Origin of the sequence: Pseudomonas sp. Pse1 (assembly GCF_024519635.1) — a bacterium.
Taxonomy (GTDB): Bacteria; Pseudomonadota; Gammaproteobacteria; order Pseudomonadales; family Pseudomonadaceae; genus Aquipseudomonas.
The window spans coordinates 1-115,343 of record NZ_JALJRO010000012.1 but is presented as its reverse complement, the minus strand read 5'-3'; the positions used below and the strand labels follow the sequence as shown (position 1 = coordinate 115,343).

General features: G+C 61.5%; 102 protein-coding genes, 1 pseudogene and 1 riboswitch (1 of these 104 running past the window's edge). Of the genes and pseudogenes, 50 read left to right on the top strand and 53 right to left on the bottom strand.

The genetic code is table 11. The features are described from left to right. A protein-coding gene (gene proC, locus NR126_RS18470; protein ID WP_027617006.1) for a pyrroline-5-carboxylate reductase crosses the window boundary here: on the bottom strand, positions 1–105 show its start. The gene continues 714 nt to the left of window position 1, outside the view; 105 of the gene's 819 nt are visible here — the first part of the coding sequence; its start codon is at positions 103–105; its stop codon lies beyond the left edge, outside the window. Between the two features lie 52 nt (positions 106–157). Further along, positions 158–850, bottom strand: coding sequence for a YggS family pyridoxal phosphate-dependent enzyme (locus tag NR126_RS18465; RefSeq protein ID WP_256830809.1), 693 nt, complete (start codon positions 848–850; stop codon positions 158–160). Positions 851–906: 56 nt separating this feature from the next. Between NR126_RS18465 and NR126_RS18460 the strand changes: the two genes are divergently transcribed. Beyond that, on the top strand, positions 907–1,941 hold the full coding sequence (locus NR126_RS18460) for a type IV pilus twitching motility protein PilT (protein WP_256830808.1): 1,035 nt from the start codon (positions 907–909) through the stop codon (positions 1,939–1,941). A 43-nt stretch (positions 1,942–1,984) separates the two neighbouring features. Here the strand turns inward: NR126_RS18460 and NR126_RS18455 are convergent, their stop codons facing one another. Then, positions 1,985–2,605: a C40 family peptidase gene (locus tag NR126_RS18455; protein WP_027617009.1), complete on the bottom strand. Its 621-nt coding sequence runs from the start codon at positions 2,603–2,605 to the stop codon at positions 1,985–1,987. A gap of 251 nt (positions 2,606–2,856) precedes the next feature. Between NR126_RS18455 and NR126_RS18450 the strand changes: the two genes are divergently transcribed. Beyond that, a complete protein-coding gene (locus NR126_RS18450) occupies positions 2,857–3,288 on the top strand; it encodes a TM2 domain-containing protein (RefSeq protein WP_027617010.1) in 432 nt (143 codons plus the stop codon). A gap of 69 nt (positions 3,289–3,357) precedes the next feature. On the opposite strand, the gene NR126_RS18445 is transcribed toward NR126_RS18450, so the two are convergent. The 7 genes from NR126_RS18445 to gshB all read right to left on the bottom strand — a co-directional run bounded on the left by NR126_RS18445 (position 3,358) and on the right by gshB (position 9,424). Beyond that, entirely contained in the window at positions 3,358–4,629 is a 1,272-nt protein-coding gene (locus NR126_RS18445; protein WP_256830807.1) for a dihydroorotase, read from the bottom strand. Continuing rightward, a complete protein-coding gene (locus NR126_RS18440; RefSeq protein ID WP_027617012.1) occupies positions 4,626–5,630 on the bottom strand; it encodes an aspartate carbamoyltransferase catalytic subunit in 1,005 nt (334 codons plus the stop codon). The genes NR126_RS18445 and NR126_RS18440 overlap by 4 nt, the downstream gene beginning before the upstream one ends. 27 nt (positions 5,631–5,657) lie before the next feature. Next, the gene (pyrR, locus tag NR126_RS18435; protein WP_027617013.1) at positions 5,658–6,161 is read right to left on the bottom strand and encodes a bifunctional pyr operon transcriptional regulator/uracil phosphoribosyltransferase PyrR; all 504 of its coding nucleotides are present in this window, start codon (positions 6,159–6,161) and stop codon (positions 5,658–5,660) included. 90 nt (positions 6,162–6,251) lie between these two features. After that, on the bottom strand, positions 6,252–6,689 hold the full coding sequence (ruvX, locus tag NR126_RS18430; RefSeq protein ID WP_027617014.1) for a Holliday junction resolvase RuvX: 438 nt from the start codon (positions 6,687–6,689) through the stop codon (positions 6,252–6,254). Then, a complete protein-coding gene (locus NR126_RS18425) occupies positions 6,689–7,261 on the bottom strand; it encodes a YqgE/AlgH family protein (RefSeq protein WP_256830806.1) in 573 nt (190 codons plus the stop codon). Before NR126_RS18425 ends, ruvX begins: the two co-directional genes overlap by 1 nt. 232 nt (positions 7,262–7,493) lie before the next feature. Continuing rightward, on the bottom strand, positions 7,494–8,393 hold the full coding sequence (locus tag NR126_RS18420) for an energy transducer TonB (RefSeq protein WP_027617016.1): 900 nt from the start codon (positions 8,391–8,393) through the stop codon (positions 7,494–7,496). A gap of 77 nt (positions 8,394–8,470) precedes the next feature. Continuing rightward, positions 8,471–9,424: a glutathione synthase gene (gene gshB, locus NR126_RS18415; RefSeq protein ID WP_027617017.1), complete on the bottom strand. Its 954-nt coding sequence runs from the start codon at positions 9,422–9,424 to the stop codon at positions 8,471–8,473. 250 nt (positions 9,425–9,674) lie between these two features. Between gshB and pilG the strand changes: the two genes are divergently transcribed. Genes pilG through NR126_RS18380 form a run of 7 tightly spaced genes read left to right on the top strand, consistent with a single transcriptional unit; the run spans position 9,675 to position 20,140 of the window. Next, complete coding sequence (gene pilG / locus NR126_RS18410) at positions 9,675–10,079, top strand: twitching motility response regulator PilG (RefSeq protein ID WP_027617018.1); 405 nt, start codon at positions 9,675–9,677, stop codon at positions 10,077–10,079. A 57-nt stretch (positions 10,080–10,136) separates the two neighbouring features. Further along, positions 10,137–10,502, top strand: coding sequence for a twitching motility response regulator PilH (pilH, locus tag NR126_RS18405; RefSeq protein WP_256830805.1), 366 nt, complete (start codon positions 10,137–10,139; stop codon positions 10,500–10,502). Between the two features lie 10 nt (positions 10,503–10,512). Further along, entirely contained in the window at positions 10,513–11,049 is a 537-nt protein-coding gene (locus NR126_RS18400) for a chemotaxis protein CheW (protein WP_027617020.1), read from the top strand. A 44-nt stretch (positions 11,050–11,093) separates the two neighbouring features. Further along, positions 11,094–13,154 carry a methyl-accepting chemotaxis protein gene (locus NR126_RS18395; protein ID WP_256830804.1) on the top strand — a complete coding sequence of 687 codons (2,061 nt, stop codon included), beginning with the start codon at positions 11,094–11,096 and terminating at the stop codon, positions 13,152–13,154. Positions 13,155–13,179: 25 nt separating this feature from the next. Continuing rightward, positions 13,180–19,044, top strand: a complete 5,865-nt coding sequence (locus NR126_RS18390; RefSeq protein WP_256830803.1) for an Hpt domain-containing protein — start codon at positions 13,180–13,182, stop codon at positions 19,042–19,044. Continuing rightward, the gene (locus NR126_RS18385) at positions 19,037–19,492 is read left to right on the top strand and encodes a chemotaxis protein CheW (RefSeq protein ID WP_027617023.1); all 456 of its coding nucleotides are present in this window, start codon (positions 19,037–19,039) and stop codon (positions 19,490–19,492) included. Before NR126_RS18390 ends, NR126_RS18385 begins: the two co-directional genes overlap by 8 nt. A 30-nt stretch (positions 19,493–19,522) precedes the next feature. Then, the gene (locus NR126_RS18380) at positions 19,523–20,140 is read left to right on the top strand and encodes a hemolysin III family protein (protein ID WP_256830802.1); all 618 of its coding nucleotides are present in this window, start codon (positions 19,523–19,525) and stop codon (positions 20,138–20,140) included. Here NR126_RS18380 and NR126_RS18375 read toward each other — a convergent pair. Continuing rightward, positions 20,128–21,039, bottom strand: coding sequence for a LysR family transcriptional regulator (locus tag NR126_RS18375; protein WP_256830801.1), 912 nt, complete (start codon positions 21,037–21,039; stop codon positions 20,128–20,130). The genes NR126_RS18380 and NR126_RS18375 overlap by 13 nt on opposite strands. 108 nt (positions 21,040–21,147) lie before the next feature. Here NR126_RS18375 and NR126_RS18370 point away from each other — a divergent pair, with 108 nt between their 5' ends. From NR126_RS18370 to NR126_RS18360, 3 genes are read left to right on the top strand one after another with little or no spacing between them, the layout of a single operon-like run. Continuing rightward, complete coding sequence (locus NR126_RS18370) at positions 21,148–22,389, top strand: D-amino acid dehydrogenase (RefSeq protein ID WP_372826818.1); 1,242 nt, start codon at positions 21,148–21,150, stop codon at positions 22,387–22,389. A 27-nt stretch (positions 22,390–22,416) separates the two neighbouring features. Beyond that, positions 22,417–22,767 carry a RidA family protein gene (locus NR126_RS18365; protein WP_256830799.1) on the top strand — a complete coding sequence of 117 codons (351 nt, stop codon included), beginning with the start codon at positions 22,417–22,419 and terminating at the stop codon, positions 22,765–22,767. Positions 22,768–22,796: 29 nt separating this feature from the next. Further along, the gene (locus tag NR126_RS18360; RefSeq protein WP_027617028.1) at positions 22,797–23,699 is read left to right on the top strand and encodes a transporter substrate-binding domain-containing protein; all 903 of its coding nucleotides are present in this window, start codon (positions 22,797–22,799) and stop codon (positions 23,697–23,699) included. 4 nt (positions 23,700–23,703) lie between these two features. Here the strand turns inward: NR126_RS18360 and NR126_RS18355 are convergent, their stop codons facing one another. Beyond that, positions 23,704–24,423 (bottom strand): 16S rRNA (uracil(1498)-N(3))-methyltransferase, encoded by a 720-nt coding sequence (locus NR126_RS18355; RefSeq protein WP_027617029.1) that lies wholly within the window; start codon positions 24,421–24,423, stop codon positions 23,704–23,706. Positions 24,424–24,588: 165 nt separating this feature from the next. Beyond that, positions 24,589–25,995, bottom strand: coding sequence for an adenosylmethionine--8-amino-7-oxononanoate transaminase (locus NR126_RS18350; protein WP_256830798.1), 1,407 nt, complete (start codon positions 25,993–25,995; stop codon positions 24,589–24,591). Between the two features lie 300 nt (positions 25,996–26,295). Between NR126_RS18350 and NR126_RS18345 the strand changes: the two genes are divergently transcribed. Both NR126_RS18345 and NR126_RS18340 read left to right on the top strand, forming a co-directional pair. After that, complete coding sequence (locus tag NR126_RS18345; protein ID WP_027617031.1) at positions 26,296–26,847, top strand: cytochrome b; 552 nt, start codon at positions 26,296–26,298, stop codon at positions 26,845–26,847. Positions 26,848–26,878: 31 nt separating this feature from the next. Next, positions 26,879–27,457, top strand: a complete 579-nt coding sequence (locus NR126_RS18340) for a YceI family protein (protein WP_027617032.1) — start codon at positions 26,879–26,881, stop codon at positions 27,455–27,457. A 68-nt stretch (positions 27,458–27,525) separates the two neighbouring features. On the opposite strand, the gene NR126_RS18335 is transcribed toward NR126_RS18340, so the two are convergent. The 5 genes from NR126_RS18335 to ahcY all read right to left on the bottom strand — a co-directional run bounded on the left by NR126_RS18335 (position 27,526) and on the right by ahcY (position 34,077). Continuing rightward, positions 27,526–29,406 carry a DEAD/DEAH box helicase gene (locus tag NR126_RS18335; RefSeq protein ID WP_256830797.1) on the bottom strand — a complete coding sequence of 627 codons (1,881 nt, stop codon included), beginning with the start codon at positions 29,404–29,406 and terminating at the stop codon, positions 27,526–27,528. 227 nt (positions 29,407–29,633) lie between these two features. Next, positions 29,634–30,449, bottom strand: coding sequence for an ABC transporter substrate-binding protein (locus tag NR126_RS18330; protein ID WP_256830796.1), 816 nt, complete (start codon positions 30,447–30,449; stop codon positions 29,634–29,636). Between the two features lie 56 nt (positions 30,450–30,505). Further along, on the bottom strand, positions 30,506–31,588 hold the full coding sequence (locus NR126_RS18325; RefSeq protein WP_027617035.1) for a hypothetical protein: 1,083 nt from the start codon (positions 31,586–31,588) through the stop codon (positions 30,506–30,508). A gap of 73 nt (positions 31,589–31,661) precedes the next feature. Further along, entirely contained in the window at positions 31,662–32,507 is an 846-nt protein-coding gene (metF, locus tag NR126_RS18320; RefSeq protein ID WP_027617036.1) for a methylenetetrahydrofolate reductase [NAD(P)H], read from the bottom strand. Positions 32,508–32,667: 160 nt separating this feature from the next. Further along, the gene (gene ahcY / locus NR126_RS18315) at positions 32,668–34,077 is read right to left on the bottom strand and encodes an adenosylhomocysteinase (protein ID WP_027617037.1); all 1,410 of its coding nucleotides are present in this window, start codon (positions 34,075–34,077) and stop codon (positions 32,668–32,670) included. Between the two features lie 23 nt (positions 34,078–34,100). Then, positions 34,101–34,203, bottom strand: a riboswitch (S-adenosyl-L-homocysteine riboswitch). 197 nt (positions 34,204–34,400) lie between these two features. Between ahcY and NR126_RS18310 the strand changes: the two genes are divergently transcribed. From NR126_RS18310 to NR126_RS18300, 3 genes are all read left to right on the top strand, one after another. Then, the gene (locus tag NR126_RS18310; protein ID WP_027617039.1) at positions 34,401–34,805 is read left to right on the top strand and encodes an acyl-CoA thioesterase; all 405 of its coding nucleotides are present in this window, start codon (positions 34,401–34,403) and stop codon (positions 34,803–34,805) included. Between the two features lie 65 nt (positions 34,806–34,870). Continuing rightward, positions 34,871–35,752 carry a formate/nitrite transporter family protein gene (locus tag NR126_RS18305; protein WP_256830795.1) on the top strand — a complete coding sequence of 294 codons (882 nt, stop codon included), beginning with the start codon at positions 34,871–34,873 and terminating at the stop codon, positions 35,750–35,752. Between the two features lie 128 nt (positions 35,753–35,880). Next, on the top strand, positions 35,881–37,743 hold the full coding sequence (locus NR126_RS18300; RefSeq protein ID WP_256830793.1) for a DUF3857 and transglutaminase domain-containing protein: 1,863 nt from the start codon (positions 35,881–35,883) through the stop codon (positions 37,741–37,743). Here NR126_RS18300 and NR126_RS18295 read toward each other — a convergent pair. After that, on the bottom strand, positions 37,724–38,899 hold the full coding sequence (locus tag NR126_RS18295) for an MFS transporter (protein ID WP_027617042.1): 1,176 nt from the start codon (positions 38,897–38,899) through the stop codon (positions 37,724–37,726). The genes NR126_RS18300 and NR126_RS18295 overlap by 20 nt on opposite strands. A 192-nt stretch (positions 38,900–39,091) precedes the next feature. On the opposite strand from NR126_RS18295, the gene NR126_RS18290 reads away from it, so the two are divergent. Together NR126_RS18290 and NR126_RS18285 are read left to right on the top strand one after the other, a co-directional pair. Then, positions 39,092–39,925, top strand: a complete 834-nt coding sequence (locus NR126_RS18290; protein WP_027617043.1) for an EamA family transporter — start codon at positions 39,092–39,094, stop codon at positions 39,923–39,925. A gap of 36 nt (positions 39,926–39,961) precedes the next feature. Further along, entirely contained in the window at positions 39,962–40,345 is a 384-nt protein-coding gene (locus NR126_RS18285) for an MAPEG family protein (RefSeq protein ID WP_027617044.1), read from the top strand. A gap of 42 nt (positions 40,346–40,387) precedes the next feature. Here the strand turns inward: NR126_RS18285 and NR126_RS18280 are convergent, their stop codons facing one another. Then, positions 40,388–41,560 carry a murein transglycosylase A gene (locus NR126_RS18280; protein WP_105753713.1) on the bottom strand — a complete coding sequence of 391 codons (1,173 nt, stop codon included), beginning with the start codon at positions 41,558–41,560 and terminating at the stop codon, positions 40,388–40,390. Positions 41,561–41,687: 127 nt separating this feature from the next. Between NR126_RS18280 and NR126_RS18275 the strand changes: the two genes are divergently transcribed. Then, complete coding sequence (locus NR126_RS18275) at positions 41,688–42,137, top strand: cytochrome c (RefSeq protein WP_027617046.1); 450 nt, start codon at positions 41,688–41,690, stop codon at positions 42,135–42,137. Positions 42,138–42,268: 131 nt separating this feature from the next. Here the strand turns inward: NR126_RS18275 and NR126_RS18270 are convergent, their stop codons facing one another. The 3 genes from NR126_RS18270 to NR126_RS18260 all read right to left on the bottom strand — a co-directional run bounded on the left by NR126_RS18270 (position 42,269) and on the right by NR126_RS18260 (position 45,107). Further along, positions 42,269–42,664: a DUF1090 domain-containing protein gene (locus tag NR126_RS18270; RefSeq protein ID WP_027617047.1), complete on the bottom strand. Its 396-nt coding sequence runs from the start codon at positions 42,662–42,664 to the stop codon at positions 42,269–42,271. Positions 42,665–42,903: 239 nt separating this feature from the next. Continuing rightward, positions 42,904–44,094, bottom strand: a complete 1,191-nt coding sequence (gene metK / locus NR126_RS18265; protein WP_027617048.1) for a methionine adenosyltransferase — start codon at positions 44,092–44,094, stop codon at positions 42,904–42,906. Beyond that, positions 44,091–45,107, bottom strand: coding sequence for a metalloregulator ArsR/SmtB family transcription factor (locus NR126_RS18260; RefSeq protein WP_051550475.1), 1,017 nt, complete (start codon positions 45,105–45,107; stop codon positions 44,091–44,093). The genes metK and NR126_RS18260 overlap by 4 nt, the downstream gene beginning before the upstream one ends. Before the next feature lie 261 nt (positions 45,108–45,368). On the opposite strand from NR126_RS18260, the gene tkt reads away from it, so the two are divergent. The 6 genes from tkt (at position 45,369) to fba (ending at position 51,603) form a co-directional block, all read left to right on the top strand. Then, a complete protein-coding gene (tkt, locus tag NR126_RS18255) occupies positions 45,369–47,366 on the top strand; it encodes a transketolase (protein ID WP_256830789.1) in 1,998 nt (665 codons plus the stop codon). Positions 47,367–47,516: 150 nt separating this feature from the next. After that, positions 47,517–48,587 (top strand): erythrose-4-phosphate dehydrogenase, encoded by a 1,071-nt coding sequence (gene epd / locus NR126_RS18250; protein WP_256830788.1) that lies wholly within the window; start codon positions 47,517–47,519, stop codon positions 48,585–48,587. Between the two features lie 28 nt (positions 48,588–48,615). Then, entirely contained in the window at positions 48,616–49,779 is a 1,164-nt protein-coding gene (locus NR126_RS18245) for a phosphoglycerate kinase (RefSeq protein WP_027617051.1), read from the top strand. Positions 49,780–49,812: 33 nt separating this feature from the next. Further along, on the top strand, positions 49,813–50,034 hold the full coding sequence (locus tag NR126_RS18240; protein ID WP_256830787.1) for a hypothetical protein: 222 nt from the start codon (positions 49,813–49,815) through the stop codon (positions 50,032–50,034). Positions 50,035–50,092: 58 nt separating this feature from the next. Continuing rightward, positions 50,093–50,425, top strand: coding sequence for an MliC family protein (locus NR126_RS18235; protein WP_256830785.1), 333 nt, complete (start codon positions 50,093–50,095; stop codon positions 50,423–50,425). 113 nt (positions 50,426–50,538) lie between these two features. Next, positions 50,539–51,603: a class II fructose-bisphosphate aldolase gene (gene fba / locus NR126_RS18230; protein WP_027617054.1), complete on the top strand. Its 1,065-nt coding sequence runs from the start codon at positions 50,539–50,541 to the stop codon at positions 51,601–51,603. 72 nt (positions 51,604–51,675) lie between these two features. Here fba and alr read toward each other — a convergent pair whose 3' ends face one another. Further along, positions 51,676–52,905, bottom strand: coding sequence for an alanine racemase (gene alr, locus NR126_RS18225; protein WP_027617055.1), 1,230 nt, complete (start codon positions 52,903–52,905; stop codon positions 51,676–51,678). 133 nt (positions 52,906–53,038) lie between these two features. After that, positions 53,039–53,707, bottom strand: a complete 669-nt coding sequence (locus NR126_RS18220) for a polysaccharide lyase family 7 protein (protein WP_256830783.1) — start codon at positions 53,705–53,707, stop codon at positions 53,039–53,041. Between the two features lie 320 nt (positions 53,708–54,027). Here NR126_RS18220 and NR126_RS18215 point away from each other — a divergent pair, with 320 nt between their 5' ends. From NR126_RS18215 to NR126_RS18205, 3 genes are read left to right on the top strand one after another with little or no spacing between them, the layout of a single operon-like run. Then, complete coding sequence (locus NR126_RS18215; protein WP_256830782.1) at positions 54,028–56,151, top strand: bifunctional diguanylate cyclase/phosphodiesterase; 2,124 nt, start codon at positions 54,028–54,030, stop codon at positions 56,149–56,151. Between the two features lie 42 nt (positions 56,152–56,193). After that, on the top strand, positions 56,194–56,685 hold the full coding sequence (locus NR126_RS18210) for a YgjP-like metallopeptidase domain-containing protein (protein ID WP_027617058.1): 492 nt from the start codon (positions 56,194–56,196) through the stop codon (positions 56,683–56,685). 17 nt (positions 56,686–56,702) lie between these two features. Next, the gene (locus NR126_RS18205; RefSeq protein ID WP_027617059.1) at positions 56,703–56,999 is read left to right on the top strand and encodes a helix-turn-helix domain-containing protein; all 297 of its coding nucleotides are present in this window, start codon (positions 56,703–56,705) and stop codon (positions 56,997–56,999) included. A gap of 21 nt (positions 57,000–57,020) precedes the next feature. On the opposite strand, the gene NR126_RS18200 is transcribed toward NR126_RS18205, so the two are convergent. Continuing rightward, a complete protein-coding gene (locus NR126_RS18200; RefSeq protein WP_256830781.1) occupies positions 57,021–57,473 on the bottom strand; it encodes a GNAT family N-acetyltransferase in 453 nt (150 codons plus the stop codon). A gap of 251 nt (positions 57,474–57,724) precedes the next feature. Here NR126_RS18200 and NR126_RS18195 point away from each other — a divergent pair, with 251 nt between their 5' ends. Further along, positions 57,725–58,462 carry an ABC transporter substrate-binding protein gene (locus NR126_RS18195; protein ID WP_027617061.1) on the top strand — a complete coding sequence of 246 codons (738 nt, stop codon included), beginning with the start codon at positions 57,725–57,727 and terminating at the stop codon, positions 58,460–58,462. Positions 58,463–58,467: 5 nt separating this feature from the next. Here the strand turns inward: NR126_RS18195 and yccS are convergent, their stop codons facing one another. The 13 genes from yccS to betI all read right to left on the bottom strand — a co-directional run bounded on the left by yccS (position 58,468) and on the right by betI (position 75,202). Further along, on the bottom strand, positions 58,468–60,639 hold the full coding sequence (yccS, locus tag NR126_RS18190; RefSeq protein ID WP_256830780.1) for a YccS family putative transporter: 2,172 nt from the start codon (positions 60,637–60,639) through the stop codon (positions 58,468–58,470). Positions 60,640–60,944: 305 nt separating this feature from the next. Further along, positions 60,945–62,123, bottom strand: a complete 1,179-nt coding sequence (locus NR126_RS18185) for an NAD(P)/FAD-dependent oxidoreductase (RefSeq protein WP_256830779.1) — start codon at positions 62,121–62,123, stop codon at positions 60,945–60,947. A 150-nt stretch (positions 62,124–62,273) separates the two neighbouring features. Next, positions 62,274–63,611 carry an ATP-dependent RNA helicase DbpA gene (gene dbpA, locus NR126_RS18180; RefSeq protein ID WP_256351154.1) on the bottom strand — a complete coding sequence of 446 codons (1,338 nt, stop codon included), beginning with the start codon at positions 63,609–63,611 and terminating at the stop codon, positions 62,274–62,276. Between the two features lie 262 nt (positions 63,612–63,873). After that, positions 63,874–65,301, bottom strand: coding sequence for a multidrug transporter subunit MdtD (mdtD, locus tag NR126_RS18175; RefSeq protein ID WP_256830778.1), 1,428 nt, complete (start codon positions 65,299–65,301; stop codon positions 63,874–63,876). 151 nt (positions 65,302–65,452) lie between these two features. Then, positions 65,453–66,790, bottom strand: a complete 1,338-nt coding sequence (locus tag NR126_RS18170; RefSeq protein WP_027617066.1) for a TldD/PmbA family protein — start codon at positions 66,788–66,790, stop codon at positions 65,453–65,455. After that, on the bottom strand, positions 66,790–68,232 hold the full coding sequence (locus tag NR126_RS18165; protein WP_256830777.1) for a TldD/PmbA family protein: 1,443 nt from the start codon (positions 68,230–68,232) through the stop codon (positions 66,790–66,792). Before NR126_RS18165 ends, NR126_RS18170 begins: the two co-directional genes overlap by 1 nt. A 160-nt stretch (positions 68,233–68,392) precedes the next feature. Then, positions 68,393–69,088 (bottom strand): RraA family protein, encoded by a 696-nt coding sequence (locus NR126_RS18160; protein ID WP_027617068.1) that lies wholly within the window; start codon positions 69,086–69,088, stop codon positions 68,393–68,395. Between the two features lie 165 nt (positions 69,089–69,253). Next, complete coding sequence (locus NR126_RS18155; protein ID WP_027617069.1) at positions 69,254–69,598, bottom strand: AzlD domain-containing protein; 345 nt, start codon at positions 69,596–69,598, stop codon at positions 69,254–69,256. Then, on the bottom strand, positions 69,595–70,320 hold the full coding sequence (locus NR126_RS18150) for an AzlC family ABC transporter permease (protein ID WP_027617070.1): 726 nt from the start codon (positions 70,318–70,320) through the stop codon (positions 69,595–69,597). The genes NR126_RS18155 and NR126_RS18150 overlap by 4 nt, the downstream gene beginning before the upstream one ends. Continuing rightward, positions 70,320–70,964, bottom strand: a complete 645-nt coding sequence (locus NR126_RS18145) for a hypothetical protein (RefSeq protein WP_256830776.1) — start codon at positions 70,962–70,964, stop codon at positions 70,320–70,322. The genes NR126_RS18150 and NR126_RS18145 overlap by 1 nt, the downstream gene beginning before the upstream one ends. Positions 70,965–71,177: 213 nt before the next feature. Next, the gene (gene betA, locus NR126_RS18140; protein WP_256830775.1) at positions 71,178–72,878 is read right to left on the bottom strand and encodes a choline dehydrogenase; all 1,701 of its coding nucleotides are present in this window, start codon (positions 72,876–72,878) and stop codon (positions 71,178–71,180) included. A 154-nt stretch (positions 72,879–73,032) separates the two neighbouring features. Next, positions 73,033–74,505, bottom strand: a complete 1,473-nt coding sequence (gene betB, locus NR126_RS18135) for a betaine-aldehyde dehydrogenase (RefSeq protein ID WP_256830774.1) — start codon at positions 74,503–74,505, stop codon at positions 73,033–73,035. A gap of 103 nt (positions 74,506–74,608) precedes the next feature. Next, on the bottom strand, positions 74,609–75,202 hold the full coding sequence (gene betI, locus NR126_RS18130; protein ID WP_027617073.1) for a transcriptional regulator BetI: 594 nt from the start codon (positions 75,200–75,202) through the stop codon (positions 74,609–74,611). Positions 75,203–75,580: 378 nt separating this feature from the next. On the opposite strand from betI, the gene NR126_RS18125 reads away from it, so the two are divergent. Next, the gene (locus NR126_RS18125) at positions 75,581–77,521 is read left to right on the top strand and encodes a BCCT family transporter (RefSeq protein ID WP_256830834.1); all 1,941 of its coding nucleotides are present in this window, start codon (positions 75,581–75,583) and stop codon (positions 77,519–77,521) included. Positions 77,522–77,648: 127 nt separating this feature from the next. On the opposite strand, the gene choV is transcribed toward NR126_RS18125, so the two are convergent. The 3 genes from choV to NR126_RS18110 form a co-directional block, all read right to left on the bottom strand. Next, positions 77,649–78,827: a choline ABC transporter ATP-binding protein gene (choV, locus tag NR126_RS18120; RefSeq protein WP_027617075.1), complete on the bottom strand. Its 1,179-nt coding sequence runs from the start codon at positions 78,825–78,827 to the stop codon at positions 77,649–77,651. Then, positions 78,824–79,669: a choline ABC transporter permease subunit gene (gene choW, locus NR126_RS18115; RefSeq protein WP_027617076.1), complete on the bottom strand. Its 846-nt coding sequence runs from the start codon at positions 79,667–79,669 to the stop codon at positions 78,824–78,826. The genes choV and choW overlap by 4 nt, the downstream gene beginning before the upstream one ends. 66 nt (positions 79,670–79,735) lie before the next feature. Further along, complete coding sequence (locus NR126_RS18110) at positions 79,736–80,677, bottom strand: choline ABC transporter substrate-binding protein (protein WP_027617077.1); 942 nt, start codon at positions 80,675–80,677, stop codon at positions 79,736–79,738. 437 nt (positions 80,678–81,114) lie between these two features. Between NR126_RS18110 and NR126_RS18105 the strand changes: the two genes are divergently transcribed. Further along, positions 81,115–82,491: an L-serine ammonia-lyase gene (locus NR126_RS18105; RefSeq protein ID WP_027617078.1), complete on the top strand. Its 1,377-nt coding sequence runs from the start codon at positions 81,115–81,117 to the stop codon at positions 82,489–82,491. Between the two features lie 530 nt (positions 82,492–83,021). Continuing rightward, positions 83,022–84,125 (top strand): GlxA family transcriptional regulator, encoded by a 1,104-nt coding sequence (locus NR126_RS18100; RefSeq protein WP_027617079.1) that lies wholly within the window; start codon positions 83,022–83,024, stop codon positions 84,123–84,125. A gap of 110 nt (positions 84,126–84,235) precedes the next feature. Here NR126_RS18100 and NR126_RS18095 read toward each other — a convergent pair whose 3' ends face one another. From NR126_RS18095 to NR126_RS18070, 6 genes are all read right to left on the bottom strand, one after another. After that, positions 84,236–84,502: a hypothetical protein gene (locus tag NR126_RS18095; RefSeq protein WP_027617080.1), complete on the bottom strand. Its 267-nt coding sequence runs from the start codon at positions 84,500–84,502 to the stop codon at positions 84,236–84,238. Positions 84,503–84,827: 325 nt separating this feature from the next. Beyond that, positions 84,828–85,991, bottom strand: a complete 1,164-nt coding sequence (locus tag NR126_RS18090; protein ID WP_256830773.1) for a gamma-butyrobetaine dioxygenase — start codon at positions 85,989–85,991, stop codon at positions 84,828–84,830. 24 nt (positions 85,992–86,015) lie between these two features. Next, complete coding sequence (locus NR126_RS18085) at positions 86,016–86,492, bottom strand: thioesterase family protein (protein ID WP_027617082.1); 477 nt, start codon at positions 86,490–86,492, stop codon at positions 86,016–86,018. Positions 86,493–86,615: 123 nt separating this feature from the next. Continuing rightward, the gene (locus tag NR126_RS18080) at positions 86,616–87,581 is read right to left on the bottom strand and encodes an L-carnitine dehydrogenase (protein ID WP_256830772.1); all 966 of its coding nucleotides are present in this window, start codon (positions 87,579–87,581) and stop codon (positions 86,616–86,618) included. 141 nt (positions 87,582–87,722) lie between these two features. Next, a complete protein-coding gene (locus NR126_RS18075; RefSeq protein WP_027617084.1) occupies positions 87,723–88,610 on the bottom strand; it encodes a 3-keto-5-aminohexanoate cleavage protein in 888 nt (295 codons plus the stop codon). 75 nt (positions 88,611–88,685) lie between these two features. Next, complete coding sequence (locus tag NR126_RS18070; RefSeq protein ID WP_027617085.1) at positions 88,686–89,630, bottom strand: choline ABC transporter substrate-binding protein; 945 nt, start codon at positions 89,628–89,630, stop codon at positions 88,686–88,688. Positions 89,631–89,832: 202 nt separating this feature from the next. On the opposite strand from NR126_RS18070, the gene NR126_RS18065 reads away from it, so the two are divergent. Then, positions 89,833–90,777, top strand: coding sequence for a GlxA family transcriptional regulator (locus NR126_RS18065; RefSeq protein WP_105755986.1), 945 nt, complete (start codon positions 89,833–89,835; stop codon positions 90,775–90,777). 131 nt (positions 90,778–90,908) lie between these two features. Here NR126_RS18065 and NR126_RS18060 read toward each other — a convergent pair whose 3' ends face one another. Together NR126_RS18060 and NR126_RS18055 are read right to left on the bottom strand one after the other, a co-directional pair. Further along, a complete protein-coding gene (locus tag NR126_RS18060) occupies positions 90,909–91,325 on the bottom strand; it encodes a DUF3010 family protein (protein ID WP_027617087.1) in 417 nt (138 codons plus the stop codon). A gap of 47 nt (positions 91,326–91,372) precedes the next feature. Beyond that, positions 91,373–91,771 carry a lysozyme inhibitor LprI family protein gene (locus tag NR126_RS18055; RefSeq protein WP_027617088.1) on the bottom strand — a complete coding sequence of 133 codons (399 nt, stop codon included), beginning with the start codon at positions 91,769–91,771 and terminating at the stop codon, positions 91,373–91,375. Between the two features lie 232 nt (positions 91,772–92,003). On the opposite strand from NR126_RS18055, the gene NR126_RS18050 reads away from it, so the two are divergent. From NR126_RS18050 to NR126_RS18020, 7 genes are all read left to right on the top strand, one after another. Then, the gene (locus NR126_RS18050; RefSeq protein WP_027617089.1) at positions 92,004–92,981 is read left to right on the top strand and encodes a dipeptidase; all 978 of its coding nucleotides are present in this window, start codon (positions 92,004–92,006) and stop codon (positions 92,979–92,981) included. Positions 92,982–93,059: 78 nt separating this feature from the next. Beyond that, a complete protein-coding gene (locus NR126_RS18045; RefSeq protein ID WP_027617090.1) occupies positions 93,060–93,590 on the top strand; it encodes a DUF5943 domain-containing protein in 531 nt (176 codons plus the stop codon). A 15-nt stretch (positions 93,591–93,605) separates the two neighbouring features. Further along, positions 93,606–95,666, top strand: coding sequence for a dimethylglycine demethylation protein DgcA (dgcA, locus tag NR126_RS18040; protein WP_027617091.1), 2,061 nt, complete (start codon positions 93,606–93,608; stop codon positions 95,664–95,666). A gap of 154 nt (positions 95,667–95,820) precedes the next feature. Continuing rightward, complete coding sequence (gene dgcB, locus NR126_RS18035) at positions 95,821–97,764, top strand: dimethylglycine demethylation protein DgcB (protein WP_027617092.1); 1,944 nt, start codon at positions 95,821–95,823, stop codon at positions 97,762–97,764. After that, positions 97,764–98,984, top strand: coding sequence for an electron transfer flavoprotein subunit alpha/FixB family protein (locus tag NR126_RS18030; protein ID WP_256830771.1), 1,221 nt, complete (start codon positions 97,764–97,766; stop codon positions 98,982–98,984). The genes dgcB and NR126_RS18030 overlap by 1 nt, the downstream gene beginning before the upstream one ends. A 15-nt stretch (positions 98,985–98,999) precedes the next feature. Continuing rightward, a complete protein-coding gene (locus NR126_RS18025) occupies positions 99,000–99,770 on the top strand; it encodes an electron transfer flavoprotein subunit beta (RefSeq protein ID WP_256830770.1) in 771 nt (256 codons plus the stop codon). Between the two features lie 109 nt (positions 99,771–99,879). Next, complete coding sequence (locus tag NR126_RS18020; protein WP_256830769.1) at positions 99,880–100,761, top strand: RHS repeat-associated core domain-containing protein; 882 nt, start codon at positions 99,880–99,882, stop codon at positions 100,759–100,761. 675 nt (positions 100,762–101,436) lie between these two features. On the opposite strand, the gene gbcA is transcribed toward NR126_RS18020, so the two are convergent. Beyond that, a complete protein-coding gene (gene gbcA, locus NR126_RS18015; RefSeq protein WP_027617095.1) occupies positions 101,437–102,732 on the bottom strand; it encodes a glycine-betaine demethylase subunit GbcA in 1,296 nt (431 codons plus the stop codon). 296 nt (positions 102,733–103,028) lie between these two features. Here gbcA and gbcB point away from each other — a divergent pair, with 296 nt between their 5' ends. Continuing rightward, the gene (gbcB, locus tag NR126_RS18010) at positions 103,029–104,129 is read left to right on the top strand and encodes a glycine-betaine demethylase subunit GbcB (protein WP_027617096.1); all 1,101 of its coding nucleotides are present in this window, start codon (positions 103,029–103,031) and stop codon (positions 104,127–104,129) included. Positions 104,130–104,174: 45 nt separating this feature from the next. On the opposite strand, the gene NR126_RS18005 is transcribed toward gbcB, so the two are convergent. Further along, entirely contained in the window at positions 104,175–104,999 is an 825-nt protein-coding gene (locus NR126_RS18005; RefSeq protein WP_256830768.1) for an NAD(P)-dependent oxidoreductase, read from the bottom strand. A 226-nt stretch (positions 105,000–105,225) separates the two neighbouring features. Then, complete coding sequence (locus NR126_RS18000; RefSeq protein ID WP_105755981.1) at positions 105,226–106,266, bottom strand: low specificity L-threonine aldolase; 1,041 nt, start codon at positions 106,264–106,266, stop codon at positions 105,226–105,228. 127 nt (positions 106,267–106,393) lie between these two features. On the opposite strand from NR126_RS18000, the gene NR126_RS17995 reads away from it, so the two are divergent. The 8 genes and pseudogenes from NR126_RS17995 to NR126_RS17960 all read left to right on the top strand — a co-directional run. Beyond that, complete coding sequence (locus NR126_RS17995) at positions 106,394–107,110, top strand: TraX family protein (RefSeq protein WP_256830767.1); 717 nt, start codon at positions 106,394–106,396, stop codon at positions 107,108–107,110. A 221-nt stretch (positions 107,111–107,331) separates the two neighbouring features. Then, positions 107,332–108,585, top strand: coding sequence for a serine hydroxymethyltransferase (locus NR126_RS17990; protein ID WP_027617101.1), 1,254 nt, complete (start codon positions 107,332–107,334; stop codon positions 108,583–108,585). Between the two features lie 22 nt (positions 108,586–108,607). Continuing rightward, entirely contained in the window at positions 108,608–109,858 is a 1,251-nt protein-coding gene (locus NR126_RS17985) for a sarcosine oxidase subunit beta (protein WP_256830766.1), read from the top strand. Between the two features lie 14 nt (positions 109,859–109,872). Further along, the gene (locus NR126_RS17980) at positions 109,873–110,202 is read left to right on the top strand and encodes a sarcosine oxidase subunit delta (protein WP_027617103.1); all 330 of its coding nucleotides are present in this window, start codon (positions 109,873–109,875) and stop codon (positions 110,200–110,202) included. Beyond that, a complete protein-coding gene (locus tag NR126_RS17975; protein ID WP_027617104.1) occupies positions 110,199–113,216 on the top strand; it encodes a sarcosine oxidase subunit alpha in 3,018 nt (1,005 codons plus the stop codon). Before NR126_RS17980 ends, NR126_RS17975 begins: the two co-directional genes overlap by 4 nt. A gap of 158 nt (positions 113,217–113,374) precedes the next feature. Then, on the top strand, positions 113,375–114,007 hold the full coding sequence (locus NR126_RS17970) for a sarcosine oxidase subunit gamma (RefSeq protein WP_256830765.1): 633 nt from the start codon (positions 113,375–113,377) through the stop codon (positions 114,005–114,007). A gap of 142 nt (positions 114,008–114,149) precedes the next feature. Further along, on the top strand, positions 114,150–115,007 hold the full coding sequence (gene purU / locus NR126_RS17965) for a formyltetrahydrofolate deformylase (RefSeq protein WP_027617106.1): 858 nt from the start codon (positions 114,150–114,152) through the stop codon (positions 115,005–115,007). 134 nt (positions 115,008–115,141) lie between these two features. Beyond that, positions 115,142–115,343: pseudogene (locus NR126_RS17960) on the top strand (formaldehyde dehydrogenase, glutathione-independent); the annotation flags it as partial.

Below are 115,343 nucleotides of genomic sequence, written 5' to 3'. Positions count from 1 at the left end.
ACTGGCGCGGATCTGCGCGGCTTCAAGGCCCTTGGCCCGCAGGCCGCCGATCAGGCTGGCAGCCATGTTCCCGGCACCGATAAAGGCAATACGCGTCTTGCTCATGTCAGGTCCTTATTAAGTAGATATCAGCCAGGGTTGATGGCTGGCCATGTATTTAGGGGTAGTTGCGGGCACCGAACAGGGCCGTACCGATACGTACCCAGGTCGCGCCCTGGGCAATGGCCGACTCGAGGTCGTGGCTCATGCCCATGGACAGTGTGTCGAGCGGCAGCTTGAGGCTGGCCTGCAGGCTCTGGTTCAGCTCGCGCACGGCGGCAAACGCAGCGTCCTGTTCGGCGCGATCGTCGGTGGGCTCGGGGATCGCCATCAAGCCGCGCAACACCAGGCGCGGCAGGGCGTTGATGGCGCTGGCCAGGGCCGGCAGGTCGGCGGGGGTGCAGCCGGACTTGCTGGCCTCGCCACTGACGTTGACCTGGATGCAGATGTTCAGCGGCGGCAGATCGGCAGGGCGTTGTTCGGACAGGCGCTGAGCGATTTTCAAGCGATCCACGGAGTGCACCCAAGCGAAGTGCTCGGCGATAGCACGCGTCTTGTTCGATTGAATGGGGCCGATGAAGTGCCAACTCAAGGGCAGATCGGTCAACTCGAGCTGCTTGCCGAGGGCTTCCTGCAGGTAGTTCTCGCCGAAATCCCGAACCCCGGCAGCAAAGGCTTCACGCACGGCCTCGGCTGGTTTGGTCTTGCTCACGGCGAGCAGTTGGACACTGTCTGCGGCGCGCTGGCTGGCCTGTTCGGCCGCACGGATGCGCGCGGCTACCTGTGAGATGTTGTCTGCTATCGTGGACATTCAAGGGACGCCGGCAGTCTGAGGTTCGCGGCATTCTACTGGAATTGAGGGGTGCGATGGATATCACTGAGCTACTGGCCTTCAGCGTCAAACAAGGCGCTTCGGACTTGCACCTGTCCACCGGCTTGCCACCGATGATCCGGGTCGACGGTGACGTGCGACGGATCAACCTTCCGGCGCAGGACGCCAGCCAGGTCAATGCGTTTATCCACCGCGTCATGAACGATCAGCAGCGGACGCAGTTCGCCCAGGCCCTGGAACTGGATTTTTCCTTCGAGACAGCAGGTATTGCCCGTTTTCGGGTCAATGCCTTCCAACAGCATCGTGGGCCAGGTGCGGTATTTCGCACCGTCGCCAGCAAAGTGCCGAGCCTGGCGGACTTGGGTCTGGCGGATGTGTTTCGGCGTATTGCCGAGACTTCGCGGGGCTTGGTGCTGGTGACCGGGCCGACCGGTTGCGGCAAGTCGACGACCCTGGCGGCGATGGTCGATCACCTCAACAGTCACCGGCACCAGCACATCCTGACCATTGAGGACCCCATCGAGTTTATCCACGAGCCGCGCAAATGCCTGATCAATCAGCGTGAAGTGCAGCGCGACACCCACAGCTTCGCCACGGCGCTGCGCTCGGCCCTGCGTGAAGACCCGGATGTGATTCTGGTGGGGGAGTTGCGTGACCTGGAGAGCATTCGCCTGGCAATGACTGCGGCCGAGACCGGGCATCTGGTATTTGCCACCTTGCATACGGGGTCGGCAGCGAAAACCGTTGACCGGATCGTGGACGTCTTCCCCGGCGATGAGAAAGCCATGGCCCGCTCAATGCTCGCCGAGTCATTGCAGGCGGTGGTATCCCAGGTGCTGGTGAAAAAGGTCGGCGGCGGTCGGGTCGCGACGCACGAGATCATGCTGGGCACGCCGGCGATCCGTAATTTGATTCGCGAGGACAAGGTGGCGCAGATATATTCGTCGATCCAGACCGGCGGGGCGCTGGGCATGCAGACTCTGGACATGAGCCTGAAGTCGTTGCTCGGCAAAGGCTTGATCAGCCGTGAGCATGCGCGCGAACACGCGCGTTCGATGGAGGGATTCTGAAGGAGCGCGAGGGAGCAGGCTCCCTCGGTACGGCGGTGTCAGCTCAGCGCTGAACGATGCGCATGGTGTTCGGTTCTTTCGGCAGGACACGCTTGGCGACGACGTAGTTTTTTTCCCAGTACGGCTTTTTCAGGGTGTCGATGGTCACCGACTTGCCACGCCGTGGGGCGTGGATGAAACGGTCGTTACCCAGGTAGATGGCAACGTGATTCACCCGGCGGCTCTTGATGTTGAAGAAAATCAGGTCGCCGGGCTTGAGGTCCTTGCGATCGACTTTCACGCCGTGGCCCGCGGCCATGGCGTTGGAGGTGCGCGGCAGATCAACGGCGGCAACGTCGTTGAAGGCGTATTTCACCAGGCCGCTGCAATCAAAGCCTTTACTTGGGCTGCTGCCACCCCAACGATAAGGGGTGCCGAGCACATTCACCGCACGGCTCAGGACTTCGCTGCTCTGCTTGGCGGCCATCGGTGGTACCAGCGAGCTGTTGTTCTTGCTCAGTACCGGGGTTTTTACGGCATGTTTGTTTTTGCTGGTAGCGGCAGAAACATGAGATTTAGGGGTGTAACCATTAACGTTCGGAAGACGTTGCTCACGATTGGTGGCGTGGGCGGCCAGTGGCAATAAAAGGCAAATGGTTAGCCATGTCTTGAAAAATGGACGCATTAGGCAGGGCTCTATATGGGGAAGCGCGCAACTTTATAACAGCTTTTTTGTCCTTTTCGGGGCCGTTGGTCGATTCCGGCAAGGATGAAAAAGCCCTCGGGCTGCGGCAAATTGGCTCGATTGTCAGACAGAAGTCAGGCGGTACGGGGCTTTGCGGGAAGTGTCGGACGATTGAACCACTTGTCGGCACGACACAAAAAAGTCACACAAGTCACAAAAATATTTATCTATCGAGGCAAATGAGGGAACCCATGAACACCTATCGGCAGGATGTTTCACCCCAGGACACTCACAGCAAGGTGATTGGCTACCTGCTGTGGATTTTCGGATTTACCGGTGCCCACCGCTTCTATTACGGCAAACCGGTGACCGGGACGATCTGGTTTTTTACCTTCGGCTTGCTGGGCATTGGCTGGTTGATCGACCTGTTCCTGATCCCGGCCATGGACCGGGAGGCGGACCTGCGTTTTACCGCTGGGCCAATTGAATACAACGTGGCCTGGATTCTGCTGACATTCCTCGGAGTGTTCGGCCTGCACCGGATGTACCAGGGCAAATGGATCAGCGGCTTGCTGTACCTGGTGACCGGCGGGCTGTTCTTCCTGGGTGTGCTGTATGACTTCTGGACATTGAATGACCAGGTTTCGGTGCGTAATGCGCAGAAACGGGGTGCCTTTCAGTAAATGGCAGTCAGGTTCATTTGTAGGAGCTGGCTCCCGCTTGCGGCAAGCCAGCTCCTGCAGGTAACAGCTTTACGCCTGGTGACTGATCCGCCCATCCACCAGGGTGTAGCGCACCACGCCCGGCAGGCTGTGGCCGAGGAATGGGCAGTTTTCACCCTTCGACAGCCAGTTCTCACCGACCACGGTTGAGGCATTCGGGTCGAACACCACCAGGTCGGCCGGGGCGCCCACTGCCAGTTTGCCCGCTGGCAGGCGCAGGGCGTCAGCAGGACCAGCGCCGAGGCGTGCAAGCAGGGTCGGCAGATCGAGCAGGCCGTCTTCCACCAGGGTCATCGCCAGCGGCAGCAGCAGTTCAACGCTGCTGATGCCCGGTTCGGTGGCGCCGAACGGTGCCAGCTTGGCGTCACGCTCGTGGGGCTGGTGATGGCTGGAGATCGCCTGGATCACCCCGGATTTCACCGCAGCGCGCAGGCCTTCGCGGTCGGCGCGGGTGCGCAGCGGCGGCTGCACGTGGTACAGGCTGCTGAAGTCGATCAGCGCCTCGTCGGTGAGAATCAACTGATACAGCGCGACATCGGCGGTCACCTTCAGGCCCTTGGCCTGGGCCTGGGCGATCAGTGCGGCGCCACGGGCGCTGGTCAGTTGGCTGAAGTGTGCACGCACGCCGGTTTGTTCGACCAGCAGCAGATCCCGGGCCAGGGCCACGGTTTCCGCAGTTTCCGGAATCCCCGGCAAGCCGAGGAAGCTGGCGGTCGGGCCTTCGTGGGCCAGGCCACCTTCGGCCAGGTCGTGATCCTGGGAGTTGAAGATCACCGTCAGGTCGAAGGTCGCCGCGTAGTCCAGTGCCCGGCACAGGGTGCGGCTGTTGCGGAAGCTCTCCAGGCCATTGCCGAAGGCCACGCAGCCGGCATCGCGCAGCGCAACCAGTTCGGCCAGTTGTTCGCCTTCCAGGCCTTTGCTCAGGGCACCAATCGGGAACACCTTGGCATTGCCGGCTTCGCGGGCACGGTCGAGAATCAGTTCGGCAACGGCTGAGGTGTCCAGTACCGGTTTGGTGCGCGGCGGGCAGCACAGGCTGGTGACACCGCCAGCGGCGGCGGCACGGGTTTCGCTGGCGATACTGCCTTTGCGGCTGTAGCCCGGCTCACGCAGGGCGACGTTGAGGTCGACTAGGCCGGGGGCGACCACCAGGCCCTGGGCCTCGATGGTCTGGGTGGCGACGAAACCGGTCGGTGCGGCGCCCAGGGCGACGATCTTGCAGGCTTCGATGTGGAGGTCGGTGGTTTGATCCAGGCCACTGCTTGGATCGATGACGCGGGCGCCGAGGATGCTGAGCTTCACTGCGCGTTCTCCTGCTCGAATTGGCGCTGGGCGGTCTGCCCACTCATGGCCATGGACAGCACAGCCATACGAATGGCGATCCCGTAGGTCACCTGATTGAGAATCACCGAATGCGGACCGTCGGCCACTGCCGATTCGATCTCCACGCCCCGGTTGATTGGTCCCGGGTGCATGACGATGGCATCCGGCTTGGCACCCGCGAGGCGCGCGGTGGTCAGGCCGAACAGGCGGTAGAACTCGCCTTCGCTCGGCAGCAGGCCACCGGTCATGCGTTCACGCTGCAGGCGCAGCATGATCACCACGTCGACGTCTTTCAGGCCTTCGGTCATGTCGGTGTAGACCTTCACGCCGTATTGCTCGATGCCGATCGGCAGCAGGGTTTTCGGCGCGATGACGCGGATGTCCGGGCAGCCGAGGGTTTTCAGCGCGAGCATGTTCGAGCGTGCTACCCGTGAATGCAGGATATCGCCGACGATGGCCACCGAGAGGTTCTCGAAGCTGCCTTTGTGGCGGCGGATGGTCAGCATGTCGAGCATGCCCTGGGTCGGGTGCGCGTGACGGCCGTCGCCGCCGTTGATAATCGCCACCTGCGGGCAGACATGCTCGGCGATGAAGTGCGCGGCGCCGGAGTCGCCGTGGCGCACGACGAACATGTCGGCGGCCATGGCTTCAAGGTTGCGCAGGGTATCGAGCAGGGTTTCGCCCTTGCTCGCCGACGACGTCGAGACGTTGAGGGTGATCACGTCCGCCGACAGCCGCTGGGCCGCCAGTTCAAAGGTGGTGCGGGTGCGGGTCGAGTTCTCGAAGAACACATTGCACACGGTCTTGCCGCGCAGCAACGGGACTTTTTTAACGGCCCGGGCACCGACTTCGAGGAACGAGTCGGCAGTGTCGAGGATTTCCGTCAGCAACTCGCGGCGCAGGCCGTCGAGGGAGAGGAAGTGGCGCAGCTGGCCCTGATCATTGAGCTGCAGCGGGCGCTTGGTATCTGGAGGCGTCATCGCGAAGGGGACTCTCAATAGGGCGGATTAAAGGGCGAGGTCTTGCAGTTCGAGCTTGAGTTCAGGGCCGGACAGCTTGACCCGCTCATGTGCGGCCAGGGCCAGGGTCGCGCCCACCACGTTGGGGCGGATCGGCAGTTCGCCAGCGTCGAGGTCAAGCAGGCAGACCAGGGTCACGCTGGCCGGGCGGCCATAGTCGAAGAGTTCGTTCATCGCGGCACGGATGGTTCGACCGCTCATCAGCACGTCGTCGATCAGCACCAGGTGCTGACCTTCGATCTCGAACGGCAGGGCCGAAGGGCGAACTTGCGGGTGCAGGCCATTCTGGCTGAAATCATCGCGGTAGAAGGACACGTCCAGGGTGCCGAGTGGCGCATCACTGCCCAGCTCATCGAGCAGGGCTTGAGCGACCCAGACGCCACCGGTGCGGATGCCGATATAGCGGGGTTCGCTGATATCACGCTGGGCCAGGTGCGCCTTGAGGCGGATCGCCATCTGGCTGATCAGATCGGCGGGATTGGGCAGGCTCATGGTTGCTCCTTCGATTTACCCCGGCGGCCCTCCCGACGCAGCAGGAGGGATGCCTGGGTTTAAGCTAAAAGAAAAGCGCCGCGGCGCTTTTCAGGATTCAAACAAATGATGATTTTCGTCGAGCCAGCCCTGCAGTAGCAGTGCGGCGGCAATGGCGTCCACCGGGTTATCGCGGTAACTGCCTTTTTGACCGCCGCGCTGCAGCCGTTCGCCCTTGGCCTCGAACGTGGTCAGGCGCTCGTCATGGGTATAGAACGGCAGGTTGAAACGACCATTAAGGCGGCGGGCGAATTTCTCGGCCCGAGCGCACATCTCGCTCGGCGTGCCGTCCATGTTCAATGGCAGGCCGACCACAACGGCGTCGGGTTTCCATTCCTTGATCAGGGCTTCGACCTGATTCCAGTCGGGAACCCCGTTCTGCGCCTTCAAGGTGCACAGCTCGCGAGCCTGGCCGGTGATCACCTGGCCTACGGCGACGCCGATCTGTTTGGTGCCGTAATCGAAACCCAGGATCAGACGCATGGCCATCAGGCGTGTCCCGCCTGGCTGGTCAGCAGGCTAAGGTTGATGCCCAGGTGCCGAGCCGCCGCCTCCAGGCGCAGTTCGCTGCTGGTGTTGAACAGGATATCGGTGTTGTAGGGGCAGGTCAGCCAGGCATTGTCGGTCAGTTCAGCCTCCAGTTGCCCGGCTTCCCAGCCGGCGTAGCCGAGGGCGATCAGGCTTTTTGCCGGGCCGACGCCGTCGGCGATGGCAAAAAGCACATCCTGGGACGTGGACAGCGACAGGTCGCTTTCCAGATCGACGGTCGCCTGGAAGGTCTGGCCCGAGGGATGCAGGACAAAACCACGATCGTTTTGCACCGGCCCGCCGATGAAGATCGGCACGTGCTGGCACAGGGCAGGTGGTTCGATGTCTGGGCGCAATTGCTCGAGAATATCCGCCAGACTCAGGTCCTGCGGGCGGTTGACCACCAGCCCCATGGCACCATTGGCCGTGTGCTCGACGATATAGGTCAAGGTGTGCGCAAAGTTCGGGTCGGCCATGTGGGGCATGGCAATCAGGAAGTGATGCTTGAGGTAGCTGGGGATGACGTTTTTCATGTGCGCTAGTGTGGCGGTGGAGGGACAAACTGACAAGCTGGGGATGCGCTGAGAATGATCCGATTCGCCTGTAGGAGCGAGCACTTGTTTGCGGCTTGCACCCTGAACTGTAGGAGCGGGCTTGCCCGCGAATGCGTTTTGCCAGGCGCTAGATGGATGGGGGCTGATGGCCCCTAAGCTGCGGTGCGACGATTCGACAAGCCAGCTCCTACAGGGGGTAGGGAACCCGATGTCAATTACTGGACAGTCGATCGCCCCGGGCAAATTTCCAGGTGCGGATGATTTCCAGGCGGTCGATATCCGACAGGTCACCGGTAAAAGGTGCAAAGGGCGCAGCCAGGCGCACGATGCGCTGGGCGGCCTGGTCGAGTAATGGCTGGCCGGAAGACTCCAGCACCAGCACTTCATACAGCGAGCCATCGCGATTGATCGAGACCATCAGGCGCAAGTTACCGTAGATCTGCTTGCGGCGTGCTTCGTCCGGGTAGTTCAGGTTGCCGATCCGCTCGACCTTCTTGCGCCACTCATCCTTGTACCAGGCGCCCTTGTCACGCATGGTCGAAGCGGCACTCAGGCGGTGGATGCGCGGGCGCTTGGCGTACAGCTGCTGTTCCTTGGCCAGCTCGGCTTCGAGGCTGGCGATGTCGCTGGACAGCTGCGAGCTATCGAAAGTCGGCGTCGCGGCCTTCGGCGTAGGTGGCGCCTTGGTTTCTTCCTTCCTGGTCACGGCCTTTTTCGGTGCCGGGGCGACGGTGGTCACTGCCGCTTTCGGCGCAGCTTGCGGCACTGGCGGTTGGGCTGCGGGCGGTGGCGTGACTTTTTTCACCTCATTGTCCTGGAACGGCGCAATTTCGGTGGTCTTGGGCACTGCCTTTTTATCCAGGGTGCCGCTGCCTTGCTGGTTTTCCTGGGCGAGAAAATCGGCCTTTTTCGGCTTGGTTTCGCTCTTGAAGGTGGCGAGGGTGATTTCCAGGGTTTTGCTGATCTGTTTGGGTTCGGCAAAGGTAAAGCCCAGGCCGAGGATCAGCGCCAGGTGAATCAGCGCCGCGAGAAACAAGGTAAAACCGAGGCGATCGGCCGGGCGCACGCCGCGATGGGCGAGTTCAGGGGGCAGATCGGACGGAAGGGTCATGACAAGGAAACCAACATCGCGTTTTTCACAAGCCGCGCATGATAACGCAATGTTGGTCTCGCCTAGCGGGTTCTATATCAACGGGCTTTGAGCTTCTGATCGATGGCCGCCATCAACATTTCACCGATATTGGTGCCAAACGCATTGTCGATTTCACGAATGCAGGTCGGGCTGGTGACGTTGATTTCGGTCAGGTGCTCGCCAATCACGTCGAGGCCGACGAACAACAAGCCTTTTTCCCGCAGCGTCGGGCCGACCTGGGCGGCGATCCAGCGGTCCTTGTCGCTCAGTGGTCGGGCTTCGCCGCGACCGCCTGCGGCCAGGTTGCCACGGGTTTCACCCTGCGCCGGGATGCGTGCCAGACAGTAGTCGACCGGCTCGCCGTCGATCATCAGGATGCGCTTGTCACCGTCCTTGATCGCTGGCAGGTAGGCCTGGCCCATGATCTGCTGGTTGCCGAGCGCGGTCAGGGTTTCGAGGATCACCGACAGGTTCGGGTCGCCGGCGCGATGACGGAATATCGAGGTGCCGCCCATGCCGTCCAGCGGCTTGAGAATCACGTCGCCGTGTTTGGCGGCGAATTCGCGCAGCACGTCGGCGCGGCGGCTGACCACGGTCGGTGGTGTGCATTGCGGAAACAGCGTGGCGAACAGCTTTTCATTGCAGTCACGCAGGCTTTGCGGCTTGTTGACCACCAGCACGCCAGCGCGCTCAGCCTGTTCGAGCAGGTAGGTGGAGTAGACGAACTCCATATCGAATGGCGGATCCTTGCGCATCAGGATCACGTCCAGGTCACTCAGCAGCGCGTCGCTTTCCTCGCCCAGCTCGAACCATTTCTGCGGGTCGGCAAACACTTTCAGTGGACGCATGCGCGCCCGGGCTTCGCCTTCGCCCTGGTACAAATCGTGCTGTTCCATATAGAACAGCTCCCAGCCACGTGCCTGGGCGGCCAGCAGCATGGCCAGCGAGCTATCCTTTTTATAGGAAATGCTGGCGATAGGGTCCATGACAATCCCGACGCGAACGCTCATGGGTTTTTCCTCGAAATGGTGGTAGCGCCTTTTCAGGGACAGAAAGGGCGTTGAAAAGTGGCGTCAGAGTGGCGCCCAGTGTGTTCCCGGTCAAGGAAAAACCACCGTGCGGACCGCCGGATAGATTGCACCGGGAGACTGTGCTAAAAAGGCTGCCATGTTGCGCTGACCCTTGAAGTTAAAGGCTTTCGAGCCACCGGAGCGGCGTAAACGGACAAACTGATTCGCTCAGGCGATGGTAAGAGCAGATATGCAACAGCAGTCCAACGCCTTGAAGGTCATGGTGATCGATGATTCGAAAACCATCCGCCGTACCGCCGAGACCATGTTGCTCAATGCCGGTTGCGAGGTGATCACCGCCATCGACGGTTTTGATGCCCTGGCCAAGATTGCCGACAATCATCCGGGGATCATCTTCGTCGACATCATGATGCCGCGTCTGGATGGTTATCAGACCTGCGCTTTAATCAAGAACAACAGTGCCTTCAAGTCCACGCCGGTGATCATGCTTTCATCGAGGGACGGTCTGTTCGACAAGGCCAAGGGGCGTATCGTCGGTTCCGATCAGTTTTTGACCAAACCCTTCAGCAAGGACGAATTGTTGAACGCAATCCGCGCCCATGTGCCGGGCTTTGCTGCCGACTCGCCGCTGTAGGACATGCACAGTGATGCCCGGCCAGCCGGCCTGGCGTCGACAAGAATGGGGAAGACCATGGCTCGTATTCTGATCGTCGATGATTCGCCGACCGAAATGTACAAATTGACCGGCATGCTGGAAAAACACGGCCATGAAGTGCTCAAGGCGGAAAACGGCGCCGACGGCGTGGCACTGGCGCGCCAGGAAAAACCCGACGCGGTCCTGATGGACATCGTCATGCCTGGCCTCAACGGCTTCCAAGCGACCCGGCAACTGACCAAGGACGCCGAAACCGGGCACATCCCGGTGATCATCATCACCACCAAGGATCAGGAGACCGACAAGGTCTGGGGCACACGCCAGGGCGCGCGCGACTACCTGACCAAACCGGTGGAAGAAGACATCCTGATCAAGACCCTGAACGCCGTGCTGGCAGGCTGACGGCCACGCCATGGCCGAGTCGCTGACAGCATTCGAGTTGCTGCTGCAGATTGACCAGCGCTGCCGTTTACTGGCGGCGGACCTGCCGTCCCGTCCCACCCGCAATCACGGCTGGAGCGGCATCGGTTTTCGCCTGGGCGAGCGCTGGTACGTGGCGCCCATGGGCGAGGTCAGTGAAATCCTCCATGAGCCGCGCCTGACCCAGCTACCCGGGGTCAAGTCGTGGGTCAGGGGCGTGGCCAACCTGCGCGGGCGGCTGTTGCCGGTCATGGACCTGTGCGGCTTCCTCGGCGCCGAGTTGTCGGCGCAGCGACGGCAGCGTCGGGTGCTGGTGGTCGAGCATCAGGAAGTTTTTGTCGGCTTGATGGTTGATGAGGTGCTGGGCATGCAGCATTTCGATCAGGGCGGATTCCAGGCCGGCGCCGCAGACCCGGACGGGCCGGCAGGGGCCTTCATCAAGGGGCGCTTCGAGCGCGAGCAAAGCTGGCAGGTGTTTAGTCCGTTTGCCCTGGCGCAGTCCCAACGCTTCATGGACGTGGCGCTGTAACCCATGGTGGTTTCAGCCACATGTGGATCAACAGGCGAGAATCGATGAACAAAGCAAACGCAGGCACCTCCACCGACGGCACGCGCAGTCGCTCGCAGATCATTGCGCTGTTCATCGCCTTGATCGTGTTCATCGTGCTGTTGTTCGCCAACTTTGCCTACCTCAACACCCAGGCCTCCCACGACAAGCAGTACATCGGCCATGCCGGCGAGTTGCGCGTGCTGTCCCAGCGCATCGCCAAGAACGCCACCGAAGCCGCTGCCGGCAAGGCGGCCGCATTCAAGTTGCTGAGTGATGCACGCAACGATTTTGCGCAACGCTGGGGGTACCTGAAAAAAGGCGATCCGGCGACCAACCTGCCGCCCGCACCGGCAGCCGTTCGACCGCAGATGCGCGCGGTGCAGCTGGATTGGGAGCGCCTGCTGAAAAACACCGACGCGATCCTGTCCAGCGAGCAGACCGTGCTGTCGCTGCACCAGGTGGCCGCGACACTGGCCGAGACCGTGCCGCAACTGCAGGTCGAGTATGAGAAAGTCGTCGAGATCCTGCTGCAGCGCGGCGCGCCGGCCGCCCAGGTGGCCATGGCCCAGCGCCAATCGTTGCTTGCCGAACGGATTCTCGGCGCGGTTAACACGGTGCTGGCCGGCGATGAAAATGCCCAGCAGGCCGCCGATGTCTTCGGCCGTGACGCGGCGCGCTTCGGCCAGGTGCTCAACGGCATGCTGCAGGGCAATCCGGCGCTGAAAATCAGTGAGGTCGAAGACCGTGATGCCCGCGCGCGGCTGACCGAGATTGCTGAGTTGTTCCAGTTCGTCTCCGGCTCGGTGGATGAAATTCTCGAAACCTCGCCGCAACTGTTCAAGGTCCGTGAGTCGGCGGGGAGTATTTTCAACCTCTCGCAGACCCTGCTGGAGGAGGCCTCTCATCTGGCCAGCGGCTTCGAGAACCTGGTGGGCGGGCGCTCCACCGATACCATCGGCGGTTTTATTCTGGGCCTGCTGGCGCTGGCCTCGATCATCCTGATCGGGCTGGTGATGGTCCGCGAAACCAACCGCCAGTTGCGCGAAACCGCCGAGAAGAACGAGCGCAACCAGAACGCGATCATGCGCCTGCTCGACGAAATCGAAGACCTCGCCGATGGCGACCTGACCGTGACCGCCTCGGTGACCGAAGACTTCACCGGGACCATTGCCGACTCGATCAACTACTCGGTCGACCAGTTGCGCGATCTGGTCGCCACCATCAACCTCACTGCCGGTCAGGTGGCTGCCGCCGTGCAGGAAACCCAGGCCACGGCGATGCACCTGGCCCAGGCCTCGGAGCATCAGGCGCAGCAGATCTCCGAAGCCTCGACTTCGATCAACGAAATGGCCCAGTCCATCGATCAGGTTTCGGCCAACGCCGCGGAGTCTTCAGCGGTGGCCGAGCGCTCGGTGGAAATTGCCAACAAGGGCAACGAGGTGGTGCACAACACCATCCACGGCATGGACAACATCCGTGAGCAAATCCAGGACACCGCCAAGCGCATCAAGCGCCTGGGCGAGTCGTCCCAGGAAATCGGCGATATCGTCAGCCTGATTGACGACATTGCCGACCAGACCAACATTCTCGCCCTCAATGCTGCGATCCAGGCCTCGATGGCGGGAGACGCCGGGCGGGGCTTTGCGGTGGTGGCCGACGAGGTCCAGCGCCTGGCCGAACGTTCCTCGGCCGCCACGCGGCAGATCGAAACCCTGGTGCGGGCGATCCAGACCGACACTAATGAAGCCGTGATCTCGATGGAGCAGACCACCACCGAGGTGGTGCGCGGCGCGCGACTGGCGCAGGATGCCGGTGTGGCCCTGGAAGAAATCGAAGGCGTGTCGAAAACCCTCGCGGCGTTGATCCAGAGTATTTCCAACGCGGCGCAACAACAGACCTCTTCGGCCGGGCAGATTTCCTTGACGATGAACGTGATCCAGCAGATCACCACGCAAACCTCGTCGGGTTCCACCGCCACTGCCGAGAGCATTGGCAACCTGGCGAAAATGGCCAGCCAGTTGCGCCGCTCGGTGTCCGGTTTTACCTTGCCGGCGGCGCCAGCGCGCGGGGCTGAAAAGGTCTGAATGCGGGACTTGGACTGGAGTGGTTATGGGTGATCGGCACGACTATGTGGCCCTCGAATGGGTCAAGGGTGAAATTGCCGAAACGCTGAAGCAGGCCTACTTCGCCCTCGATAATCTGATCGAGGACCCGCAGGCGCTGCACGAGCTCGAGCGTTGCCTGGCCGGTATCCATCAGGTCCATGGCAGTTTGCAGATGGTCGAGTTCTACGGCGCCGCCCTGCTCGCCGAAGAAATGGAGCACCTGGCCGCAGCCCTGCAAAAGGGCACCGTGGCTCATCGCGACGAAGCCATCCGCCTGCTGCAACAAGCCCTTAGCCAGTTACCGACCTACCTCGATCGAGTGCACAGCGCCCGACGCGACCTGCCGTTGGTGGTCCTGCCGTTGATCAACGACCTGCGCAGCGCGCGCGGCGAAGGCCTGTTGGCGGAAACCAGCCTGTTCAGCCCGCAACTGCCCAGCCTGCCGGCGCTGGACGAAGCCCAGTTGCAACGGCTGGCCCCCGACGACTGGCCGAATGTCATGCGCAAGCTGCGGCAGATGCTGCAAATGGGCCTCGCCGGCTTGCTCCGAGAGCAGGAAGACGATACCCATTATGGCTATCTGGCCAAGGTCTTCGCACGCCTGGAAACACTGACCGGCGAGGCCCCGTTGAGCCCGCTGTGGCAGGTCGCCGCGGCGCTGGTCGAAGGCATGAGCAGTGCTGCCATCGCTAATAGTCCGGCGCTGCGCAGCCTGTTCAAGGATGCCGACAAGGAACTCAAACGCCTGCAAGAGCAAGGCATACCCGGGATCAATCAACCGGCTCCGGCCGAGTTGCTCAAGAGCCTGTTGTTTTATATCGCCAAGGCCCAATACCCCAGTGCCCGGATGCAAACCATGAAAGATCGTTTTGGACTGGATGACGCGCTGCCCGACAGTGCGCTGCTCGATGCCGAGCGCGCGCGCCTGGCCGGACCTGACCGCGACGCAATGCGCTCGGTGCTGGCGGCGCTGTGTGAAGAGTTGGTGCGGGTCAAGGAGCGCCTCGACTTGTTCGTGCGTAGCGACCGCCAGCACACCTCCGACCTCGACAGCCTGCTGGCGCCACTGCGGCAAATCGCCGATACCCTGGCGGTGCTCGGCTTCGGCCAGCCGCGCAAGGTGATCATTGATCAGTTGGCGGTGGTGCAGAGCCTGGCCCAGGGGCAGCGTGAACCCAACGACGCAATCCTGATGGACGTAGCCGGGGCCTTGCTGTACGTCGAGGCGACCCTGGCCGGGATGGTCGGGATGGTCGAGGAAAGCCGCGAAGAAAGCCGCCTGCCGACCACCGACCTGACCGAGATCCACCAGATCGTGATCAAGGAAGCGCGCCTGTGCCTGCAACAGGCCAAGGACATGATCGTCGAGTACATCGACAGCGACTGGGATCGTCAGCCGCTGCAACTGCTGCCGGCGCTGCTGACCCAGGTGCGCGGTGCGCTGGCAATGATTCCGCTGAATCGTGCGGCAAGCCTGCTGGAAGCCTGCAATGACTACATTGGCGAGCACTTGCTGGGCGATCGCACGCCGCCGGATTGGCATCAGTTGGATAACCTGGCCGACGCCATCACCAGCATCGAGTACTACCTGGAACGCTTGAACGAAGACCCGCAGAACCTCGGCGAGCAGGTCCTCGACGTCGCCGAGCAAAGCCTGGGAGCGCTCGGTTACCTGCCTCGCGAGGTGCCGCTCACGGCACTCAAGGCTGCTCCGCAAGACCCAGAGGATTTGCAGGCGTTGGCCGAGGCGCTGGCCAGTCCGATGTCGGCGGTCAATCCGCCGGCGAAGGTCTCCCCTGAAAGCCTGCTGCCGCCACCGGCCGATGAAGAGCCGGTGGACGACGAGTTGCGCGAAGTGTTCCTCGAGGAGACGGACGAGGTACTCGAGATTCTGCGCGAGTACCTGCCGCGCTGGATTGCCAGCCCCGAGAGCCGCTCGGTCCTGGGTGAGTTGCGCCGCGCCTTCCATACGTTGAAGGGCAGTGGGCGGATGGTGCGCGCGCTGGTCCTGGCGGAACTGGCGTGGGCCGTGGAAAACCTGCTCAACCGGATCCTCGAACACAGTGTCGAGCCGGGGCCACAGGTTCACCAACTGCTCGATCGAGTGTTGCAGGTGTTGCCGGAGCTGGCGCGCGAATATGCGGGCAACCGCCAGCGTCAGCGCCAGGACGTCGATCGCCTGGCCGCTGACGCCCACGCGCTGGCCCGGGGTGAAGCGCCGTCGTCGGCGCCGGCGTTGGCGGATAACCCGTCTGCCGATCGGCAGTTGCTGGAGATTTTCCGCAACGAAGCACAGACCCACCTCAATAGCCTCAAGCGCTTCCTCGATCAGGCCGCCGAGCAGGTGCCGCTGCAGGCCAGCGATGAATTGCAGCGTGCATTGCATACGCTCAAGGGCAGTGCCTCGGTGGCGGGCGTACTGGCGGTTGCCGAACTGGCAGCGCCGCTGGACCAACTGGCGCGTGAGTACAAGGCGCACCTGCTGCCCCTCGATCTGGATGAAGTCGAGCTGCTGCACGAAGCCTGGGCCTTGCTGCGTCGTGGTCTCGAACAATTGCAGGACGACCCGTTGCTGAAAATCGACGGTGCCGGCGAACTGATCGGCCGCCTCCAGCGCCTGCTCGCCGAGCGCCTGGAGGCGGCCAACAACGCGCCGGACAGTGGCCTGCGCAGCAAGCGCGACCCGCAACTGATCAACAACTTCCTGGCCCAGGGCATGGACATTTTGCTCGATGCCGAGAGCCTGCTGCAGCGCTGGCAAGAACATCCCGGCGAGCGCCAGGAACTCAGTGCGTTGCTGGATGAATTGACCACCCTGGGGGAAAGTGCACACCTGGCCGATCTGCACCCGGTCGATGAGCTCTGCGAGGCGCTGCTCGATCTCTATGGCGCCGTTGAAGAAAGCAGCCTGGCCGTCAGCGAGCGCTTCTTCGAGCAGGCGCAAGCCGCCCACGAAGACTTGATCAACATGCTCGACCAACTGGCGGCCGGACAGGAGGTCAGTCATCAACCCCAGCGTGTGCGAGCCCTGCGTGATTTGCTCGACGAGGGCCTCGATCCAGCGGCCATGGGCCTGATCCGCAGCGATGGCAGCCGTAGCCTGAGCATCACTGAGCTGAGCAGTGTCACCGCCGAGCTTGGGCAAGCTTCGCCGACGCCGTTGAGCGCCGACGAGGAAATGGTCGAGATTTTTCTGGAAGAGGCGGTGGATATCCTCGACAGCACGGCGCAGGCTTTGCAGCGCTGGCTCAATGAGCCGCAGAACCCGGCGCCGCTGTCAGCCTTGCAGCGCGATCTGCACACCCTCAAGGGCGGGGCGCGGATGGCCGAAGTCGGGCCAGTCGGCGACCTGGCTCACGAGCTGGAAAGCCTGTACGAGGCCCTGGTCGATCGGCGCCTGAGCCATAGCGTCGAACTGGGCCTGTTGCTGCAGCACAGCCATGATCGCCTCGCACAATTGCTTGAACAGTTGCAACGGCATCAGCCGCTGGACGATTGCAGCGATCTGATCGAAGCCATGGCACATTGGCGCCAGGGCATTGGAGGTAACGCCGAAGCGAATCAACCGGCGCCGAGCGGTGACACTGGTAGCCAGGACCCGGAGTTGTTGGAGATCTTTCTCGAGGAAGGTTTCGACATCATCGACAGCTCCGGTGCGGCGCTGACCCGCTGGCAGGCCGATCCCCATAATCGCCTGGAAATGGAAACCCTGCTGCGCGACCTGCATACACTTAAGGGTGGCGCGCGGATGGTCGAAATCGCACCGATTGGCGACCTTGCCCATGAGCTCGAGTTTCTCTACGAGGCGCTGTCCAGTGGTTTGCTGCAGGCCACCCCGGCGCTGTTCGGCCTACTGCAACGTAGCCACGACCGTCTGGCGCAGATGCTTGATGCCACTCGCGCCGGCCAGCCTGTCGCAGCAGCCGAAAACCTGATCGAGGCGATTCGCAGTTTCAGCCACCCGAGCACGCTCGAGCAGCCACCTGCGCCGCTCGATACGCTGCCGCCGGGTAAGCTCGAGCCGGTTGCCGCGCCCGCCGAACTCGGCGCCGACATGGTCAAGGTGTCGGCCGAACTGCTGGATGAGTTGGTCAACCTGGCAGCGGAAACTTCGATCATTCGCGGTCGGGTCGAGCAGCAGGTCAACGATGCTCAGGTCACCTTGAGCGAGATGGAAACCACCCTCGAGCGCATGCGCGACCAATTGCGCCGGCTCGATACCGAAACCCAGGGGCGGATTCTCAGTCGCCAGCAGGTCGAGGCCGAACGCCTGGGCTATGAAGAATTCGACCCGCTGGAGATGGATCGCCACTCCCAGCAGCAACAGCTATCCCGTGCATTGTTCGAGTCTGCTTCGGATTTGCTCGAGCTCAAGGAGACGCTTGAACGGCGCAGCCAGGATGCGCAGAACCTGTTGCAACAGCAGGGAAGGATCAACACCGAGCTGCAGGAAGGTCTGATGCGCACGCGCATGGTGCCGTTCGAGCGGATGCTGCCGCGCCTCAAGCGCATCGTTCGCCAGGTCGCCAGTGAGTTGGGCAAAGACGTCGAGTTCGTGGTCGGCAATGCCGAGGGCGAGATGGATCGCAATGTCCTCGAACGCATGGCGGCGCCGCTGGAACACATGCTGCGCAATGCTGTCGACCACGGCCTGGAGTCGGCCGAGGTGCGCCGCGCCGCCGGTAAGCCGAGCCAGGGCCGAATCACTCTGGACCTGTCTCGCGAAGGCGGCGACATGATTTTCGACATCCGCGATGACGGTGCAGGCGTGCCGCTCGACGCGGTGCGGCGCAAGGCGATCAAGCGCGGCCTGCTGGCGCCCGAAAGCGACATGAGTGATCGCGACGTGCTGCAGTTCATCCTCCAGCCGGGATTTTCCACAGCCGAAAAGATCACCCAGATTTCCGGGCGCGGGGTGGGCATGGACGTGGTGCATGAGGAGGTGCGGCAACTTGGCGGCTCGATGAGCATTGACTCGATACCGGGTAAGGGCGTGCATTTTCGCATCCGCTTGCCGTTCACCGTCTCGGTCAACCGGGCGCTGATGGTGCAGTGTGCCGATGACCAGTACGCGATTCCGCTGAACACCATTGAAGGCATCGTCCGGGTGTTGCCCAACGAACTGGAGGGTTACTACCAACTGGATCCGCCGGTTTACCAATACGCTGGCCAGTGCTACGAGCTGTGCCATCTCGGTGAGCTGCTGAAAACCACGGTTCGACCGCGGCTGCTGGGGCAGAGCCAGGCGTTGCCGGTGCTGTTGGTGCAATGCAACGAGCGGCACATTGCGGTGCAGGTGGATGCGATGCTGGGCACCCGCGAGATCGTGGTGAAAAGCCTCGGCCCTCAATTTGCGGCGGTTCAGGGATTGTCCGGAGCGACCATTCTCGGTGACGGCCGGGTGGTGCCGATTCTCGACCTGCTGGCGCCACTGCGGGCGATGCAGGTGCGCTTGCCGACGCAGGTGCCGCGCAGTGCCGAGAGCGAACCGCAGCGTTCGATGCTGGTGCTGGTGGTCGACGACTCGGTGACGGTGCGCAAGGTCACCAGCCGCCTGCTGGAGCGCCATGGCATGAGTGTGCTGACGGCCAAGGACGGCGTAGATGCCATGCTCCTGCTGGAGGAGCACCTGCCCGACCTGATGTTGCTGGATATCGAGATGCCGCGCATGGATGGCTTCGAAGTGGCCACCCAGGTGCGCAACGACCCGCGCCTGCAACATCTGCCGATCATCATGATCACCTCGCGTACCGGGCAGAAACATCGCGACCGGGCCATGGCCATCGGCGTCAATGACTACCTCGGCAAGCCCTATCAGGAGTCGGTGCTGCTCGACAGCATCGCCTTGTGGAGCAAGACCCATGCATGAACATCGCACCAGTCAACTGACCGGGCTGCTGTTGCCCCTGGCTGACCGCACCCTTATTTTGCCCAATGTGGCCGTGGCCGAGCTGATCGATTACCAGTCGGGGACTTTCGATTTGGACTCCCCTCCCTGGTACCTGGGACGGGTCAACTGGCGCAACCGGCAGATTCCGCTGCTCAGTTTCGAGTCGGCCTGCGGCGGTAAGACCGTGATCGGCGAGCGCGCCCGCATCGTCGTGCTCAACGCCCTCGGTGGCCGGCTCGATCTCAAGTTCATGGCACTGCTCGTTCAGGGCATCCCGCGCTCGTGCAAGCTCGACAGTCAGTTGAGTTACGTCGACGTTCCTCTTTGCGGATTGGAACAAGCGGCTGTGCAAGTGGCCGAACAGGTAGTGAAGATCCCCGACCTGCTGGCGCTGGAACAGCGCCTGGTGGAGGCCGGGCTGGTCTGATTGAGAAGGTGTGAAACCAACGGGAGGCCTATGTACCACGGGGAAAGACTCAACGCCTGGACGCATTTGGTGGGGGCGGTCGCCGCATTTGTCGGCGCGGTCTGGCTGCTGGTGGTTGCCAGCTTCGATGGCAGTCCCTGGAAGATCGTCAGCGTGGCGATCTACGGTGTGACCCTGCTGGCGCTGTACAGCATTTCGACGGTCTATCACAGCGTGCGCGGGCGGACGAAGAAGATAATGCAGAAGGTCGATCATCTGTCGATCTATCTGCTGATCGCCGGCAGCTACACACCTTTTTGCCTGGTGACTTTGCGCGGTCCGTGGGGCTGGACCCTGTTCGGCATCGTCTGGGGTCTGGCGGTGATTGGCATGCTGCAGGAGATCAAGCCGCGCAGCGAGGCGCGGATCCTGTCGATCGTGATTTACGCGGTGATGGGCTGGGTTGTGCTGGTGGCGGTCAAACCGCTGCTGGCTGCGCTGGGAACTGTGGGCTTTGCCTGGCTGGCGGCCGGCGGCGTGTTCTATACCGTGGGCATTATTTTCTTCGCCCTCGACAGCCGCCTGCGCCATGCCCACGGCATCTGGCATTTGTTCGTGATCACCGGCAGTGTCCTGCACTTCGTGGCGATTCTGTTTTACGTGTTGTAGACCCGATCCAGTTGTTCGCGGGCGCGGCGGCTGAAGATCGTCAGCAACTCACTGACGGTGTGCGGCGGCGGTTCGCTGGCACGGGTGACCGCATACAGGGTGATCGGCAGCGGCGGTGCCAGCGGCCGGATAGCGGTGCTGTCGGGCGCGGCACCGAGGGCGGTGAACGGATCAATCACTGCCAGCCCGGCCCCTGACTCGACCATCGCCCTGGCCAGGGAATAGGTCTGCACCGCGATGCTCACGCGCGGCGGCGGTTCCACCGCCTTGAGGTAGCTGTCGAGCCGCGCCGACAGCGGGTCGGCGCTGGACAGGCCAATCAGCGGCGCATCGGCCAATGCTTGTAGCGGCAATGGTTTGCCTTGCTCGACAATCGGCCAGAAACCCTTGGGGGCCAATGCCACCAGCACGCCGCTGGCCAACGCCTCGGCCTTCAGGCCCGGATGGTCGGGGCGTTGCAGGGTCAGGGCGACATCGATTTCGCGCATCAGCAGGTTCTGCATCAGTTCGCGACTGTGGGCGCTGGCCAGTTCGCAGGCGATGTCCGGATAGCCTTGGGTCCACTCATGAATCGCCGGCGGCAGCAGCGACAGGGCCAGCGCCGGGGTCGCGCCGATGCGCAGGCTGTGGCCTGGTTCGCGGCGCAGGCTCTGGGCCAGGCGCCGCACGCCTTGCAGGCTCTCGGTGACCTTATCCACTTCGCGCTCCAGCTCCAGCGCTTCAGGGGTGGCCTGGAGCTTGCCGCGCACCCGCAGAAACAACGGGAATCCCAGTTGCTGCTCGGCATGTTGCAGCACCTTGGTCACGGCGGGCTGGGAAACGTGCAGCAACTGCGCGGCACCGCTGACCGAACCGGTCTGGCGGATGGCCTGGAAAATCTCGATGTGACGAAGGCGCATGGCGAGTCCATAACCTTTGTTTATGGGTTGACCATCTTTATTCATTGTTCGGCGCCTGTCACCTGGCTCTAACCTCGGGCCATGTCTCATCAACGCTTAAGGACTGACATGGCTCAGCGTGTATGCATCATTGGCGGCGGCGTTATCGGCCTGGCAACGGCTTACGCGCTGGTGCGCGACGGCGCCGAGGTGACCGTGGTCGAGGCCCGTGATTCGCTGGGCAGCGAAACCAGTTTCGCCAACGGTGGCCAGCTGTCCTACCGCTATGTCGCGCCGCTGGCCGATGCCGGCGTGCCGTTGCAGGCGATTGGCTGGATGCTGCGAGGCGACTCACCGCTCAAGCTGCGGCCGCGGTTCGACCCGGCGCAGTGGCGCTGGATGGCCTCGTTCCTGGGGGCTTGCCGGTCTTCGGTGAACCGTGCCAACGCCGCCCATTTGTTGCGCCTGGCGCTGTTCAGTCAGTCGACCCTGAAACACTGGCGCGAAGACGATGCGCTGGGGGGTTTCAATTGGCGGCGCAACGGCAAGCTGGTGACCTTCCGCGAAACCGCCAGCTTCGACCATGCCCGCGCCGGGCTCGCCGATCCGCAACAGCAGCAGGTGCTGTCGGCTGCCGAGTGCGCGCAACTCGAGCCGGCACTGGCCGATGCGCCCTTTGTTGGCGCCATCTACACCCCGGATGAAGAAGTCGGCGACTGCCACGCTTTTTGTCAACAATTGGCCGCACGGCTGCGGGCCTCCGGCCGCTGCGAGTTCCGCCTGGGCCAGGCCGTGACCGCGATTCACCACAACCAGGGCGCGGTGAACGCAATTGAGCTGGGCGACGAGGTGCTGCCGGTCGAGCAACTGGTGATTGCCGCCGGCCATCGCAGCCCGCTGCTGGCCTTGCCCGGCCTGGACCTGCCGCTGTATCCGCTCAAGGGTTACAGCCTGACGGTGCCGATCGGCCCTGAACACCGCGCGCCCGAACTGAGTATCACCGACTACAACCGCAAGATCGTCTACGCGCGGATCGGCGAGCAGTTGCGGGTGGCGGCGATGGTCGACATCGTCGGCTTCGACGCCGCGCTGGACCCCAAGCGGCTGGCCTTGATCAAACGCCAGGCCCGCGACACTTTTGCCCAGGCCGGCGATTATGATGCGGCCGTCGAATGGGCTGGTATGCGCCCGGCGACTCCCAGTGGCGTGCCGCTGTTGGGCGCCACCGCTTATCGCAACCTGTGGCTGAACCTCGGCCATGGCGCGCTGGGTTTCACCCTGGCCTGTGGCAGTGCCCAGGTGCTCAGCGAACTGATCGGCCAGCGCCGGCCGTCCATCGACTTGCAGGGTTTTACTCCCCGTGCAGCCTGAATTCCAATCACTTAGAAGGACCTTCCGATGACCCTTACGCGTATCCACAGCAACCCACGGTTGTCCGCCGCCGTGACCTATGGCGAGCTGGTGTTCCTCTCTGGCCAGGTGCCGGGTGACGCCACCGACGCTGCCGGGCAGACCCGCGAGGTGCTGGAAAAAATCGACGCCCTGCTGGCCGAGGCCGGCAGTGACAAGGACCATTTGCTCAGCGCGACCATTTACCTGAAGGACATCGAGGCCGATTTCGCATCGATGAACGATGTCTGGTCGGCCTGGTTGTCACCCGGCCAGGCACCGAGCCGCACCACCCTGCAGGCGCAACTCGCACGTCCGCAGGTGCTGGTGGAAATCACCGTCATCGCGGCGCGACGCTAAGTCATCGAACCCCACAACGGAGAATAACAATGCAAAAAATCACGTTGCTCGGCTGCACCCTGGGCCTGTTGCTGGCCGCAAACGTCCAGGCCAACGAAGCCCCGCTGGGGCCGACATTGAGCAAAATCGCCGACGCCAAGGGCATTACCCTGGGTTATCGCGACGCGTCGGTGCCGTTTTCCTACGTTGGTGATCACACCGGGCAGCCCATGGGTTATTCGGTGGACCTGGCTGGCAAGATCGTCGAGCGCATCGAGCAGAAACTGGCGTCCGGGCCGCTCAAGGTCAAATACAACCTGGTGACCTCGCAGACCCGCATCCCGCTGGTGCAGAACGGCACCGTCGACCTGGAGTGCGGGTCGACCGGCGTTACGGCCGAGCGGCAGAAGCAGGTAGCGTTTTCCTACGGCTTTATCTATGTCAAAGGCCAGTTGCTCACCGCCAACGACAGTGGCATCAAGGGTTTCGCTGATCTGCGCGGCAAGAACGTGGTGACCACCGCCGGCACCACCAATGAGCGCTACCTGAAAAGCTACAACTTGGACAACAAGCTGGACATGTTTGTGATCAGCGCCAAGGACCACGGCGAAGCCTTCCAGATGTTGCAATCGGGCCGTGCGGCGGCGTTCTACATGGACGACGCGCTGCTCTACGGCGAGCGTGCCAAGGCTCGCGATCCGCACAAGTGGGTGGTGGTGGGTGAGGAGCAATCGCGGGAAATCTACAGCTGCATGGTGCGCAAGGACGATCCGCAGTTCCTCGCGCTGGTCAACGGGGCCCTGGGGGATCTCTACAGCTCAGGGGAAATCAACGGCATCTACCAGCGCTGGTTCGAGCAGCCGATTCCGCCGAAGGGTTTGAACCTCGAGTTCCCGATGACCAGCGAACTCAAGGCAATCATCGCCAAACCCACCAGCGACCCGGTGCAGTAACGCTTTAGAAATCGCCCCACAGTTGCTGCGCCACCGCCAGCGCCACCACTGGCGCGGTCTCGGTGCGTAGCACCCGTGGGCCGAGGCGGGCAGCGTGGTAGCCGGCGGCTTGGGCCTGTTCGACTTCGTTGTCGTTCAAGCCGCCTTCCGGGCCGATCAGGAACGCCAGGGTCGCCGGTTTGGCGTGGCTGACCATAGGCTCTGCCACCGGGTGCAGTACCAGCTTGAGTTCGGCCTGGGTCTGCTTGATCCAGTCCGCCAGCAGCAACGGCGGATGAATCACCGGCACCGTCGAACGCCCGCATTGTTCGCAGGCGCTGATCGCCACCTGGCGCCAGTGCTGCAGGCGCTTGTCGGCGCGTTCGTCCTTGAGTCGTACCTCACAACGATCACTGAAAATCGGGGTGATTTCGTTCACGCCCAGTTCGGTGGCCTTCTGAATCGCCCAATCCATGCGCTCGCCCCGGGACAAGCCCTGGCCGAGGTGAATGTGCAGCGGCGATTCGACTTGCCCGGCGAAGCTTTCAGTCAGCGCTACGCGCACGTGTTTCTTGCCGACCTCTGCCAGGCTGCCGCGAAATTCCTGGCCTGAGCCGTCGAACACCTGCACGGCATCGCCCGGCGCCATGCGCAGCACCCGGCTGATGTAATGCGCCTGCGCCTCCGGCAATTCGTGTTCGCCGAGGCTCAGCGGGGCGTCGATAAAGAAGCGGGACAGTCTCATTCGGGTTCTCTGTTAATGATGCTGGTGATCTGTGTGTGTAGGCGCGAGCTTGCTCGCGAAAAGTCCAAGGGTGCCGCGTACGTCCAGGCTCGCTCCCACAGGAGGCAGTCCGCACAGGGGAAATTCCACATGGGCAATCCCCCCAGGAACATTCATAGCCAACCCTCAACCCGGATCACGAAACCCCGGGTGGAAATCCTTCGGCACCGCCACGCTGACCGAATCACGGGTAGCGATATCGATGCCTTCGCTGGCCACTTCGGCGAGGAAGTCGATCTGCTCCGGGGTGATCACGTAAGGCGGCAGGAAATACACCACGCTGCCCAGCGGACGCAACAGCGCACCGCGCTCCAGAGCGTGCTGGAACACCTTCAGTCCGCGACGCTCCTGCCAGGGATAGGCCTCTTTGCTGGCCTTGTCCTTAACCATCTCGATGGCCAGCACCATGCCGGTCTGGCGCACTTCCGAGACGTTCGGGTGATCCGCCAAATGAGCGGTGGAGGAGGCCATGCGCCGGGCCAGTGCCTGATTGTTCTCGATGACATTGTCCTGCTCGAAGATATCCAGAGTCGCCAAGGCCGCCGCACAGGCCAGCGGGTTGCCGGTGTAGCTGTGGGAATGGAGGAAGGCACGCAAGGTCGGGTAATCATCGTAGAAGGCGCTGTACACCTCCTCGGTGGTGACGCAGGCCGCCAGTGGCAGATAGCCGCCAGTCAGGGCTTTGGACAGGCAGAGGAAGTCCGGACGGATGCCGGCCTGCTCACAGGCAAACATCGTCCCGGTACGACCGAAACCCACGGCAATCTCATCGTGGATCAGGTGCACACCGTAGCGGTCACAGGCTTCGCGCAGCAGCTTGAGGTACACCGGGTGGTACATGCGCATGCCGCCGGCGCCCTGGATCAGTGGCTCGACGATTACGGCCGCGACGCTGCCATGGTTCTGCGCGAGGGTCTGCTCCATGGCCGCGAACATGTTGCGCGAGTGCTCTTCCCAGCTCATGCCGTCAGGACGCAGGTAGCAGTCTGGGCTCGGCACTTTGATGGTGTCCAGCAGCAGCGCTTTGTAGGTTTCGGTGAACAAGGGCACGTCGCCGACCGACATCGCGGCCATGGTCTCGCCGTGGTAGCTGTTGGTCAGGGTGACGAAGCGCTTCTTGTTCGGCTGGCCGCGGTTGAGCCAGTAGTGAAAGCTCATTTTCAGCGCGACTTCGATGCACGACGAGCCGTTATCGGCGTAGAAGCACCGGGTCAGGCCTTCGGGAGTGATCTTCACCAGGCGCTCGGACAATTCGATCACCGGCTGATGACTGAAGCCGGCGAGGATTACGTGCTCCAGTTGATCGACCTGATCCTTGATGCGCTGGTTGATCCGCGGATTGGTGTGACCGAACACATTGACCCACCAGGAGCTGACCGCGTCGAGGTAGCGTTTGCCCTCAAAGTCTTCGAGCCAGACCCCTTCGCCACGCTTGATCGGGATCAGCGGCAGTTGTTCGTGGTCTTTCATCTGGGTGCAGGGATGCCACAGCACCGCAAGATCGCGCTGCATCCACTGATTATTCAAGCCCATGTTCATACTCCTCGAGACGGCGCGCTGGTTTCGCGGGCAAACGGTCGCGCAAGCCTATGCAATGAAAGGGGAGCGGACAACCCATTGTGTTTTTTCAGCCGTCTGAACTGACGAGAAATCCGCGTTTCGGGGCACGCGGGCGGCTGTATGGAGGACTAGTCTGATTCGGGGTTAATCTTTCCTTAACCAATCGACTTCAGACTCTTGATCGTATTTATCGATATTTCATAGCGAAATTTTCCGCTTTAATTCGATAGATAACTCGATAATCTTGATCTCAGTTCTTACAGGATTTGGGCAATGCAGCTACGTAACTCTACATCTCGCTACGGCTGGGTCAGTATTTTCATGCATTGGGGCGTCGCGCTGGCAGTGGTCGGTCTTTTCGCCTTGGGCTTGTGGATGGTCGGGCTGGATTACTACAGCACCTGGCGCAAAGATGCGCCGGACCTGCATAAAAGCATCGGTTTGGTGTTGTTCGCGGTAATGCTGTTGCGGGTGGTCTGGCGTTTTATCAGCCCACCGCCGCCGACGCTGACCAGTTACGACCGCTTGACGCGCATCGGCGCCAAGCTGGGTCACGGTTTTCTCTATATCGGTTTGTTCGCTGTAATGATTGCCGGTTACCTGATTTCCACCGCAGACGGTGTCGGGATTCCGGTGTTTGGCTTGTTCGAAGTACCTGCTCTGATTTCCGGGCTACCGGACCAGGCAGATGTGGCAGGTGTCATACACCTTTATCTGGCTTGGGCGCTGGTGATTTTCTCCGGCCTCCATGCATTGGCAGCGTTGAAGCACCACTTTATCGACCGTGATGTGACCCTGACGCGAATGCTGGGTCGCAAAGCCTGAAATTCAACCTCGACTCCAAGGAATAGAAAGCATGTTGAAAAAAACTCTCGCCGCTCTGGCAATCGGTTCGGCGCTGTTGTCGGCGAACGTGATGGCGGCTGACTATGTGGTCGACAAAGAAGGCCAGCACGCCTTCGTCGACTTCAAAATCAGCCACCTGGGCTACAGCTACATCACCGGTACCTTCAAGGATATCGACGGCAAGTTCAGCTTCGACGCTGCCAAGCCGGAAGACAGCAAGATCGAGTTCAACGTGAACACCGCCAGCGTCTTCACCAACCACGCCGAGCGTGACAAGCACATCGCCAGCGCTGACTTCCTGAATGCGAGCAAGTTCGGCAAGGCGACCTTTGTTTCCACCAGCGTCAAATCCACTGGCGAAAAAACCGCTGACGTGACCGGCGACCTGACCATCGCAGGCGTGACCAAGCCGGTCGTGGTCAAGGCCACTTTCCTCGGCGAAGGCAAGGATCCATGGGGCGGCTACCGTGCCGGCTTCGAAGGCACTACCAGCATCAAGCGTTCCGACTTCGGCAAGCAGAAAGACCTGGGCCCAGCGTCCGACGCAGTCGAGTTGTACGTTTCGTTTGAAGGCGTGAAAGCGAAGTAATTTTCGCCACGCAAACAAAAATGCCCCACATCCTTGGATGCGGGGCATTTTTTATGGCGCGTTGAAAATCAGCGGTTGCGGGTCAGCAGCGCTGGTTTTTCGCCACGTGGACGGCTTGGCAGTTGATCGAGCTGCTCAGGTGTCGGGAAGCGGTCAGACTTCGACTCCTTGTGGATGATCTTCGGTGCCGGGCCGCCGCGCGGGTTTTGCACGGCCGGTTCCTGGCGCGATTGATCGTCACGGGCTGGACGACGGTTGCGCGAGTCTTCGCGACGACCGCCCTGGCCATCGCGCGCTGCGCCGCTGCGTGGGCCGTTGCGCTTGGCCGCCGGGGTGCCGGTGGAGGCGCCGCCGCTGCTGTTGCGTGGATTGCTCTGGCGACCTTGCGACTGACCGGTACGTGCACCGCCACCCGCGCCAGCGCCAGCGCCTTGTGCCGGAGCGCCTGGACGACGGCCACGGCCCTGGGCCGGTTTCTGCTGGGGCACGTAATCGACGCGGTTACCGAAGTTATCGACATCGTCGTCGAGGAATTCGTCTGGAGCGCGGTCAGGCGCTGCAGCGCGTGGAGCAGGGCGCTGTTGTTCGCGGGCCGGGGTGCCTTCACGAGGCTTTTGCGCCTGGCGCTCGCCACGGCCGGCAGCCGGTTTTTCCTTGCCCTTGTCCTTGCCTTTGTCCTTGCGGCCGCCGCCACCGCCACCGCCACCGCCGTTCGGACCGTCACCACGTGGGCCACGGGCATTGCGCGGGTTGCGCACATCCGGACGCTCGCGAACTTCCGGCTTCTCGGCTTCAACGCTGCTGGCATCAAAACCCATCAGATCGCCATCGGCGATCTTCTGCTTGGTCATGCGCTCGATGCTCTTCAGCAGTTTTTCTTCGTCAGGCGCGACCAGCGAGATCGCCTCGCCCGAACGACCAGCACGACCGGTACGGCCGATGCGGTGTACGTAGTCTTCGTCGACGTTCGGCAACTCGAAGTTGACCACGTGTGGCAACTGGTCAATGTCCAGGCCGCGCGCCGCGATGTCGGTAGCCACGAGGATCCGCACGCTACCGGCCTTGAAGTCGGCCAGGGCTTTGGTGCGGGCGTTCTGGCTCTTGTTGCCGTGGATCGCCACAGCGCTCAGGCCGTGCTTGTCGAGGTACTCGGCCAGGCGGTTGGCGCCGTGCTTGGTGCGGGTGAACACCAGCACCTGTTCCCAGGCGCCCGCGGTGATCAGGTGCGCCAGCAGCGAACGCTTGTGGCTCGCCGGCAGGCGGAACACGCGTTGCTCGATGCGCTCGACCGTGGTGTTCGGCGGCGTGACTTCGATGCGTTCCGGGTTGTGCAGCAGCTTGCCGGCCAGGTCGGTGATGTCCTTGGAGAACGTCGCCGAGAACAGCAGGTTCTGGCGCTTGGCCGGCAGACGGGCGAGGACCTTTTTCACGTCATGGACAAAACCCATGTCGAGCATGCGGTCCGCTTCGTCGAGCACGAGGATTTCCACGTGGGACAGGTCGACGCTGCCTTGGCCGGCCAGGTCGAGCAAGCGACCCGGGCAGGCAACCAGTACGTCGACACCGCGGGCCATGGCCTGAACCTGCGGGTTCATGCCAACGCCGCCGAAAATGCAGGCACTGACGAACTTCAGGTCGCGGGCGTACAGCTTGAAGCTGTCATGCACCTGAGCGGCCAGTTCGCGGGTCGGGGTCAGGACCAGTACACGCGGCTGGCGTGGACCGTGACGTTGGGACTTGTCCGGGTGACCGTTGGGGAACAGGCGTTCGAGGATCGGCAGGGCGAAGCCGCCGGTTTTGCCAGTGCCTGTCTGTGCCGCAACCATCAAGTCGCGACCTTGCAACACGGCGGGGATGGCCCGCTGTTGCACCGGAGTAGGCTGGGTGTAGCCGGCGGCTTCGATGGCACCGACTAAAGCCTCGGAGAGACCGAGGGAAGCAAAGGACATGAGTAATCCTGTTTTTAGTTAGGGCTTGGCCCAATGGGATAGTCTTGCCTGGCGCGAATGGCATTAAAGAGAAGCGCAATCGCGTCCGGTCCTGCTGGGTGCCGCTGGCTCATCTTCGAGTGCTCGCGCGGGCTGAAAAGCTGCGCTGTAGCGATCTCGAGGGGCGGTGTGCGGTACCGAGCGTCCGGGCGTAAGCCTGGCGGGAAGGCCGGAGTATAACAGAGCAATCACTGTGCGCTGCGTTCCTGCTGCTCAACGGTTTTATCTTCGCTCACGGTAGGGGTGGCGAGTGTGATGTTCCGAACAGGTGCCGCCCCATACCGCGCGCTGAGCTCGGCATACGCCGGCTCACGCTTGAAACGCTTGAGTTCGGCGCCGAAACGTTGCACCAGCAAGTCCATGCCAGCATTGCGCCGCACGGCGAGAAACTGGCTTTGCTGACTGATGACCGTCGGACTTTCACTGATCTGCCCACGCAGTTTCAAACTGTCGAGCAGGGTCTGACCGACCCGGCGGTCAGTGATCAGCAGATCAATGCGCCCCAGCGCCAGCTTGCCGAAATTGGCTTCATGGGTGGGGGCTGGCTCGCGGGTGAACAGTGTGGATTGGCGAAAATCCTCACTGTACAGGTAGCCGGGCGAAGTGCCGATGGTCAGGCCGCGCAGGTCTTCGAGGGTCTTGAATGGGTGGGGGCGGGCGTTGGCGTAGAACATCACGAACTCGACCTGTGACAGGGGTTCGCTGGGATAGAGCAGGGTGGCGTCGCGCTCGTCGCTGTGGAAAATGTCCAGCACGCCGTCGGCCAGCCCTTGGTCGAGCATGGCCAGGCAACGTTTCCAAGGCAGGAATTGCCATTGCACTTCTATTCCCAGGCGCTGAAAGACAATGGCCGTGGCTTCGTAGTCCAGCCCGCGCGCCTGCCCATTCTCCTCGTACACGTAAGGCGCCCAGGGCTCGGTGACAATCCGCAGTTTTTCCGCCCGAGCAGTGAAGCTCAGGCAGACAAGAAGCACGGCTGTCAGGAATTGGGCAATGACGGGCATTACCGGAGATTACGACGAGTGGCAGGGTAATAGCTAGAGGCCGTCTAGCCCGAGGCTTAGTCGCCGTTTGCCTGCATCAGGTGTAGGTAGATGGCTCTTCGCCGCTTGCCAAGCACCAGTCGATTGATCGGATGGTTGAACCAGCGCTCGAGTTGATCGCCTTTGAGTGGCCGTTTCAGGCGTTTTTCCACATTGGCATGGGCCTTTTCCCACCAGACGGGCGTGCATGCCTGATCGAACGGATTGGGATGGCGGTAGCAACCGTAGAGGATTTCGCGCATGAACTGGCGTTGTTCGCGAGGCAGGGCCAGGGTCACGATTTTGTAGGCCATGCGTTGCAGGGTCGGCGGTCGTGGCAGGGTCGCGGTGACGAGGGCGGTTTCATCCTGAGCCAGGGGGCTGGTTGGATCGGCCCGGTGCTTCTCCAGCCAGGCGTTGATCTTGGCGCGAAACAGTTCTTTGCGGCTCCAGTAGTGATGGATCAGGTCCGGGCATTGGCGGACCTGGAGCGTGCGATAAGACGCCAGAGACAGGCAGAATTCTTCCAGAGTGTAGGCGCCTTGGGCCAGGGGATACAGCTCGTCCATCAGTGCCAGTGAACGGTCGAGGATGTCCGCGTCCTGCTGGTACAGGCCAATCACCCCGGAATTGAGCATCGGCGTTTGGTCATCGGCCAATTGCCGCTGTTGCAGGACCTCAGCCAGCGTCCGGTAGAGCAGGGTCTGCTTGTTGGCGCCGTAGGTCGTGCCCAGGGTGTTGCACAACAGAGTGCCCGGCTCGATGCGGCGGAACAGTTCCAGGGGCGAGCTGTGGAAAAAGGTGTCGGTGTCGATCAGCAGCGCGAGCTCGGACTCTTTCATGACCTGCTGCATGACTGCGTGTTTGGCGCGGAAGTGGTAGCCGTGCGGCGCGATCCAGCGTTGCCGGGTACTTTCATCGAACTCACGAACGCGTACCGGCAAGTCGCGGTAGTGTTCGGGCTTATCGGTAAAGACCTGTATGTCGAGCGCTTGCCCCGGCGTCTTGCGCAAACCGGCGAGGGCGCTGGCGATGCTGAAGATAGCTTCCTGGTGGTAGGTGCACGCTCCATAGACCAGATAAATCAGTTGGGGAGTCGGTGCTTGGCGTGTAATCGACATCTACGGCGGTTTTCCGGTTGATTGGCAAAAAAAAGGCCCTGGGATCACCAGGGCCTTTGTTCTGACACTACCGTCAGCGCGGTAGTTTCAGGTTGTTCCAGACAGCGAGGCTTGGTTCAGCCTGGTTCAGGGTATAGAAATGCAGCCCTGGTGCACCGCCTTGCAACAAACGTTCACACATCTCTGTGATCACCTGCTCGCCGAAACCCTGAATGCTCGAGGTGTCGTCGCCATAGGCTTCCAGTTGCTTGCGGATCCAGCGCGGGATTTCCGCACCGCAGGCATCAGAGAAGCGCGCCAGCTTGCTGTAGTTGGTAATCGGCATGATGCCCGGCACGATCGGGATGTTTACGCCCAGTGCCCGCACACGCTCGACGAAGTAGAAATAGCTGTCGGCGTTGAAGAAATACTGGGTGATCGCACTGTCGGCGCCGGCGTTGGCCTTGCGCACGAAGTTGTTGAGATCGTCCTCGAAATTGCGCGCTTGCGGGTGCATTTCCGGGTAGGCGGCAACTTCGATGTGGAAATGATCGCCGGTTTCTTCACGGATGAATTCAACCAGGTCATTGGCGTGGCGCAGTTCACCGCTGGCCATGCCCATGCCCGAAGGCAGGTCACCGCGCAGGGCAACGATACGGGTAATCCCGGCGGCCTTGTATTGACTCAGCAGACCGCGAAGGTCGGCCTTGCTGTCGCCGACGCACGACAGGTGCGGGGCGGCGGGCACCTTCACTTCACTTTCCAGCTGCAACACGGTGTTGATCGTGCGATCCCGGGTCGAGCCGCCTGCGCCGTAGGTGCAGGAGAAGAAGTCAGGGTTGTAGGTAGCCAGCTGACGAGCAGTGGCGAGCAGCTTTTCATGCCCAGCGTCGGTCTTGGTAGGGAAGAACTCGAAGCTGTAGCGACGATCTTGGGACATGGTCATATCCTTGGAAACTCGAAAGCCAAACGGTGTGTCCGTCACAACGCCTTCGCTGGCAAGCCAGCTCCTACCAATGTGACGTGGAACCTGTAGGAGCTGGCTTGCCAGCGAACCAGACAACACGGTGCGCCGGGCACACCGTGTTGTCAGCCAAGCATCAGTAGCGGTAAGCGTGCGGCTTGAACGGACCTTCGACGGTCACGCCGATGTAGTCGGCCTGGGTCTTGGTCAGTTGAGTCACGACGCCGCCGAAACCGCGGACCATTTCCAGGGCCACTTCTTCGTCGAGTTTCTTTGGCAGTACTTCAACGGTCAGGCGCTCGGCTTTCTGGGCTGGCGACAGGTCGGCGTACTTCTGTTCGAACAGGAAGATCTGCGCCAGCACCTGGTTGGCGAACGAACCGTCCATGATGCGGCTTGGGTGACCGGTGGCGTTGCCCAGGTTCACCAGTCGGCCTTCGGCCAGCAGGATCAGGTAGTCATCGTTCTGCGGGTCGAAATCGCCAGCGCCGGTACGGTGGATCTTGTGTACCTGTGGCTTCACTTCTTCCCATGCCCAGTTCTTGCGCATGAAAGCGGTGTCGATTTCGTTGTCGAAGTGACCGATGTTGCAGACCACGGCGCGCTTTTTCAGGGCCTTGAGCATGTTGGCGTCGCAGACGTTGACGTTACCGGTGGTGGTCACGATCAGGTCGATCTTGCCCAGCAGGGCTTTGTCGATGCTGGCTTCGGTGCCGGTGTTGATGCCGTCGATGAATGGCGAAACCAGTTCGAAACCGTCCATGCAGGCTTGCATGGCGCAGATTGGGTCAACTTCGGACACTTTAACGATCATGCCTTCCTGACGCAGGGACTGGGCCGAACCCTTGCCCACGTCACCGTAGCCGATGACCAGTGCTTGCTTGCCGGACAGCAGGTGGTCGGTACCACGCTTGATCGCATCGTTCAGGCTGTGACGGCAGCCGTACTTGTTGTCGTTCTTGGACTTGGTTACCGAGTCGTTGACGTTGATCGCCGGGATCTTCAGCTCGCCCTTGGCCAGCATGTCCAGCAGGCGGTGTACGCCGGTGGTGGTTTCTTCGGTCACGCCGTGGACGCGATCCAGTACCTGCGGGTATTTCTTGTGCAGCAGCTCGGTCAGGTCGCCGCCGTCGTCGAGGATCATGTTGGCATCCCAAGGCGCGCCATCTTTGAGGATGGTTTGCTCCAGGCACCACTCGTACTCCTGCTCGGTTTCACCTTTCCAGGCAAACACTGGGATGCCAGCAGCGGCGATGGACGCAGCAGCCTGGTCTTGAGTCGAGAAAATGTTGCAGGACGACCAGCGTACTTCGGCACCCAGGGCAACCAGGGTTTCGATCAGCACGGCAGTCTGAATGGTCATGTGGATGCAGCCGAGGATCTTCGCACCCTTGAGCGGTTGCTCTTCGGAGTACTTGCGACGCAGACCCATCAGGGCCGGCATTTCCGACTCGGCGATGATGGTTTCGCGACGGCCCCAGGCAGCCAGGGACATGTCGGCGACTTTGTAGTCGGTGAAATCTGCAGGCGTGTTGACAGCGCTCATGAAGAGCCTCCATTCGTAATGTATGCGAATGGGCGCCGTTGTGCGTTTAGTGTCCGGCCCAATCAGGCCAGGCAACGCCCCATCCGAGCCTGACAGGTCTAGCCTGCTGCAGCGCCCCTCGGACAGGTGGCGGGAAAACGGTAACTGTCGAAGATGACCGTTTTGAAACGGAGGCGATTATAGCGGGCCGGGCGGATCTGCCAAAGGGTTTCTGTCGGCTGGTTGATTATCTTGATCGAGACCATAGTCGATGCGGCGTAGAGCTGTGCGCCGGGCTCTGCCATGATGGGCGATATCCATCGGCAAGACCCTCAGGAGCGAATATGAATTTCCACACCCGCAAATGGGTAAAACCTGAAGACCTCAACCCCAACGGCACGCTGTTCGGCGGCAGCCTGTTGCGCTGGATCGACGAAGAAGCGGCGATCTACGCCATCGTCCAGTTGGGTAACCAGCGCGTGGTCACCAAGTACATTTCCGAGATCAACTTTGTCAGCGCCTCGCGCCAGGGCGACATCATCGAACTGGGCATCACCGCCACCGAATTCGGTCGTACCTCGATCACCCTCACCTGCGAAGTGCGCAACAAGATCACTCGCAAGAGCATCCTCACGGTGGAGAAGATGGTCTTTGTGAACCTCGGCGAGGACGGCCTGCCGGCCGCGCACGGGCGGACCGAGATCAAATACGTCAAGGACCAGTTCCAGGATGGCGCCGGCGTCGAATAAACCACAGAACGTATGCCGCACCGCGCGTGTCGTACTTAAACGACACGCCACAGGTTGCGGACTCCATGAACACTGAAAAAGACGGCAAGACCCCGAACCTTTCGGCGCAGGAACTGCACGACGTCGACAAAAACCAGCCACCGCGCGCGGCGGTGCTGCATGAAATCATCCGCACCCAAGGGGACCAGGAGCTGGAGCGCAGTGTCGCCGCGCTCTGGTGGTCTGCCTTGGCCGCCGGCTTGACCATGGGCCTGTCGCTGATGGCCATGGGGCTGCTGAACTCGCGACTGCCGGAGGGCGAAGCCTTCAAAGTGATCGCCAGTTTTGGCTACTGCGCCGGGTTCCTGGCGGTGATCCTCGCCCGCCAGCAGTTGTTCACGGAAAACACCCTGACCGCCGTGCTGCCGGTCATGACCAAACCCACGTTGAACAATTTCGGCCGGCTGTTGCGGCTGTGGACGGTGGTCTTGTTTGGCAATCTGTGTGGGACCTTGCTGGTGGCCTACGTGATGTTGCACCTGCCGATTTTCGACACCCGGACCGACCTGGCCTTTCTCGATATCGGGCGCAAGGTCATGGAGAACGACGCCAGCAAGATGTTCGCCAAGGGCATCGTCTCGGGCTGGATGATCGCCACGATGGTCTGGATGATCCCTTCCATGGAAAGCGCCAAGATGTGGATCATCATCCTCATCACTTATCTGATGGCACTGGGGGACTTCACCCACATCGTGGTCGGTTCGGCTGAGGTCTCCTATCTGGTGTTCGCGGGCCAATTGTCGTGGGCGGACTTCTGGCTGGTGTTTGCAGGTCCTACGCTGGCGGGGAACATCATTGGTGGCAGCTTCATCTTTGCCCTGCTCAGTCATGCACAAATTCGCAGCGAAAGCGGACCGCCGAAGAACGCTGAAGGGCCTGTGGCCGGTCCGCGCACTCCGGAAAAATGAGCCCCAGTTTCACTCTGCGGCGTGGGTAAGAGCCTGAATTTGAACAGTTATTCAAAGATGTCGAAATGATGGGGCAGTGCTTGCTGTATATTGCGAACGCTTCCTATTCATGAAAAAGACGGATCTTTATGCAGTTCTCAGGCTTCTCCCCTGCGCGCCTTCTGAGTGCGCTGCTGGTGTCTGTCCTGGTTTTGGGCACCGCCCAGGCCAAGGATGATGGCACTGACCTTTCGATCACCATCGAGAAAGAAATCCAGACCCATGTGGTCAATGCCGACGGCAGTTTTGTGGCGACCCTGGAAACGGTGCACCTGATCAACGAAGAGCGGGCGATCAAGGCCTGGGCGCAACGTTCGATGAGTTACAACCGGACCCTGGAAACCCTGGAGGTACTCCAGGCGTATACGCAAAAGCCTGACGGACGCAAAGTGCAGGTCAAGGCCGACCAGATCAAGGAGCAGCAGGAGCGAGCATCTGCGGATGCACCGATGTTCCAGGACACGCTGCTCAAAGTAGTGATCTTCCCTGAGGTTGCCGTGGGGGACCGGCTGGTGGTTCAGTTCAAGAAAAAGCGCAGCACGGCGCTGTTTCCTGGCCATTTTGAAGACCTGTCCTACCCGGCGTTTTTCCCGACCCGGCAGTTCACCCTGATCTATGACTTGCCGGCCGACATGCCGCTGCACGCCGATGCCAAGGGCTTTACCGCGAGCACGCCGGCCGCCGGGCCGGGGCGCAAAATTTATCGCTGGGACTATGTGCCAGCGCAAAAGGCGCGAATCGAGCAGGGGGCGGTGTCCTACCTGGACTACGGCCAATACCTGGCCGTGTCGACATTCGGCGATTTCGCCGCGTTCGCCAAGGCCTACGATGCACGGGCCCACAGCACCCTGACCCCGCAGATCCAGGATCTCGCCAACGGCCTCACGGCCGGGCTCGACACGCCCCTGGCCAAGGCGATTGCGCTGAGCGACTGGGTGCGCAAGCACATTCGCTATGTTGCGGTCTACGTCGGCCCAGGCGGTGTGGTGCCCCATCCGGTGGACACGATTCTGGCCAACCGCTATGGCGACTGTAAGGACCACGTTGCACTGCTGGAAGCCATGCTGGCGGCCGTGGGGATCGAGAGCTCACCGGCCCTGGTCAACCTGGGCAATGCCTATGGGTTGCCCAAGGTGCCGACGCTGGGGCTGCTCAACCACGCCATCACCTATGTGCCGAGCCTGAACCTGTATCTCGATTCCACCGCCGAAGGCATTGCCGCCGGTTACCTGCCGGTGCCAGTGCTGGACAAGCCGGTGGTGCTGAGCAAGTCCGGTGATGTTGGGCACACGCCGACCTCACAAATGGGGCTGGTGGAAAACAGCATGTTGTTCAAGGTTTCGTCAAAAGGCGCTGCCGACTTCAGCCACACCTCCAATGTGATTGGCTGGGCCGCCGAAGTGAACCGCTACGGGGTCAAGTCGATGAAACCCGCCGACCGCGACCTGTTGATCCAGCAGATCCTCGCGTCCTACGGGCTCAACGGCAGCGGCACGTTTGATGCCGGGAAGTTCGAGGGGAGCGGCCAGGGTTATGAAATGAACATGGCCGGGCGCGTGGAGAACCTGGTCAATCTACCGGGTCCGATTGGCGTGCTGACCATGAGCAGCCTGGCCGGTGGCATCGCGCAAAGTGTCTTCAGCCTGCTCATGGAGCCGGAACGGACTCAGGCGTTCACCTGTATTTCCGGGGTGACCGAGGAGCAGGCGCGTTTTGAGTTCCCGCAAGATGTCAGCATTCTCGCGGCACCGAAGAACGTGACACTGAACCACGAGCGGTTTGACTACAGTTCGACCTATGCCCGCGAGGGCAATGCGGTGGTGGTCAAGCGCCGCTTCGACTTCAAGCAGCCGGGCGCGGTGTGCACCCCGGATGACTTCAAATCGATGAAAGCCATGGCTGAGGCCGCGGCCAATGACCTGAAAAGCCAGATCATTGTGCAGTCGCTTTAAGTGACGGGGCGCTCGCCCGCCGTTGCCGGTAGATGAAGTACAGCGCGGTCAGCACGGTCAGGCCGCTGACCAGCGCGCCGGTCCAGGGCAGGTCGGCCAGGTCGGCGCCGCTGCCGACCACCAGGCCGCCGATCCAGGCGCCTGCTGCATTTCCCAAATTGAACGCGCTCTGGTTCAGGGTCGAGCCGAGGTTGGGCGCTTCATGGGCCTGGTCGATGATCAGCAGTTGCAGGATCGGGCACAGGGCGAAGGCGAAAATCCCCCACAGCACCAGGGTGATCGCCGCTGGAATCACCGAATGACTGGTTTGGCTGAAGGCTGCCAGCACCAACACCACCGCCAGGGCCATGCCCACCAGTGACGGCAGCAGTCGGCTGTCCGCCAGGCGCCCGCCGAGCATGCTGCCGGCGGTCAAGCCGACGCCGAACAACAGCAGCATGATCGTCACGCCGTGGGGGCTGACGCCGGTGATGTCCTGCAGGATCGGCGCGATGTAGGTGAAGACGCTGAACAGACTGGTCGAAGCCAGCACACTCATACCCAGTGCCAGCAACACGTTGGCCTTGCCCAGCACTTTGAACTCACTGGCCAGGTTGGCCTTGTCCATGGCGATGTCCCGGGGCAGCCACAGCCATTGGGCGACGGCGGCCAGCACGCCGATCACCGACACGGCCCAGAACGTCGAACGCCAGCCGGCATATTGCCCAAGCGCGGTCCCCAGGGGCACGCCGAGCACGTTGGCCAAGGTCAGGCCGGTGAACATCATGGCAATTGCCTGGGCCCGTTTGTTCGGCGCCACCAGTCCGGCGGCCACCACCGAACCAATGCCGAAAAACGCCCCATGGCACAGCGCTGTAACCACACGCGCGGCCATCAAAGTGACGTAGTTCGGCGCCAGGGCGCAAAGCATGTTGCCGAGGATGAACATCAGCGTCATCCCCAGCAAGGTGGCTTTGCGCGGCATGTTGGCGGTGCCCACGGCGAGGATCGGCGCGCCGAATACCACGCCCAGGGCATAGCCGGTGATCAGCAGACCGGCATCCGGAATACTCACCGACAGGTCGCGGGCGACGTCGGGCAATAGGCCCATGATCACGAATTCAGTGGTGCCAATGCCGAAAGCGGCAACGGCCAATGCAAGCAAGGCGAGTGGCATGCGCAAGGTCTCTGTCAGTAGTCTTGACGCTTTGATCAGGCGAACGCGTGCCGGTGTCCGAGTCTTGGCAAAGTCGGCAGCAGCAGAGATTTATTGGAATAAGTATGTGCGCAAGTGAGTACAGCGTGTTCGCTTGCAGTATAAACAGCTCCTGACATATGACGAATCAATTCTCTTGAGCAAGGAGGCGCTGTGTTACCCACGGTTCTGGTTTTGGTCGCGGCGCTGTTGCATGCGGCCTGGAATACCCTGATCAAATTCAGCGCCGAGCGTCTGCTGGTGGTGGCGTGCATGGACAGCGTGGCGCTGCTGTTTGTCGCCTTGATGCTGCCATTCGTGGCGCTGCCGCCGCTGGAGATCTGGCCGTGGATCCTCGCGTCGGCGGCCTTCGAGTTGCTCTATCGCTACCTGTTGATCCAGGCCTACCGGGTGGGGGACCTGGGCCTGGTCTACCCCTTGATGCGCGGCTTGTCGCCCTTGGTGGTGCTGGCACTGACCTTGATTTTCGCCGGTGAAGTGCTAACCACCCAGCAGATCCTCGGCATCCTGCTGATCCCGTTCGGCATGCTGTGCCTGCTGTGGCAGGGCGGTGGCGGCGAGCGGCTGCCGTGGTCGATGTTGCCGGTGGTGGCGCTGATCGGCCTGTGCATCGGTTGCTACACCTTCATCGACGGCCAGGCGATCCGGCGCTGGTCCCATCCGCTGGATTACCTGGTCTGGGTCACGCTGCTCAGTGCCTGGCCCTTCCCATTGCTGGCGCTGGTGCGCAAGCGCCCGGCGTTCATGCTGTTCTGGCGTGAACAATGGCGGCTGGGGCTGGCGGTCGGGTTCTGCGTGTTGTTCAGCTACGCTCTGGTGCTGTGGGCGATGCAATTGGGGTCGATTGCCGAAGCGGCGGCGCTGCGCGAGATCAGCGTGATCCTGGTGGTGCTGTTCGGAATGCGCTACCTCAAAGAACCTTTTGGCAAGCCACGGCTCTTAGCCTGTGGGCTGGTACTGATTGGCATGCTGGTTATGAAGCTCTAGACGAGCCTCCCGATAACTTTGAACAAGGACTCTGCAATGACGGTTGCCCTGTGGTGCATTTTGATCGCGATCTTCTTGCCATACGTGTGCATCTATATCGCCAAGCTGGGCGGGCGCTTCCGCCTGGCCGATAACCATGACCCACGGGATTTCCTCGAAAACCTCGACGGTTTTGCCCGGCGCGCCTATGCGGCCCAGCTCAACAGTTTTGAAGTCACCCCGGCCTTTGCCGCAGCGGTCATCGTCGCCCATCTGGCCGGCAACGCCGAACTGGTGACGATCAACGTGCTGGCGGTGTTGTTCATCACCAGTCGCCTGCTGTACATCATCTGCTACCTGGCGGACTGGGCGATCCTGCGGTCGCTGGTGTGGTTTGTCGGCATGGCGCTGATCGCCAGCTTCTTCTTCGTGTCGATGTAAAGCGCCGCAGGAGCGCTCCGGTACTCCTGCAGGCGGGTCACGTCAGGGCTTGTCGGCCACCTGGGGCAATTGCGGCAGCGCTGCACCCTTGGGCCAGAGCATCCAGATCTGGCCTTGTTGTTTCATGTCGCCGGCCAGATGGCCAGCGGCGTCGCCGGTGCCCCAGAACAGGTCGGCACGCACTTCGCCGGTGATCGCGCCGCCGGTGTCCTGGGCCGCTACCGGACGTACCAGCGGGGTGCCGTCGGGACGCGTGGTGGAGAGCCACAGCAGGCTGCCCAGCGGAATCACTTTGCGGTCAACGGCGACGCTGTAGCCCGAGGTCAGCGGCACGTTCAGCGAACCACGCGGGCCTTCGTTGCTGTCCGGGTTACGGGTGAAGAACACGTAGCTCGGGTTGCTGCCCAGCAATTCCGGAATGCGCGTCGGGTTGGCCTTGGCCCAGGCACTGATGGCGCCCATGGTCACCTCCTCTTTCTTCAGCTCGCCCTGTTCCACCAGCCAGCGGCCGATGGGGCGGTAGGGGTGGCCGTTCTGGTCGGCATAGGCGATGCGCAGTTGGCGGCCGTCAGCCAGCTGGACCCGGCCGGAACCCTGGATTTGCAGGAATTGCAGGTCCATCGGATCGGTCAGCCAGGCCACCACCGGCGCCTTCACGCCTTTGCTCTCGATGGTCGCGGCATCGTCGTATGGCTTCAACACGCGACCCTCAAGGCGACCGCGCAGGCGCTTGCCCTTGAGTTCCGGGTAGAGGCTGTCGAGGGCGACGATGATCATGTCGTCCGGCACGCCATAGATCGGCACATGGGCGCTTGGGGTTTGAGTCAGGCTGCCCGGATAGACCGGCTCGTAGTAGCCGGTGATCAGGCCATTGGCGTTGCCGCCCGAAGAGCGCAGGCCGTAGACCTGCAAGTGTTCCTTGAGAAAACTGCGCACCGCGCCGGGTTCCATGGCCACGCTGGCTGCTGCGGCGCAGGTCTGGCCCCAGACCGGATCATTCTTGAGTCGAGTGCAGGCGCTGCGCCATGAGCCAAAACCGGCCAGCAGGTCGCTGTCCGAGACCGCCGGCAGGGCGTCCCAGGTGGCGCTGGAGTAGGTGGCGATGGCGTGGGTCTGCGGCTTGGTGTTGTCGCCACCGTTGCAACCGGCAAGCAGGGCGATCATCGGGACGGTCCAGGCCAGGGTCTTGCCCCAGGCCTTGAAGCGATTGTTCATGCGGTACTTCCTGTGCTGGTTGGCGCAGCGTATGGGCGGCTGCGGCAACCCGTATTGTTAATAGGGCTATTGGTCTTTGCGGTCGAGGCGAGGATACTGGCCGCCGAATTCCGGACCTTGAGCCACCATGACGCTTAAACGAATTTCAGTTGTATTGCTGGCCTGCCTGACCCTGACCGCCTGTGGCGGTGTCGATCCCAACTCGCCACTGGGCCAGCGCAAGGCGATCTTCAAGCAAATGCTCAAGACGGGCGAGGATCTGGGCGGCATGTTGCGCGGGCGGGTCCCGTTCGATGGCGCGAAATTCGCCGAGGGCGCGGTCAAGCTCGATGCTTTGTCCCATGAGCCGTGGAAACATTTCCCGCAGGTTCGTGAAGAAGATCACAGCAGTGCCACCGCCGATGTCTGGGAGAAGCAGGCACGCTTCCAGGAAATGGCCCGCACCCTCGAGGCGGCCACCGGTGAATTGGTGATTGCCAGCCAGATCCAGCCCTACAAGGCCAGCAATCTGGGCCCTGCGGTACAGAAAGTCGAAGATGCCTGCAGTGCCTGCCATAAACAGTTTCGGGATCATTGATCTCGGTAGTCTGGTCTGAAGCCATCGCTGGCAAGCCAGCTCCCACAGGGTATTGGTGGTGTGCTGCCGATCCACTGTAGGAGTTGGCTTGCCAGCGAATAGGCCCTCAAGCCCCCCGCAAAACCGGCCTGTTACTTGTCCAACTCGTCCAGCGCTTCCTGCAATTCCTTGCGCGACTCGGCGAGCTTGTCCTTGCGCTTGTTGATCTTCTCCGGATCGCCCTTCTTCATGGCTTTGTCGAGATCGGCTTGACGCTTGCTGACTTCATGCTTGGCGTCCAGCACCTTGTTTTCGCGCTCTTTCTTCAGTGACGCGTCAGTGCAGTGGGTGGTGACTTCGCTCAGGGCTTTTTCCAGGCCAGCCTGCTGTTCGGCATTGCCGTGGGCCTTGGCTTGTTCGATCTGGGTGGCGATGGACTGGCGCTTGGCGGCGCAGCCGGTGAGTTCAGGTGCTTGCTCGGTGGCCATCGCGGGAGCGGCGAGGGCGCTGCACAGGGTCAACAGGGCGAGCGGTGCAAGAAGTTTCATGAAGGCTCCGTTTTGAAAAGTTGATCGATCGCGAGCAGGAAGTCGGTTGGAGCACGGCAACAGGCGTAGGTTTCCTATCGTCCGTTGCGCTCGCAGAAACCGTCAATGGTAGCAAGCTCGTGGCCACCAGGGGGTACTCAATCCGGTAACCATTTGCTGCCAGCACCTTGGGCAGACTTTTTCATCGCCCATGAAAAAGCCCCGCAGGGCGCGCCATGCGGGGCTTTTCCAGTACAGGGTTACAGGCCGGCGGCAGCGCGCAGGGCGTCGGCGCGGTCGGTTTTTTCCCAGGTGAACGTGGTGAAGGTGTCGTCGCCCACGGTCTTGGTCGCCGGAGTACGACCGAAGTGGCCGTAAGAAGCGGTTTCACGGTACATCGGGTGCAGCAGGTCGAGCATGGTGGTGATCGCGTAGGGACGCAGGTCGAACACTTCGCGCACCAGTTTGACGATCTTGTCGTCGCTGATCTTGCCGGTGCCGAAGGTGTTCAGCGAGATCGACGTCGGCTGGGCGACACCAATGGCGTAGGAAACCTGAATCTCGCAACGCTCGGCCAGACCGGCAGCGACGATGTTCTTCGCCACGTAACGACCGGCGTAAGCTGCCGAACGGTCAACCTTCGATGGATCCTTGCCGGAGAACGCGCCGCCACCGTGGCGCGCCATGCCGCCGTAGCTGTCAACGATGATCTTGCGACCGGTCAGGCCGCAGTCGCCCACCGGGCCGCCGATGATGAACTGGCCGGTCGGGTTGATGTGGAACTGGGTGTCCTTGGTCAGCAGCTCGGCCGGCAGGACGTGCTTGACGATCAGCTCCATCACGCCTTCGCGCAGGTCTTTGTACGACACGTCAGGGTTGTGCTGGGTCGACAGGACCACGGCGTCGATGCCGACGACCTTGCCGCCTTCGTAGCGGCAGGTGACCTGGGACTTGGCGTCCGGACGCAGCCATGGCAGCAGGCCGGATTTGCGGGCTTCGGCCTGGCGCTGGACCAGTTGGTGGGAGTAGGTGATCGGGGCAGGCATCAGCACGTCGGTTTCGTTGCTGGCGTAGCCGAACATCAGGCCCTGGTCGCCTGCGCCCTGATCTTCCGGCTTGGCACGGTCGACACCCTGGTTGATGTCCGGGGACTGCTTGCCAATGATGTTCATCACACCGCAGGTTGCGCCGTCGAAGCCGACGTCGGAGCTGGTGTAGCCGATGTCGGTGATCACATCACGCACGATCTGCTCGAGGTCGACCCAGGCCGTGGTGGTGACTTCGCCGGCGATGATCGCCACGCCCGTTTTCACCAGCGTCTCGCAGGCCACGCGGGCGAACTTGTCTTCAGCAATGATGGCGTCCAGCACCGCGTCGGAAATCTGGTCGGCGATTTTATCCGGATGCCCTTCAGATACGGACTCGGAGGTGAAAAGGGAGTATTCGCTCATCTCGATGTTTCCTGAAATTTACCGATGGTGAGTTCGCCAGTCGGTCGCTGAAAGTGGCGGACCTGGATCTGGAAACCATTACGTAAGCCTACATAGAGGCTGTCCCCGGGAACGAGTCCCGCAGCGGTGGCCCAACGGGCCAGATCGTCCTGTTCAAACCCCAACCAAAGATCACCGCAGGCCTCCCTGGCCCAACTTTGGTTGTGACTGCATAACTCTGTAACCAGCAGGCTGCCGCCCGGTTGCACCAGGCCGGCAAGGTGCCGTAGGGCATCGGCTGGCGCGGCGAAATGGTGCAGGACCATGTTCAGTACCACGCAATCGGCCGCCAGACTGACGCCATTCAAGGCATCGGCCAATTGCAGGCTGACATTGCCCAGTGCTTCGCGGGCACACACTTGGCGCGCCAGTTCGAGCATCGCCGGGCTGTTGTCGAGCGCGGTGACCTGACTGAAACGCCGGGCCAGCTCCGGCAGGAAGCCGCCGTCGCCGGGGCCGACTTCAATCGCCGTGGCACTGTCACTGAAGTCAAGCTTGTCGAGCAGCGCCAATACGCTTTCGCGATACTGCGCCAGGCCAGCGATCAAATCCTGCTGGGCACGAAATTTATCTGCCACCCGTGAGAAAAAGTCCTGGCTCGCGGCTGCTCGTTGACCGTGGACCTGGGCGATGCGCATTTGGACGTCGCCGGGCAGGACCAGGTTGTCGACTTCTTCGAGCAGGGCGGCGTGCAGCTTGCCGCCCATCAGGCCGGTCTGAGGCAGGGCGCGGCGGTAGAAAATCGCATTGCCTTCGCGGCGGGTGGCAACCAGGTCAGCCTGGGCCAGCACCTTGAGGTGGTGGCTCATGCCCGATTGGCCGGTGGCGAAGATCTGCGCCAGCTCCAGCACGCCAAACGAGTCGTTGGCCAGTGCGCGCAATACATTCAGGCGCAGCGGATCTCCGCCGGCCTTGCACAGGGCCGCCAGCTCGTCGCAATCGTCATGGCGAATGGAAGGCGCGGGTAGGTTCATAAGCCCGGCAGTCTAGACACGCGTTGAAACCATCGCAAGTTCAATATCAAAAAGTTTTGATATTGCACGATAGATGGCACTTCCTGACGTTAGCTTCAGTCAACTAACGAATGGCGGAAAGGTTTCACCAGACGAAACCGCCGTTATCAATTGGAAAAACGCCTTCAGATGACTATCTGTCATTGCCCCGAGGCGCCCGGGTGAGGGAAAATGCTCGCCTTTTTTCCGTTTCGTTTTATTCAACTCCCCAGGAGATCAGCGATGCCCAGCCGTCGTGAGCGTGCCAACGCCATTCGTGCCCTCAGCATGGATGCCGTGCAAAAAGCCAACAGCGGACATCCCGGTGCCCCCATGGGTATGGCGGATATCGCCGAAGTCCTTTGGCGTGACTACCTCAAGCACAACCCGAGCAATCCATCCTTCGCCGACCGTGACCGCTTCGTGCTGTCCAACGGTCACGGCTCGATGTTGATCTACTCGCTGCTGCACCTGACCGGCTACGACCTGTCGATCGAAGACCTCAAGCAGTTCCGTCAACTGCACAGCCGCACCCCGGGCCACCCGGAATTCGGCTACACCCCGGGTGTTGAAACCACCACCGGTCCACTGGGTCAGGGCCTGGCCAACGCCGTGGGCTTCGCCCTGGCGGAAAAAGTCCTGGCGGCGCAGTTCAACCGTCCGTCTCACAACATCGTCGATCACCACACCTACGTGTTCCTGGGTGATGGCTGCATGATGGAAGGCATTTCCCACGAAGTCGCTTCCCTGGCCGGTACCCTGGGCCTGGGCAAGCTGATCGCTTTCTACGATGACAACGGCATCTCCATCGACGGCGAAGTCGAAGGCTGGTTCACCGATGACACGCCGAAGCGTTTCGAAGCCTACAACTGGCAGGTGATCCGCAACGTCGACGGCCACGATCCGGAAGAGATCAAGACCGCCATCGAGACCGCCCGCAAGAGCGAGCAGCCGACCCTGATCTGCTGCAAGACCACCATCGGCTTCGGTTCGCCGAACAAGCAAGGCAAGGAAGATTGCCACGGCGCCCCACTGGGTGACGCGGAAATCGCTTTGACCCGTGCGGCGCTGAGCTGGAACCACGGTCCTTTCGAAATCCCGGCTGATATCTATGCCGAGTGGGATGCCAAGGAAGCTGGCCGTGCAGTCGAAGCCGAGTGGGATCAGCGTTTCGCAGCCTACTCCGCTGCTTTCCCGACAGAAGCCAACGAACTGGTACGTCGCCTGAGCGGTGAGCTGCCGGCTGACTTCTCGGAAAAAGCCTCGGCTTACATCGCTGAAGTCGCAGCCAAGGGCGAAACCATCGCCAGCCGTAAAGCCAGCCAGAACGCCCTGAACGCGTTCGGTCCACTGCTGCCGGAAGTGCTTGGCGGTTCGGCTGACCTGGCCGGCTCCAACCTGACCCTGTGGAAAGGCTGCAAGGGCGTCACCGCCGAAGATGCCAGCGGCAACTATATGTACTACGGCGTGCGCGAATTCGGCATGACCGCCATCATGAACGGTGTTGCCCTGCACGGCGGCCTGGTGCCTTACGGCGCGACCTTCCTGATGTTCATGGAATACGCCCGTAACGCCGTACGCATGTCGGCGCTGATGAAGCAGCGCGTGATCCACGTCTATACCCACGACTCCATCGGTCTGGGCGAAGACGGTCCGACTCACCAGCCAATCGAGCAACTGGCCAGCCTGCGCTGCACGCCGAACCTCGACACCTGGCGTCCGGGTGACGCGGTCGAATCGGCCGTGGCCTGGAAGTTCGCCCTGGAGCGCAAGGACGGTCCTTCGGCACTGATCTTCTCGCGTCAGAACCTGCAGCACCAAACCCGCGATGCCGGCCAGATTGCCGACATCAGCCGTGGTGGCTATGTGCTGAAAGACTGCGCGGGCGAGCCTGAGCTGATCCTGATCGCTACCGGTTCGGAAGTGGGCCTGGCGGTTCAGGCGTTCGACAAGCTGACCGAGCAGGGCCGCAAGGTGCGCGTGGTTTCCATGCCGTGCACCAGCGTGTTCGATGCCCAGGATGCCGGCTACAAGCAAGCGGTGTTGCCGCTGCAAGTGGGCGCGCGTATCGCCATCGAAGCCGCTCACGCGGACTACTGGTACAAGTACGTGGGCCTGGAAGGCCGCGTTATCGGCATGACCACCTACGGTGAGTCGGCGCCGGCGCCAGCCCTGTTCGAAGAGTTCGGCTTCACCCTGGAAAACATCCTGGGTCAGGCTGAAGAACTGCTGGAAGACTAAGTCCAACAGTTGTGTTGTCTGGATTGCCGTCTTCGCGAGCAGGCTCGCTCCCACAGGGTCACACCGACTTTGTGGGAGCGAGCCTGCTCGCGATAGCGGCGGTCCAGGCAGCACACCACTGACGGATTCACCACGGTAATCGAGAACCCCATGCCTCAACCGCGTCCTTACAAAGTTGCACTCAACGGCTACGGCCGGATTGGTCGTTGCGTCCTGCGTGCGTTGTTTGAGCGAGGCGAGAAGGCCGGGTTTGAAATTGTCGCGATCAACGATTTGGCCGACATGGCCAGTGTCGAGTACCTGACACGCTTCGACTCCACCCATGGCCGGTTTCCCGGTGAGGTGAAGGTCGACGGCGATTGTCTACATATTAATGGTGACTGCGTGAAGGTTCTGCGCAGTGCCACCCCCGAAGGCATCGATTGGGCGTCCCTGGGCGTCGATCTGGTGCTTGAATGTTCCGGTGCCTACAACACCCGCGCCGATGGCCAGCGCTTTCTCGACGCCGGCGCACCGCGGGTGCTGTTTTCCCAGCCGATGGCCAGCGAGGCGGATGTCGACGCCACCATCGTCTACGGCGTCAATCAGGACTGCCTGAGCGGCGACGAGCTGCTGGTGTCCAACGCCTCCTGCACCACCAACTGTGGCGTGCCGCTGTTGCGCTTGTTGGACCAGGCCCTCGGCCTGGACTACGTGTCGATCACCACGATCCACTCGGCGATGAACGACCAGCCGGTGATCGACGCCTATCACCACGAAGACCTGCGCCGCACCCGTTCGGCGTTCCAGTCGGTGATTCCGGTGTCCACTGGTCTGGCACGCGGTATCGAGCGGCTGTTGCCGGAACTTGCCGGGCGAATCCAGGCCAAAGCCGTACGGGTGCCGACGGTCAACGTGTCGTGCCTGGACATCACCCTGCAAACCGTGACCGACACCGATGCCGACGAGGTCAACCGGATCCTGCGCGAGGCCGCCACCAGCGGCCCGCTCAAGGGACTGTTGGCCTACACCGAGCTTCCACACGCAAGCTGTGATTTTAATCATGACCCGCATTCGGCCATCGTCGATGCCAGTCAGACCCGTGTTTCCGGCCCCAGGCTGGTGAATGTACTGGCCTGGTTCGACAACGAATGGGGTTTTGCCAACCGCATGCTGGACGTTGCTGAACACTATCTGCAAACCGCTATCAAACCTTCTGCCTCTCAAAACCCTGCTGTGTAAAACAGTAAACCCCCAGGAATTGCGACCCATGACCGTGTTGAAGATGACCGACCTCGATCTGCAAGGTAAGCGCGTATTGATCCGCGAAGACCTCAACGTCCCAGTCAAGGACGGTGTAGTCACCAGCGATGCGCGTATCCTGGCTTCGCTGCCGACCATCAAGCTGGCCCTGGAAAAAGGTGCTGCCGTCATGGTCTGCTCGCACCTGGGCCGTCCGACCGAAGGCGAGTTCTCGGCCGAGAACAGCCTCAAGCCGGTGGCCGATTACCTGAGCAAGGCCCTGGGCCGCGAAGTGCCGCTGGTGGCCGATTACCTGGGCGGCGTTGACGTCAAGGCCGGCGACGTCGTGCTGTTCGAAAACGTGCGCTTCAACAAGGGCGAGAAAAAGAACGCCGACGAACTGGCCCAGCAGTACGCCGGCCTGTGCGACGTGTTCGTGATGGACGCCTTCGGCACCGCGCACCGCGCCGAGGGTTCGACCCACGGCGTGGCCAAGTTCGCCAAGGTTGCAGCCGCTGGCCCATTGCTGGCCGCTGAACTGGACGCACTGGGCAAGGCCCTGGGTGCTCCGGCCCAACCAATGGCCGCCATCGTCGCCGGTTCCAAGGTCTCGACCAAGCTCGACGTGCTCAACAGCCTGAGCCAGATCTGCGATCAACTGATCGTCGGCGGCGGCATTGCCAACACCTTCCTCGCCGCAGCCGGTCACCCGGTCGGCAAGTCCCTGTACGAGCCGGACCTGCTGGACACCGCGCGCGCCATCGCCGCCAAGGTCAGCGTACCGTTGCCAGTGGACGTGGTAGTGGCCAAGGAATTCGCCGAAAGCGCTGCTGCGACCGTCAAGCTGATCGCCGACGTGGCCGCCGATGACATGATCCTCGACATCGGCCCGCAGACCGCTGCGCACTTCGCCGAGCTGCTGAAATCGTCGCAAACCATCCTGTGGAACGGCCCGGTGGGCGTGTTCGAATTCGATCAGTTCGGCAACGGCACTAAAGTGCTGGCTCAGGCGATCGCCGACAGCTCGGCATTCTCCATCGCCGGCGGTGGCGATACTCTGGCGGCCATCGATAAATATGGCGTCGCCGAGCAAATCTCCTACATTTCTACCGGTGGTGGCGCATTCCTCGAATTCGTCGAAGGCAAAGTGCTGCCAGCCGTTGAAGTCCTGGAAAGCCGGGCCAAGGCGTAAGGCCGCCCGTTGACCAGGCAAAGGAGTGTTGACATGGTCAAGACGTTAGCGACGTTGATTGCCGCTGCGGTGCTGGTCGGTTGCGGGAGCAGTCCCAAGGTCGCCAAGGACCCGGAAACCGGCGCGCCGGAAAAAGGCTGCTACCAGGCCGACTGGCAGGCGGAAACCAATCCGGTGCTCAACAAGCGTTCCGGGCCCGAGGGCCTGGATAAATACGAGACGCACACACCGGCCAAGGAACGGGGATGTCCTTGACCGGTCTGACTGACTAACGCCAGTGCCGGCGGCCGTTGCCGCCAGCCGAGGAAAATGGATGAAAGGCTTGATCGCCGTGGCCTCCCTGGCAGTGCTTGCCGGATGTGCTGGTTGGAACCCGCTGGCGTCAGCCCCTGCCGCGTCCGATAACTGGACCGATTGGGTGTGTGACAGCCAGGCCGTCGTGCACTGGCGCTTCGCCGATGCCGCGCAGGAAACAGTGGATGTGCGCTTGGCCGATGATCAGGTGCATCGCCTGAAACTCGAGCCCGCTGGCAGTGGATCGCTGTACAGCGACGACCAGTTGGCGTTTCACCTCAAGGGTGACGAAGGCCTGGTGTACTGGGTCGCCACCAATGATTTGATCGGCCGCGGCTGCAAGGCCAAGTAATACCCTGATTCGCAGGCCGGGGCTTGACCCCCGATCTGCAATAACTTGAATAGCAGCCGCCGCTACGGCAGGCTTGCACGATTAACGACCCTAAACCGGGAGAGACACTCACAATGGCACTTATCAGCATGCGCCAGATGTTGGACCACGCAGCCGAATTCGGCTACGGCGTTCCAGCTTTCAACGTCAACAACCTTGAGCAGATGCGCGCCATCATGGAAGCCGCTGACAAGACTGACTCCCCGGTGATCGTCCAGGCTTCGGCCGGCGCTCGCAAATACGCTGGCGCGCCATTCCTGCGTCACCTGATCCTGGCGGCCATCGAAGAATTCCCGCATATCCCGGTGTGCATGCACCAGGACCACGGCACCAGCCCTGACGTCTGCCAGCGCTCGATCCAACTGGGCTTCAGCTCGGTGATGATGGACGGTTCCCTGGGCGAAGACGGCAAGACCCCGACCGACTACGACTACAACGTCCGCGTGACCCAGCAAACCGTGGCTCTGGCGCACGCTTGCGGCGTGTCGGTAGAAGGCGAGCTGGGCTGCCTGGGTTCGCTGGAAACCGGCATGGCCGGTGAAGAAGACGGCATCGGCGCCGAAGGCGTACTGGATCACAGCCAAATGCTGACCGATCCGGAAGAAGCCGCTGACTTCGTCAAGCGCACTCAGGTTGACGCCCTGGCAATCGCCATTGGCACCAGCCACGGCGCTTACAAGTTCACCAAGCCGCCTACCGGCGACGTGCTGGCCATCGACCGCATCAAAGAAATCCACAAGCGCATTCCGAACACCCACCTGGTGATGCACGGTTCGTCTTCGGTTCCGCAAGAGTGGCTGGCGATCATCAACCAGTACGGCGGCGACATCAAAGAGACCTACGGCGTACCGGTTGAAGAAATCGTCGAAGGCATCAAGCACGGCGTGCGCAAGGTCAACATCGACACCGACCTGCGTCTGGCGTCCACCGGTGCGATGCGTCGCCTGATGGCCACCAACCCGAGCGAGTTCGATCCGCGTAAATTCTTCGGCGCCACCGTCACCGCCATGCGCGACGTGTGCATCGCGCGTTACGAAGCCTTCGGCACTGCCGGCAACGCTTCGAAGATCAAGCCGATCTCCCTCGAAGCGATGTATCAGCGTTATCTGAAGGGTGAGTTGAACGCCAAGGTCAACTAAGCCTTAAGCGTTGCACCACCCTGCATTGAAAAAACCCGCCGCAAGGCGGGTTTTTTTGTGCTCGGCGTTGGCTTATTTGTCGACCAGCAGTTTCGGGTTGGAATTGCCCCACACCGTATACAGGTCGGCCAGCAGCGCGCCGTTAATGTCTTCGACTTCTGCCTGGGCAATCTCGGCGTTGCCCTGCTTGCCGAACAGCACCACCTCATCGCCGCCTTTCACGCTCGGTACGTCGGTAACGTCGACCATCAGGGTGTTCATCGAGACCTTGCCCACCACCGGCACGCGGTGGCCGTTGATCAGCACGATGCCTTTGTTGGTGAAGGCGCGGCGGTAGCCGTCGGAGTAGCCGACGGTGATGTTGGCCAGTTTCGAGTCACGCGCCAGGGTGAAGGTGCGGTCGTAGCCGACGGTGTTGCCCTTGGGGTAGCTGTTGACTGACGCGACGTGGGATTTGAACTGCATGACCCGGGTGTATTCGGTATGGGACGGCACGGTGTCACCGAACAGTGCGCCGCCGGGACGGACCATGTCCAGGTGCGACTCGGGCACTTCCAGGGTGGCGAAGGAGTTGGCCGCGTGCAGGGTGATTTTGCTGCGGTCCAGTTGTGCGACCTTGATCAGCCAGTCGGCCTGCTGGTTGAATGCCTTGAGGCCGGCGCGCACATCGGCGGCATCCTCGACCGCGAAGTGGGTCATGATCGCCCGCACTTCGAGGTTCGGCACTTTGGTCATGGCGACCGCGTCACGACGACCCTCGGCGGTGGTCATTTCCACGCCGTTGCGGCTCATGCCGCTGGAGTTCAGGCCAATGTGCACCACCAGTGGCCGGCCGTGGTTTTCGGCGATCAGGCTGGCCTTGACGGCGAAGTCGAGGTTGCCCACCAGTTCTTCGACGTTGTACGGCAATGCCGCTTCCAGCTCACTGAGGGCGGCGGTACGTACGCGGATCAATTGACCCTTGAAGCCGCTTTCACGGACTACGCGGATCTCTTCGTTGCTGGCCACACCGACGCAGGGCACGCCCATGGCGATCACCGAGGGCATCAACAGGCCAATGCCGTGGCCGTAGGCGTCGGCCTTGAGCACCGCGCAGATTTTAGACTTGCCGGCCAGCGTGACCTGCAGGGCGCGAATGTTGTTTTCAAAAGCCTGTTTGTTGATTTCCACCCAGGCGTTGCTGTCCTGTGTACTGACCTGCGCCACGCCGTCGGTCATCGATAGCGGCGGGGCGGCGAAGGCTGGATTTTGCAGCAGAGCCATGCCCAGAGAGAGTGCGAGAAGGGTGCGAGTGAAGGGCATCGGGAGTGTCTCCATGACATTCTTGTAGAGGGCGTGTAGGTAACGCGGCGCAATACTCGAATTGTCCTACAAGAATGTCGACCCCCTCGGCGCGGATCTGTCTGAAAGCGTCGTGGTCCTGCATCTGCCAGGGTTATTTATTGTGGTCGATGTCCAATTTGCGGAAGGTCACCTGGGCGCCTTCACTACTTGGGCCGGCGTTGTCCTGCACGTAGACACCGGCCTTGAAGTACAGCGGCTTGTCGCGCCAGGTGGCGCTGATTTTTGAGTCCCACTGAGAACCGGCGGCGCTGATACCCAAAGCGCCGCCTGGGCTCAGATGGATCAGGTAGGAGAAGTCCTGATCGAGCCTGACCCCGGTGGCGATGGTGATTACCCGGCCTTCGGCATCGTCCGGCCGGGTACGGACTTTGGCGACGATATTGCCGGTCGCGGTTTTGCTTTTGTATTGGTACTCGACTTTCACCAGCGGCTTTTGACTGTCGTAGGCGTGGATCTGGCCAATCACCACCTTGCCCGAACTGGGGACCTTGTTCACCGCCAGGGTGGCCCGCAACGAATTGTCGGCCTCGGGGTATAGCCAGTTGCGCAGGGTGCCGTTGCTGTAGGTTTCGCGCAGCTCAGTGCGCGGGTAGATGGCGTTCTCGGTGCGCGTGCCAGTGACCGGAGCCCAGAAAAACAGGGTGCCAGTGTTCGCATGGAAATACTGATTCTTGAAGCCGCTGACCAGTTTCGGCGTGTTGATGGTGGCAGGCGGGCTGCCAACGGGAACACTGAGGTTCCAGGTTGCAAGATCGATCAATGTCAGGTGTCCACAAGTGTTGCTGGGAGATGCGTGCCAATACTCTGGCGTATGCATCGCGGGCCGTCTTTATAAGCAGGTGGACGCCGGTTGTTAACGGTTTTGTGTCGATTATTTGACGTCGGCTAAATGGCGACGTGCCACACAGACCGGTTTTAAAGGGCTGCAAAGACAGACCGTTAGTCGGGTGATTGACGCTTTTGCTCAATGATGGCCGTTTGATTCCTACTGGTTTGGCACAACCGGGTCTAAAGTGAAGCCACAGCAAGGGTCCGATTCTTGTCGATCGCCCGCTAGATGCCCCATTAAAGAGAAGCAGCATGGAATGCGCGCAACCTACGCCAGGTGATGGCTACCCGGTTCTTTTGATCGTCGACGACTATCCGGAAAACCTGATCAGCATGCGTGCGTTGTTACAGCGCCAGGACTGGCGGGTGATGACCGCTGCCTCGGGCCTTGAAGCCCTGAGTCTGCTGCTTGAGCACGAAGTCGACCTGGTCTTGCTGGATGTGCAGATGCCCGGCATGGATGGCTTCGAAGTGGCGCGACTGATGCGCGGCAGCCGTCGAACGCAACTGACCCCCATCATTTTCCTCACGGCCAATGAGCAGACCCCTGAAGCGGTGATCAAGGGCTACGCCAGCGGCGCTGTGGATTATCTGTTCAAACCGTTCGATCCGCAGATTCTCAAGCCCAAGGTCCAGGCGTTGCTCGATCACCAGCGCAATCGTCGCGCCTTGCAACGCCTCAGTCATGATCTCGAGGTTGCGCGCGCCTTCAATGCCTCGGTGCTGGAGAACGCCGCCGAAGGCATTCTGGTGGTTGCTGATAATGGTCTGATCACCTACGCCAATCCGGCCATTTCACGTCTGCTCGATGCGCCCATCGAGGCATTGCAGGGTTCTGGATTCATCGATTTTTTACACACGCCGCATGTCCCGCGATGGCTCGACTCGCAGATCTGCGCTGACTTGCACCGGGGTGAAACCTGGCGTGCCCATGATGCGGTCCTGCGCACGACACGTGGCCAACAGGTGCCGGTCGCCCTGTCCTGTGCGCCGCTGCCCCTGGAGCAGGGGGCGATGGTGGTGACCGTGCTCGATATGTCGGTGGTCTGCGATCTGCACCGGCAGTTGGAGCTGCAAGCCGTCAGCGATCCCTTGACCGGCCTGCTCAACCGTCGTGGTTTCTATCAGAGCGCGGAAAACCTGCTGCTGCGTGGCGAGCGTGCCGGCAGTACCTGGGTCTTGATGTACCTCGATCTGGACAGCTTCAAGCGGGTCAATGATCGCCTCGGCCACGACGCCGGGGATCGGGTGCTACGCAGGGTCGCCGAGCAGCTCAGGGCATGCCTGCGCCCCTTCGACATTCTGGGACGGATCGGCGGCGATGAATTCACCGCCTTGCTCGATCTGGAGTTTCCCGAGCAAGCCGCCAAGATTGCCGAGAAGCTGATCGAGCGAGTATCGGTATGCCAACAGATCGAGGGCATGGATGTCACCCAAGGGGCGAGCATCGGCATCGCCACCTTTCCCGATTGTGGCAATGACCTCGACGGTTTGTTAAGGGCCGCCGACATCGCCATGTACGAGGCCAAGCGCGCCGGGCGCCAGCAATACCGGTTCTACGATCACGATATGAATGGCCGCGCGCGGACCCGCCTGATGCTTGAGCAAAGCGTGCGTTCAGCCATCGAGAGCAGGGACTTCAAACTGGTGTTCCAGCCACAGGTATCGGTTGCCGATGGCCGAGTGCGTGGTTTCGAGGCGCTGTTGCGCTGGCGCCATCCGAGTGTCGGAGATGTTCCACCTGGCCTGTTCCTGCCGCTGTTGGAGGAGGCTCGGCTGATCAGCCGGCTGGGCAGCTGGATTTATCAAAGTGCCGCGCAGCAGCGAAAGGCCTGGGAGCCGCAATTCACAGAGGACATGGTGTTGGCGGTCAGCCTGAGCAGCACCCAGTTCGCCATGCCCAATCTGGTCACTGAGCTGCGTCAGGTCCTGGAGCGCTGCCAGTTACAGCCGGCTCAGCTTGAGCTGGAGATCACCGAAGATGCCTTGCTGCACAACCTGGAGGAGTCACGTCGCCAGGTCGGCTTGCTGCGCAAACTTGGCGTACGGGTGGCGCTCGACGATTTCGGGTCGGGGCCGTGCTCGCTGGCCAATCTCCGCGATTTGCAACTCGACACTCTGAAGCTGGATCGGCAGTTGCTCGCCCGAGTGCTGCATTCGCCTCGAGATGCCGCGCTGGCGCGAAGTGTCATCGAGTTGTGCGGGCAATTCGGCATACCGGTCATCGCCGAAGGGCTGGAGAGTGCCGCGCAGTATCAATGGCTGGTGGAAAGTGGTTGTCCGTTCGGCCAGGGCTCTCTGGTGGCGCGACCGTTGATGGCCGAAGACGTTGGCGACTTTGTGCAACCCTTCGACTGGGGCGCGCTGAGGTCGTGAATTCGCTACACTGGCGGCCTGTCGCCCCTTTATCGTTGCTCAATGACCGCGCTCAAATACCTCCAGGCCTATCCCGCAGCCTTGCAAGATCAAGTACGCCAGATGATCGATCAGGATCGCCTGGGCGATTACTTGAGCCAACGCTATCCGGACAAGCACTCGGTGCAGAGCGATAAGGCGCTTTACGCTTACGCGCTGGAACTCAAGCAGGAATACCTGCGCAACGCGCCCGCCATCGACAAAGTGCTGTTCGATAACCGCCTCGACCTCACTCATCGGGCGCTGGGCTTGCACACGGCAATTTCCCGGGTGCAGGGCGGCAAGCTCAAGGCGAAGAAGGAAATCCGCATCGCCTCACTGTTCAAGGAGGCTGCGCCGCAGTTCCTGCAGATGATCGTGGTCCATGAGCTGGCGCACTTCAAAGAATCCGACCATAACAAAGCCTTCTACAAGTTGTGCGAGCACATGCTGCCCGGTTATCACCAACTGGAGTTCGATCTGCGGGTCTACCTGACCTGGCGCGATTTGCAGTAATCACACGGAGAGTCTGGATGGACGTCAGCAAGACCAAGAGTAGTTTTTACCGTCGTCTGTACGTGGCGTACCTGATCGATAGCGGGCTGGCCAGCAGCGTGCCGGCGCTGACCGATCTGACGGGCATGCCGCGGCGCACCGCCCAGGACACCATTGCGGCGCTGGCGGACCTGGACGTGGTCTGTGAATTCGAACAGGAAGACGGCGCCCGCAATCATGCCGGGCGTTATCGCATCCACAGCTGGGGCGCCATCGATCCGCGCTGGATCGAGCAGCATCTGCGGCAAATCAAGGCGGTCCTGGGTTATCCCTGAACCGCCAGCATTGGCGACGGACTAGCCCTTGCGCATGCCGATGTGCGGAATGTCGTCTTCCAGGTATTCCTCGCCCACCACGACAAAGCCGTAGCGCCCGTAGTAACCCTGCAAATGGGCCTGGGCCGAGAGGTAGATTGGGGTTTCGGGCCAGTGTTTCTCGGCCTGTTTCAGCGCCTGCCCCATCAGATCGTGGCCTAGGCCCTTGCCCCGCACCTGCGGTGCAATCACCACGCGGCCGATCACCACATCGCCGCCTTGCGAGGACGGGTCGAGCAAGCGCAGGTACGCGACCAACTGATCATCCTGCCAGGCCATCAAGTGGCAGGTGTCACCCTCGAGGTCGCGGCCATCGACTTCCTGGTAGGCGCACTTCTGCTCAACCACGAACACTTCAGTGCGTAGCTGCAAAATGGCGTAGAGCTGTTCTTTGCCCAGGTCTTCATGGTGTTTGCAGATCCATTCAATCGTCATCGTTCTGTCCTTTAAAAAGTCTGGTCCGATACTAAGCGTCTACTGTCGAGATGTCTTGCCTGCATGAAAATCTGCGACATAGTCCAAAATGCCATCATTGAATTCGTGCGACTTCGTCATCTTTGTGTAATCTGCTTTGGCTGCCTTTGCCGCGAGTTGCATTGAGCCCAAACCTGGCCGCCCTGCGGCAGATGATCATCGAGTTCGGCTGAAAACGTGTTGGGTTGGCGCCCACCTAAGGATTTTTTGGCATGCCGCGATTGCATCGAGTCATTGCGTTGATGGGTTTGCTCTGGATAAGCCAGGACGTTGAGGCGCAAAAGCTGCGGCTGGTCGCCGATGCCTGGCCGCCGTTCACCGACGCCACCCTGGTCAACGGCGGGTTGGCCACCGATATAGTCAGTACCGCACTGGCGCGCGCCGGCTATGCCAGCGATTTCCAGCAGGTGCCCTGGGCCCGGGCGATGCTCGGCCTGGGCGAGGGGCGCTACGACGTGCTGGTGAACGCCTGGTACAACGACGAACGTACACGGATCGGCCAGTTTTCCGCCGAGTACCTGCTCAATCGCATCCGCTTCATCAAGCGCAAGGATGCGCCCATCGAATACAACAACCTGCAGCAGTTGCACACCTTTGCGATAGCGGTGGTGCGCGGCTACGCCTATTCGCCGGAATTTGATGGCGATGCCGCATTGCAGAAAGTCCCGGTGCACAATTTCGCCATGGCGGTGCGCATGGTGGCGGCGGACCGGGTGAAGCTGACGCTGGAAGATGAGTACGTGGCGCGTTATTACTTGGCGCACGAGTCGCCCAAGGTGCGCAATGCCGTGGAATTTGTGCCACAGCCCTTGAGCGAAAACAGCCTGCATATTCTGGTCAGCCTGAAGAACCCGGACCACGCGAAAATCGTCGCCGGGTTCGACCGGGAAATTGCCGGGATGAAGGCGGACGGCAGTTATGAGCGGCTGCTGAAGCAGCATGGGATGTAGCAGCTTCAGGCCTTTATCAGGTGCGCCGCCAGAGTCCGCAATGGCCCCAGCTGCCGGCAAATCAACCCGAGTTGCGTCTGTACCAGACGCAGGCCTTCGTCGATTTCGTCGGGCATCTGTTCGAGTTCGGCCGCCAGGGCTTCTTCCTCGTCACTCTGGATCGCGATCGGTTGTTTGCTGGCCAGGCCTTGGGCGATTTCATCGATGCTGGCCGCCAACTTGACCCCGGCGCCTTCGATCAACTGTTCGCGGACTTCATCCGGTAAACGTGTTTCGCGATGCGCACCCAGGCCCGAGAGGTAGCTGAGCAGTGTGTGGGACAGTACGAGGAAACGGAATCCGACATCCGCTTCCTTACGAAAGTGTCCGGGCTCCATCAGCATGTTGGCCAGGGTGGTCGACAGCGCGGCATCCGCGTTGTGCGCGTTGCGCCGGGCCAGGCGGTAGGCCAGGTCATCGCTTTTGCCGGCGGCGTACTGCTGCATGATCTGGCGCAGGTAGATGCTGTTGCAGGTCAGGGTGTTGGCCAGCACCTTGTTCAACCGACGACCCTGCCAGTCCGGCAGGAACAGGAACACCGCGAGGCCGGCGATCAGGCTGCCGAGCAGGGTATCGAACAAGCGTGGCAGGAACAGTCCATAGCCGTCGCCCACCTGGTTGAAGCAGAACAGCACCATCACTGTGATCGCCGCCGTCGCCAGGGTGTAACGAGTGGTCCGGCTGATAAAGAACACCACCCCGGCGGCAATCGCGAAACACGACTGCACCAGCGGGTTGGGGAACAGGTCGAACAGGGCCCAGGCCACGGTCAGGCCGATGGCGGTGCCGATGATCCGTTGGCCGAGCTTGCGCCGCGTCGCGCCGTAGTTGGGTTGGCAAACAAAGAGCGTGGTGAGGATGATCCAGTAGCCCTGGGAAGGGTGGATCAAGTGCAGCACGCCATAGCCAATGGTCAGCGCCAGCGGCAGGCGCAAGGCGTGGCGGAACAGCAGCGAGGTCGGCGTCATCTGCGCGCGCAGGCGGGTCCAGACGTCTTTGAGATTGCGCGGCGAACGGTCGAGCAGGCTGCTGTCGGTGGCATCGGCGAGGTTGTCGGGGTTGCTCGCGTCGCTGAGCAGGCGGTCAAGGGTGCCCAGGTTGGCCGCCAGTGCACGCAATGAGCGCAGCAAGCCGCGCCAGGCCGGATTGCTCTGGATGCGCAGGTGCTCCAGCGAGGCGTGCAGGTCACTCAGAGCCTGGGCGAAGCTGTCGTCGTAGACGAATGGTTGGCGCATCTGGATCGATTCGGCCAGCGCCCGGCACGCCTTGCCCTGTTGGCGCAGCAGGCGCTGGCAGCGGAATAGCACGTCGCTGTGGAAGAACGCGTCGGCCAGGGCGTTGTACGGGTAATGCGAGGAACTGGCGCGCTCGTGGATGTCCTGGGCGAGGAAGTACAGCTTCAGGTAGCGGCTGACTTTCGACCCCGGCCGGCCGTTGCCGACCCGGTGCAGGATGATTTCCTTGGCGGCGTTGAGGGCGGCGACCACTCGGCCGTTCTGCTGGGCCAGTTCCAGGCGCCGGGCCTCGACGTCCATCTGCCGCAGCGGCTCGAACAACGCCGACTTGAGCTTGAGGTAATAGCCCAGTTCGCGGAACAGTCGCGCCAGGCTCTGTTGCACTGGCTGGTTGGAGAACATCGCCTGCCACAGCACCGACAGCAGGCCGTACCAGGCCGCGCCCGCCACCAGCAGCACCGGTTCATGCCAGAAGTCAGTCACCGCGCCGCCGCGCTGGTCAACGCCGATCATGGTGTAGACCGAGAGGATCAGCGTCGCCGAAGCAATCGCCCCGTAGCGTTCGCCGAGGGCGCCGAGCATGGTCAGGCCAAAGCTGGCCAGCGCAAAGGCGATCACGAAAATGTACGGGTAGGGGAACAGCAGTTCGACGGAAAATGCCGCGACGCTGAAGCACACCAGGGTCACGGCCAGCGCGTTGAGACGGCCCTGCCAACTGTCGTCGGTCTCGGCCAGGGCGCAGGCGATGATCCCCAGGAACAGCGGAATCAGCAGGGCCATTTCATCCTGGTACCAACACAACGCCATGCTGCCGGTCAGGGCGATGAACACCCGCACGCTGTAGCTGAACTTATCCAGTGCCCAAAGGCGCCGCAGAGACTGACGAAACGGAGTCGATGACATGAAGTGCGAAGGCCTTCCGGGGCAATGCCGCTAAATTGAGCCAGTAATGACGCCGACGCAATGGCGGCGATCACATCTGACAGCAAAATCTGTTCCTTCGGTACTTCATGCTCACTGCAAATGTTCAGGCTGGCCGAGAAAGCCGTGGGGCTTGCCACGCGTTCTCGGATTGACTCGCGATCAACTGTAGGAGCCAGCCTGCTGGCGATAGGGCCTGCCGATTCAAAGAAGATGTTGAATGTGCCGCCGCCATCGCGAGCAGGCTCGCTCCTACAATTTAAACCTGCATTGACAGGGGGGCTGGCTCAGACGTACTGCGCCGCCGCATACCCCGAGGCCCAGGCCCACTGGAAGTTGAAGCCGCCCAGGTGGCCGGTGACGTCGAGTACTTCGCCGATGAAATACAGGCCCGGGCTTTTCAGCGATTCCATGGTCTTGGATGACACCTCGCGAGTATCGACCCCGCCCAGGGTCACCTCGGCGGTGCGGTAGCCTTCAGTGCCGGCGGGCACCAGGGTCCAGCTCGCCAGCTTTTCGGCGATTTCGGCGATTTCGGCGTGGGTGTACTGCTTCATCGGCTTGGAAGCGAACCAGTTGTCGGCCAGCAGGTTGGCCATCTTCTTGGTGAAGATCTCGCTGAGCAGGGTTTTCAGTTCGCTGTTTGGCCGCTCGGCTTGCTGCTGTTGCAGCCAGGCGTGCACGTCATGGTCGGGCATCAAATTGATTTCGACACTGTCGCCGGACTGCCAGAACGAGGAAATCTGCAAAATCGCCGGGCCGCTGAGGCCGCGGTGAGTGAACAGGATGTTCTCGCGAAAGCTCTGGTCGTTGCAGCTCACCAGGCAATCCACTGAAGTCCCGGACAACTCGCTGCACAGTTCCTTGAGCTGGTCGGTGATGGTGAACGGCACCAGACCGGCGCGGGTTGGCAGCAGTTCGTGACCAAATTGGCGCGCCACCTGATAACCGAAACCGGTGGCGCCCAGGGTCGGAATCGACAGGCCGCCGGTGGCGATCACCAGCGACTGGCAGCTCACCTGGCCCAGCGTGGTGTCCAGCAGGTAACCGTTTTCGAGTTTCTCGATGGTCTGAATCGAGGTGTCCAGGTGCAGGCTGACGCCGGCCTGATCGCACTCGTTGAGGAGCATCTCGAGGATGTCGCTGGATTTGTTATCGCAGAACAGCTGGCCAAGCTTTTTCTCGTGGTACGGCACGCCGTGCTTGGCCACCATGCCGATGAAATCCCACTGGGTGTAACGCGCCAGTGCGGATTTGCAGAAGTGCGCGTTCTGCGAGAGGAAATTGCTCGGCTCTGTGTACATGTTGGTGAAATTGCAGCGGCCACCGCCCGACATCAGGATTTTCTTGCCGGCCTTGTTGGCATGATCGAGCAACAGCACCTTGCGCCCGCGCCCGGCGGCGGTCAGTGCACACATCAACCCTGCGGCGCCAGCGCCAATGATCACGACTTCGGTAGAGCGCAAAACGGTGTCCTCTCAGTGTCACACCAGAAAAACTGTGGGAGCGAGCCTGCTCGCGAAGGGGTCGGTACATTCAACATAGATGTTGTCTGACAAATCGCCTTCGCGAGCAGGCTCGCTCCCACAGGGTATCTTCTTCGGTTGGAAGATTGCTTACAGGATACGCACGCGCAACGAACGGCCCTTGATCTTGCCGCTGTTCAAACGCTGCAAGGCCTGCTTGGCGATGCTGCGGTCGACGGCGACGAAGGCCTGGAAGTCGAAGATCGCGATCTTGCCAACCTGCGCGCCTGGCACGCCGGCGTCGCCGGTCAGGGCACCGAGGATGTCGCCCGGACGCACTTTGTCCTTGCGCCCGGCGCCGATGCACAGCGTGCTCATGGCCGGCAACAGCGGGCCACCGCCCTGTTGGGTGAGGTTGTCGACCTGATCCCAGTTCAGCGGGGTCTTTTGCAACTGTTCGATGGCCTGGGCGCGATGCGCTTCGGACGGCGCCACCAGGCTGATCGCGATGCCTTTCTCACCGGCACGACCGGTACGGCCGACGCGGTGGATGTGGATTTCCGAATCCCGAGCCAGTTCGACGTTGATCACCATGTCCAGCGCATCGATGTCCAGGCCGCGCGCGGCGACGTCGGTGGCCACCAGCACCGAAGTGCTGCGGTTGGCGAACATTGCCAGGACCTGATCGCGGTCACGCTGTTCCAGGTCACCGTGCAGGCCGACGGCGGAAATACCCTTGGCGGTCAGGTGATCGACGGTCTCCTGCACCTGCTGCTTGGTGAAGCAGAAGGCCACGGTTGACTGTGGACGGAAGTGGCCGAGGACCTTGACCACCGCATCCATGCGCTCGTCCGGGGAAATCTCGAAGAAGCGCTGTTCGATCTGGCTGTCGTCGTGGAACGCCTCGGCCTTCACTTGCTGCGGGTTGCGCATGAATTTCGACGCCAACTGCTTGATGCCCACCGGGTATGTGGCAGAGAACAGCAGGGTCTGACGGCGCTCCGGGCACTGGGCGATGATTTCTTCGATGGAGTCGTAGAAACCCATGTCGAGCATGCGGTCGGCTTCATCGAGGATCAGCGTGTTCAGGCCGTGCAGGACCAACGAGCCCTTGCGCAGGTGCTGCTGGATCCGCCCCGGGGTGCCGACGATGATGTGCGCGCCGTGCTCCAGCGAACCGATCTGTGGACCGAACGATACGCCGCCACACAGGGTCAGGACCTTGATGTTGTCTTCGGCACGGGCCAGGCGACGGATTTCCTTGGCCACCTGGTCGGCCAGCTCGCGCGTCGGGCAGATCACCAGTGCCTGGCAACCGAAGAAGCGCGGGTTGATCGGGTTCAGCAGGCCGATGCCAAAGGCTGCGGTCTTGCCGCTGCCGGTCTTGGCCTGGGCAATCAGGTCCATCCCCTTGAGGATCACCGGCAAGCTTTGCGCCTGGATCGGCGTCATCTGGGCATAACCGAGGGAGTCGAGGTTAGCCAGCATGGCGTCAGACAGCGGCAAAGTATTAAAAGCGGTGGCGATGGTGGTCACGGGACTGGCCTGCAAAACAAAATGTCGCGCAGTGTACCAGTCCTATTGCCTTTAGCCCGTAGTTTCCGGATGAGAAGTAGCCGAGCGATGACCAGGCAAGGCGAAAACTGGCGAGAAACGGCTGAGGTCGCACCCGACTTGGCTTTAGCCAATGAGCATTTCGAGGCTGTTTTCAACGCAGCATGGTCGAGCGCAGGCACTTATCGTCCGGAAACTAAGGCTCTATGTGTTCTTCCGGACGTCTGACCCGCCGTCCGTCTTTTGGCGACAGCTGCAAAAAGATCGCCGCTGCCAGCATCGCCATGATCCCGACCGTGACAAAGGTCAGCTGGAAAGCGCCCAGCACGGTCTCCACGCCATCGTTGCCGACCTCAGCGGTAAAGCCGCCGAGCAGGGCGCCGGCGCAGGCCACGCCCAGGCTCAGGGACAACTGTGCGACCACCGACAGCAAGCTGTTGCCGCTGCTGGCGTTGGCGTCGTCGAGGTCGATCAGGGTCACGGTATTCATCGCGGTGAACTGCAGCGAGTTGATCGCCCCGAGGATTGCCAGGTGCACCAGCAGCAGCCAATACGGCGTCTGCTCGCTGATCAGGCCCATGCTCGCCAGCATGATCCCCAGCGCCAAGGTGTTGCCGGTGAGCACGATGCGATAGCCCAGGCGTTCGATCAGCGGCCGCGCCACCCACTTGGCAACCATCGCCGCAGCGGCCAGCGGCAACATGCTCATCCCTGCCTGGGACGGCGAATACCCCATCGCCACCTGCAACAGCAGCGGCACTAGAAACGGCAGGGCACCGCTGCCGAGTCGGGCGAACAGGTTGCCGAGGATGCCCACGGCGAAGGTCCGGGTGTTGAACAGCGAGGGCGAGAACATCGCGTTATCGATATGTCCGGCCCGCAGCCAATACGCCGCCAGACACGCCATGCCACCGAACAGGAGCAACATCACCCGCAGGTGCGGCAGGTGCAATTCACCGAGGCCTTCCATGGCAATGGTGATCAGCACCATCGCCGCGCCAAACAGCACGAATCCCAGGCTATCGAAGCGCGTGCGCTCACTGCCGCGCAGGTCGGGAATGAACTTCCAGACGGCGTAGCAGCCTATCAGGCCCACCGGCAGGTTGATCAGAAAGATCCAGTGCCAGGTCATGTACTCCACCATCCAGCCGCCCATGGTCGGGCCGATCAAGGGGCCGAGCAGGCCGGGAATGGTGATGAAACCCATGATCCGCACCAGTTCCGAGCGCGGGTAGGCGCGCAGCACCACCAGCCGCCCGACCGGCAGCATCAGTGCGCCCCCCAGGCCCTGAATCACCCGGGCGCCGATCAGCATGCTCAGGCTGCTGGACAAGGCGCAGAGCAAGGAGCCGAAGCTGAACAGCAGGATCGCGCTGAAGAAGATCTTCTTGGTGCCGAAGCGGTCGGCGATCCAGCCCGAGGCCGGGATCAGCAGGGCCACGGTGAGCATGTAGGCAATGATCACGCCCTGCATGCGCAGCGGGTTTTCCGCCAGGTCGCGGGCCATGGCCGGCAGCGCGGTATTGAGGATGGTCCCGTCGAGGGACTGCATGAAAAACGCAATCGCTACCACCCACGGAATCCAGCGGGCGGTGACGGGATCGAGAACAGGGCGGCTGGACATGGGACCTCTTGAATTTTGACAACTCACCGCCCCCTGTAGGAGCGGCTTCCCGCTTGCGGCTGCTCGCGATGCGGTCATCAGCGACACCGCATCAACTTCATCGCCAGCAGGCTGGCTCCTACAGGTTAATCGGTGTTAACAGATCCGGGGGTTAAAGGGTCAACGTCAACCGCTTGATCAACGCCCCTGGCAACAACGTCGACGCCGTGGCGCGCTGGTCGTAGGTGCTGGCCGACAGGATCAGTTCGCGCTCACGGGTCAGGGCTTCGAGTTGCGAGCCCAACAGACTATAGGCGCTGTCATCGAAACGCATGGTGCTGACCGGTGCCTGGATCTCGCCGTTCTCCACCCAGAAAGTAGCGAAGCGGGTCATACCGGTCAGGCGGGCGGCCGGTTGGTCCGAGTAGTTCAGGTACCACAGGTTGCTGATGTACAGGCCTGTGCCCAGTTGCTTGAGAATCTGCGACTCGGCCAGCGTTCCAGCGGCCATGTTCAGCGCGCTGGGCGCTTCACCGTCGCCAGCACCGTTGGCAGTCAGGCCATATTCGGCGGCGCTGCGCGAACTGACCAGGCGCTGATCGGCCTGGCCGGCGGCGATCAACTTGAGGTCGCTGCGCGGATAACCTTCACCGGAAAACGCCGGGCTCAGCGAGCCGCTGACCTGTTCATCGAGCGAAAGCAACGGGCTGAAAGCCTGGTCGCCGCCATAGAGTTTTTGCAGCGGGCTGCTCTTGCTGGCAATCGACTGTGCGGAAAAGCCGCCCCAGCAGAGCATGCCGACCAGTTCGTCGAGGGCCGCCGGTGCCAGGTAGGCGCGGTACTGACCCGGTGGCAGGGTGCGCAAGGGGCGACCGAGAAACTCCAACTGCTCCCGAGCCTGCTCGAAGCGTTTGGCGAAGGCTGCGCTGTTCCAGTCGTGGCCGGCGTAGCTGGCCTTCACCGCCTGGCCGTTGGCGTGGAACAGGCTGAAGTCGAAGTTGAAGCTGTTGGCCTGATGCCAGCCAAACGCACCCGATGAACTGGCGAATCCGCGGCTGATCGGGCCGGCGGCATAGAAGCCGACCAGGTCCAGGCCAGCGGCGGCGCTGGCGATTTCGGCCACTGCCTGGGCGGTGTCCGGCAACGGATGGTCCTGCACGTTATGGCTCTGCCAGGCATCGTGGTTGAGCAGCAGGTACGGATCCGGTGGCAGCAGCGGCAAGGTCTCGCGCAGTTGCTGCAGGGCGTCGGCCAGGCGCTCGCGGTCGACCTGCGGATCGCCGGCCAGGGTGATGCTCAAGTCGGCATGCCGACCCGCATCAATCAATTTGAAGCCGAGGCGCGCCTGCTGCACCTGCCCGGCCTGGCGGACCTGAGCGTGGTTGAAGCGCACGAACGCCGACGACTCGGCGGCATAGCTCAAGGTGAATTGCTCCGGCTCGCGCAGGGCTTCACGCAAGCCGTTCACCAGTGCCTTGAATTGCTCGACCTGACTCAATGCGGTGCTCATCAGGCGTCTCCCCCAAATACGTCAATGTTGCTGAATACACAGGCCGGCGACGCGTGGCCGACGCGGATCACCTGGTTCGGTTCGCCCTTGCCGCAGTTCGGCGTGCCCAGCACCTTGAAGGTGCTGCTGTCGCCGACCGCGCTGAGGTTGTTCCAGAACTGCGCGGAGATACCCCGGTAGTTGGGGTTCTTGACCACGCCCTTGAGTTCGCCGTTCTCGATCAACTGGCCCCATTCGCAGCCGAACTGGAATTTGTTGCGCGCATCGTCGATCGACCAGGAGCGGTTGGTCGACATCAGCACACCGCGTTCGATACCTCCGATCAACTGCGCAAGTGACTGCTCGCCCGGTTCGATATTGAGGTTGGCCATGCGATCGATCGGCGGCCGGTTCCAGCCGCAGGCGCGGCTGTTGGCGACGCCATTCAGATTGGCGCGAAACTGCGACAGTGCGCCGCCCAAAGGCCGCTGCAGCAAGCCTTCGCGGATCAGGAACTGTTTGCTCGCGGGCGTGCCGTCATCGTCGTGGGCGTAGCTGGCGAGCTCTTCGGGAATCTCCGGGTCGAAGGTCACGTTGAGCAGTTTCGAGCCGTATTGCAGGCTGCCGAAATCGCTGGTTTTGACGAAGCTAGTGCCGGCGTAGTTGCGCTCATCGCCGAGGATGCGGTCCAGCTCCAGCGGATGACCGATGGATTCGTGGATCTGCAGCATCATCTGGTCCGGCATCAACAGTAGGTCGCAGCGGTCTTGCGGGGTGTTCGGGGCCAGCAGCAACTGCAGGGCCTGGTCGGCCACCTGCGGCGCGGCGCCGATGAGGCCGCAGCGGCTGATGACGTCGGCGCTGCCTTGCTGGCCGAAGTTCTCGCGCCCGAGGCTGCGGGTCTGGCTGTCGTTGCCGTCGTAGGCGGTGACGTCCAGCCCGGGATAGACAAAGCGCTGCGCCTGGCGCAATTCGGCGCCGGCGCTGTTGAGGTAGATCTGCTCGACATGGGTGATGCCGATGCTCACCTGCCAGTTCACCAGGCGCTCGTCCTTGGGCACGGCGGCGGATTCGGCGCCGAGCAGCTGGTAGCACTCGGCGAGTGACGGGAACGGCTGTTGCAGATTCGGTGACAGGTAGTCGCCGCGCTCGCTGGACACCGCTTGCTGGCGCAGGTCGAGCAGGGCGTGGGCGGCCAGTGCGCGGGCCTGTTGTTCGGCGCGCTCGAGGGCGGCTTGCAGGCCGGCGAGGGACAGGTCGTTGGTCGCGGCGTAGGCTTCGACACCATTGACTCGGGCGGTGAGCATCGCGCCTTCGTCGCGGCTCAGGTGTGGCGGCTCGGCAACGTTCTTGCGTACCGACAGGTATTGGCCCGACTCGCGCACGTAGCGCAGGGAAAAAAACTCGGCGCCGGTGCGCAGGGCAGCGAAGCGCTGCTTGAGTTGCGGATGGAAATCGAACATGCCTACCTCCGTGTGGGGGGATCTTTGGGGCGTTGTGCGCACTGCTTTTATTGTGGGAGCGAGCCTGCTCGCGAAAGAGCGATGACGCGGTCATCCTGAATGGTCGCGGCGTCCTCGAGTCCATCGCGAGCAGGCTCGCTCCTACAGGAGGTTGAGCGCTTTAGAGCGGGCAGCCTTTGGCGCGCAGGATGGCGTCGAAGCGATCCGGGTCGAGAGTGCCGGCTTCGATGGCGGCCAGGGTCGCCTTCTCACGGGCCAACAGGTCGTGGCAGCGCACCAGCAACTCCGGCAGTTCGGAGCGGGCAGCCGCAACCACGCCGTCGCCGTCGCCGATCATCAGGTCGCCCGGCGCCACTAGCATGCCGGCGCAGGAGATCGGCACGTTGATCTCGCCACCGCCGTCGGTGCTCGGGCCACGATGAACACCACCGATGGCATAGGCCGGCAGTTCGCCGGTCTGCCATTCGTCGAGGTCACGCAGCGCGCCGTTGATCACCACGCCGACGATCCCGGCTTTGAGGGCCATGGCGCGCATGATGCCGCCGAACACGGCGCGGGTCAGGTCGGCACTGCCGTCGATCACCAGTACGTCACCCGGACGGGCCATCTGCATGGCCTTGAGGATCATCAGATTGTCGCCGGGGCGCACACGCACGGTCAGCGCACTGCCGAGCATTGGTGCATTGCCATGGAACGGCTTGAGGCCGAGGCCGCCAACGTTGCGACCCAGGCAGTCGCTGACGGCGGCCGCAGGAATCTTGCTGAACTCGGTCAGCCATTTCGGATCGAGGGGTTCTACGTTGGGATTGATCAGATAGCCGGTGGGCCATTTGCTCGAAGAGACGACATCAAACATGAGTAAGCCTCGTGGCCAGCCAGGGGGCGGCCTGTCGGTGGGGCGGGGAGGTGAAACGTTTGCGCGATGCCTAGAGTAGGCCGGCGTGAGTAAGGGATCAAGGTTCGCGAGCATCCCATTGCGGCTTGCTCGCGTTCGATTATGTCAACTGCAGCAGTGTTGTCTTCAGCCGTTCATATAGGTGAAAGCTGCCACATAAACGAATAGGCTTGCGAAGAACGCCGGCAGGATTTTCCTGGTTTTGGCCACCGCTATGAAGGTGCCGACCAGTAAGCATAGCTTTAGGGCGTCCAGCATCTGAAACTGTTGTATGAGTGTCAGCGCATCCATTTTGTTGAATGCAGTGTCGTAGATGATCACCCCCAGCATGGCCTGTGCGCTGTAGCTGATAAACCGATAAAAGGAACCCTGGGTCTGGGTCAGTGCAGCGCTGTTTTTGAAGGCGAAGGGTAACGCGCGAAATGCAAAGGCAGTCAGGGCAGAAAACGCGATAAGCAACCAGAGAGTCATGAGGTATAACTGCCTCGTTTTTTCATATTGTTTTCAATCAGTACAATCAGTCCACCGATAATGAAGGGTGTGAGCAGCAAACTGTAATCCTTGAATAAATAGACCAAAACTGGCGCGCCAATAAAGCCAGCCCAATAACTCGAAACCTCCGCATAGTGCGGCCAGTGCTTTCCGGCCAATGCGGTGAACTGAAGAGGTAACAGGAGCGTCATGGCTGCAAAAATAACCGGTGAGGTCAGTGTTGCACCGGCGACAAAGCCTAAGTAAGTGCAAAGGATCGAGATGCCGAATATGGGTAGGCCGAGGCCGACCAGATAGGTAAAAGGGAGGTCGATTCGTCGTTTGAATCGAGTGACGCAGCCGGTGAATATCGAGGGTGTAATCAGGATCAACGATGCCATGGTTTTCAGGGTTGAAGTGTTTCTTATAAAAGGCGCAAGGGTTGCGGAGAGCAGTACGAACCGGGCGTTGAGTGCCAAAATGATGGGGATCAATACCCATCCTTCATTAGGGTTCTGAATAAGCAGGAACTGCAGTGGAGTGGAAAAAATCAGCAAGGTTGTTGCAAGCGCCTGGCCAAGCGATAGTGACTGTGTGGCGCTCACAACACCGATCGATAGATACAGAAAGACGAATGCAACGCCAAACGTGACTGCATCGCGTGTTCCTTCCATAAATACGTTAGCGGTCGTAGGTCGAATTGACGCGTTTGAGGTCAGCATCAGCGAACTTCCTGGGTGCCAGCGGGCTCATCCAGCGGGTGGTATTGTTTTGCGTGGGGCAGGCGAGCACGAATTTTGTCGAGCACGTGCTGCCCGCCATTGACGGCACGCATCCGCTCCCCGCTCTGTGAGTCGATGCGAAAATCCAATGCAAACTGAAAGCCGTAAATGTCGGAGTATTCAACGACCTGACGAATTCGATTTTTCAGGCTGGTGACATTTTTTCCGGAAATGAACGTAGCTTGCATCCCCAATAATTCGCCGACTTCCTCGTCGCTCAAGTCTGCAATCAAGTCACTTGGAAAGTAGTAGGCGGTGGGCATTTTTGTGGTGTCACGGCAAACGGTCAGGGCCAAATAGTCAACCTTCAGGCTTTCATACAAATCATCGGAGTGAGGCGTGATGTCGCCAAGTCCGTTACCCCATTCTCGATATTTCTCGGCGGAGGGCTTCAGGTAGAGCGCTTTGTGTTCTTCGTATTCGTATTTAACGTCTGTGAGGTGAAATAGATCAGACAGAGCCTCGTGTACGATTAATGCAAGTTTTGGCGAGTCGAGGGTGATCATTTTTTCTTTGGATATTTCTTCTCGGAAAAAACGCACACGTTCGCGGCTGTCGAGGTGTTGCAGGTAATTCAAGGTCATCAGATTTGCAGCTGCCACATTTTTGGGTGGCGGATGATAATTAAACTTGATGGTCTCGTGGGTATGTAAGTGTTTCCAATTTTTAGAGCTTGAGGTTAACTAGTTTTAGTAACTTTGTGTCATTGATTTAGTTTGAAATGGATTGCTTTTGGCAGACGAAAAAAAACCGCCACCTAATGAGGGCGGCGGTTTTTTTGAGCCGAGGTCTTATCGTTAAGCTGGATGGCTCACCTCACGCAGCGGCTTGCCACGTACCGGGGCTTCGCCGGCGACGTAGTACTTGGCCTGGCTGCGTGGCAATGGCTGGCGACCACGGATCTTGTCGGCGATTTTTTCGGCGATCATGATCGTCGGCGCGTTGAGGTTGCCGGTGGTGATCAGCGGCATGATCGAGGCATCGACCACACGCAGGCCCTGCATCCCGTGGACGCGACCCTCGCCATCGACCACCGCCATTTCGTCGGTGCCCATCTTGCACGAGCAGGACGGGTGGAACGCGGTTTCAGCGTGTTCGCGAATGAAGGTGTCCAGTTGCTCGTCGGTTTGCACCTCGATGCCCGGGCTGATTTCGCGACCGCGGAACGCATCCAGCGCAGGCTGCTGCATGATTTCCCGGGTCAGGCGGATGCCGTCGCGGAATTCCTGCCAGTCCTGCTCGGTGGCCATGTAGTTGAACAGGATGCTCGGGTGCTGGCGCGGGTCCTTGGACTTGACCTGGATCCGCCCACGGCTTGGCGAACGCATGGAGCCCATGTGTGCCTGGAAACCGTGCTCTTTCACACCGTTGCTGCCGTTGTAGTTAATCGCCACCGGCAGGAAGTGGTACTGGATGTTCGGCCACTCGAAATCCGGACGGGTACGAATGAAACCGCCGGCTTCGAACTGGTTGCTGGCGCCGATCCCGGTGCCGTTGAACAGCCATTCGGCACCGATGGCCGGCTGGTTGTACCAGAGCAGCGATGGGTACAGCGACACCGGTTGGGTGCAGGCGTATTGCAGGTACAGCTCGAGGTGATCCTGCAGGTTTTCACCGACGCCCGGCAGGTCGTGGACCACCGGGATATCCAGGCTTTCCAGGAGCTTGGCCGGGCCGACGCCGGAGCGTTGGAGAATCTGTGGCGAAGCAATCGCACCGCTGCACACCAGCACTTCCTTGCGCGCACGGGCTTCCACGACTTCTTCGGCGCTGCCCACCAGGTAGCGCACACCGACGGCGCGCTTACCTTCGAACAGCACTTTGTCGGTCAGCGCGTGGGTGACGATGTTCAGGGTCGAACGCTTCTTGGCAGTGTCCAGGTAACCGCGCGCGGTGCTGGCGCGACGGCCTTTGGGCGTCACGGTGCGGTCCATCGGACCGAAACCTTCCTGCTGGTAGCCGTTGAGGTCGTCGGTGCGCGGGTAACCGGCCTGCACGCCGGCTTCAACCATGGCGTGGAACAGCGGGTTGTTGCCGGCCTTGGGCGTGGTCACGCTGACCGGGCCTTCGCCGCCGTGGTAGTCGTTCGGGCCGATGTCGCGGGTTTCCGCCTTGCGGAAATACGGCAGGCAGTCGAGGTAGGTCCAGTCTTCCAGGCCCGGGTTTTTCGCCCAGCCGTCGTAGTCCATGGCGTTGCCACGGATGTAGCACATGCCGTTGATCAGCGATGAACCACCCAGGCCCTTGCCGCGACCGCATTCCATCCGGCGGCCGTCCATGTGCGGCTCCGGGTCGGTTTCGTAGGCCCAGTTGTAGCGGCGGCCTTGCAGCGGGAACGCCAGCGCCGCCGGCATTTGTGTGCGGAAGTCGAAACGGTAGTCCGGGCCGCCGGCTTCGAGCAGCAGGACGGTGACGCCAGCGTCTTCGGTCAGACGGGTCGCCAGGGTGTTACCGGCCGAGCCGGCGCCGATGATGATGTAGTCGTATTCTTGGGACATTGTATGCACCCTCTTTGATGGTGGTCAGGTCGGGCCTTGGCGAGTGCGGTGCACTCGGTTCGCTGGCAAGCCAGCTCCTACAGGTACTGCGCTGTCCTTGTAGGGGCTGGCTTGCCAGCGAAAGCGGCCTTACGGGCAATGCATCACTCGGGTCTTAAAACACCGAGGCGTAATCGCCCAATTCAACCTGTACCGATTTGATGCGGGTGAAGTTGTTCAGCGAGCTGATGCCGTTCTCACGGCCAACACCCGACTGCTTGTAGCCGCCCACCGGCATCTTCGCGTCGGATTCGCCCCAGGCGTTGATCCAGCAGATACCGGCTTCGAGCTGATGAATCACGCGGTGTGCGCGGTTCAGGTCGCGGGTCACGACACCGGCGGCGAGGCCGAAGTCGGTGTCGTTGGCGCGGCGGATCACTTCCTCTTCGGTTTCGTAGGTGAGGATGCTCATCACCGGGCCGAAGATTTCTTCACGGACGATGGTCATCTCGTCGGTGCAGTCGGTGAACACGGTCGGTGCCACGAACGCGCCCTTGGCGAATTCGCCCTCTGTCATGCGCTCGCCGCCGCACAGGACCCGCGCGCCCTCGGCCTTGCCCTTGGCGATGTAGCCCAGCACGCTTTCCATGTGGGCGAAGCTGACCAGCGGGCCGAAGTTGGTGTTTTCGTCTTGCGGGTTGCCGACGCGAATGCGTGCAACGCGCTCGGCGATCTTGGCTTCGAATGCTGCTTTCAGGTGGCTCGGCACGAACACGCGGGTGCCGTTGGTGCAGACCTGGCCGGAGCTGTAGAAGTTGGCCATCATCGCGGTGTCGGCGGCGCGGTCGAGGTCGGCGTCGTCGAAAATGATCAGCGGCGACTTGCCGCCCAATTCCATGGTGACGTCCTTGAGCGAGGACGCCGAGGCGCTGGCCATGACCTTCTTGCCGGTGTCGGTGCCGCCGGTGAAGGAGATTTTCTCGATGCGCGGGTGCTCGGTCAGCCAGGTGCCGACTTCACGGCCGCTGCCGGTCAGGACGTTGAACACGCCATCCGGCAAGCCGGCTTCGGTGTAGATCTCGGCCAGTTTCAAGGTGGTCAGGGAAGTGACTTCGCTTGGCTTGAAGATCATCGCGTTACCCGCGGCCAGGGCCGGGGCGGATTTCCACAGGGCGATCTGGATCGGGTAGTTCCACGCGCCGATACCGGCCACCACACCCAGCGGCTCGCGACGGGTGTAAACGAAGGAGGAGGTGCGCAGCGGGATCTGCTCGCCTTCGATCGCTGGCACCAGGCCTGCGTAGTACTCCAGCACGTCGGCGCCGGTGACGATGTCGACGTACTTGGTTTCGGAGAACGCTTTGCCGGTGTCCAGGGTTTCCAGGGCGGCCAGCTCATCGTTGCGCTCGCGCAGGATGTCGACGGCACGACGCAGGATGCGCGAACGCTCCATGGCGGTCATCGCGGCCCAGATTTTCTGGCCCTTTTCAGCGCTGACCACAGCGCGCTCGACGTCGTCGAAAGTCGCACGTTGCACATTGGCGAGGACTTCCCCGGTAGCCGGGTTGATGGCTTCGAAAGTGGCATCGCTGCCAGCGTCGGTGTAGCCGCCATCGATGTAGAGTTTTTGCAGTTCGAAACGGGCCATAAAGTCCTCGCAAGCGCATTGAGTGGGTTGGCGGTAACCAGCGTTCGGGTCGTACAGCACGACACGTGCGCTGGCGTTCAGGGGTAGAGCGTTCTGGTGTGCTCTAACTCACCTGCTTGGCCAATTGGATATCCATGTATTCGTAAGCGATCCGCTGCGCCTGCTCGGTGTCGAAAGCATCTCCCGACAAGGCGCCGCGCAACCACAAGCCGTCGATCAGTGCAGCCAGTCCACGGGCCGCGCTGCGTGCCTGGTCCAGCGGCAAGACGCGGCGGAACTGGCAGCACAGGTTGGAATACAGGCGGTGATCGTTGATCCGCTGCAACCTGTGTAGCGACGGTTGATGCATGCTGGTGGCCCAGAAGGCCAACCAGGTTTTCATTGCCGGGCCATTGACCTGGCTGGCGTCGAAGTTGCCTTCGATGATCACCTGCAGATGGGCCCGCGGGCTGTCATCTGTCAGCGCCTGACGGCGCAGGGTGACGTTCTCGCTGAGGACGCTCATCAGATACCGCATCGTGGCGGCAATCAGGCCGTTCTTGTCCTGAAAGTAATGACTGATGATGCCATTCGAGACACCGGCCAAACGGGCGATCAGCGCAATGCTGGCGTCCCCCATTCCGACCTGATCGACGGCCAGTAATGTGGCTTCGATCAATTGCTGGCGGCGAATGGGTTGCATACCGACCTTGGGCATCTTGCACCTCTCCTTAGGCCTCCCGACGGACATAAAACGTCTGTCGGATTGAGGACCAGTCTATTTTGTTTTGATTGAACGTTCAATCAACAAAGAATAAGATCTGCGACAAATCGTCGCTGCCTACAGGTTTTTCCTACGTGTAGCTGGCGGAAAAACGACATCCAAAAACGCTCGAAACCCACGCGCACAGGCGCTGCGGGCTTCGGGCTTTTTTCCGGCTGTCTTTATATCACCCGCTGGTCGGCTGCCCACTAACCGATTGGTCGGGTACGGCTTTGCCTTGTGTCCTTCTCTCGCACTGCCTGGAGCATCTGTGCAATGAGTTCTGCCTCTCTAATAAAGACCCCACCAGAAAAGGTGACGGTCAACGGTTGGGTGTTCTACACCTCCACCGCATTGATTCTGCTGCTGACTGCCATCCTCATTGCCGCGCCGCAAGAAGCGGGCCGATTGCTGGGCATTGCCCAGGCCTGGCTGTCGCGCAGCTTCGGCTGGTATTACATGGTGGTGATCGCCGCCTACCTGGTGTTTGTCGTCGGCCTGGCGTTTTCCTCCTACGGCAAGCTCAAGCTGGGCAGCAAGGACGACACCCCGGACTTCAGCTACGGCGCCTGGGCGGGGATGCTGTTCTCCTCCGGTATCGGTATCTCGTTGCTGTATTTCGGTGCGTCCGAGCCGCTCGACCACTTTTTCAATCCACCGGAAGGTGTGCCGGGTTCCCATGAGGTGGCGCGTCAGGCAGTGCAACTGACCTTCCTGCACTGGGGCCTGCATGGCTGGGCGATCTACGCTTTGGTCGGGCTGGCCGTGGCCTACTTTGCCTACCGTCACAACCAGCCGCTGGCCTTGCGGTCGGCGTTGTATCCGCTGGTCGGCGAGCGCTGGGTCAAGGGCGCAGCCGGGCATGCGGTGGACGGCTTTGGCATGTTCGTCACGCTGCTGGGTCTGGTGACCAACCTGGGGATTGGTTCGCTGCAGGTGTCGTCGGGGCTTGAGAACCTGTTCGGCATGGAGCACAGCAACACCAACCTGCTGATCGTGATCATTGTCATGAGCACCGTGGCCACCATCGCCGCCGTGTCGGGTGTGGAAAACGGCATTCGCCGCCTGTCCAACCTGAACATCGTGCTGTTCAGCGGCCTGCTGATTTTCGTGCTGTTGTTCGGCCCGACCCTGCACCTGCTCAATGGCTTCGTGCAGAACATCGGCGACTACCTCAACGGCGTGGTGCTGAAAACCTTCGACTTGTACGTGTACGAAGCCGACAACGCCAAGTCCGAGCGCTGGCTGGGCCTGTGGACCCTGTTCTATTGGGCCTGGTGGATTTCCTGGGCGCCATTTGTCGGCATGTTCATCGCGCGTATTTCCCGTGGCCGTACCGTGCGCGAGCTGGTGGCCGGCGTGCTGCTGATCCCGCTGGGCTTTACCTTGGCGTGGCTGTCGATCTTCGGTAACTCGGCGCTTGATCTGGTGATGAACCAGGGAGCGGTGGAGCTGGGCAAGACGGCGCTGGAGCAGCCGTCCATGGCGATTTACCAACTGCTTGAGCATTATCCGGCGTCGAAAATCGTCATCGGTGTGTCGATCTTTGTTGGCTTCGTGCTGTTCCTGACCCCGGCGGATTCGGGGGCGGTGATGATGGCGAACCTTTCGTGCAAAGGCGGCGATGTCGACGAAGACGCGCCACACTGGCTGCGGATTTTCTGGTCGGCGGTGATCACCCTGGTGACCATCGGCCTGCTGTTCGCCGGTAACTTCGAAGCCATGCAAACCATGGTGGTGCTGGCCGGCCTGCCGTTCTCGGTGGTGCTGGTGTTCTTCATGTTCGGCCTGCACAAGGCAATGCGCCAGGACGTGCAGATCGAACAGGAACAGGCGGAGTTGGCGGCGCGTGGTCGTCGTGGTTTCAGCGAGCGTCTGACTCAGTTGGACCTGCAGCCAAGCCAGGCTGTGGTGCAGCGGTTCATGGACAAGCATGTGAGCCCGGCGTTGACTGATGCCACCGATCAGATGCGTGCCCAGGGCCTTGAAGTGCAGACCGTGCTGGGCAAGTCCAAACGCTGCATGGGCGTGCGGGTGGAGATGGAGGAAGGCAACCCGTTCGTCTATGAAGTGAGCCTCGATGGTTATCTGGCGACCCCAACCGAATCGGCCCAGTCCGACGAGGCGCGCCAGCGTTACTACCGTGCCGAGGTGTATCTGCACAACGGCAGCCAGGATTACGACCTGATGGGTTTCACCCAGGACCAGATCACCCGCGACGTGCTCGACCAGTTCGAAAGCCATCGGCAGATGTTGGGGCGGGTGTATAGCTAACGCCACATAACCTGTGGGAGCGGGCTTGCTCGCGATGAGGCCATCAGCTACACCGCTGTATCACCTGCTATCCCACAAACAAAAACGCCGCGATCTCTCGCGGCGTTTTTGTGTCTGCGGGCTTGGCTTAGCCCAGGTTTTTGCCCAGCAGGGCGTGGTACAGCTCGCTGTCGCCGAGGATGCCGACTACATGGTTGTTGTCGTGGAGCACCAGCTTGTTGCCGGTCTGGTAGCGGATCTGCAGGGCGTCGCGCATGCCGATGTTGGAGTCGACCAGTGTCGGGCGACGGCCGAGGCCTTCCACCGACTGGCCGGGTGCCCAGTTCTGCAGGTCCAGGGCCGAGCCGTTCTGGCGGGCGCCCTTGATGGTGTTGCCTTCGGCCAAGTCCAGCCACGAGTCGCCGCCCGGGTCCAGGCACACCGAGCCGTTGATGCGCTTGCAGTTGTCCAGGGTGCGCATCAGGCTGCGACCGCAGAGGACGTTGAGCGGGTTGGTGTGGGCGACGAAGGTACGCACATAGTCGTCGGCCGGGTTGAGGACAATCTCTTCGGGCTTGCTGTATTGGATGATCCGGCCGTCTTTCATGATCGCGATGCGGCTGCCCAGTTTCAGCGCCTCATCGAGGTCGTGGCTAACGAAGACGATGGTCTTGGCCAGTTTGCGTTGCAGCTCCAGCAATTCGTCCTGCAGACCCTGGCGGATCAGTGGGTCGAGGGCCGAGAAGGGTTCGTCCATCAGCAGGATATCGGCGTCCATCGCCAAGGCGCGGGCCAGGCCGACCCGTTGCTGCATGCCGCCGGACAGCTCATCAGGCTTCTTGTTGCGCCACTGGGTCAGGCCCACCAGCTCCAGCTTCTCGTCCACCAGCTTGCGCCGTTCCTTCTCCGGACGACCCTGCATTTCCAGGCCGAAGCTGATGTTCTCGCGCACCGTCAGCCAGGGCATCAGGGCGAACTTCTGGAAGACCATGGCGATGCGCTTGGTGCGCATCATTTTCAGTTCTGCCGGGGTGCACGAGGCGATGTCGATCTGCCGACCTTCATGCTCGACGAACAGCTTGCCGCGGCTCACGGTGTTGAGGCCGTTGATGCAGCGCAACAGGCTGGACTTGCCGGAGCCGGAGAGACCCATCAGTACGCAGATTTCACCCTTGTCGATATCCAGGCTGGCCTTTTCGACGCCGACAATCTGCCCGGTCTTTTTCAGGATCTCGTTACGGGTCATGCCCTGGTCGAGCAGTTTCAAGGCTTCGCGCGGATCCTTGGTGAAGATCACGTCGACGTCATCAAAGCGAATTATGCTCATGCGTCACCCCCTACTTTGGCGTCGGGTTGTTTGCAGATACGGTCGAGCATGATCGCCAGCAGTACGATCGCCAGACCGGCTTCGAAGCCCAGGGCGATATCAGCGGTATTCAGTGCGTTGACCACGGGTTTGCCCAGGCCGTCGGCACCCACCAGCGCGGCAATCACCACCATCGACAGCGACAGCATGATGCACTGGGTGATACCGGCCGCGATGCTTGGCATGGCGTGGGGAAGTTCAATGCGCGAGAGCAGCTGACGGCGCGAGCAGCCAAAGGCCTTGCCGGCATCCATCAGTTCCTGCGGTACGTCGCGAATGCCCAGGTAGGTCAGGCGGATGGGCGCGGCAATCGCGAACACCACCGTGGAGATCAGCCCGGGGACAACACCCAGACCGAACAGGGTCAGGGTAGGAATGAGGTACACGAACGTCGGTACGGTCTGCATCAGATCGAGTACCGGACGCATCATGGTGTAGAACATCGGTTTGTGCGCGGCAACGATGCCCAACGGCACGCCGATCAGCACGCAGACCAGGGTGGCGAACATCACCTGGGCGAGGGTTTCCATGGTTTCCTGCCAGTACCCCAGGTTGAGGATCAACAGGAAGGAGGCGACGACAAAGGCTGTCAGGCCCCATTTGCGTTGGATGAAGTGAGCCAGCAAAGCGATCAGACCGATCAGTGCCAGCGGGTTGAACCAGGTCAGCGCAAACGTCACGCCGTGGATCATCGTTTCCAGCGACACGGCAATCGCGTCGAAGGTGCTGGCGCCGTGTTGCGTCAACCATTCAACGAATGCCGCGATGTACTGGCCTAGGGGTATTTTCTGATCAATCAGCATGGTAATGAACGTCCGCATGCAAGGTAATTAACAGCCCGGACGGCATGCGCCGTCCGGCATAAGCGACTACTGCAACTTGGCTTTCACGGCCTCCAGGCCTGGTTTACCGTCAATGGTGGTCACGCCAGCGAGCCAGGTATCGAGCACCTGTGGGTTCTTTTTCAGCCAGGCCTTGGCGGCCGCGTCAGGCTTCATTTTGTCGTCGAGGATGTTGCCCATCAGTTCGCTTTCCATGTCGACGGTGAACTCCAGGTTCTTCAACAACTGCCCAACGTTGCTGCATTCCGTGGCGTAACCCTTGCGGGTGTTGGTGGCCACGGTGGCAGCGCCGAAATCCGGGCCGAAGAAGTCATCGCCACCGGTCAGGTATTGAATCTTGAAGCGCTTGTTCATCGGGTGCGGTGCCCAGCCGAGGAATACCACGGCGGTGTCGCGTTTCTGCGCGCGGTCGACTTGCGACAGCATCCCGGCTTCGCTGGACTCGACGACCTTGAAGCCAGCGTCCTTGAGGCCGAAGGCGTTCTTGTCGATCATCGACTGGATCAGACGGTTGCCGTCGTTGCCGGGTTCGATGCCGTAGATCTTGCCGTCGAGCTCTTTCTTGAATTTGGCAATGTCGGCGAAGTCATGCAGCCCCTTGTCGTAAAGCGCCTGGGGGACAGCGAGGGTGTACTTGGCGCCCTTGAGGTTGGTACGCACGGTTTCCACGGTGCCGGCATCGCGGTAGGCCTTGATGTCGTTTTCCATGGTCGGCATCCAGTTCCCCAGGAACACGTCCATGTTCTTGCCGTCGGCCAGCGACTTGTAGGTCACGGGCACGGAAATCATGGTGGTCTTGGTTTTGTAGCCGAGGGCGTTGAGTACGACGCTGGTGGTCGCGGTGGTCGCAGTGATGTCGGTCCAGCCGACATCGGAGAAGTTGACGGTGCTGCATTGAGCCGGTTCCGCGGCCTGCGCCAGCACGGGAAGACTCAGTAGGGCGGCCAACAACAACGGGTTACCTTTCATGGGGTGGACTCCTGGATGTTTTTTTGGCGGTGTTCCGACAGGACAGCCGCACTTAGTAGTGTTGCGGTTGGTGGCGGTGAAGACAGCTCTGCCACGGCGCTTCGCAATCGAGTCGTAACTGATCATGGACCAGTGAAAATCTGACGCCTACAGGGTGCGTCGTATCCAGTACAGGGATGGTCGCATCCAGTGTCAGCGAGGTCGTTTACAGCTTTTTTCCGACCGTTGTTGCCCGCTGAACCGCAAAAAAAACCGTCGCAATGTGTCGCTTGCGGCCTGCGGCGTTAGTGGGCATGAGTGCGTCGGTGTCAGACGTTGAGCGACCGGGCAAAAGCCCGATGATGCGGCCATATGCACGGGTCGCTGCTTGAGCGTAGCAGCTCCGTCACCGGGCGCTTTGCGGCCTGGAACCTGCTCATCGAGGAGTCTCGTACGTCATGGCTATCAGCGTTTTCGACCTGTTCAAAATCGGCATCGGTCCGTCTAGCTCGCACACTGTAGGGCCGATGCGCGCCGGTGCGCTGTTTGTCGAGGCGCTGCGTGAGAAGCAGTTGCTGGAACAAGTGCGGCGAGTCGAGGTGCAGCTGTATGGCTCGCTGTCGGCCACCGGCATCGGGCATGGCAGCGACAACGCGGTGATCATGGGCTTGATGGGGGAGTGGCCGGACGCAATCGATCCGTCGCAAATAGGTATTCGCATCGACACCCTGCGCGAAACCGACACCCTGCTGCTCGACGGTCGTCTACCGGTGCCTTTTATCTGGTCGCGGGACATGCGCCTGATTGACGAGAACCTGCCGTTCCACCCGAATGCCATGACCCTGGTGGTGTTTGATGAAAACAGCGAAATCCATCGCGACACCTACTATTCAGTCGGCGGCGGTTTTGTCGTCGATGAGGCCCAGGCGTCCAGCGGTGTGGTGGACCTGGACAGCACCGTGTTGCCCTACGATTTTTCCAGCGCCGCCGAGCTGCTGGAGCTTTGCCAGAAGCACAACCTGCGGGTGGCCGAGCTGATGCTGGCCAACGAGAAGGTCTGGCGCAGTGAGGAAGAAATCCGCAGTGGCCTGATGAAACTCTGGCGGGCCATGCAGGATTGTGTTGAACAGGGTCTCAAGCACGAAGGCATCCTGCCGGGCGGGCTCAATGTGCGGCGCCGTGCAGCCAAGCTGCACCGCAGTCTGCAAGAGCTGAACAAGCCCAACGTGATTGGCTCGACCTTGAGCGCCATGGAGTGGGTCAACCTGTTTGCCCTGGCGGTCAATGAAGAAAACGCTGCGGGCGGGCGCATGGTCACGGCACCCACCAACGGCGCTGCGGGGATCATCCCGGCGGTGCTGCATTACTTCATGAAGTTCAGCGAGGCGGTGACCGACGCCAACGTGGTCGACTACCTGCTCGGCGCGGCGGCGGTGGGCATCCTGTGTAAAAAGAACGCGTCGATCTCCGGCGCCGAAGTCGGTTGCCAGGGCGAAGTCGGTTCGGCCTGCGCCATGGCGGCAGCGGGGCTGGCGGAGATTCTCGGGGCCACGCCGGAGCAGTTGTGCAATGCCGCGGAGATTGGCCTGGAACACAACCTCGGTCTGACCTGCGATCCGGTCGGCGGGTTGGTGCAAGTGCCGTGCATCGAGCGCAACGCGATTGCGGCGGTGAAGGCGATCAACGCCGCGCAAATGGCCTTGCGTGGGGACGGCCAGCACTTCATTTCCCTGGACCGGGTGATCCGCACCATGCGTGATACCGGGGCGGATATGCATGACAAATACAAAGAGACATCGCGTGGTGGGTTGGCGGTGAGTGCTGTGGAGTGTTGAGTCCTTGATACCGCGTCGATCCCTTCGCGAGCAGGCTCGCTCCCACAGTGGTTCTATGTACACCAGGACATTGTGGGAGCGAGCCTGCTCGCGAAGAGTCCCGACCAGTCAAAACTGCCCGTAAACTGATCACCCCTCTGCAATCCCGCCACCTTTTAGCGCGTCGCTCTCAGATAAATAGCCCATCGAAAGCAGGGGGCTCTTTGAGTGCCCCTACCGTCCGTCACCGGTGCCTGCGGTGACACTCTTGTCTGATCGCTCGCAACCCAGTTCCCACAAGTGCTACCGATTTGCTCACAGCTCCTTGAACTGTGCCGTTGTACGGCCGTGCCAAGCCGATTAGTCCTGCGCGCCGCGCGTCATATACAGACACACTCCTATGTCGTTTTCAGGAGTTATTGATTGGCCATTCAATTTTAGGCATGGCAATTGCTCTGTCATTACAAAGCCCGTCTCCCACTCGAGAACGATGGCCATAACAAGAGCCTCCGCCTGAGGCCATCACCCGCTTTGTGTGAGGAGATACCGCGATGACGTCGTTCAACTCAGGGGCCCAACCCCAGAACCGTGCGCCTCAATCCATCGGCTTTCTGCTGCTGGACAATTTCACGCTGATTTCCCTGGCCTCAGCAGTCGAGCCACTGCGCATGGCCAACCAGTTGTCCGGTCGCGAGCTGTATCGCTGGACCACCCTCACCGTTGACGGCGGCCAGGTCTGGGCCAGTGATGGTCTGCAGATCACCCCCGATGCCTCCATGCACAAAGCGCCGGCGATGGACACCATCATTGTCTGCGGCGGTATCGGCATCCAGCGCACCGTGACCCGTGAACACGTGTCATGGCTGCAAAGCCAGGCGCGCCAGTCGCGTCGTCTCGGCGCAGTTTGCACCGGCAGTTGGGCTCTGGCCTGCGCGGGTCTGCTCGACGGTTTTGATTGCAGCGTGCACTGGGAATGCCTGGCAGCGATGCAGGAAGCTTTTCCTCGGGTGGCGATGAGCACACGCTTGTTCACCCTCGACCGTAACCGCTTCACCAGCTCCGGCGGCACCGCGCCCCTGGACATGATGTTGCACCTGATCAGTCGCGATCACGGCCGCGAACTGTCGGCAGCGATTTCGGAAATGTTTGTCTACGAGCGCATTCGCAACGAACAGGATCACCAGCGCGTGCCGCTCAAACATATGCTCGGCACCAACCAGCCGAAGCTGCAGGAAATCGTTGCGCTGATGGAAGCCAACCTCGAAGAGCCGATCGACCTCGATGAGCTGGCGGTGTATGTCGCCGTGTCCCGTCGTCAGTTGGAGCGGCTATTCCAGAAATACCTGCACTGCTCGCCGTCGCGTTACTACCTCAAGCTGCGTCTGATCCGCGCCCGGCAATTGCTCAAGCAGACGCCGATGTCGATCATCGAAGTGGCGTCGGTCTGCGGCTTCGTCTCCACGCCGCACTTCTCCAAGTGCTACCGCGAATACTTCGGCATTCCACCGCGTGACGAGCGCGTCGGCTCCAACACCACCCAACAGGTGGCGATGATGCCGATTCCACAAGCCTTGGTATTGGCACCGCTGTCGGGGCCGATGTCGGCGTTGAGCCAGGCGCGTAATGAGTCGACGTTTGCCAGTGTAAGGCTCTAAACCGCGTATACCTTCTCGCGAGCAGGCTCGCTCCCACATTGGATCTGCATCGTTGCTACAGTTGAGCAAACAATGCATAACCTGTGGGAGCGAGCCTGCTCGCGAAGCTTTTAGCGGCTGGTATGGCTTTGCTGGAATTCGGCCAGGGCTGGCAACAGCTGCTTGTCGATCGCCTGGCGCACGGCCGGGAGGATGGTGGCGCTGCTGGTGTAGATATCCTTGACCATCTTGCGCAGTTCATACGCCCGGGCATTGTCCAGCCCCCTCACTGCGCATTCGCAGGCCTGCTCGGCCGTGGCGCCGACGGGCACCTGAAAACCCAACGCCTTGAGCTGGCCCAACAGGTCTTCCTGATCAATCAAATCGGCGTGCATCATGACGCAAATCCTTCTTCCGGGAACAATGGGGTGACTCGATTCTGGTAGGCGCGGGTGGCGGGGGCAAGGTTGTTTTGTCGGGGTGTCCACATTGGCTATGAGCATGTCGTTTTCGGCTAACTTGCCGTACGACGGAGTGGGCACACTGGCCTCAGCTCGCTTCACGAAGGTTTGGTCACCCTCGCGCAACGGCTCCTCAACAGTACCTTGTGCCCCGATCCTGTCACGGCTTGTATCGGGGCTTTTTTTGTCTGTCCTTCCTTTAGTTTTGTTCTGTATTGACGGACGCCATCGCGAGCCTGCTCGCAATGAACGATGACGCGGTCTAGCGCTGCAACACCAGAATCCGCGACAACAACTCATCTCTATCCACATAGCATCCCTGGAAATGCCGGGCGCCGGTGGCGGGGTCGAAGGCGTTGCGGGCGTGCAGGGTGCGGCGGTTGTCGAAGCACCACAACTCGCCGGGACTGAGTCGCTGGATCAGGCGAAAGCGCGGCTCGCGGGTCATGCCGATCAATCGCCGATAGGCCCGATACAGCTTGGGCATCTGCTCCACCGAGGTGTCGAACGCCCCGCGCAGGAAGTTCGCCATGCGTATCTCCGCGACCCGTCCCAATGCATCCAGGGCAATGATCGGCGCCAGGCAGCGGTAGTCGCTATGGCGGTCCTTGTTGCGAAACTCCACGGGGATCTCACACAGGCTGTGGAAGGCCTCGGGATCCTCCTGGCGCAACGCATCGGCAATCGCAAAACCGTCGACGAAAATACTTTCGCCACCCTCGGCGTCATTCACCAGACAGTGCAGGAACTGCAGGCCGGGTTGCAGCTCGCGGGTCGGCAGGTCCGTGTGCAGCGGCAGGTTGAAGGCAGTGTAGGCATTGCTGTCGGCATCGGCTTTGGATTGCACGTTGAACAGCACGCCGAAATTGCTCTCGCGGATAAACGATATGCGCTGGGCGATCAGCTTCAACGAGCCCGGTTCTGTAGGCACTCCACGCACCTGGGTGAGGCCGGTGTCGCGCACCGCCAGCAGCCAGTGCAACAGGGCCTGATCGTCGTCCATCAGCGCCGCGTAGTCGAATACCGGCAGGCGCAGATCGCTGTGCCACAAATGCGCGCGAGGTTTGCCCGCCAGACGTTCGCGGCGGGATTGCTCGTCGTAGGCGTGGGCGCGCAGCCAACCGGCGTCGAAACGGCTGAGATGGCCATCCTGCCAATCGATGCTCAGGCAGCCGTCGGTATCGATATAGGCAGCGCTGGGTGCCAGGTCCGGTGCAGCGTCGACGATCTCGAACAGTTGCTCGCGAGTGACACTGTAGACGCATTCCGCGCACGGGCAATTGTCCCGCAGCCAGACATGGTGGAACGGGCTGATCCGGCGATCGGCCCACTCGATCAGCACGCGGTCCACCAGGTTCTGCACGCCGTGCAGCGCGCTGATCAACGGGTAAGTACGGAAATCGGCAACGGCGGCAGCGGTGTTCATGACGGCTCCTTGCGATGGGTGGAATTATCGGGCAGGTGGCAGGGCAATGACCCGGCCGATATAAGCGGGAACGGGCAGGTCGGTCTGCTCGGCGATGATCCCTTGCAGGCGTTCAAGAGTCGCTGCAGTGAAAGGTGCGGAGCGCGGCCCGGCGAGGTCGACATGCAGCAGCATTTGTTCGTTGCCGGCGAGTTCCTGGGGGTCAACGACGCGGTGCAGGCTGTGGTAGAGGTGCAGGCGTTTGCTGTCGTGGCCGATGATCTGTGTGTGCACTTCGACCTCGGTATCGAGCTTTACTTCGTGCAGGTAGTTGAGGTGCAGTTCCAGGGTGAACAGCGAGTGGCCGGTGGCTTCGCGGCTGCTGCTGTCCATACCCAGGCGGTCCATCAGGGCGTCGGTGGCGTAGCTGAAAATCAGTAGGTAAAAGGCGTCGCGCAGATGGCCGTTGTAGTCGACCCAGTCGGGGATGATGGTGGTTTGATAGGTGGTGAGGGTGGGCATGGTTTCTGATCCAATTTATAGAGTGACTGGACTACCCCTTTCGCGAGCAGGCTCGCTCCCACAGGTTTTGCGCGGTCATTGTGGGAGCGAGCCTGCTCGCGAAGGGATAGTCGTGCTGACCGATTACTCGCTGAAACTCATGCCATGCCTGGCCTTGGTGGTTTTCACCGCCTCCAGCACCGCCAACAGGCAATCATCACGATAGCGCTCCAGCGCCGAGATGCTGTGCTGACCCAACTGCTCGCGAGTGCCGTCCACCACATCATCGATCAGTTTCTCGGTCAACTCCGGTGCCGGCAGATAGGTCCAGGGCAGTTGCAGGGCGGGGCCGAACTGGGCCATGAAGTGGCGCATGCCGGCATCGCCACCGGCCAGGGTGTAGGTCAGGAAGGTGCCCATGAACGACCAGCGCAACCCGGCGCCAAAACGAATCGCGTCGTCGATTTCACCGGTGGTCGCCACGCCGTCGTTGACCAGGTGCAGCGCCTCGCGCCACAGCGCTTCGAGCAAGCGGTCGGCGATGAACCCTGGCACTTCCTTGCGCACATGCAGCGGTCGCATGCCCAGGGATTCATAGACCTGCATCGCTGCCTGCACCGCTTCGGGTGCGGTGTTCTTGCCGCCGACCACTTCGACCAGAGGCAACAGGTACACCGGGTTGAACGGGTGGCCGACCACGCAGCGTTCGGGGTGCGTGGCGCTCTCGTAGAACTCGCTGGGCAACAGGCCCGAGGTGCTGGAGCCGATCAGCGCATTGGGCTTGGCTGCCGCGCTGATCTTGCCGTGCAGTTCGAGTTTCAGTTCGAGGCGTTCCGGCGCGCTTTCCTGGATGAAGTCAGCGTCGCGCACGCACTCTTCGATGGTGGCGACGAAGCGCAGGCGATCCTGCGATGCGCCGGGTGCCAGGCCCTGTTGTTCCAGCGCGCCCCAGGCATTGGCCACGCGTTTGCGCAGCGCCGCCTCGGCTCCGGGCGCCGGGTCCCAGGCCACCACATCCAGGCCATGGGCGAGGGCGCGGGAGACCCAGCCGCTGCCGATGACACCACTGCCCAGAGCAGCGAAGGTTTTGATTTCGGTGATAAAGCTCATGGTCGATTCCTGAAGAGTCCGCAATAAAAAACTGTAGGAGCGAGCCTGCTCGCGATGGCGGTATTCCTGTCGCGGATGATGCTCCGGATGTACCTGCCTCATCGCGAGCAGGCTCGCTCCTACAGGGGGGGTGGTGATCGCTTAACCGCGCTGTTTCAGCCCCATTTTCTTGCGCCCCTCTGCCGGGGTCAGGACGCGGGCGCCGAGGCGGCTGAGGATTTCGCTGGCGCGCTCGACCAGTTGGCCGTTGGTCGCCAGCACGCCCTTGTCCAGCCAGATGTTGTCTTCCAGCCCGACCCGTACGTTGCCGCCCAGCAGCACTGCTTGCGCGGCCATCGGCATCTGCATGCGGCCGATGCCGAAGCCGGCCCACACCGCGTTGGCTGGCAAGTTGTCGACCATCGCCTTCATGGTGGTGGTGTCGGCCGGCGCCCCCCACGGAATACCCAGGCACAGCTGGAACAGCGGGTCGTCGAGCAGGCCTTCCTTGATCATCTGTTTGGCGAACCACAGGTGGCCGGTGTCGAAGATTTCCAGCTCGGCTTTCACCCCCAGTTCCTGGATGCGCTTGGCCCCCGCGCGCAGTTGGGCCGGGGTCGACACGTAAATGGTGTCACCGTCGCCGAAATTCAGGGTGCCGCAGTCCAGGGTGCAGATTTCTGGCAGCAGTTCCTCGACATGGGCCAGGCGGGTCAGTGGCCCGACCAGGTCGGTGTTGGGGCCGAATTCCATAGGGTTCTCGCCGGCGCCGATTTCCAGGTCGCCGCCCATGCCGGCGGTGAGGTTGACGATGATGTCGACGTCCGCTTCACGGATGCGCTCCATCACTTCCCGGTACAGCGCCACGTCGCGGCTGAACTTGCCGGTTTGCGGGTTGCGCACGTGGCAGTGGACCACCGTGGCGCCGGCCTTGGCCGCTTCCACCGCAGCCGCCGCAATCTGTTTCGGAGTGACCGGCACGTGGGGGCTCTTGGCGGTCGTGTCGCCAGCACCGGTGAGTGCGCAGGTGATGATGACGTCGTGGTTCATAGTGCGGTTTCCTTCAGGCGTGAGGGTTCTGTTCGCAGCCCGAGTCGGGCTGCGAAGCGGTTGTGTGGTGTGCGGTTACTGGCTGGTCAGTTGCAGGTTCTGGGCCGCTGGCTTGCCGTCGAAGGTGGTCACCCCTTCGAGCCAGCGCGCTTTGTCCTGCGGATGATCCTTGAGCCACTGGCGGGCTGATTCGAGTGCGTCCTTGTGATCGAGCAGCGGTTGCATCATCCGGCTCTCGTCTTCGGCGGTGAACGTCAGGTTGGTCAGCAGGCGGCCGATGTTCGGGCACCTCTCGGCGTAGGTCGGCGCGGTGACCGTCCAGACCGTGGCCATGCCTTCATTCGGGCCGAGGGCGTCGTCGCTGCCGGTCAGGTAAGTCATCTGCACGTTGACGTTCATCGGGTGCGGCGCCCAGCCGAAGAACACCACGGCTTCCTTGCGCCGCACGGCCCGATCCACGGCGGCCAACATGCCGGCCTCACTGGATTCCACCAGTTGGAACTTGCCGAGGCCGAACTGGTTTTTAGCAATCATCGCCTTGATCTGGGTGTTGGCGCCGGAGCCGGGCTCGATGCCGTAGATCTTGCCACCCAACTCTTTCTCGAATTTGGCGATGTCGGCGAAGGATTTCAGGCCCTTGTCGGCCAGGTAGGTGGGCACCGCCAGAGTGGCGCGGGCATCCTTGAGGCTTGGCGCTTCGAGGACCGTGACTTGCTTGGCGTCGACGAACGGGGTGATGGTTTGGGTCATCAACGGGTTCCAGTAGCCGAGGAACAGGTCCAGGCGCTGGTCGCGGATGCCGGCGAAGATGATTTGCTGGGAAGCGCTGGTTTGTTTGGTCTTGTAGCCGAGGCCGTCGAGCAGGACCTGGGTCATGGCACTGGTGGCGATCACGTCGGTCCAGTTCACCACGCCCATGCGTACGTTCTGGCACGCGGCGGGGTCGGCGGCCATGGCACCGGAACTGAGAAATGCGGTACCGCTGAGTGCAAGAACACAGCTGCTGATCAGTCGTTTCATGGTGGGATCCTCGGCAGGTCGTTATTGTCGATTCCGGCGTCTGTTGCGCCGGTGATGCAAAGTTACGCAGCTCACCCTCGCAGAAAACGCACTGCGGCGACCAGCTCTTGCACTGCAGCGACCCCTGCTCTTGTGTGTCGCCGGCAAGTGGCGTATCACCGTCAGCACGCTACCCGTCCTCCCTGCCAGTCGAGTGCGTTGCATGTCTCAGGATTTCTACTTTCTGCTGATGCCGGGCTTTTCCGCCATCGGCTTCATTTCGGCGATCGAGCCGCTGCGCGTGGCCAACCGCTTTCGCGGCGAGCTGTACCGCTGGCATGTGCTGAGCGCTGACGGTGGGCCGGTGTTGGCCAGTAACGGCATGTCGCTCAACGCCGATGCGGCACTGGAGCCTTTGAAGAAGGGCGCGACCCTGTTGGTGGTCGCCGGCTTCGAGCCGCTGAAGTTCCTCGACGCGGCGCTGGCGCACTGGCTGCGCCGACTCGATCACGACGGGGTGACCCTCGGCGGTATCGACACCGGTAGCGTGGTGCTCGCCGAGATCGGCTTGCTGGACGGCCATCGCGTGACGTTGCACTGGGAGGCGATTGAAGCCTTCAAGGAATCCTATCCGCAGTTGAGCGTGACCCAGGAACTGTTTGAAATCGACCGCCGGCGTATCACCTCGGCCGGCGGCACCGCCTCCATCGACCTGATGCTCGACCTGATCGCCCAGGCCCACGGCCCGGAGCTGGCGATCCAGGTCAGCGAACAATTCGTGCTTGGACGCATTCGCCCGCGCAAGGACCACCAGCGCATGCAAGTCGCCACGCGCTACGGCATCAGCAATAAGAAGCTGGTGCAGGTAATCGGTGAGATGGAGCAGCACAGCGAGCCGCCGCTGACCACGTTGCAATTGGCGGATTCGATCAAGGTCACCCGGCGCCAACTCGAGCGCCTGTTTCGCCTGCACCTCAACGACACCCCGAGCAATTTCTACCTGCGCCTGCGCCTGGAAAAAGCTCGACAACTGCTACGTCAGACCGACATGAGCGTGCTGGAAGTGAGCATCGCCTGCGGGTTTGAATCGCCGTCGTACTTCACCCGCAGCTATCGGGCGAGGTTTGCCCGCTGTCCACGGGAAGACCGGCGAACTGCGCAGGCCTGAGCTCCACAGAGCCCTGCAGGAGCGAGCCTGCTCGCGATCGCAATTTGTCATTCGACATCGAGGTTGAAAGACATACCGCATTCGCGAGCAGGCTCGCTCCTACAGTTCATCGGTATTGCCAGGTAGTTTGTTTACTTCTTTAACAACGCCGCACACGCCGTCTTGTACGCCTCATGCTGATACTTGTTCAGCGTCGCCGGCAGCTCACCGCCCTGTTTTTTGGCCTGTGCGGTGATGGTCTGCGGTGACAGCAGCGTCACCTCGCAGCCGTCGAGCAGTTGCAACACACCTTCAATCTTGAAGGTGGTCGGGCCGCCGGCGAATTCACCTTTCTTGCTGCGCTTCTTGATCGCGATGCGGTCGATGGAGTTTTCCCGCACAAAGGACGCCACCTGCGCGGCGAACAGTTTGACGTTGGCTGCGTCGTCGTCATCCGCCAGCGCGATTTTCTTGGTGGCGAGGGCGACGTGGCTGAGGGTTGAGCCGTCGAGGGAGGCCACGGCGATGATCGCTTCGCTGCCTTTGATTTCAATGCCGCAGAGTTTCATGCTGAATCCTTGTACTGGCTTATGACCTGCAGCTTAACCCTCAAGCCTCACTCCTGCGCAATCGACTCGAGAAACTCCGACCGTTCGTCGTTCTTGTTCGCCAGGCAATCGTTCTGGTCGATGGTGTAGGCCTTGCTGCCCGGAGCGGACGGGAAGGGCGCAATTGCGCAGTCGGCATCGCGAGACTTGATCCACAACTGCTCGGCGGCCTGCAGCTTGGCGGTGACGTCCGCCGCCTGTGCCTTGTTGCCCGCCTGACTTTGGACGCGCTCCAGCAAACCCTGAAAGTTTTCCTTGAGCAGTTGCTCGGCAGTGGTTTTGTTGTACGTCGCGCATTCCAGGGTCTGGATGTCGTTTTCCACCGCATCGCACGGCGTGTTGTCAGCCTCTTCAGCCGCCTGTACGCCGGTCGCTATCAGTGCCAATGCGAAGAAGATCGATTTCATTGCTGCCGCCCCATCCAGTGAAACATCCAGTGATGCGGCGGATTCTGGCGCAAGCGTCGGCTAAAGAACAGCCGGGCAAATCCGCCGCAGCCTGACCCTTTGTCGCGGATTGACGCTTTCGGCAAACCCCCTGTCGTTTTTGCACCCGGGCGCCCCGGCACCGAGGCATATGCTGGCCCCAAAGCGCCGGCAGACGATTCGGCGCATGAATCGCCAATAAGGGGACAGCCTGATGAGCCCAGCCGAACTGCACGCCGACAGCATCGTTATCGACGGGCTGATCATTGCCAAGTGGAACCGAGAGCTGTTTGAAGACATGCGCAAAGGCGGCTTGACCGCGGCCAACTGCACCGTGTCGGTGTGGGAAGGGTTCCAGGCCACCGTCAACAACATCGCAGCCAGCCAGAAACTGATTCGCGAGAACAGCGACCTGGTGATGCCGGTGCGCACCACCGCCGACATCCGCAAGGCCAAGGAACAGGGCAAGACCGGCATCCTCTTCGGCTTCCAGAATGCCCACGCCTTCGAAGACCAGATCGGCTATGTCGAGGTGTTCAAGCAGCTCGGCGTTGGCATCGTCCAGATGTGCTACAACACCCAGAACCTGGTAGGCACCGGCTGCTACGAGCGTGACGGCGGGCTGTCGGGTTTCGGTCGCGAGATCGTCGCCGAGATGAACCGGGTCGGCGTCATGTGCGACCTGTCCCACGTCGGTTCCAAGACCTCGGAAGAAGTCATCCTCGAATCGAAAAAACCGGTCTGCTACTCCCACTGCCTGCCGTCGGGGCTCAAGGAGCACCCGCGCAACAAGTCCGATGAAGAGCTGAAGTTCATCGCCGACCACGGCGGTTTCGTCGGCGTGACCATGTTCGCGCCGTTCCTCGCCAAGGGCATCGATTCGACCATCGACGACTACGCCGAAGCCATCGAGTACGTGATGAACATCGTCGGCGAAGACTCCATCGGCATCGGCACCGACTTCACCCAGGGCCATGGCCAGGACTTCTTCGAATACCTGACTCACGACAAGGGCTACGCCCGCCGCCTGACCAGCTTCGGCAAGATCATCAATCCGCTGGGCATCCGCACCGTGGGCGAGTTCCCCAACCTCACTGAAACCCTGCTTAAGCGCGGTCACCCGGAGCGGGTAGTGCGCAAGATCATGGGCGAGAACTGGGTGAACGTCTTGAAAGATGTTTGGGGCGAATAAGCCACTACGCCGCTGAATCCTTTCCCGCTGCCCTCCGCGCAGCGGGCAACAACACAATTTTTCTGGAGTTGAGTTTCCATGGCCAAGATCGCCCCGCAATTGCCAATCGAAGTCGACAGCGAGACCGGTGTCTGGACCTCCGACGCCCTGCCGATGCTGTACGTGCCACGGCATTTCTTCGTCAACAACCACATGGGCATCGAGGAAGTGCTGGGCGCCGACGCCTACGCTGAAATCCTCTACAAGGCCGGCTACAAATCCGCCTGGCACTGGTGCGAGAAAGAAGCCGAATGCCACGGCCTGGAAGGCGTCGCGGTGTTCGAGCACTACATGAAACGCCTGTCGCAACGCGGCTGGGGCCTGTTCAAGATCCAGGACATCGACCTCGACAAAGGCACCGCCAGTGTCAAGCTCGAACACTCGGCATTCGTCTACGTGTACGGCAAGGTCGGGCGCAAGGTCGACTACATGTTCACCGGCTGGTTTGCCGGGGCCATGGACCAGATCCTGCAAGCGCGCGGCAGCCAGATCCGCACTGTGGCCGAACAAGTCTACGGTGGCTCCGAAGAGGGTCACGAAGACGGCTTGTTCACCGTCAAGCCGTTGTAAGTCGAGGACCCGGCCATGGCTTTCGAAGCAATGTTTCAGCCAATTCAAATTGGCAAACTGACCATCCGCAACCGCGTGCTCAGCACCGCGCACGCCGAGGTCTATGCCACTGACGGCGGTATGACCACCGACCGTTACGTGAAGTACTACGAAGAGAAAGCCAAGGGCGGGATCGGCCTGGCGATTTGCGGCGGCTCCTCGGTGGTGGCCATCGACAGCCCGCAGGAGTGGTGGAGCTCGGTCAACCTGTCCACCGACCGCATCATCCCGCACTTCCAGAACCTGGCCGACGCCATGCACAAGCATGGCGCCAAGATCATGATCCAGATTACCCACATGGGCCGTCGCTCGCGTTGGGACGGTTTCAACTGGCCGACTTTGATGTCGCCGTCGGGTATCCGCGAACCGGTGCACCGTGCCACCTGCAAGACCATCGAGCCGGAAGAAATCTGGCGGGTGATCGGCAACTACGCCCAGGCTGCGCGCCGGGCCAAGGCCGGTGGCCTGGACGGCGTCGAACTGTCGGCGGTGCACCAGCACATGATCGACCAGTTCTGGAGCCCGCGGGTCAACAAACGTACCGACGAATGGGGCGGTACCTTCGAAGGCCGCATGAAGTTCGGCCTCGAAGTGCTCAAGGCGGTGCGTGCAGAAGTGGGCGACGATTTCTGCGTGGGCATCCGCCTGTGCGGTGACGAGTTCCACCCGGACGGTCTGTCCCATGAAGACATGAAGCAGATCGCCAAGTACTACGACGACACCGGCATGCTTGATTTCATCGGTGTGGTCGGCTCGGGTTGCGACACCCACAACACCCTGGCCAACGTTATCCCCAACATGAGTTATCCACCGGAGCCGTTCCTGCACCTGGCTGCCGGGATCAAGGAAGTGGTCAAGGTGCCGGTGCTGCACGCGCAGAACATCAAGGACCCGAACCAGGCGACGCGGATTCTCGAGGGCGGCTACGTCGACATGGTCGGCATGACCCGTGCGCACATTGCCGACCCGCACCTGATCGCCAAGATCAAGATGGGCCAGATCGACCAGATCAAGCAGTGCGTGGGTGCCAACTATTGTATCGACCGTCAGTACCAGGGCCTGGACGTGTTGTGCATCCAGAACGCCGCGACCTCCCGTGAGTACATGGGCGTGCCGCACATCATCGAGAAAACCACCGGCGTGAAACGCAAGGTCGTGGTGGTCGGTGCCGGTCCTGCCGGGATGGAAGCGGCACGCGTTGCCGCTGAACGTGGCCACGACGTGACCCTGTTCGAGAAGAAAGAATTCATCGGCGGGCAAATCACCACGGCGTCGAAAGCGCCACAACGTGACCAGATCGCCGGTATCACCCGCTGGTATCAGCTGGAACTGGCGCGCCTGAAAGTCGATCTGCGCCTGGGTGTGGCGGCAGATGCGCCGACCATCATGGACCTGCGTCCGGATGTGGTGGTGCTTGCCGTTGGCGGCCACCCTTTCCTCGAGCAGAACGAACACTGGGGCTCGGCCGAAGGCCTGGTGGTCAGCAGCTGGGACGTGCTCGACGGCAAGGTGGCGCCGGGCAAGAACGTGCTGGTCTACGACACCATCTGCGAATTCACTGGGATGTCGGTGGCCGACTTCCTGGCCGACAAGGGCAGCCAGGTCGAGATCGTCACCGACGACATCAAGCCGGGCGTAGCCATCGGCGGTACGTCGTTCCCGACCTACTACCGCAGCATGTATCCGAAAGAAGTGATCATGACCGGCGACATGATGTTGGAAAAGGTCTATCGCGAAGGCGACAAGCTGGTGGCGGTGCTGGAGAACGAATACACCGGCGCCAAAGAGGAGCGGGTGGTCGACCAGGTGGTGGTGGAAAACGGTGTGCGTCCCGATGAGCAGATCTACTACGCGCTCAAGGAAGGCTCGCGCAACAAGGGCCAGGTCGACGTTGAAGCGCTGTTCGCGATCAAGCCCCAGCCTTGCCTGAGCGAGGCCGGCGACGGCTACTTGCTGTTCCGCATCGGCGACTGCGTGGCCCAGCGTAACGTTCACGCCGCCATCTACGACGCCCTGCGCCTGTGCAAGGATTTCTAACGGCTTGCACATGACCCTGTGGGAACAGGCCTGCTCGCGAAAGCGGTGGATCAGTCGACATTGATGTTGAATGTCAGTCCGCCTTCGCGAGCAGGCTCACTCCCACAGAACCGCCGACCGTGTTTCTCCAAGATGTACTGGTGGGAGCTTCACCATGTTGAACACCCTTCTTCCAATCCTGTTGTTCGCAGCCCTGGGCCTTGGTGTCCTGGGCGCGCTGCGCCGGGTGAACATGTGGCGCCGTGGCCGAGCCTCGAAGGTCGACCTGCTCGGCGGCCTGCTGGCCATGCCCAAGCGCTACATGGTCGACCTGCACCACGTGGTCGCCCGCGACAAATACATCGCCAACACCCACGTCGCCACAGCCGGTGGCGCGGTGGCGTCGATCGTCCTGGCGATCATCGTCCATGGCTTTGGCCTGCATAATCGCTGGCTCGGCTACGCCCTGTTGCTGATGACAGTGGTCATGTTTGTCGGCGCAATCTTCGTCTACCTGCGTCGGCGCAATCCGCCTGCGCGCCTGTCGAAAGGCCCGTGGATGCGCCTGCCGAAAAGCCTGCTGGCGTTCTCTGCGTCGTTCTTCGTGCTGACCTTGCCGGTGGCCGGGATTCTTCCGGAGCACTTCGGCGGCTGGCTGCTGGCGGCAATTCTCGGTGTGGGTGTGCTGTGGGGCGTGTCCGAGTTGTTCTTCGGCATGACTTGGGGCGGGCCGATGAAGCACGCCTTCGCCGGTGCCCTGCACTTGGCCTGGCACCGTCGCGCCGAACGTTTTGGCGGTGGTCGTTCAACGGGTCTTAAACCGCTTGACCTGAACGACCCTCAAGCCCCCTTGGGCGTGGAAAAGCCCAAGGATTTTACCTGGAACCAACTGCTCGGCTTCGACGCCTGCGTGCAATGCGGTAAATGCGAAGCGGCGTGCCCGGCATTCGCCGCTGGCCAGCCGCTGAACCCCAAAAAACTGATTCAGGACATGGTGGTCGGCCTGGCCGGTGGCACCGACGCCAAGTTCGCCGGTAGCCCGTATCCTGGTAAAGCCATCGGCGAACACGCCGGAAATCCGCACCAGCCAATCGTCAACGGCCTGGTGGACGCCGAGACGCTGTGGTCGTGCACCACCTGCCGCGCCTGTGTCGAGGAATGCCCGATGATGATCGAGCACGTCGATGCCATCGTCGACATGCGCCGCCATCTGACATTGGAAAAAGGCGCGACGCCGAACAAGGGCGCCGAAGTCCTGGAAAATCTGATCGCCACCGACAACCCGGGCGGCTTTGCGCCGGGCGGTCGAATGAACTGGGCGGCGGACTTGAACCTCAATCTCATGAGCGAAAAGAAAGCCACCGACGTGCTGTTCTGGGTTGGCGACGGCGCCTTCGACATGCGCAACCAGCGCACCTTGCGCGCCTTCGTCAAAGTGCTGAAAGCAGCGAAAATTGACTTCGCCGTGCTCGGTCTCGAAGAGCGCGACAGCGGTGACGTGGCCCGACGCCTGGGCGATGAGGCGACCTTCCAGATGCTCGCCAAGCGCAATATCCAGACCCTGGCCAAATACCGTTTCAACCGCATCGTCACCTGTGATCCGCACAGTTTCCATGTGCTGAAAAATGAGTACGGCGCCTTCGACGGCAACTACCTGGTGCAGCACCACAGCACCTACATGGCGGAAATCATCGACGCTGGCGCACTCAATCTCGGCCAGCACAAAGGCGACAGCGTGACCTACCACGATCCGTGCTATCTCGGTCGCTACAACGGCGAATACGAGGCGCCGCGCCAGGTACTGCGCGCCCTTGGGATCGAGGTCAAGGAAATGCAACGCTCCGGTTTCCGCTCACGCTGCTGCGGCGGTGGCGGCGGCGCGCCGATCACCGACATTCCGGGCAAACAACGGATCCCTGACATGCGCATGGAAGACATCCGCGAGACCGGTGCCGAACTGGTGGCGGTAGGTTGTCCGCAGTGCACGGCGATGCTCGAAGGGGTGGTCGAACCGCGCCCAGTGATCAAGGACATTGCCGAGTTGGTGGCCGATGCGTTGCTCGAAGACGCCGCGCCCGCCAAGGCACCGACCAAACGCGAACCTGCGGAGGTGCATTGATGAGCGAGATTATCCGTCGCGATCCGCGAGCCGAATGGATTGCCCGCAACCGCCTGCACCCGCTGCACGCGGCCATGCAGCCGGCGCAACACAGCTGGATGGGGCCGAACGGGGTGATTCGCAAGAACCCTCATGGCGTCGGTTTCATCGGCCCCAACGGCCTCAAGCGCATCGACCGCAGCGGCGCCCAGCAAGGCGGCACGGTCAAGCGCACGGCGGCGGCCGAGGTGCAATTGCCGCTGCATCAGGTGCCAGCCCCGGCGTTCTACATCAGCGTGGTGCCGGACATGGTCGGCGGCCGCTTGAGCAGCCATGACCGCGATTTGCTCGGCCTGGCGCATCAATTGGCCGGCAAGGACGGCGCGGTCCTGGCCGTGGTCTTCGGCGAACACAAAGAGAGCGCTTTCGCCACGGCTGGCGTTGATCGCTTGCTAGTGCTCGAAGGCGAGCAGTTCAGCGGTTATGCACCGGAACAACGGGTCCAGGGCTTGCGGGCTGTGGATAACCAGTTCAGCCCGCGTCACTGGCTGCTGCCTGACAGCCGCAGCGGCGGTGGCGAACTGGGTCGGCGATTTGCCGCCGCCCTCGGTGAACGCCCGGCCACGAGGGTTTGGCAGGTCAAGGATGAGGCTTGTATCGGCCGCGCCGGCGCTGGCTTGCAGGACCTGGCGCGGCCACTGGCGCGCTTGATCCTCGGCGCCGTCGAATGTGCCGAACCGGTCAGCGAAACCCGTCACGAAGCCTTGCCGGTGGAGTTATCCACAAGCGTCGCCCGCAGCCTGTCGCGGATCGAAGATTTGGGTGCGGTGGCGGTGGACCCGGGCGCGATTCCGATGGCCGAGGCCGAGTTCATCTTCTCTGGCGGCAACGGCGTCAAGGACTGGGACTTGTTCCATCAGACGGCTGCTGCCCTGGGTGCTACCGAAGGCGCCTCGCGGGTGGCGGTGGACGACGGTTTCATGGCCCGCGATCGGCAGGTCGGCGCGTCCGGCACCTGGGTTACTGCGCGGGTCTATGTGGCCGTGGGGATTTCCGGGGCGATCCAGCACCTGCAGGGCATCGGTGCCTGCGACAAGGTGGTGGCGATCAACCTGGATCCCGGGTGCGACATGATCAAGCGCGCCGACCTGTCGGTGATCGGCGAGAGTAGCGAAATATTCCACGCCTTGATCGCGGCGGTGGCGGCTTACCGCAACGACACCAAGCGCGATGCGGCTTAAGGAAAGGAATGGGTCATGAGCACTAAAGTCATCAGCCTGGTTTCCATCGGCGCCCACCCGACCTCCGGCCGGCCACGTCGTGCCGATCAGGATGCGCGAGCGGTCGAACTCGGCCTGCAACTGGCCGGCGACAACCTGCAAGTGCTGCATGCCGGCGACATCGCCGAACCGGCCCTGCGCGCCTACCTGGGCATGGGGCTGGAGCAATTGCATGTACTGGAGCAACCAACGGGCGCCGATGCCTTGCCGTCGTTGACCGACTATTTGCGTGGCGCCGGCGCCCAGGTGGTGCTCACCGGTAGCCAGGCGGAAACCGGCGAAGGCTCGGGCATGTTGCCGTTCCTGCTGGCCGAAAGCCTCGGCTGGCCGCTGGTGGTGGGGCTGGCCGAGGTCGAATCCATCGACGGCACCTCGGCCCTGGTGCTGCAAGCTTTGCCACGGGGCCAGCGACGCCGTCTGAAAGTGCGTCTGCCATTCCTCGCCACGGTGGATAACGCCGCACCCAAACCTCGTCAGAGCGCCTACGGCCCGGCGCGTCGTGGCGTACTACAAGCCCATGAAGTCGAAGTGCTGGACGACGAACTGCTCGCCAGCGCTACCCTGCAACCGGCCAAGCCACGGCCCAAACGCTTGAAGGTGATCAAGGCCAAAAGCGGTGCCGACCGTATGAAAGCCGCGACGGCCAAGGCCAGCGGCGGCGGGGGGCAGGTGCTCAAGGGCGTGACTGCAGAAGAGGGCGCCCAAGCGATCCTCAAACTGCTGATCGAAGAAGGCGTGGTGCGCTAGCGGGGAGGGCAACACTAGCAGAACTGCTAGTGTTGCTTTCAGCCGCTGTTTGCTAGCGTGGTCTGCATCCGAGGTGCCCTGTGGGGCGCCTTGATCGATGCGAGGCCAGATGATGGACTTTTCTGCGAATCACCCACGTTCCCCCGTCACCCCTCCGGCTGCCTCGCGCACCCTGCTGCTGGCCACCGACCTGCAGCAATCCATCCTCGCTGAACTCGACCACGCCGGGCCCAATCGGCGTGCCTACAGCGCCTATGGCGTGCCCATCAGTCAGCATCCACCTGGCAGCCACCTTGGCTTCAATGGACAACTCCGCGAGCGTCCTACCGGCTGGTATCACCTGGGCAATGGTCATCGCGTCTACAACCCGGTGCTGATGAGGTTTCATAGCCCGGATCGGTTGAGTCCGTTTGGCAAGGGGGGGATTAATGCCTATGCGTATTGCACGGGTGACCCGCTCAACTGGGTAGACCCTTCGGGTCAATACGGTCAGGCCGTTGCCCGACTCATTCAACTATCGGCAACCACTGCGCTGCATGCCGGAATAGTCACGACCAATCTGGTGGGAGCTACTGCCAAAGGCTGGATGCTATACGCCGCACGTTTAAGCACGGTTGCTTCCACGACTGCGATTGCGGGATCAGTTGGACAATTGGCAGGGTTCGCCTCTGCCGTCTATATCTCGAACGGGGCGACTTTGGTTTCTGCTGGGGCTACGATGGTTCGTTATGTGCCAGCCATTGTTAATGGCGCCCGAGCTGGCACCTTGACGACTACGATAAAAAACAACATCAAGCATTTGATCAAGGGAAAGGCATTTGAGGTCCCGCCTGTTCCGCCGCTGGCCTCTGTGCCAAAGGTCAATGGAGCGCATGTTGTGATCGAGATGGACGAAATTTCAGTGCTCGAGAGAAGTTCTTTATCGAGTGCCACTCCTACAAATGCGGGTCAAGACATCCGCCAACCGCCCCAATCAATCAGACATATGTGACCATTCGTTCTCGGGTACGGGTGTTACCCACAATCCCTGTGAGCGCATCTGTGGATAACATGTTCACCCCTCGCTACACCCCTTACGCAGCAAGCCCAGTACGCCTTTGTACGAAAAACAATCAACGTGAGTGGTTGTTTTTTGAAGGTTTTTTTGGGGGGCTGGAGACTCAGTAGGCCGATACTTGCCCCCAATCTCTGTTGGCGCTTCTGTGGACAAGTTGTTTGCTGTCGCCTGCAAGCCTTATAAAACAAGGCCTCCAAGAGTTTGATCATTTAATGGTCAAATGCGCCATTTACTCTCTATTCTCCCGCTGAATCCCCCGAAATATGCGGGCTGGACGGGGTTTTCCACAACGATACGCCGCGATGCACAAGTTGCCCCCAAACTCTGTTGGCGGTTCTGTGGATAAGGTGTTCGCGATCCTCTGTAGGCCTTTAAAAACGTGGCTTTAAGAGGGTTGATCAAAAAACAGACAGCTGCGCGTAAAAACCGTGAATTCGAATAAGTCACGGTTTTTATTGGCATTGTGTGGAAATAGTTGGAGGCAGATCCACAGTTGCCCACATTTGCTGTGGGCTGAGGTGTGGATAACTTGTTTGCGGATCGTTGCAAGCCCTGTCCGGCATGGCCGGACAGGTGATAGATCGAAATTTGTACAGTTCAGGCCAGTCGTTAGCTGCTGACCGCAATACCCTTCAGATACGGCGCAGGCTCTGCCCCCAGGTTGTGCAACATGCGGCCGCTGTACCAATCGACAAAGTTCACCACGCCAAACTCATAAGTCTTGGAGTACGGGCCTGGCTGGTAGGCGGTGGAGTTGATGCCGCGCTGGTTCTCCTCGGCCAGGCGACGGTCCTGGTCGTTGGTGGCGTCCCAGACTTTTCGCATACGTTCGACGTCGTAGTCCACGCCTTCGACGGCGTCCTTGTGGACGATCCACTTGGTGGTGACCATGGTTTCCTGGGCGCTGATCGGCCACACGGTGAAGACGATGATGTGGTCGCCCATGCAGTGGTTCCACGAGTGCGGCAGGTGCAGGATGCGCATCGAGCCGAGGTCGGGGTTCTTGATGCGGCCCATGAGTTTGGCGCAGCCTTGCTTGCCGTCCATGGTCATCGAGACGGTGCCCTTGAGCAGCGGCATGCGCACGATGCGGTTGCGCAGGCCGAAGCTGGCATGGGCGTACGGGATCTTCTCGGCGTCCCAGGCGGCAGCTGAGGCGGCCACGTGGTCTTTGAACGCCTGGTCGGCGCGTGGGTCGGTGACGTCGTCCCATTCCAGCAGGGTTTTCAACAGCTCAGGGTGCGAAGCGTTGCAGTGGTAGCACTCGCGGTTGTTTTCCAGCACCAGCTTCCAGTTGGCCTTCTCCATCAAGGTGGTGGTAATCGCCACCTTGGTGTTCTCCATGTCGTAGGGTTCCATGTAGTGATTCAGCGTCGACAGGAAATCATCGATGGCCGGCGGGTTTTCCGCCAGGCTGACGAAGATGTAGCCGCCGGCGGTTTTCACATTCACCGGCTTGAGGCCGTACTGCTTCATGTCGAAGTCGTCGCCCATCTCGGTGCCGGCGAACAGCAGGCGACCGTCGAGTTCGTAGGTCCATTGGTGGTAGTGGCAGACCAGCTTGGCAACCTTGCCCTTCTCACTGGTACACAGGCGCGAACCACGGTGACGGCAGACGTTGTGGAAGGCATGCACCACACCCTCGGCGCCGCGAATCACGATGATCGGGTTCTTGCCGATCTGCAGGGTCAGGTAGTTGCCCTTGGTTGGGATCTCGCAGGTCATGCCGGCGATCAACCACTCTTTCTGGAAGATCTCCTGCATGTCGATATCGAACAGGCGCTCGTCACTGTAGAACGGCTGCGGCAGCGAGAAGGTGCGCTCGCGTTCCTGAAGCATCTGCGCGGTGGCCTTGCGTGCGGGTTCCAGCGGATCGCCCAGGCTGATTTTTGCGGTGACGTCCATCGATGTGATCCTCAAGGCCATTCTGTGTGGCCGGCGAAAGTGGCTAATCAGGTGTACTGCTGTGGAATGCTACGCAAGGTGTAAGGGTGGTGTCTTGGTATGGGGCGAGTGTGGGGCCGGCGCAGGCCAGAACCTTATCCATGGGCGACATGGTGCAATCTGTTCCCGACGCGCAAGCCCCGGTGGTTGGGGGCTGGTCGCGATAAGCATGTGAATGTCGCAGATAGGTAAACGGGCGGTTCGCGCTATACGCAGAATCGCCAACATGAGGCCGACAGTCGGCCGTGGAGATCAGCATGTCCAACAGCTTCCTGAACCCGGTAACCACCCAGACCTGGGCCAATGGCCGACACATTGTCCGTTGCGTCAAAGTCATCCAGGAAACCTGGGACGTGCGCACCTTCTGCTTTATGGCCGACCAGCCGATCATGTTCTTCTTCAAGCCGGGGCAGTTCGTCACCCTGGAGCTGGAGATCGAAGGTCAGCCGATCATGCGTTCGTACACTATTTCCAGCTCGCCGTCGGTGCCTTACAGCTTCTCGGTGACCATCAAGCGCGTACCGGGCGGCAAGGTTTCCAACTGGCTGCACGACACCCTGCACGAAGGTCAGGAGCTGGCGGTGCACGGGCCGGTGGGGCTGTTCAACGCCATCGATTTCCCCAGCCCGAAAGTGCTGTACCTCAGTGGCGGCGTCGGCATCACCCCGTGCATGTCGATGGCGCGCTGGTTCTACGACACCAACGCCAATGTCGATATGACGTTTATCCACAGCGCCCGCTCGCCGAAAGACATCATTTATCACCGCGAACTGGAACACATGGCGTCGCGGATCGATAACTTCAGCCTGCACCTGATCTGCGAGAAACACGGCCTGGGTGAGCCGTGGGCCGGGTATCGCGGGTACCTGAACCACAAGATGCTCGAATTGATGGTCCCGGACTTCCTCGAGCGCGAAGTGTTCTGCTGCGGCCCGACGCCGTACATGAACGCGGTCAAGCGCCTGCTGGAAAATGCCGGCTTCGACATGAAGCGTTATCACGAAGAATCCTTCGGCGCGACCCCGCCCGAGGCGCGCGCCGATGCGGTGGAGCAGGCCGAGCAAGCGGCCGACGCGCCCGAAGTGGATGCGGCGGATCTGCATGAGGTGGAGTTCACCACTTCCGGCAAGAGCATTCGTGTGGCACCCGGCGAGACGGTTCATGCGGCGGCGGCCAAGGTCGGGCTGCTCATCCCCAAGGCCTGTGGCATGGGCATCTGCGGCACCTGCAAAGTGCTCAAGCTGGGCGGCGAGGTGGAGATGGAACACAACGGCGGGATCACCGAGGAAGACGAAGCGGAAGGCTTCATCCTGTCCTGCTGCAGCGTGCCGAAGGGTGATGTGCGGATTGATTATTGAAGTAATCGATACCCCCTGTAGGAGCAGCCCGGGCTGCTCCTACAGTTAATCAACAAACAAATCCGGCATCAGCTTCGCATCGCTCCCCGGCTCAAACCGATAGTGCTCAAACTCGCTCACACCGTTTTCGCGCAAAATCTCTTCATCAATCAACAAACGCCCAGTCAGGCTGCGCCCGCTGCTGCTCAAGATGACATGTGCGGCATCGGCCATGATCGCCGGCAGGCGCGCATGCTTGAACGACTCCCGCGAGCCCAGCTGAAACTCGATGGCTGCCGTGGCGATCATGGTTTGCGGCCATAGCGAGTTGACGCTTATCCCGTAGTTCTTGAATTCCTCACTCATGCCCAGGGTCAGCATGCTCATGCCGTATTTGGTCACGGTGTAGGGGCTGTATTGGGCGAACCACTGGGTGGCCAGATTCAGCGGTGGCGACAGGTTGAGGATGTGCCCAGAGGATTTTTTCAGATAGGGCAGGGCGGCCTGGCTGCACAGCAGCACGGCGCGGGTGTTGATCTGGTGCATCAGGTCGAAGCGCTTGAGTTCGATGTGCTGGACCCCGGTGAGCTTGATCGCCCCAGCGTTGTTGATCAGCGCATCAATGCTGCCGAAGTGTTCGTTGGCCTTTGCCAGCGCCGCATGCACCGCCACCTCGTCACGCACATCCACCTGCAGCGCCAGCGCCTTGCCCCCGGCCGCTTCGACTTCCTCGGCGACACTGAAAATGGTCCCGGGCAGTTTCGCGTGGGGTTCTGCGCTCTTGGCTGCGATCACGATATTGGCCCCGTCCCGCGCCGCGCGCAGGGCAATCTCGCGGCCAATGCCACGGCTGGCACCGGTGATGAACAGGGTTTTGCCTTGAAGTGACATTCGCACGCTCCTGATTATTGTTATGTGAGCCGAGGCTCGACAGACAATGTAGACGATGTCTTCAGGTGTGTGTGCTGCGAGGGCGGATGCATAAAAACTGTGGGAGCGAGCCTGCTCGCGATGGCGGAGTCAAATTCAACATCAATGTTGGCTGAACTACCGCCTTCGCGAGCAGGCTCGCTCCACAGGGATTTGCAGTGATTTTAGTGATGGTAGGGATCTGGGCTTACTGCCCCATCACCTCGCGAATATCCGCCGCCAATTCCCGCACCCGCGCTTCCTCGGTGTCCCAGGAGCACATGAAGCGTGCGCCGCCTTTGCCGATGAAGGTGTAGAAGCGCCATCCCTTGGCGGTCAGCGCGGCAATCGCCGGTTCCGAGAGTTGCAGGAACACGCCGTTGGCCTGGACCGGGAACATCAGTTCGACGCCGGGAATGTCGCTGACCAGCTCCGCCAGCAGCTGCGCGCAATGGTTGGCGTGGCGGGCGTATTTGAGCCAGGCGTCGTTTTCCAGAATGCCGACCCAGGGCGCCGAGAGAAAACGCATTTTCGAGGCTAACTGCCCGGCCTGTTTGCAGCGGTAGTCGAAGTCTTCGGCCAGTTTCTGGTTGAAGAACAGAATGGCTTCGCCCACCGCCATGCCGTTTTTCGTGCCGCCGAAGCACAGCACGTCGACCCCGGCTTTCCAGGTCAGGTCGGCCGGCGAGCAGCCGAGGAACGCGCAGGCGTTGGAGAAGCGCGCGCCGTCCATGTGCAGGTTCAGGCCCAGCTCTTTGCAGGTGGCGCTGATGGCGCGGATTTCATCCGGGGTGTAGACGCTGCCGACTTCAGTGGCCTGGGTCAGGGTCACCACCCGTGGTTTGGGGTAGTGGATGTCCTGGCGCTTGAGGGCTATTTCGCGGATCGACGCCGGGGTCAGCTTGCCGTTTTCGGTGCCGGCGATCAGCAGCTTGGAGCCGTTGGAGAAGAACTCCGGCGCGCCGCATTCGTCGGTTTCGACGTGGGCGGTTTCCGAGCAGATCACGCTGTGGTAACTCTGGCACAGGGACGACAGCGCCAGGGAGTTGGCGGCGGTGCCGTTGAAGGCAAAGAACACTTCGCAGTCGGTTTCGAACAGTTTGCGGAAATGATCCGAGGCGCGGGCGGTCCATTCATCATCGCCGTAAGCGCGCTGGTGGCCGTGGTTGGCCTGTTCCATGGCGGCCCAGGCTTCAGGGCAAATGCCGGAATAGTTGTCGCTGGCGAATTGTTGGCTCTTATCGGTCATGGCCGGCTTCCGTGTTCGAGGCGCTTGGGGTAAAGCGCTCGTGGTCAATGAGAGTTGCGCTGGCCGAAGATCATCCGGGGGCGCGTGCGACGTGTCTGTCAGAAAGATCCACTGTCGAAGGGTGATTATGCACGCGACGCAACGTGATGGTGCACTCGATCTGCTGAAATGGCTGGCGCTGTTGTGCATGGTGCTCGATCACCTGCGCTACATCGGTTATTCCATCGACTGGCTGTACGTCCCAGGCCGCCTGGCGTTCCCCTGGTTCTGTCTGGCGATGGCGGCCAACCTGGCGCGCGGGCAGGCCACGACGAGCGGCCAGCCGTGGCGCTACCTGGGTTGGTTGATGCTGTTCAGCGCCCTCAGTGAAATTCCCTATCGGCTGTTTATTGCCGATCCCGACACGCTGAACGTGATGCCGACCCTGGTCCTGGGCCTGCTGGTGGCGCGCGGTTGGCAGGCACCGACACTGCAGACGCGTGGGCTGGCGCTCGGTGCGCTGATGCTGGCGGCGGTGTTTTCGGCGCAGTTGATGTTCGGCCTCTTCGGTGTGTTGCTGCCGCTGGCGACGCTACTGGTGTTGCGCCGGCCCTGGTACTTAGCCCTGGTGCCAGGGGTGATCTGCCTGGCGGCCAATCAATGGCAGGTGCTGTATTACTCGATTCGCCTGGGCAATCACGTGGCGATGGCGGCGGTTGTCAGTTGCCTGATTGCGCCCGGGTTGGGGATGTTCCTTTTGCGACAGGTAAAGGACGTAAAACCACCACCGATGCGCAGATGGGCGTATGGGCTTTATCCCGGACATTTTTTGATTCTCTACGCGATACGACAGATCCTCACATAACCCTGTGGGAGCGAGCAGGCTTGCTCCCACAGGGTTTTGCACAAGATTGATGAGGGTGTTTGTCCGTCGTTTTCAGCCCATGTCGTAAACGCACCTTTGCGTGGCGCCCATAGGCATTTGACCTCCCTTGGCCGGTCATACCATCGCTCTCAAAGGGCAGCACCGAAAGGCGCGTGCCTTATCGAGACGAATGGCGCACCGCCGCCGCTGGGAGAGACGCGATGTTCAGCAAGCAAGACCAGATCCAGGGTTACGACGATGCACTGCTGGCGGCGATGAATGCCGAGGAGCAACGCCAGGAAGATCACATCGAGCTGATCGCGTCAGAGAACTACACCAGCAAGCGCGTCATGCAAGCGCAAGGCAGCGGCCTGACCAACAAATACGCCGAAGGCTACCCGGGCAAGCGCTACTACGGCGGTTGCGAGCACGTCGACAAGGTCGAAGCCCTGGCGATCGAGCGCGCCAAGCAACTGTTCGGTGCCGACTACGCCAACGTCCAGCCGCACTCCGGTTCGTCGGCCAATAGCGCCGTCTATCTGGCCCTGCTGCAAGCCGGCGACACCATCCTCGGCATGAGCCTGGCCCACGGCGGCCACCTGACCCACGGCGCCAAAGTATCGTCGTCGGGCAAGCTGTACAACGCCGTGCAGTACGGCATCAACACCGACACTGGTCTGATCGATTACGACGAAGTCGAGCGCCTGGCCGTCGAGTGCCAACCGAAAATGATCGTGGCCGGCTTCTCCGCGTATTCCAAGACCCTCGACTTCCCGCGTTTCCGGCAGATCGCCGACAAAGTAGGAGCACTGTTGTTCGTCGACATGGCCCACGTTGCCGGCCTGGTCGCTGCTGGCCTGTACCCGAACCCGATTCCGTTTGCCGACGTGGTCACCACCACCACCCACAAGACTCTGCGCGGTCCGCGTGGCGGGCTGATCTTGGCCAAGGCCAACGAAGAAATCGAGAAAAAGCTCAACGCTGCAGTGTTCCCCGGTGCCCAGGGCGGCCCGCTGATGCACGTGATCGCCGGCAAGGCGGTGTGCTTCAAGGAAGCGCTGGAACCTGGCTTCAAGGCCTACCAGCAGCAAGTGATCGACAACGCCCAGGCGATGGCGAGCGTCTTCATCAAACGTGGCTACGATGTAGTGTCCGGCGGCACCGATAACCACCTGTTCCTGGTCAGCCTGATTCGGCAGGGCCTCACCGGCAAGGAAGCGGACGCCGCACTGGGTCGCGCTCACATCACTGTGAACAAGAACGCCGTACCGAACGACCCACAGTCGCCATTCGTCACCTCGGGCCTGCGCATCGGCACCCCGGCGGTGACCACCCGTGGCTTCAAAGTGGCGCAGTGCACGGAACTGGCCGGCTGGATTTGCGACATCCTCGACAACCTCGGCGATGCCGATGTCGAGGCTAACGTCGCCAAGCATGTCGCAGCCCTGTGTGCAGACTTCCCGGTTTATCGCTGAGTCGGTCTTGGAGTAAATGACTATGCAACGCTACTCGGGCTTCGGCCTCTTCAAACACTCACTCAGCCACCACGAAAACTGGCAGCGCATGTGGCGCACGCCGACCCCGAAAAAAGTCTACGACGTGGTCATCGTCGGCGGCGGCGGGCACGGTCTGGCGACCGCCTACTACCTGGCCAAAGAGCACGGCATCACCAATGTGGCCGTGGTCGAGAAAGGCTGGCTGGGCGGCGGTAACACTGCGCGCAACACCACCATCGTTCGCTCCAACTACCTGTGGGACGAGTCGGCGCACCTGTACGAACACGCGATGAAACTGTGGGAAGGCCTGTCCCAGGACCTCAACTACAACGTGATGTTCTCCCAGCGTGGCGTCTATAACCTGTGCCACACCCTGCAGGACATCCGCGACTCCGAGCGTCGGGTCAGCGCCAACCGCCTCAACGGCGTCGACGGCGAACTGCTCAACGCCCAGCAAGTGGCTGACGAGATTCCGTACCTCGACTGCTCGAAAAACACCCGCTACCCGGTGATGGGCGCCACCGTCCAGCGGCGCGGCGGCGTGGCCCGTCACGATGCCGTGGCCTGGGGCTTTGCCCGGGCCGCTGACGCCCTCGGCGTGGACCTGATCCAGCAGACCGAAGTGATCGGTTTCCGCAAGGAAAACGGCGTGTGCATTGGCGTCGAAACCAACAAGGGCTTCATCGGCGCCAAGCGTGTCGGCGTGGTCACGGCCGGTAACTCCGGGCACATGGCCAAGCTCGCCGGTTTCCGTCTGCCGATCGAATCTCACCCGCTGCAAGCGCTGGTGTCCGAGCCGATCAAACCGATCATCGACAGCGTGATCATGTCCAACGCCGTGCACGGTTACATCAGCCAGTCCGACAAGGGCGACCTGGTGATCGGCGCCGGCATCGACGGCTATAACGGCTACGGCCAACGTGGTTCGTACCCGGTGATCGAGCACACCATCCAGGCCATCGTCGAGATGTTCCCGGTGCTCTCGCGGGTGCGCATGAACCGCCAGTGGGGCGGCATCGTCGACACCACGCCGGACGCCTGCCCGATCATCTCGAAGACTCCGGTGCCGAACATGTTCTTCAACTGCGGTTGGGGCACCGGTGGCTTCAAGGCCACGCCGGGCTCGGGCAACGTGTTTGCCGCCAGTCTGGCCAAGGGTGACATGCACCCATTGGCCGCACCTTTCTCCATCGACCGTTTCCACAACGGTGCGTTGATCGACGAACACGGCGCTGCTGCGGTTGCCCACTAACAGGAGAAATCCCCATGTTGCATATCTTCTGTCCTCACTGCGGCGAACTGCGCTCCGAAGAGGAATTCCACGCATCTGGCCAGGCGCACATTCCGCGCCCACTGGATCCGACCAACTGCACCGACGAGGAGTGGGGCGACTACCTGTTCTTCCGTGATAACCCCCGTGGTCTGCACCACGAGTTGTGGGATCACGTTGCCGGCTGCCGTCAGTATTTCAACGTCACCCGCGATACCGTGACCTACGAGATTCTCGAAACCTACAAGATCGGCAGCAAGCCGCAGTTCACCGACAAGACTGAAAGTCCGAAAGCGGCCGCGCAGGCTCTGGGAGCGAAGGTATGAGCCAGATCAATCGCCTGTCCAACGGTGGACGGATCGACCGCAACAAAGTGTTGAGCTTCACCTTCAATGGCCAGAGCTACAAAGGCTTTGAAGGCGACTCGCTGGCCGCTGCCCTGCTGGCCAACGGCGTCGACATCATCGGTCGCAGCTTCAAGTATTCCCGTCCACGCGGGATCTTCGCCGCCGGCTCCGAAGAGCCGAACGCAGTGCTGCAGATCGGCGCCACCGAAGCCACCCAGATTCCTAACGTGCGTGCCACGCAACAGGCGCTGTACCAGGGCCTGGTCGCCACCAGCACCAATGGCTGGCCGAGCGTCAACAACGACATGATGGGGATTCTCGGCAAGGTCGGCGGCAAGCTGATGCCGCCGGGTTTCTACTACAAAACCTTCATGTACCCGCAATCGTTCTGGATGACTTACGAGAAGTACATCCGCAAGGCCGCAGGCCTGGGTCGCTCGCCGACCGAGAACGATCCGGACACCTACGACTACATGAACCAGCACTGCGACGTACTGATTGTCGGTGCCGGTCCGGCCGGCCTGGCCGCAGCCCTGGCCGCCGCACGCAGCGGTGCGCGGGTGATCCTCGCCGATGAACAGGAAGAGTTCGGCGGCAGCCTGCTGGATTCGCGCGAAAGCCTCGACGGCAAGCCGGCCATCGACTGGGTCGCCAGTGTCATCGCCGAATTGAAAGACACCCCTGACGTGCTGCTGTTGCCGCGCGCCACGGTCAACGGTTACCACGACCACAACTTCCTGACCATTCACGAGCGCCTCACCGACCACCTCGGTGACCGTGCGCCGATTGGCCAGGTGCGCCAGCGCATCCACCGGGTTCGCGCCAAGCGCGTGGTCCTGGCCACCGGTGCGCACGAACGTCCGCTGGTGTACGGGAACAACGATGTGCCGGGCAACATGCTCGCCGGTGCCGTCTCGACTTACGTGCGCCGTTACGGCGTGGCGCCAGGGAAAAAGCTGGTGCTGTCGACCAACAACGACCACGCCTACCGCGTTGCCCTGGATTGGCTCGACGCCAGCCTGCAAGTGGTGGCAATCGCCGACGCCCGCAGCAATCCTCGTGGAGCGCTGGTGGAAGAAGCACGTGCCAAAGGCATCCGCATCCTCACCGGCAGCGCCGTGATCGAGGCCCGTGGCAGCAAGCACGTGACCGCTGCCCGCGTCGCCGCGATCGACGTCAAGGCCCACACCGTGACCAGCCCGGGCGAGTGGCTGGAATGCGACCTGGTTGCCAGCTCCGGCGGCTACAGCCCGGTGGTGCACCTGGCTTCGCACCTCGGTGGCAAGCCGATCTGGCGTGAAGACATTCTCGGTTTCGTGCCGGGTGAAGCGCCGCAGAAACGCGTGTGCGTCGGTGGCATCAACGGTGTCTACGGCCTCGGCGATTCGCTGGCCGATGGCTTCGAAGGCGGCGTTCGAGCGGCGTCCGAAGCTGGCTTCCAGTCGGTTGAAGGGGTGTTGCCAAAAGCCCTGAGCCGTCACGAAGAGCCGACTCTGGCGCTGTTCCAGGTGCCCCATGAAAAGAACACCGCACGGGCGCCGAAGCAATTCGTCGACCTGCAGAACGACGTCACCGCGGCGGCCATCGAACTGGCGACCCGTGAAGGCTTTGAATCGGTCGAGCACGTCAAGCGCTATACCGCGCTGGGCTTCGGCACCGACCAGGGCAAGCTGGGTAACGTCAACGGCCTGGCCATCGCGGCCCGTTCGCTGAACGTGACCATCCCGCAGATGGGCACCACCATGTTCCGCCCGAACTACACCCCGGTGACCTTCGGTGCGGTAGCCGGTCGGCACTGTGGGCACATCTTCGAGCCGGTGCGCTATACCGCGCTGCATCAATGGCACCTGAAAAACGGCGCCGAATTCGAAGACGTCGGTCAGTGGAAACGTCCGTGGTACTTCCCGCGCAACGGCGAAGACCTGCATGCGGCGGTCAAGCGTGAATGCCTGGCGGTGCGCGAAAGCGTAGGCCTGCTGGACGCCTCGACCCTCGGCAAAATCGACATTCAAGGCCCGGACGCTCGCGAGTTCCTCAACCGCGTCTACACCAACGCCTGGACCAAGCTCGACGTGGGCAAGGCGCGCTACGGCCTGATGTGCAAGGAAGACGGCATGGTCTTCGACGACGGTGTGACGGCGTGCCTGGCCGACAACCACTTCGTCATGACCACCACCACCGGCGGCGCAGCACGCGTACTGCAGTGGCTGGAGATCTACCACCAGACCGAATGGCCGGACCTGAAGGTGTACTTCACTTCCGTGACGGACCACTGGGCCACCATGACCCTGTCCGGGCCGAACAGCCGCAAGCTGCTCAGCGAAGTCACCGATATCGACCTGGACAAGGACGGCTTCCCGTTCATGACCTGGAAAGAAGGCCTGGTCGGCGGTGTGCCGGCGCGGGTGTTCCGGATTTCGTTCACCGGCGAGCTGTCGTACGAAGTCAACGTGCAGGCCGACTATGCGATGGGCGTGCTGGAGAAAATCGTCGAGGCGGGCAAGAAGTACAACCTGACCCCGTACGGCACCGAGACCATGCACGTACTGCGGGCCGAGAAGGGCTTCATCATCGTTGGCCAGGACACCGACAGCTCGATGACCCCGGACGATCTGAACATGGGCTGGTGCGTCGGTCGCACCAAACCGTTCTCGTGGATCGGCTGGCGCGGCATGAACCGTGAAGACTGCGTGCGTGACCAGCGCAAACAGTTGGTCGGGCTCAAGCCGATCGACCCGACCAAGTGGCTGCCGGAAGGTGCGCAGCTGGTGTTCAACACCAAACAGGCGATCCCGATGAGCATGGTCGGTCACGTGACCTCCAGTTACCTGCACAACTCCCTGGGCTATTCGTTTGCCATGGGCGTGGTCAAAGGCGGCTTGAAGCGCATCGGCGAGCGGGTATTCGCGCCGCTGGCAGACGGCAGCGTGATCGAAGCGGAAATCGTTTCTTCGGTGTTCTTCGATCCGAAGGGTGAGCGCCAGAACGTGTGATGGTTCGGATCCTGTGGGGTGCAACTGCACCGTGGTGAATTCATCGCGAGCAGGCTCACTCCTACAGGTGACCGCGTAATCCTTGTAGGAGCGAGCCTGCTCGCGATGGCGGCAGTGCAGCCACCACAGGAACCAACAGAATTCAGGAAAGGTGCTTTATGACCGTAGCCAATGTGTACCAACAACGCCCAACCACCGGGGCCAAGGCCGAGTCGTCGCTGCACCATGCCGACCTCGCCAGCCTGGTCGGCAAGGGCCGCAAGAACGCCGGCGTGATCGTGCGTGAGAAAAAACTCCTCGGCCACCTGACTATCCGCGGCGATGGCCACGACGCGGCTTTCGCCGCCGGCGTGCACAAGGCCCTGGGCATCGAATTGCCCGGCGCCCTGAGCGTCATCGTCAAGGGCGATACCAGCCTGCAATGGATGGGCCCGGATGAGTGGCTGCTGATCGTGCCCAGCGGTGAAGAATTCGCCGCCGAGCAAAAACTGCGCGAGGCGCTGGGCGAGTGGCACATCCAGATCGTCAACGTCAGCGGCGGCCAGCAGATCCTCGAACTGAGCGGCCCGAACGTGCGCCAGGTGCTGATGAAATCCACCAGCTACGATGTACATCCCAACAACTTCCCGGTGGGCAAGGCGGTGGGCACGGTGTTCGCCAAGTCGCAACTGATGATTCGCCACACTGCCGAAGACACCTGGGAACTGCTGATCCGCCGCAGCTTCTCGGATTACTGGTGGTTGTGGCTGCAGGATGCGTCGGCTGAATACGGCTTGAGCGTGCAGGCCTGAACCCCTGTAGGAGCGAGCCTGCTCGCGATGGACGTCAACGATAACGCGTGCATCCTGATTCAACGCGTCGTTTTCAAGTCCATCGCGAGCAGGCTCGCTCCTACAGGTTGATTGCCAATAAACGAACAGGAGTCACCGCACTATGAGCCGCGCCCCAGACACATGGATCCTCACCGCCGACTGCCCCAGCGTGCTCGGCACGGTGGACGCGGTGACGCGCTTTCTGTTCGAACAGGGCTGCTACGTCACCGAACACCACTCCTTCGATGACCGCCTTTCAGGGCGCTTTTTCATTCGTGTGGAATTCCGCCAGCCCGATGGCTTCGACGAGCAATCATTCCGTGCCGGCCTGGCCGAGCGCGGGGCCAGCTTCGGCATGATCTTCGAACTGACCCCGCCGCATTACCGGCCGAAAGTGGTGATTATGGTCTCCAAGGCCGATCACTGCCTCAACGACTTGCTCTACCGCCAGCGCATCGGCCAGTTGTCGATGGACGTCGCCGCCGTGGTCTCCAACCACCCGGACCTCAAGCCGCTGGCCGACTGGCACCAGATTCCCTACTACCATTTCCCCCTCGACCCCAACGACAAGCCGGCGCAGGAGCGCCAGGTGTTGCAGGTGATCGAGGAGTCCGGTGCCGAACTGGTAGTCCTTGCGCGCTACATGCAAGTGCTGTCGCCGGAACTGTGCCGCAAGCTCGACGGCCGGGCGATCAACATCCACCACTCGCTGCTGCCCGGCTTCAAGGGCGCCAAGCCGTATCACCAGGCTTACAACAAGGGCGTGAAACTGGTCGGCGCGACGGCGCACTACATCAACAACGATCTGGATGAAGGGCCGATCATCGCCCAGGGTGTCGAGGTGGTTGACCACAGTCACTACCCCGAGGATTTGATCGCAAAGGGGCGGGATATCGAGGGCCTAACATTGGCGCGAGCCGTTGGGTATCACATTGAGCGGCGGGTGTTCTTGAACGCCAATCGTACGGTCGTTCTCTAAATTGCTATCGCTTGCGGCTTGCCCGCGAAAGGGCCCTGACAGGCAACCCAAGAAACAGCATCTGTACCCGAGCACTTAACGCGCTGCCCCTTTTGGGCAACGCGGTTCCATAAAAACAACAGCGAGGTGAAAGCATGTCTGGCAATCGTGGTGTGGTGTATCTCGGCGCGGGCAAGGTCGAAGTACAGAAAATCGACTATCCGAAAATGCAGGATCCACGTGGCAGGAAGATCGAGCACGGTGTGATCCTGCGTGTGGTGTCCACCAATATCTGTGGTTCCGACCAGCACATGGTGCGCGGCCGTACCACCGCCCAGACCGGCCTGGTGCTGGGTC

Coding starts and splice junctions, on each gene's coding strand:
- NR126_RS18465 (WP_256830809.1), bottom strand. CDS start 850: ATGTCCACGATAGCAGACAACATCTCACAGGTAGCCGCGCGCATCCGT.
- NR126_RS18460 (WP_256830808.1), top strand. CDS start 907: ATGGATATCACTGAGCTACTGGCCTTCAGCGTCAAACAAGGCGCTTCG.
- NR126_RS18455 (WP_027617009.1), bottom strand. CDS start 2,605: ATGCGTCCATTTTTCAAGACATGGCTAACCATTTGCCTTTTATTGCCA.
- NR126_RS18450 (WP_027617010.1), top strand. CDS start 2,857: ATGAACACCTATCGGCAGGATGTTTCACCCCAGGACACTCACAGCAAG.
- NR126_RS18440 (WP_027617012.1), bottom strand. CDS start 5,630: ATGACGCCTCCAGATACCAAGCGCCCGCTGCAGCTCAATGATCAGGGC.
- pyrR (WP_027617013.1), bottom strand. CDS start 6,161: ATGAGCCTGCCCAATCCCGCCGATCTGATCAGCCAGATGGCGATCCGC.
- ruvX (WP_027617014.1), bottom strand. CDS start 6,689: ATGGCCATGCGTCTGATCCTGGGTTTCGATTACGGCACCAAACAGATC.
- NR126_RS18425 (WP_256830806.1), bottom strand. CDS start 7,261: ATGAAAAACGTCATCCCCAGCTACCTCAAGCATCACTTCCTGATTGCC.
- NR126_RS18420 (WP_027617016.1), bottom strand. CDS start 8,393: ATGACCCTTCCGTCCGATCTGCCCCCTGAACTCGCCCATCGCGGCGTG.
- gshB (WP_027617017.1), bottom strand. CDS start 9,424: ATGAGCGTTCGCGTCGGGATTGTCATGGACCCTATCGCCAGCATTTCC.
- pilG (WP_027617018.1), top strand. CDS start 9,675: ATGCAACAGCAGTCCAACGCCTTGAAGGTCATGGTGATCGATGATTCG.
- pilH (WP_256830805.1), top strand. CDS start 10,137: ATGGCTCGTATTCTGATCGTCGATGATTCGCCGACCGAAATGTACAAA.
- NR126_RS18400 (WP_027617020.1), top strand. CDS start 10,513: ATGGCCGAGTCGCTGACAGCATTCGAGTTGCTGCTGCAGATTGACCAG.
- NR126_RS18395 (WP_256830804.1), top strand. CDS start 11,094: ATGAACAAAGCAAACGCAGGCACCTCCACCGACGGCACGCGCAGTCGC.
- NR126_RS18390 (WP_256830803.1), top strand. CDS start 13,180: ATGGGTGATCGGCACGACTATGTGGCCCTCGAATGGGTCAAGGGTGAA.
- NR126_RS18385 (WP_027617023.1), top strand. CDS start 19,037: ATGCATGAACATCGCACCAGTCAACTGACCGGGCTGCTGTTGCCCCTG.
- NR126_RS18380 (WP_256830802.1), top strand. CDS start 19,523: ATGTACCACGGGGAAAGACTCAACGCCTGGACGCATTTGGTGGGGGCG.
- NR126_RS18375 (WP_256830801.1), bottom strand. CDS start 21,039: ATGCGCCTTCGTCACATCGAGATTTTCCAGGCCATCCGCCAGACCGGT.
- NR126_RS18370 (WP_372826818.1), top strand. CDS start 21,148: ATGGCTCAGCGTGTATGCATCATTGGCGGCGGCGTTATCGGCCTGGCA.
- NR126_RS18365 (WP_256830799.1), top strand. CDS start 22,417: ATGACCCTTACGCGTATCCACAGCAACCCACGGTTGTCCGCCGCCGTG.
- NR126_RS18360 (WP_027617028.1), top strand. CDS start 22,797: ATGCAAAAAATCACGTTGCTCGGCTGCACCCTGGGCCTGTTGCTGGCC.
- NR126_RS18355 (WP_027617029.1), bottom strand. CDS start 24,423: ATGAGACTGTCCCGCTTCTTTATCGACGCCCCGCTGAGCCTCGGCGAA.
- NR126_RS18350 (WP_256830798.1), bottom strand. CDS start 25,995: ATGGGCTTGAATAATCAGTGGATGCAGCGCGATCTTGCGGTGCTGTGG.
- NR126_RS18345 (WP_027617031.1), top strand. CDS start 26,296: ATGCAGCTACGTAACTCTACATCTCGCTACGGCTGGGTCAGTATTTTC.
- NR126_RS18340 (WP_027617032.1), top strand. CDS start 26,879: ATGTTGAAAAAAACTCTCGCCGCTCTGGCAATCGGTTCGGCGCTGTTG.
- NR126_RS18335 (WP_256830797.1), bottom strand. CDS start 29,406: ATGTCCTTTGCTTCCCTCGGTCTCTCCGAGGCTTTAGTCGGTGCCATC.
- NR126_RS18330 (WP_256830796.1), bottom strand. CDS start 30,449: ATGCCCGTCATTGCCCAATTCCTGACAGCCGTGCTTCTTGTCTGCCTG.
- NR126_RS18325 (WP_027617035.1), bottom strand. CDS start 31,588: ATGTCGATTACACGCCAAGCACCGACTCCCCAACTGATTTATCTGGTC.
- metF (WP_027617036.1), bottom strand. CDS start 32,507: ATGTCCCAAGATCGTCGCTACAGCTTCGAGTTCTTCCCTACCAAGACC.
- ahcY (WP_027617037.1), bottom strand. CDS start 34,077: ATGAGCGCTGTCAACACGCCTGCAGATTTCACCGACTACAAAGTCGCC.
- NR126_RS18310 (WP_027617039.1), top strand. CDS start 34,401: ATGAATTTCCACACCCGCAAATGGGTAAAACCTGAAGACCTCAACCCC.
- NR126_RS18305 (WP_256830795.1), top strand. CDS start 34,871: ATGAACACTGAAAAAGACGGCAAGACCCCGAACCTTTCGGCGCAGGAA.
- NR126_RS18300 (WP_256830793.1), top strand. CDS start 35,881: ATGCAGTTCTCAGGCTTCTCCCCTGCGCGCCTTCTGAGTGCGCTGCTG.
- NR126_RS18295 (WP_027617042.1), bottom strand. CDS start 38,899: ATGCCACTCGCCTTGCTTGCATTGGCCGTTGCCGCTTTCGGCATTGGC.
- NR126_RS18285 (WP_027617044.1), top strand. CDS start 39,962: ATGACGGTTGCCCTGTGGTGCATTTTGATCGCGATCTTCTTGCCATAC.
- NR126_RS18280 (WP_105753713.1), bottom strand. CDS start 41,560: ATGAACAATCGCTTCAAGGCCTGGGGCAAGACCCTGGCCTGGACCGTC.
- NR126_RS18275 (WP_027617046.1), top strand. CDS start 41,688: ATGACGCTTAAACGAATTTCAGTTGTATTGCTGGCCTGCCTGACCCTG.
- NR126_RS18270 (WP_027617047.1), bottom strand. CDS start 42,664: ATGAAACTTCTTGCACCGCTCGCCCTGTTGACCCTGTGCAGCGCCCTC.
- metK (WP_027617048.1), bottom strand. CDS start 44,094: ATGAGCGAATACTCCCTTTTCACCTCCGAGTCCGTATCTGAAGGGCAT.
- NR126_RS18260 (WP_051550475.1), bottom strand. CDS start 45,107: ATGAACCTACCCGCGCCTTCCATTCGCCATGACGATTGCGACGAGCTG.
- tkt (WP_256830789.1), top strand. CDS start 45,369: ATGCCCAGCCGTCGTGAGCGTGCCAACGCCATTCGTGCCCTCAGCATG.
- epd (WP_256830788.1), top strand. CDS start 47,517: ATGCCTCAACCGCGTCCTTACAAAGTTGCACTCAACGGCTACGGCCGG.
- NR126_RS18245 (WP_027617051.1), top strand. CDS start 48,616: ATGACCGTGTTGAAGATGACCGACCTCGATCTGCAAGGTAAGCGCGTA.
- NR126_RS18240 (WP_256830787.1), top strand. CDS start 49,813: ATGGTCAAGACGTTAGCGACGTTGATTGCCGCTGCGGTGCTGGTCGGT.
- NR126_RS18235 (WP_256830785.1), top strand. CDS start 50,093: ATGAAAGGCTTGATCGCCGTGGCCTCCCTGGCAGTGCTTGCCGGATGT.
- fba (WP_027617054.1), top strand. CDS start 50,539: ATGGCACTTATCAGCATGCGCCAGATGTTGGACCACGCAGCCGAATTC.
- alr (WP_027617055.1), bottom strand. CDS start 52,905: ATGCCCTTCACTCGCACCCTTCTCGCACTCTCTCTGGGCATGGCTCTG.
- NR126_RS18215 (WP_256830782.1), top strand. CDS start 54,028: ATGGAATGCGCGCAACCTACGCCAGGTGATGGCTACCCGGTTCTTTTG.
- NR126_RS18210 (WP_027617058.1), top strand. CDS start 56,194: ATGACCGCGCTCAAATACCTCCAGGCCTATCCCGCAGCCTTGCAAGAT.
- NR126_RS18205 (WP_027617059.1), top strand. CDS start 56,703: ATGGACGTCAGCAAGACCAAGAGTAGTTTTTACCGTCGTCTGTACGTG.
- NR126_RS18200 (WP_256830781.1), bottom strand. CDS start 57,473: ATGACGATTGAATGGATCTGCAAACACCATGAAGACCTGGGCAAAGAA.
- NR126_RS18195 (WP_027617061.1), top strand. CDS start 57,725: ATGCCGCGATTGCATCGAGTCATTGCGTTGATGGGTTTGCTCTGGATA.
- yccS (WP_256830780.1), bottom strand. CDS start 60,639: ATGTCATCGACTCCGTTTCGTCAGTCTCTGCGGCGCCTTTGGGCACTG.
- dbpA (WP_256351154.1), bottom strand. CDS start 63,611: ATGCTGGCTAACCTCGACTCCCTCGGTTATGCCCAGATGACGCCGATC.
- mdtD (WP_256830778.1), bottom strand. CDS start 65,301: ATGTCCAGCCGCCCTGTTCTCGATCCCGTCACCGCCCGCTGGATTCCG.
- NR126_RS18170 (WP_027617066.1), bottom strand. CDS start 66,790: ATGAGCACCGCATTGAGTCAGGTCGAGCAATTCAAGGCACTGGTGAAC.
- NR126_RS18165 (WP_256830777.1), bottom strand. CDS start 68,232: ATGTTCGATTTCCATCCGCAACTCAAGCAGCGCTTCGCTGCCCTGCGC.
- NR126_RS18160 (WP_027617068.1), bottom strand. CDS start 69,088: ATGTTTGATGTCGTCTCTTCGAGCAAATGGCCCACCGGCTATCTGATC.
- NR126_RS18155 (WP_027617069.1), bottom strand. CDS start 69,598: ATGACTCTCTGGTTGCTTATCGCGTTTTCTGCCCTGACTGCCTTTGCA.
- NR126_RS18150 (WP_027617070.1), bottom strand. CDS start 70,320: ATGCTGACCTCAAACGCGTCAATTCGACCTACGACCGCTAACGTATTT.
- NR126_RS18145 (WP_256830776.1), bottom strand. CDS start 70,964: ATGACCTTGAATTACCTGCAACACCTCGACAGCCGCGAACGTGTGCGT.
- betA (WP_256830775.1), bottom strand. CDS start 72,878: ATGTCCCAAGAATACGACTACATCATCATCGGCGCCGGCTCGGCCGGT.
- betB (WP_256830774.1), bottom strand. CDS start 74,505: ATGGCCCGTTTCGAACTGCAAAAACTCTACATCGATGGCGGCTACACC.
- betI (WP_027617073.1), bottom strand. CDS start 75,202: ATGCCCAAGGTCGGTATGCAACCCATTCGCCGCCAGCAATTGATCGAA.
- choV (WP_027617075.1), bottom strand. CDS start 78,827: ATGAGCATAATTCGCTTTGATGACGTCGACGTGATCTTCACCAAGGAT.
- choW (WP_027617076.1), bottom strand. CDS start 79,669: ATGCTGATTGATCAGAAAATACCCCTAGGCCAGTACATCGCGGCATTC.
- NR126_RS18110 (WP_027617077.1), bottom strand. CDS start 80,677: ATGAAAGGTAACCCGTTGTTGTTGGCCGCCCTACTGAGTCTTCCCGTG.
- NR126_RS18105 (WP_027617078.1), top strand. CDS start 81,115: ATGGCTATCAGCGTTTTCGACCTGTTCAAAATCGGCATCGGTCCGTCT.
- NR126_RS18100 (WP_027617079.1), top strand. CDS start 83,022: ATGACGTCGTTCAACTCAGGGGCCCAACCCCAGAACCGTGCGCCTCAA.
- NR126_RS18095 (WP_027617080.1), bottom strand. CDS start 84,502: ATGATGCACGCCGATTTGATTGATCAGGAAGACCTGTTGGGCCAGCTC.
- NR126_RS18090 (WP_256830773.1), bottom strand. CDS start 85,991: ATGAACACCGCTGCCGCCGTTGCCGATTTCCGTACTTACCCGTTGATC.
- NR126_RS18085 (WP_027617082.1), bottom strand. CDS start 86,492: ATGCCCACCCTCACCACCTATCAAACCACCATCATCCCCGACTGGGTC.
- NR126_RS18080 (WP_256830772.1), bottom strand. CDS start 87,581: ATGAGCTTTATCACCGAAATCAAAACCTTCGCTGCTCTGGGCAGTGGT.
- NR126_RS18075 (WP_027617084.1), bottom strand. CDS start 88,610: ATGAACCACGACGTCATCATCACCTGCGCACTCACCGGTGCTGGCGAC.
- NR126_RS18070 (WP_027617085.1), bottom strand. CDS start 89,630: ATGAAACGACTGATCAGCAGCTGTGTTCTTGCACTCAGCGGTACCGCA.
- NR126_RS18065 (WP_105755986.1), top strand. CDS start 89,833: ATGTCTCAGGATTTCTACTTTCTGCTGATGCCGGGCTTTTCCGCCATC.
- NR126_RS18060 (WP_027617087.1), bottom strand. CDS start 91,325: ATGAAACTCTGCGGCATTGAAATCAAAGGCAGCGAAGCGATCATCGCC.
- NR126_RS18055 (WP_027617088.1), bottom strand. CDS start 91,771: ATGAAATCGATCTTCTTCGCATTGGCACTGATAGCGACCGGCGTACAG.
- NR126_RS18050 (WP_027617089.1), top strand. CDS start 92,004: ATGAGCCCAGCCGAACTGCACGCCGACAGCATCGTTATCGACGGGCTG.
- NR126_RS18045 (WP_027617090.1), top strand. CDS start 93,060: ATGGCCAAGATCGCCCCGCAATTGCCAATCGAAGTCGACAGCGAGACC.
- dgcA (WP_027617091.1), top strand. CDS start 93,606: ATGGCTTTCGAAGCAATGTTTCAGCCAATTCAAATTGGCAAACTGACC.
- dgcB (WP_027617092.1), top strand. CDS start 95,821: ATGTTGAACACCCTTCTTCCAATCCTGTTGTTCGCAGCCCTGGGCCTT.
- NR126_RS18030 (WP_256830771.1), top strand. CDS start 97,764: ATGAGCGAGATTATCCGTCGCGATCCGCGAGCCGAATGGATTGCCCGC.
- NR126_RS18025 (WP_256830770.1), top strand. CDS start 99,000: ATGAGCACTAAAGTCATCAGCCTGGTTTCCATCGGCGCCCACCCGACC.
- NR126_RS18020 (WP_256830769.1), top strand. CDS start 99,880: ATGATGGACTTTTCTGCGAATCACCCACGTTCCCCCGTCACCCCTCCG.
- gbcA (WP_027617095.1), bottom strand. CDS start 102,732: ATGGACGTCACCGCAAAAATCAGCCTGGGCGATCCGCTGGAACCCGCA.
- gbcB (WP_027617096.1), top strand. CDS start 103,029: ATGTCCAACAGCTTCCTGAACCCGGTAACCACCCAGACCTGGGCCAAT.
- NR126_RS18005 (WP_256830768.1), bottom strand. CDS start 104,999: ATGTCACTTCAAGGCAAAACCCTGTTCATCACCGGTGCCAGCCGTGGC.
- NR126_RS18000 (WP_105755981.1), bottom strand. CDS start 106,266: ATGACCGATAAGAGCCAACAATTCGCCAGCGACAACTATTCCGGCATT.
- NR126_RS17995 (WP_256830767.1), top strand. CDS start 106,394: ATGCACGCGACGCAACGTGATGGTGCACTCGATCTGCTGAAATGGCTG.
- NR126_RS17990 (WP_027617101.1), top strand. CDS start 107,332: ATGTTCAGCAAGCAAGACCAGATCCAGGGTTACGACGATGCACTGCTG.
- NR126_RS17985 (WP_256830766.1), top strand. CDS start 108,608: ATGCAACGCTACTCGGGCTTCGGCCTCTTCAAACACTCACTCAGCCAC.
- NR126_RS17980 (WP_027617103.1), top strand. CDS start 109,873: ATGTTGCATATCTTCTGTCCTCACTGCGGCGAACTGCGCTCCGAAGAG.
- NR126_RS17975 (WP_027617104.1), top strand. CDS start 110,199: ATGAGCCAGATCAATCGCCTGTCCAACGGTGGACGGATCGACCGCAAC.
- NR126_RS17970 (WP_256830765.1), top strand. CDS start 113,375: ATGACCGTAGCCAATGTGTACCAACAACGCCCAACCACCGGGGCCAAG.
- purU (WP_027617106.1), top strand. CDS start 114,150: ATGAGCCGCGCCCCAGACACATGGATCCTCACCGCCGACTGCCCCAGC.